At 65.6% G+C, this 113,926-nt stretch carries 101 protein-coding genes and 1 other RNA gene (2 of these 102 cut by a window edge); 48 read left to right on the top strand and 54 right to left on the bottom strand.

What is annotated here, in order from left to right; translation table 11 throughout:
• Positions 1-948, bottom strand: the beginning of a protein-coding gene (acs, locus tag LNV28_RS17035; RefSeq protein ID WP_263517530.1) for an acetate--CoA ligase. The gene continues 1,014 nt to the left of window position 1, outside the view; 948 of the gene's 1,962 nt are visible here — the first part of the coding sequence; the start codon lies at positions 946-948; the stop codon falls past the left edge of the window.
• A 198-nt stretch (positions 949-1,146) separates the two neighbouring features.
• Here acs and LNV28_RS17040 point away from each other — a divergent pair, with 198 nt between their 5' ends.
• Complete coding sequence (locus LNV28_RS17040; RefSeq protein ID WP_263517531.1) at positions 1,147-1,779, top strand: TIGR00645 family protein; 633 nt, start codon at positions 1,147-1,149, stop codon at positions 1,777-1,779.
• Positions 1,780-1,852: 73 nt separating this feature from the next.
• Here LNV28_RS17040 and LNV28_RS17045 read toward each other — a convergent pair whose 3' ends face one another.
• The 3 genes from LNV28_RS17045 to nhaA form a co-directional block, all read right to left on the bottom strand.
• Positions 1,853-3,391, bottom strand: coding sequence for a methyl-accepting chemotaxis protein (locus tag LNV28_RS17045; RefSeq protein ID WP_263517532.1), 1,539 nt, complete (start codon positions 3,389-3,391; stop codon positions 1,853-1,855).
• Between the two features lie 48 nt (positions 3,392-3,439).
• A complete protein-coding gene (locus tag LNV28_RS17050; protein WP_263517533.1) occupies positions 3,440-3,961 on the bottom strand; it encodes a cache domain-containing protein in 522 nt (173 codons plus the stop codon).
• Positions 3,962-4,211: 250 nt separating this feature from the next.
• The gene (nhaA, locus tag LNV28_RS17055; protein ID WP_263517534.1) at positions 4,212-5,402 is read right to left on the bottom strand and encodes a Na+/H+ antiporter NhaA; all 1,191 of its coding nucleotides are present in this window, start codon (positions 5,400-5,402) and stop codon (positions 4,212-4,214) included.
• Positions 5,403-5,577: 175 nt separating this feature from the next.
• Between nhaA and LNV28_RS17060 the strand changes: the two genes are divergently transcribed.
• Positions 5,578-7,119 (top strand): fumarate hydratase, encoded by a 1,542-nt coding sequence (locus LNV28_RS17060; RefSeq protein WP_263517535.1) that lies wholly within the window; start codon positions 5,578-5,580, stop codon positions 7,117-7,119.
• Between the two features lie 655 nt (positions 7,120-7,774).
• Here LNV28_RS17060 and LNV28_RS17065 read toward each other — a convergent pair.
• Together LNV28_RS17065 and LNV28_RS17070 are read right to left on the bottom strand one after the other, a co-directional pair.
• Positions 7,775-9,040, bottom strand: coding sequence for a mechanosensitive ion channel family protein (locus tag LNV28_RS17065; protein ID WP_263517536.1), 1,266 nt, complete (start codon positions 9,038-9,040; stop codon positions 7,775-7,777).
• A gap of 75 nt (positions 9,041-9,115) precedes the next feature.
• Entirely contained in the window at positions 9,116-10,051 is a 936-nt protein-coding gene (locus tag LNV28_RS17070; RefSeq protein ID WP_263517537.1) for a histone deacetylase family protein, read from the bottom strand.
• 58 nt (positions 10,052-10,109) lie between these two features.
• On the opposite strand from LNV28_RS17070, the gene LNV28_RS17075 reads away from it, so the two are divergent.
• From LNV28_RS17075 to LNV28_RS17125, 11 genes are all read left to right on the top strand, one after another.
• On the top strand, positions 10,110-11,054 hold the full coding sequence (locus LNV28_RS17075) for an AAA family ATPase (RefSeq protein WP_263517538.1): 945 nt from the start codon (positions 10,110-10,112) through the stop codon (positions 11,052-11,054).
• Positions 11,055-11,063: 9 nt separating this feature from the next.
• Complete coding sequence (locus LNV28_RS17080; protein WP_263517539.1) at positions 11,064-12,116, top strand: DUF58 domain-containing protein; 1,053 nt, start codon at positions 11,064-11,066, stop codon at positions 12,114-12,116.
• The gene (locus tag LNV28_RS17085) at positions 12,113-14,173 is read left to right on the top strand and encodes a transglutaminase TgpA family protein (RefSeq protein WP_263517540.1); all 2,061 of its coding nucleotides are present in this window, start codon (positions 12,113-12,115) and stop codon (positions 14,171-14,173) included. The genes LNV28_RS17080 and LNV28_RS17085 overlap by 4 nt, the downstream gene beginning before the upstream one ends.
• A 187-nt stretch (positions 14,174-14,360) precedes the next feature.
• Positions 14,361-15,503 carry a lytic murein transglycosylase B gene (gene mltB, locus LNV28_RS17090; protein WP_263517541.1) on the top strand — a complete coding sequence of 381 codons (1,143 nt, stop codon included), beginning with the start codon at positions 14,361-14,363 and terminating at the stop codon, positions 15,501-15,503.
• 30 nt (positions 15,504-15,533) lie between these two features.
• Positions 15,534-15,872: a hypothetical protein gene (locus tag LNV28_RS17095; protein WP_263517542.1), complete on the top strand. Its 339-nt coding sequence runs from the start codon at positions 15,534-15,536 to the stop codon at positions 15,870-15,872.
• The gene (locus LNV28_RS17100) at positions 15,869-16,558 is read left to right on the top strand and encodes a hypothetical protein (RefSeq protein ID WP_263517543.1); all 690 of its coding nucleotides are present in this window, start codon (positions 15,869-15,871) and stop codon (positions 16,556-16,558) included. The genes LNV28_RS17095 and LNV28_RS17100 overlap by 4 nt, the downstream gene beginning before the upstream one ends.
• Complete coding sequence (locus LNV28_RS17105; protein ID WP_263517544.1) at positions 16,555-16,995, top strand: GNAT family N-acetyltransferase; 441 nt, start codon at positions 16,555-16,557, stop codon at positions 16,993-16,995. Before LNV28_RS17100 ends, LNV28_RS17105 begins: the two co-directional genes overlap by 4 nt.
• A 35-nt stretch (positions 16,996-17,030) precedes the next feature.
• A complete protein-coding gene (locus LNV28_RS17110) occupies positions 17,031-17,432 on the top strand; it encodes a VOC family protein (RefSeq protein WP_263517545.1) in 402 nt (133 codons plus the stop codon).
• Between the two features lie 206 nt (positions 17,433-17,638).
• The gene (locus LNV28_RS17115; protein WP_263517546.1) at positions 17,639-18,163 is read left to right on the top strand and encodes an energy transducer TonB; all 525 of its coding nucleotides are present in this window, start codon (positions 17,639-17,641) and stop codon (positions 18,161-18,163) included.
• Positions 18,164-18,186: 23 nt separating this feature from the next.
• Positions 18,187-18,639 (top strand): GFA family protein, encoded by a 453-nt coding sequence (locus LNV28_RS17120; protein ID WP_263517547.1) that lies wholly within the window; start codon positions 18,187-18,189, stop codon positions 18,637-18,639.
• Positions 18,640-18,766: 127 nt separating this feature from the next.
• Positions 18,767-19,624, top strand: coding sequence for a glutaminyl-peptide cyclotransferase (locus LNV28_RS17125; RefSeq protein WP_263517548.1), 858 nt, complete (start codon positions 18,767-18,769; stop codon positions 19,622-19,624).
• Positions 19,625-19,648: 24 nt separating this feature from the next.
• Here LNV28_RS17125 and LNV28_RS17130 read toward each other — a convergent pair whose 3' ends face one another.
• The 5 genes from LNV28_RS17130 to LNV28_RS17150 all read right to left on the bottom strand — a co-directional run bounded on the left by LNV28_RS17130 (position 19,649) and on the right by LNV28_RS17150 (position 25,580).
• Positions 19,649-20,188, bottom strand: a complete 540-nt coding sequence (locus LNV28_RS17130) for an RNA polymerase sigma factor (protein ID WP_263517549.1) — start codon at positions 20,186-20,188, stop codon at positions 19,649-19,651.
• On the bottom strand, positions 20,185-20,412 hold the full coding sequence (locus LNV28_RS17135; RefSeq protein ID WP_263517550.1) for a YgaP-like transmembrane domain: 228 nt from the start codon (positions 20,410-20,412) through the stop codon (positions 20,185-20,187). Before LNV28_RS17135 ends, LNV28_RS17130 begins: the two co-directional genes overlap by 4 nt.
• Before the next feature lie 109 nt (positions 20,413-20,521).
• Complete coding sequence (locus LNV28_RS17140) at positions 20,522-21,754, bottom strand: nuclear transport factor 2 family protein (protein WP_263517551.1); 1,233 nt, start codon at positions 21,752-21,754, stop codon at positions 20,522-20,524.
• Between the two features lie 93 nt (positions 21,755-21,847).
• A complete protein-coding gene (locus tag LNV28_RS17145) occupies positions 21,848-22,927 on the bottom strand; it encodes an AraC family transcriptional regulator (protein WP_263517552.1) in 1,080 nt (359 codons plus the stop codon).
• Positions 22,928-23,078: 151 nt separating this feature from the next.
• Positions 23,079-25,580, bottom strand: a complete 2,502-nt coding sequence (locus LNV28_RS17150; RefSeq protein ID WP_263517553.1) for a DNA internalization-related competence protein ComEC/Rec2 — start codon at positions 25,578-25,580, stop codon at positions 23,079-23,081.
• A gap of 183 nt (positions 25,581-25,763) precedes the next feature.
• Between LNV28_RS17150 and LNV28_RS17155 the strand changes: the two genes are divergently transcribed.
• Genes LNV28_RS17155 through ubiM form a run of 3 tightly spaced genes read left to right on the top strand, consistent with a single transcriptional unit; the run spans position 25,764 to position 28,064 of the window.
• Entirely contained in the window at positions 25,764-26,240 is a 477-nt protein-coding gene (locus LNV28_RS17155) for a RidA family protein (protein WP_263517554.1), read from the top strand.
• Positions 26,240-26,734 carry a disulfide bond formation protein B gene (locus LNV28_RS17160; RefSeq protein WP_263517555.1) on the top strand — a complete coding sequence of 165 codons (495 nt, stop codon included), beginning with the start codon at positions 26,240-26,242 and terminating at the stop codon, positions 26,732-26,734. The genes LNV28_RS17155 and LNV28_RS17160 overlap by 1 nt, the downstream gene beginning before the upstream one ends.
• Before the next feature lie 46 nt (positions 26,735-26,780).
• Positions 26,781-28,064 carry a 5-demethoxyubiquinol-8 5-hydroxylase UbiM gene (gene ubiM, locus LNV28_RS17165; RefSeq protein ID WP_263517556.1) on the top strand — a complete coding sequence of 428 codons (1,284 nt, stop codon included), beginning with the start codon at positions 26,781-26,783 and terminating at the stop codon, positions 28,062-28,064.
• Positions 28,065-28,077: 13 nt separating this feature from the next.
• On the opposite strand, the gene LNV28_RS17170 is transcribed toward ubiM, so the two are convergent.
• The 6 genes from LNV28_RS17170 to LNV28_RS17195 all read right to left on the bottom strand — a co-directional run bounded on the left by LNV28_RS17170 (position 28,078) and on the right by LNV28_RS17195 (position 35,222).
• Complete coding sequence (locus tag LNV28_RS17170) at positions 28,078-28,533, bottom strand: hypothetical protein (protein ID WP_263517557.1); 456 nt, start codon at positions 28,531-28,533, stop codon at positions 28,078-28,080.
• Positions 28,534-28,644: 111 nt separating this feature from the next.
• Complete coding sequence (locus LNV28_RS17175) at positions 28,645-30,474, bottom strand: gamma-glutamyltransferase family protein (RefSeq protein ID WP_263517558.1); 1,830 nt, start codon at positions 30,472-30,474, stop codon at positions 28,645-28,647.
• 70 nt (positions 30,475-30,544) lie between these two features.
• Entirely contained in the window at positions 30,545-31,936 is a 1,392-nt protein-coding gene (locus LNV28_RS17180; RefSeq protein ID WP_263517559.1) for a DUF1501 domain-containing protein, read from the bottom strand.
• 17 nt (positions 31,937-31,953) lie between these two features.
• Positions 31,954-33,702 (bottom strand): DUF1800 domain-containing protein, encoded by a 1,749-nt coding sequence (locus LNV28_RS17185; RefSeq protein ID WP_263517560.1) that lies wholly within the window; start codon positions 33,700-33,702, stop codon positions 31,954-31,956.
• A gap of 174 nt (positions 33,703-33,876) precedes the next feature.
• The gene (locus LNV28_RS17190) at positions 33,877-34,515 is read right to left on the bottom strand and encodes a CoA transferase subunit B (protein WP_263517561.1); all 639 of its coding nucleotides are present in this window, start codon (positions 34,513-34,515) and stop codon (positions 33,877-33,879) included.
• A gap of 2 nt (positions 34,516-34,517) precedes the next feature.
• A complete protein-coding gene (locus LNV28_RS17195) occupies positions 34,518-35,222 on the bottom strand; it encodes a CoA transferase subunit A (protein WP_263517562.1) in 705 nt (234 codons plus the stop codon).
• 148 nt (positions 35,223-35,370) lie between these two features.
• Here LNV28_RS17195 and LNV28_RS17200 point away from each other — a divergent pair, with 148 nt between their 5' ends.
• Genes LNV28_RS17200 through LNV28_RS17230 form a run of 7 tightly spaced genes read left to right on the top strand, consistent with a single transcriptional unit; the run spans position 35,371 to position 41,760 of the window.
• Positions 35,371-36,603: an OprO/OprP family phosphate-selective porin gene (locus tag LNV28_RS17200; protein WP_263517563.1), complete on the top strand. Its 1,233-nt coding sequence runs from the start codon at positions 35,371-35,373 to the stop codon at positions 36,601-36,603.
• A gap of 13 nt (positions 36,604-36,616) precedes the next feature.
• Positions 36,617-37,774 (top strand): substrate-binding periplasmic protein, encoded by a 1,158-nt coding sequence (locus LNV28_RS17205; RefSeq protein WP_263517564.1) that lies wholly within the window; start codon positions 36,617-36,619, stop codon positions 37,772-37,774.
• Positions 37,775-37,783: 9 nt separating this feature from the next.
• Positions 37,784-38,203 (top strand): PaaI family thioesterase, encoded by a 420-nt coding sequence (locus LNV28_RS17210; protein ID WP_263517565.1) that lies wholly within the window; start codon positions 37,784-37,786, stop codon positions 38,201-38,203.
• Complete coding sequence (locus LNV28_RS17215; protein ID WP_263517566.1) at positions 38,200-39,474, top strand: hypothetical protein; 1,275 nt, start codon at positions 38,200-38,202, stop codon at positions 39,472-39,474. The genes LNV28_RS17210 and LNV28_RS17215 overlap by 4 nt, the downstream gene beginning before the upstream one ends.
• A gap of 17 nt (positions 39,475-39,491) precedes the next feature.
• Positions 39,492-40,670 carry a substrate-binding periplasmic protein gene (locus LNV28_RS17220; RefSeq protein ID WP_263517567.1) on the top strand — a complete coding sequence of 393 codons (1,179 nt, stop codon included), beginning with the start codon at positions 39,492-39,494 and terminating at the stop codon, positions 40,668-40,670.
• Positions 40,671-40,714: 44 nt separating this feature from the next.
• Positions 40,715-41,260, top strand: a complete 546-nt coding sequence (locus LNV28_RS17225) for a PAS and helix-turn-helix domain-containing protein (RefSeq protein WP_263517568.1) — start codon at positions 40,715-40,717, stop codon at positions 41,258-41,260.
• A 20-nt stretch (positions 41,261-41,280) separates the two neighbouring features.
• Positions 41,281-41,760: a thioesterase family protein gene (locus LNV28_RS17230; protein WP_263517569.1), complete on the top strand. Its 480-nt coding sequence runs from the start codon at positions 41,281-41,283 to the stop codon at positions 41,758-41,760.
• On the opposite strand, the gene LNV28_RS17235 is transcribed toward LNV28_RS17230, so the two are convergent.
• Positions 41,745-43,016, bottom strand: a complete 1,272-nt coding sequence (locus tag LNV28_RS17235) for an MFS transporter (RefSeq protein ID WP_263517570.1) — start codon at positions 43,014-43,016, stop codon at positions 41,745-41,747. The two genes, LNV28_RS17230 and LNV28_RS17235, sit on opposite strands and share 16 nt — an antisense overlap.
• Before the next feature lie 144 nt (positions 43,017-43,160).
• On the opposite strand from LNV28_RS17235, the gene LNV28_RS17240 reads away from it, so the two are divergent.
• The 6 genes from LNV28_RS17240 to LNV28_RS17265 are packed head-to-tail and all read left to right on the top strand — an operon-like array spanning position 43,161 to position 47,474.
• Positions 43,161-43,889, top strand: coding sequence for a creatininase family protein (locus tag LNV28_RS17240; protein WP_263517571.1), 729 nt, complete (start codon positions 43,161-43,163; stop codon positions 43,887-43,889).
• 24 nt (positions 43,890-43,913) lie between these two features.
• A complete protein-coding gene (locus LNV28_RS17245; protein ID WP_263517572.1) occupies positions 43,914-44,399 on the top strand; it encodes a protein-tyrosine phosphatase family protein in 486 nt (161 codons plus the stop codon).
• Between the two features lie 2 nt (positions 44,400-44,401).
• Complete coding sequence (locus LNV28_RS17250; protein WP_263517573.1) at positions 44,402-45,046, top strand: pseudouridine synthase; 645 nt, start codon at positions 44,402-44,404, stop codon at positions 45,044-45,046.
• Positions 45,046-45,666, top strand: a complete 621-nt coding sequence (locus LNV28_RS17255) for a DUF938 domain-containing protein (protein ID WP_263517574.1) — start codon at positions 45,046-45,048, stop codon at positions 45,664-45,666. The genes LNV28_RS17250 and LNV28_RS17255 overlap by 1 nt, the downstream gene beginning before the upstream one ends.
• 25 nt (positions 45,667-45,691) lie before the next feature.
• Positions 45,692-46,462, top strand: coding sequence for an SDR family NAD(P)-dependent oxidoreductase (locus LNV28_RS17260; protein WP_263517575.1), 771 nt, complete (start codon positions 45,692-45,694; stop codon positions 46,460-46,462).
• A gap of 58 nt (positions 46,463-46,520) precedes the next feature.
• Positions 46,521-47,474 carry a Tim44 domain-containing protein gene (locus tag LNV28_RS17265; RefSeq protein ID WP_263517576.1) on the top strand — a complete coding sequence of 318 codons (954 nt, stop codon included), beginning with the start codon at positions 46,521-46,523 and terminating at the stop codon, positions 47,472-47,474.
• Positions 47,475-47,580: 106 nt separating this feature from the next.
• Here the strand turns inward: LNV28_RS17265 and LNV28_RS17270 are convergent, their stop codons facing one another.
• From LNV28_RS17270 to rpsP, 7 genes are all read right to left on the bottom strand, one after another.
• Complete coding sequence (locus tag LNV28_RS17270; protein ID WP_263517577.1) at positions 47,581-48,177, bottom strand: hypothetical protein; 597 nt, start codon at positions 48,175-48,177, stop codon at positions 47,581-47,583.
• 259 nt (positions 48,178-48,436) lie between these two features.
• Entirely contained in the window at positions 48,437-49,426 is a 990-nt protein-coding gene (locus LNV28_RS17275) for a CobD/CbiB family protein (RefSeq protein ID WP_263517578.1), read from the bottom strand.
• A gap of 28 nt (positions 49,427-49,454) precedes the next feature.
• Positions 49,455-50,141 (bottom strand): NUDIX hydrolase, encoded by a 687-nt coding sequence (locus tag LNV28_RS17280; protein ID WP_263517579.1) that lies wholly within the window; start codon positions 50,139-50,141, stop codon positions 49,455-49,457.
• A gap of 112 nt (positions 50,142-50,253) precedes the next feature.
• On the bottom strand, positions 50,254-50,607 hold the full coding sequence (gene rplS / locus LNV28_RS17285) for a 50S ribosomal protein L19 (RefSeq protein WP_263517580.1): 354 nt from the start codon (positions 50,605-50,607) through the stop codon (positions 50,254-50,256).
• A 254-nt stretch (positions 50,608-50,861) separates the two neighbouring features.
• Positions 50,862-51,665 (bottom strand): tRNA (guanosine(37)-N1)-methyltransferase TrmD, encoded by an 804-nt coding sequence (gene trmD / locus LNV28_RS17290; RefSeq protein WP_263517581.1) that lies wholly within the window; start codon positions 51,663-51,665, stop codon positions 50,862-50,864.
• A gap of 77 nt (positions 51,666-51,742) precedes the next feature.
• Positions 51,743-52,369, bottom strand: a complete 627-nt coding sequence (gene rimM / locus LNV28_RS17295) for a ribosome maturation factor RimM (protein WP_263517582.1) — start codon at positions 52,367-52,369, stop codon at positions 51,743-51,745.
• The gene (gene rpsP, locus LNV28_RS17300) at positions 52,370-52,621 is read right to left on the bottom strand and encodes a 30S ribosomal protein S16 (RefSeq protein ID WP_263517583.1); all 252 of its coding nucleotides are present in this window, start codon (positions 52,619-52,621) and stop codon (positions 52,370-52,372) included.
• A 303-nt stretch (positions 52,622-52,924) separates the two neighbouring features.
• On the opposite strand from rpsP, the gene LNV28_RS17305 reads away from it, so the two are divergent.
• On the top strand, positions 52,925-53,479 hold the full coding sequence (locus LNV28_RS17305) for a GNAT family N-acetyltransferase (protein WP_263517584.1): 555 nt from the start codon (positions 52,925-52,927) through the stop codon (positions 53,477-53,479).
• On the top strand, positions 53,476-53,928 hold the full coding sequence (locus LNV28_RS17310; RefSeq protein ID WP_263517585.1) for an NINE protein: 453 nt from the start codon (positions 53,476-53,478) through the stop codon (positions 53,926-53,928). The genes LNV28_RS17305 and LNV28_RS17310 overlap by 4 nt, the downstream gene beginning before the upstream one ends.
• 9 nt (positions 53,929-53,937) lie before the next feature.
• Here the strand turns inward: LNV28_RS17310 and folK are convergent, their stop codons facing one another.
• The 6 genes from folK to murJ all read right to left on the bottom strand — a co-directional run bounded on the left by folK (position 53,938) and on the right by murJ (position 60,022).
• Positions 53,938-54,453 (bottom strand): 2-amino-4-hydroxy-6-hydroxymethyldihydropteridine diphosphokinase, encoded by a 516-nt coding sequence (gene folK / locus LNV28_RS17315; RefSeq protein WP_263517586.1) that lies wholly within the window; start codon positions 54,451-54,453, stop codon positions 53,938-53,940.
• A complete protein-coding gene (gene pcnB / locus LNV28_RS17320; RefSeq protein WP_263517587.1) occupies positions 54,453-56,072 on the bottom strand; it encodes a polynucleotide adenylyltransferase PcnB in 1,620 nt (539 codons plus the stop codon). The genes folK and pcnB overlap by 1 nt, the downstream gene beginning before the upstream one ends.
• Positions 56,069-56,755, bottom strand: a complete 687-nt coding sequence (locus LNV28_RS17325) for a histidinol-phosphatase (protein ID WP_263517588.1) — start codon at positions 56,753-56,755, stop codon at positions 56,069-56,071. The genes pcnB and LNV28_RS17325 overlap by 4 nt, the downstream gene beginning before the upstream one ends.
• The gene (hda, locus tag LNV28_RS17330) at positions 56,752-57,435 is read right to left on the bottom strand and encodes a DnaA regulatory inactivator Hda (protein ID WP_263517589.1); all 684 of its coding nucleotides are present in this window, start codon (positions 57,433-57,435) and stop codon (positions 56,752-56,754) included. The genes LNV28_RS17325 and hda overlap by 4 nt, the downstream gene beginning before the upstream one ends.
• Positions 57,436-57,561: 126 nt before the next feature.
• A complete protein-coding gene (locus LNV28_RS17335; protein ID WP_263517590.1) occupies positions 57,562-58,431 on the bottom strand; it encodes a SirB1 family protein in 870 nt (289 codons plus the stop codon).
• 28 nt (positions 58,432-58,459) lie between these two features.
• A complete protein-coding gene (gene murJ, locus LNV28_RS17340) occupies positions 58,460-60,022 on the bottom strand; it encodes a murein biosynthesis integral membrane protein MurJ (protein WP_263569021.1) in 1,563 nt (520 codons plus the stop codon).
• Positions 60,023-60,296: 274 nt separating this feature from the next.
• Between murJ and rpsT the strand changes: the two genes are divergently transcribed.
• Positions 60,297-60,590: a 30S ribosomal protein S20 gene (gene rpsT / locus LNV28_RS17345; protein WP_263517592.1), complete on the top strand. Its 294-nt coding sequence runs from the start codon at positions 60,297-60,299 to the stop codon at positions 60,588-60,590.
• 104 nt (positions 60,591-60,694) lie between these two features.
• On the opposite strand, the gene LNV28_RS17350 is transcribed toward rpsT, so the two are convergent.
• Positions 60,695-61,543, bottom strand: a complete 849-nt coding sequence (locus LNV28_RS17350) for an alpha/beta fold hydrolase (RefSeq protein WP_263517593.1) — start codon at positions 61,541-61,543, stop codon at positions 60,695-60,697.
• Positions 61,540-62,583, bottom strand: coding sequence for a M14 family zinc carboxypeptidase (locus tag LNV28_RS17355; RefSeq protein ID WP_263517594.1), 1,044 nt, complete (start codon positions 62,581-62,583; stop codon positions 61,540-61,542). Before LNV28_RS17355 ends, LNV28_RS17350 begins: the two co-directional genes overlap by 4 nt.
• A 153-nt stretch (positions 62,584-62,736) precedes the next feature.
• On the opposite strand from LNV28_RS17355, the gene LNV28_RS17360 reads away from it, so the two are divergent.
• Positions 62,737-62,892, top strand: coding sequence for a hypothetical protein (locus LNV28_RS17360; protein WP_263517595.1), 156 nt, complete (start codon positions 62,737-62,739; stop codon positions 62,890-62,892).
• A 24-nt stretch (positions 62,893-62,916) separates the two neighbouring features.
• Here the strand turns inward: LNV28_RS17360 and LNV28_RS17365 are convergent, their stop codons facing one another.
• Complete coding sequence (locus LNV28_RS17365) at positions 62,917-63,261, bottom strand: DUF3579 domain-containing protein (protein ID WP_263517596.1); 345 nt, start codon at positions 63,259-63,261, stop codon at positions 62,917-62,919.
• Positions 63,262-63,518: 257 nt separating this feature from the next.
• On the opposite strand from LNV28_RS17365, the gene LNV28_RS17370 reads away from it, so the two are divergent.
• Together LNV28_RS17370 and argF are read left to right on the top strand one after the other, a co-directional pair.
• Positions 63,519-64,739 carry an aspartate aminotransferase family protein gene (locus LNV28_RS17370; protein WP_263517597.1) on the top strand — a complete coding sequence of 407 codons (1,221 nt, stop codon included), beginning with the start codon at positions 63,519-63,521 and terminating at the stop codon, positions 64,737-64,739.
• The gene (gene argF, locus LNV28_RS17375; protein WP_263517598.1) at positions 64,736-65,698 is read left to right on the top strand and encodes an ornithine carbamoyltransferase; all 963 of its coding nucleotides are present in this window, start codon (positions 64,736-64,738) and stop codon (positions 65,696-65,698) included. Before LNV28_RS17370 ends, argF begins: the two co-directional genes overlap by 4 nt.
• Positions 65,699-65,956: 258 nt before the next feature.
• Here argF and LNV28_RS17380 read toward each other — a convergent pair whose 3' ends face one another.
• Complete coding sequence (locus LNV28_RS17380) at positions 65,957-66,748, bottom strand: transporter substrate-binding domain-containing protein (RefSeq protein ID WP_263517599.1); 792 nt, start codon at positions 66,746-66,748, stop codon at positions 65,957-65,959.
• A gap of 411 nt (positions 66,749-67,159) precedes the next feature.
• On the opposite strand from LNV28_RS17380, the gene LNV28_RS17385 reads away from it, so the two are divergent.
• From LNV28_RS17385 to LNV28_RS17395, 3 genes are all read left to right on the top strand, one after another.
• A complete protein-coding gene (locus tag LNV28_RS17385) occupies positions 67,160-67,903 on the top strand; it encodes a metallophosphoesterase family protein (RefSeq protein WP_263517600.1) in 744 nt (247 codons plus the stop codon).
• Positions 67,904-67,993: 90 nt separating this feature from the next.
• Positions 67,994-69,469: a serine/threonine protein kinase gene (locus LNV28_RS17390; protein ID WP_318013872.1), complete on the top strand. Its 1,476-nt coding sequence runs from the start codon at positions 67,994-67,996 to the stop codon at positions 69,467-69,469.
• 14 nt (positions 69,470-69,483) lie between these two features.
• Positions 69,484-69,828, top strand: a complete 345-nt coding sequence (locus LNV28_RS17395; protein ID WP_263517601.1) for a YkgJ family cysteine cluster protein — start codon at positions 69,484-69,486, stop codon at positions 69,826-69,828.
• A gap of 14 nt (positions 69,829-69,842) precedes the next feature.
• Here LNV28_RS17395 and LNV28_RS17400 read toward each other — a convergent pair whose 3' ends face one another.
• Both LNV28_RS17400 and otnI read right to left on the bottom strand, forming a co-directional pair.
• Positions 69,843-71,018 (bottom strand): tetratricopeptide repeat protein, encoded by a 1,176-nt coding sequence (locus tag LNV28_RS17400; RefSeq protein ID WP_263569022.1) that lies wholly within the window; start codon positions 71,016-71,018, stop codon positions 69,843-69,845.
• 172 nt (positions 71,019-71,190) lie between these two features.
• A complete protein-coding gene (gene otnI, locus LNV28_RS17405; RefSeq protein ID WP_263517603.1) occupies positions 71,191-71,988 on the bottom strand; it encodes a 2-oxo-tetronate isomerase in 798 nt (265 codons plus the stop codon).
• A gap of 68 nt (positions 71,989-72,056) precedes the next feature.
• On the opposite strand from otnI, the gene LNV28_RS17410 reads away from it, so the two are divergent.
• Complete coding sequence (locus LNV28_RS17410; RefSeq protein WP_263517604.1) at positions 72,057-72,437, top strand: methylglyoxal synthase; 381 nt, start codon at positions 72,057-72,059, stop codon at positions 72,435-72,437.
• On the opposite strand, the gene LNV28_RS17415 is transcribed toward LNV28_RS17410, so the two are convergent.
• Both LNV28_RS17415 and LNV28_RS17420 read right to left on the bottom strand, forming a co-directional pair.
• A non-coding RNA gene (locus LNV28_RS17415) (sX9 sRNA) lies at positions 72,432-72,531 on the bottom strand. The genes LNV28_RS17410 and LNV28_RS17415 overlap by 6 nt on opposite strands.
• A 62-nt stretch (positions 72,532-72,593) precedes the next feature.
• Complete coding sequence (locus LNV28_RS17420; RefSeq protein WP_263517605.1) at positions 72,594-75,407, bottom strand: alpha-1,6-glucosidase domain-containing protein; 2,814 nt, start codon at positions 75,405-75,407, stop codon at positions 72,594-72,596.
• A gap of 166 nt (positions 75,408-75,573) precedes the next feature.
• Between LNV28_RS17420 and LNV28_RS17425 the strand changes: the two genes are divergently transcribed.
• Both LNV28_RS17425 and LNV28_RS17430 read left to right on the top strand, forming a co-directional pair.
• Positions 75,574-77,238 carry an alpha-amylase family glycosyl hydrolase gene (locus LNV28_RS17425; RefSeq protein ID WP_263517606.1) on the top strand — a complete coding sequence of 555 codons (1,665 nt, stop codon included), beginning with the start codon at positions 75,574-75,576 and terminating at the stop codon, positions 77,236-77,238.
• A complete protein-coding gene (locus LNV28_RS17430; protein ID WP_263517607.1) occupies positions 77,235-79,094 on the top strand; it encodes a glycoside hydrolase family 13 protein in 1,860 nt (619 codons plus the stop codon). The genes LNV28_RS17425 and LNV28_RS17430 overlap by 4 nt, the downstream gene beginning before the upstream one ends.
• Positions 79,095-79,121: 27 nt before the next feature.
• Here the strand turns inward: LNV28_RS17430 and LNV28_RS17435 are convergent, their stop codons facing one another.
• From LNV28_RS17435 to LNV28_RS17470, 8 genes are all read right to left on the bottom strand, one after another.
• Positions 79,122-80,321 (bottom strand): cation:proton antiporter, encoded by a 1,200-nt coding sequence (locus tag LNV28_RS17435; RefSeq protein WP_263517608.1) that lies wholly within the window; start codon positions 80,319-80,321, stop codon positions 79,122-79,124.
• A gap of 354 nt (positions 80,322-80,675) precedes the next feature.
• Entirely contained in the window at positions 80,676-81,167 is a 492-nt protein-coding gene (locus LNV28_RS17440; protein ID WP_263517609.1) for a DUF7000 family protein, read from the bottom strand.
• Positions 81,168-81,309: 142 nt separating this feature from the next.
• Entirely contained in the window at positions 81,310-81,630 is a 321-nt protein-coding gene (locus tag LNV28_RS17445) for a hypothetical protein (RefSeq protein ID WP_263517610.1), read from the bottom strand.
• A gap of 862 nt (positions 81,631-82,492) precedes the next feature.
• Entirely contained in the window at positions 82,493-84,016 is a 1,524-nt protein-coding gene (gene malQ, locus LNV28_RS17450) for a 4-alpha-glucanotransferase (protein WP_263517611.1), read from the bottom strand.
• Positions 84,017-84,053: 37 nt separating this feature from the next.
• A complete protein-coding gene (glgX, locus tag LNV28_RS17455; protein WP_263517612.1) occupies positions 84,054-86,195 on the bottom strand; it encodes a glycogen debranching protein GlgX in 2,142 nt (713 codons plus the stop codon).
• A gap of 11 nt (positions 86,196-86,206) precedes the next feature.
• Complete coding sequence (locus LNV28_RS17460) at positions 86,207-87,160, bottom strand: alpha/beta hydrolase (RefSeq protein ID WP_263517613.1); 954 nt, start codon at positions 87,158-87,160, stop codon at positions 86,207-86,209.
• Positions 87,157-89,058, bottom strand: a complete 1,902-nt coding sequence (glgB, locus tag LNV28_RS17465) for a 1,4-alpha-glucan branching protein GlgB (protein WP_263517614.1) — start codon at positions 89,056-89,058, stop codon at positions 87,157-87,159. Before glgB ends, LNV28_RS17460 begins: the two co-directional genes overlap by 4 nt.
• Positions 89,059-89,077: 19 nt before the next feature.
• Positions 89,078-91,561 (bottom strand): glycogen/starch/alpha-glucan phosphorylase, encoded by a 2,484-nt coding sequence (locus LNV28_RS17470; RefSeq protein ID WP_263517615.1) that lies wholly within the window; start codon positions 91,559-91,561, stop codon positions 89,078-89,080.
• A 451-nt stretch (positions 91,562-92,012) separates the two neighbouring features.
• Between LNV28_RS17470 and LNV28_RS17475 the strand changes: the two genes are divergently transcribed.
• The 5 genes from LNV28_RS17475 to LNV28_RS17495 are packed head-to-tail and all read left to right on the top strand — an operon-like array spanning position 92,013 to position 99,399.
• The gene (locus LNV28_RS17475) at positions 92,013-93,116 is read left to right on the top strand and encodes an ABC transporter ATP-binding protein (protein ID WP_263517616.1); all 1,104 of its coding nucleotides are present in this window, start codon (positions 92,013-92,015) and stop codon (positions 93,114-93,116) included.
• A complete protein-coding gene (gene malE / locus LNV28_RS17480) occupies positions 93,113-94,315 on the top strand; it encodes a maltose/maltodextrin ABC transporter substrate-binding protein MalE (RefSeq protein ID WP_263517617.1) in 1,203 nt (400 codons plus the stop codon). Before LNV28_RS17475 ends, malE begins: the two co-directional genes overlap by 4 nt.
• Before the next feature lie 8 nt (positions 94,316-94,323).
• On the top strand, positions 94,324-95,958 hold the full coding sequence (malF, locus tag LNV28_RS17485; RefSeq protein WP_263517618.1) for a maltose ABC transporter permease MalF: 1,635 nt from the start codon (positions 94,324-94,326) through the stop codon (positions 95,956-95,958).
• A gap of 46 nt (positions 95,959-96,004) precedes the next feature.
• A complete protein-coding gene (gene malG, locus LNV28_RS17490; RefSeq protein WP_102770031.1) occupies positions 96,005-96,895 on the top strand; it encodes a maltose ABC transporter permease MalG in 891 nt (296 codons plus the stop codon).
• A complete protein-coding gene (locus tag LNV28_RS17495) occupies positions 96,895-99,399 on the top strand; it encodes a glycoside hydrolase family 13 protein (protein ID WP_263517619.1) in 2,505 nt (834 codons plus the stop codon). Before malG ends, LNV28_RS17495 begins: the two co-directional genes overlap by 1 nt.
• On the opposite strand, the gene LNV28_RS17500 is transcribed toward LNV28_RS17495, so the two are convergent.
• The 6 genes from LNV28_RS17500 to glk all read right to left on the bottom strand — a co-directional run bounded on the left by LNV28_RS17500 (position 99,356) and on the right by glk (position 109,513).
• Entirely contained in the window at positions 99,356-99,961 is a 606-nt protein-coding gene (locus LNV28_RS17500) for a nitroreductase family protein (protein WP_263517620.1), read from the bottom strand. The genes LNV28_RS17495 and LNV28_RS17500 overlap by 44 nt on opposite strands.
• 37 nt (positions 99,962-99,998) lie before the next feature.
• On the bottom strand, positions 99,999-101,390 hold the full coding sequence (locus tag LNV28_RS17505; RefSeq protein WP_263517621.1) for an alpha-amylase family glycosyl hydrolase: 1,392 nt from the start codon (positions 101,388-101,390) through the stop codon (positions 99,999-100,001).
• A gap of 11 nt (positions 101,391-101,401) precedes the next feature.
• Positions 101,402-103,486 (bottom strand): alpha/beta hydrolase family protein, encoded by a 2,085-nt coding sequence (locus LNV28_RS17510; RefSeq protein WP_263517622.1) that lies wholly within the window; start codon positions 103,484-103,486, stop codon positions 101,402-101,404.
• Between the two features lie 11 nt (positions 103,487-103,497).
• Positions 103,498-105,024, bottom strand: coding sequence for a tryptophan halogenase family protein (locus tag LNV28_RS17515; protein ID WP_263517623.1), 1,527 nt, complete (start codon positions 105,022-105,024; stop codon positions 103,498-103,500).
• A gap of 289 nt (positions 105,025-105,313) precedes the next feature.
• Positions 105,314-108,187 (bottom strand): TonB-dependent receptor, encoded by a 2,874-nt coding sequence (locus LNV28_RS17520; protein ID WP_263517624.1) that lies wholly within the window; start codon positions 108,185-108,187, stop codon positions 105,314-105,316.
• Positions 108,188-108,490: 303 nt separating this feature from the next.
• Entirely contained in the window at positions 108,491-109,513 is a 1,023-nt protein-coding gene (gene glk / locus LNV28_RS17525; RefSeq protein ID WP_263517625.1) for a glucokinase, read from the bottom strand.
• A 617-nt stretch (positions 109,514-110,130) separates the two neighbouring features.
• Between glk and LNV28_RS17530 the strand changes: the two genes are divergently transcribed.
• Positions 110,131-112,056, top strand: a complete 1,926-nt coding sequence (locus tag LNV28_RS17530; RefSeq protein WP_263517626.1) for a glucokinase — start codon at positions 110,131-110,133, stop codon at positions 112,054-112,056.
• A gap of 114 nt (positions 112,057-112,170) precedes the next feature.
• Positions 112,171-112,758 (top strand): GGDEF domain-containing protein, encoded by a 588-nt coding sequence (locus LNV28_RS17535; protein ID WP_263517627.1) that lies wholly within the window; start codon positions 112,171-112,173, stop codon positions 112,756-112,758.
• Positions 112,759-112,822: 64 nt separating this feature from the next.
• Here the strand turns inward: LNV28_RS17535 and LNV28_RS17540 are convergent, their stop codons facing one another.
• Positions 112,823-113,926, bottom strand: partial view of an esterase-like activity of phytase family protein gene (locus tag LNV28_RS17540; protein ID WP_263517628.1) — the 3' portion only. Its footprint extends 246 nt past the window's final position; the window shows 1,104 of its 1,350 coding nt (coding positions 247-1,350); the start codon falls outside the window, past its right edge; its stop codon occupies positions 112,823-112,825.

Genomic DNA, 113,926 nt, shown 5'->3' on the forward strand with positions numbered 1-113,926 from the left:
GGTGATGTAGCTGTGGCCGGTGACCCAGCCAATGTCGGCCGTGCACCAGAAGACATCGTCATCTTTCAGGTCAAAGGTCCACTTGGTGGTCAGTGCCGCATGCAGCAGATAGCCGCCGCTGGAATGCTGCACGCCCTTGGGCTTGCCGGTCGAGCCCGAGGTGTAGAGCAAGAACAGCGGATGCTCGGCCTCCACCCATTCGGGCTCGCAGACGGTGGACTGACCGGCCAGCAGCTCGTGCAGCCAGTGGTCGCGCCCTTCGACCCAGGCGATCTTGCCGCCGGTGCGCTGATAGACGATCACATCCTTCAAGGTCGGGCAGCTGCCGTCGGCAAATGCCTCGTCCACGATGGCCTTGAGCGGCAAGGCCTTGCCGCCACGCAGCTGCTCGTCGGCGGTGATGACCATGACTGCGCCGGCGTCCTGCACGCGGTCGCGCAGGCTCTGCGCCGAGAAGCCGCCGAACACCACCGAGTGAGTGGCGCCGATGCGCGCGCAGGCCTGCATGGCCGCCACGCCTTCCACCGACATGGACATGTAGATGACGACGCGGTCACCCTTCTTCACGCCACGTGACTTCAGCACATTGGCAAGCTGGGCCGTCTTGGCCAGCAGTTCGCTGTAGGTGACCTTGGTGACCGCGCCATCATCGGCTTCAAAAATGATGGCGACCTTGTTGCCCAGGCCGCGCTCGACATTGCGGTCCAGACAGTTGTAGGAGACATTCAGGCGGCCGTCCTCGAACCACTTGAAGAACGGTGCTTCGCTGTCGTTGAGCACCTTGGTGAACGGCGTCTGCCAGCTCACGAACTCGCGTGCCAGACGGGCCCAATAGCCTTCGTAATCGGCCTCGCTCTCGGCCACCAGGGCCTGATAGGCTGCCATTCCCTTGATATGGGCCTGCTCTTGCCAGGCAGCGCTGGGCAGGTACGCTTGTGTCTCGCTCATGAACTTGTCTCCTCGGGAGGGCTTGATTGCAAACTGTGCGAATGTTTGCAACTGTGCGTCTTGTCTCTGACGAAGCGCTTACTCTAGCGCGGTAACTCAGCGTACCGCCGGCTGACGTTGTCACCGTGTCTTCACCTCGCACCAGCGCCTCACCCATAGAATCGCGCCAGTTCGAACCGACCACCGAGTACAAACCCTATGAGCACCCCGTCGCGCCCTTTGCGCCCCTTGCCCAACATCATCTTTGCCAGCCGCTGGCTGCAGCTGCCCCTGTACCTGGGCCTGATCCTGGCGCAAGCCGTCTATGTCTTCCAGTTCTGGACCGAACTGGTCCATCTGATTGAAGCCGCTTTCGGCAATCAGGATGCACTGGGCATGCTGGTCAAGAGCATCGGCTACAAGGCCACGGCCATCAAGGACGCGGCCGGTGCGGTGACCGGCTACGAGCCGATTGCCAAGCTCAACGAAACCATCCTGATGTTGGTGGTGCTGGGCCTGATCGATGTGGTGATGATCTCCAACCTGCTGATCATGGTGATCGTCGGCGGCTACGAGACCTTTGTCTCGCGCATGGGCCTGGAAGACCACCCCGACCAGCCCGAATGGCTGAGCCATGTCAACGCCTCGGTGCTCAAGGTCAAGCTGGCGACAGCCATCATCGGCATCTCGTCCATCCACCTGCTCAAAACCTTCATCAACGCCGACAATTACAGCGAGAAGACGCTGATGTGGCAGACCCTGATTCACATCGCCTTCCTGTTCTCGGCGATCGCGATTGCCTACACCGACAAGCTACTCAACAGCAGCCATGGTCAGGCCGCCAAGCACTGAAGCGAAGCCGCAGCGCTGGAATGGAAAAGCCGCTCCTCGTGAGCGGCTGTTTTCTTTGCAGGTCCCGCGCCGGTCAGTCACCAAGCCGGAAGGTATGAACTACTTCAGCCAGACGCACGGCCTGCTCCTTGAGGCTCTCGGCGGCGGCGGCAGACTGTTCGACCAGGGCGGCATTCTGCTGCGTCATCTGGTCCAGTTGCAACACCGAAGTGTTGACCTCGCCGATGCCACTGGACTGGGCTTCAGCAGCCGAAGAGATGTCACCGATGATGTCAGACACCTTCTGCACGCTGGCCACGATCTCGCTCATGGTGCGGCCAGCATCGGCTACCAGGCGGGTGCCCCCCTCGACCTTGTCCACCGAGGCGCCGATCAAGGTCTTGATCTCGCGCGCAGCCTGGGCGCTGCGCTGAGCCAAGGAACGCACTTCGCTCGCCACCACCGCAAACCCCCGCCCCTGATCGCCGGCCCGGGCCGCTTCCACCGCGGCATTCAAGGCAAGGATGTTGGTCTGGAAGGCGATGCTGTCGATCACACCGATGATGTCGCCGATCTTGCGCGAGCTGGTGTTGATGTCCTCCATGGTGCTGACCACCTGGCCCACGACCACACCGCCGCGTGCCGCCACCTCCGCGGCCGAGGCCGCCAAGCGATTGGCCTCGCCGGCCGAACTGGCCGAGTGCTTGACGTTGCCCGTCAGGTGGTCCATCGAGGAAGCCGTCTGCTGCAAATTGGAAGCCGCTAACTCGGTGCGCGTGCTGAGGTCCTGATTGCCCTGGGCGATCTCGGCACTGGCGGTTCGGATGGACTCGCTGGAAGCCATGACCGTGCGCAGGGAATGACCGAGCTGCACGGCCATGGCGCCGAGTGCGCGCATCAAGTCACCCACTTCGTCCTGGCGCTGGCTGTTGGCATCAATGGTCAGATTGCCGGCTGCCACCTCACTGGCCAGATCTGCCGCTCGCCGCAGTTCGGCAGTCAAGGCCCTTTGCATCAGCCAGGACGCCGTCACAGCCAGCACACCACAGATCAGACCCAAGGCACCCAGGCCCCAGGCAATGCGATTGGAGGTGCGGTCGGCAGTGTTCATGCTCTCCGTGGCGAACTCCTCGGCATGCTCGACCACGGCATTCATCTGCGCGGCCAGGGCATTGAAGGTGGCATCGCCCTCCTGCATGGAGGCCACTCCGATGTTGGGGTCCATGGTGGCCAGATCCAGGGCCGAGTCGGCCTGCTTCAGGTACTTGTCGATCAGCACGCCCAGCTTCGCGGCGGCGGACTTGACGTCCTCGTCGGCAGCCGGCGAATCCCCCAGGGCTTGGGTGACCCGCTTCACGCCCGCCAGCTGCCGAACCAGGTCATCACGCACGTTCTTGACCTTGGCCTCGTCCAGAGAGGCAATGATGGTCAAAGTCCGGTAGACGCTGGCATGAACCAGGGCCAGTTGCTCCCGCGAACTGGTCAGGGTGCGGAAGACATCTTTCTGGGCCTCAAAGCTGGCGCGATTCTCGGTCGCCGCTCGACTCAGGAAGACGGCGTTGATCTGCCCGGTGCCGAACACGATGACCGCGGTCAGCAGTGGGGCAGCGAGCAATTTGCTTGCGAGTTTCATAAGACTCCCTGGGGAAGAAACACATGGTGCTGGCAGGCTTTGTTCTGTTTATTTGTAAATGCCGCCGCACACCACCGTGTCTTCGAGCCGCTCGCAATACATGCTCTTGGGCTCGATTTTCTTGTTCTCCGGGTTGGTGAACTTGTAGTCCTGCCAAAAGCTGGGCTTGGCTTTGCCCAACTCGACGCGCTCCTTGACGAAGGCCTTGCCGTCCACATCCTTCAACTCGATCAGGTTCTTGCCGACCATCTTGATATTGGCGCCATGGGCATGGACGGTACCGTCCAGGCCGTAGACCACCAGGTAAAGGTCCTCGAAGCTGAACTGGCCACCTTTGACGGATATCTCGCTATAGCCCTTGTCCTTGCCTTCCTTCTTGATGAAGGCCACACCCTTCTTGACCATGGCCACAGCCTGTTCGGGTGTGGCACCGCCTTCAGCCGCAAGGGCCGGGCGCGGCAACAGCGCTGAGAAAGCCAGTAAAGCCGGCGCGACCAAGCCCATCAAGAGGGCCGGCGCGGCTGAGGCCGCGAGGGAGCGCTGGGCAGCGTGGACAGGCAAGGATTTCATAGCGGGTTCCTTTTCTGAGAGCGAGCGAATGAACGAAGACAAGGTCCTTGGGACGCGATTGCAGCGCGGGCGTATGACATGCACCCGACACCTGCTACTTCGCAGCCCAAACTGACAAATCTGGCACGCAAACGACGCTTCAGCACCGGCCGAAGGCCATTTCGCGCCAGTCTGCTTCTTCGACCCGATACCGTCGAGCTTGAGCGTATTTCCCTGTCTACCGGCTAGGCAAGCCGCGCTTGGGGAATTTTCACCTGGCCGCCGCCGGCGCCGCCCTGCTCAAAATCAAGGAACCCAGCACACCGGCCAGCAGAGACCCACTCAGCACGCCCAGCTTGACCCGCGTCTCAAAGCTCGGGTCCAGCCCGGCAAACGCCAGGCCACCGATGAACAGGCTCATGGTGAAGCCAATGCCGCAGAGCACACAGACGCCGAAGAACTGCATCCAACTCGCCCCCTGCGGCCGACTGGCCGCGCCCACCTTGATCAGCAGCCAGGCGCTGCCGAACACGCCCAGGGCCTTGCCCAGCACCAGGCCAGCGGCGATGCCCAGGGGCAGCGGCTCCAACAAGGCCGCCGGGCTCAAGCCGGCCAGCGACACGCCGGCATTGGCGAAGGCAAACATGGGCAGGATCAGAAACGCCACCCAGGGATGCAGGCCATGCTCCAGCGTCTCCAGCGGCGAGTGGCCGCTCTTGGGGTCGCGCATGGGGATGAAAAACGCTGTGGCCACTCCCGCCAGGGTGGCATGCACGCCCGACTTGAGCACGCACAGCCAGAGCAGCAGGCCCAGCACGATGTAGACATCGCTGCGCATCACGCCGGCGCGGTTCAGCAAAGCCAGGCCCAGCAGGCACAGCGCAGCCATACCCAGCATCAGCAAGGACAGCTGCTGGGTGTAGAACAAAGCAATCACGACGATGGCGCCCAGGTCATCGATGATGGCCACGGCCGTCAGGAAGACCTTGAGCGAGGCTGGCACGCGCGAACCCAGCAACATGACGATGCCGATGGCGAAGGCAATATCGGTGGCCGCCGGAATCGCCCAGCCGCGCAAGGCCTGGGCATCGCCCCAGTTGATGGCGCTGTATATCAGGGCCGGCACCACCATGCCGCCCAGGGCCGCCACCGCCGGCAATATGGCCTGGCGGCGCGAAGCCAACTCACCAGCGACGAACTCTCGCTTGATCTCCAAGCCCACGAGGAAGAAGAACACCGCCATCCAGAGGTCGTTGACCCACACCAGCAGGGGCTTAGACAACATCAAAGCGGTGCCGCCGGCACCATCGCCGATGCGCACTTCGCCGGGAATGCGGGTGAAGGCCTGATAGGCCTCACCCCAGGGCGAGTTGCTGATGATCAGGGCCAACACGGCCGCACAGGCCAGGATGATGCCGCTGGCGGATTCGCTGGCAAAGAAACGGCGCAGGGCTGGGGTCACGACGGGATCCTCCTCGACATTACACTGATGGATGTGGCTGCGTCGGCGCGCCCGACCGGACTCTTGATCCAAGAAGTCCCGGCCCATTCAGCGCCCCGCAAGCTCAGCCCGGCATGATGCCGCAAGAATTTCGCAGTTCCTCCCACTTCTCCCCTCCCCTGTACGGACTCACACCATGAGCACACAGATTCGCTACCAAGATCTGGTTGACAGCGTCGCCGGCGCCCTGCAATACATCAGCTATTACCACCCGGCTGACTACATCGCCCACCTGGCCCGCGCCTACGAGCGCGAGCAAAGCGTGGCCGCCAAGGACGCGATTGCGCAGATCCTGACCAATTCCAAGATGTGCGCCGAAGGCCGCCGCCCGATCTGCCAGGACACAGGCATCGTCAATGTCTTCCTCAAGGTGGGCATGGATGTGCGCTGGCAAGGTTTCCCCGGCTCGCTGGAAGACGCGGTCAACGAGGGTGTGCGCCAGGCCTACAACAACGCCGACAACAAGCTGCGCGCTTCGGTGCTGAACGACCCGATCTTCGAGCGCAAGAACACCAAGGACAACACGCCGGCTGTGATCAGCGTGTCCATCGTGCCGGGCAACACCGTCGACGTGATGGTGGCCGCCAAGGGCGGTGGCTCCGAGAACAAGAGCAAGTTCGTGATGATGAACCCCAGCGACAACATCGTCGACTGGGTGCTCAAGACCGTGCCTCTGATGGGTGCCGGCTGGTGCCCGCCGGGCATGTTGGGGCTGGGCGTCGGCGGCACGGCCGAGAAGGCCATGCTGATGGCCAAAGAGTCCTTGATGGAAGACATCGACATGTATGAGCTGCTGGCCCGTGGCCCGCAGAACAAGCTCGAAGAACTGCGCATCGAGTTGTATGAGAAGGTCAATGCATTGGGCATCGGCGCGCAAGGCCTGGGCGGCCTGACCACGGTGCTGGACATCAAGATCAAGACCTACCCGACCCACGCGGCCAGCAAGCCGGTGGCCATGATCCCGAACTGCGCCGCCACCCGTCACGGCCACTTTGTGCTCGACGGATCCGGCCCGGCCTTCATGACCCCGCCCAGCCTGGATCTGTGGCCCGACGTCAAGTGGGCGCCGGACTACAACAAGAGCAAGCGTGTCGACCTGAATGCCTTGACCAAGGAAGAAGTGGCCAGTTGGAAGCCGGGCGACACCCTCTTGCTGAACGGCAAGATGCTGACCGGCCGCGACGCCGCCCACAAGCGCATCGCCGACATGTTGGCCAAGGGCGAGAAGCTGCCTGTGGACTTCACCAACCGCGTCATTTATTACGTCGGCCCGGTCGATCCGGTGCGCGATGAAGTGGTCGGCCCCGCCGGCCCGACCACCGCCACCCGCATGGACGGCTTCACTCGCATGATGCTGGAGAAGACCGGTCTGATCGCCATGGTCGGCAAGGCCGAACGTGGTCCGGTCGCGATCGAAGCCATCAAGGACAACCAGAGCGCCTACCTGATGGCCGTCGGCGGCGCTGCCTACCTGGTATCCAAGGCCATCAAGGCTGCGCCGGTGGTCGGTTTCGCTGACTTGGGCATGGAAGCCATCTACGAATTCGATGTGGTCGACATGCCCGTCACCGTGGCCGTGGATGCCGGCGGCACCAGCGCCCACATCACCGGCCCGGCCGACTGGAAAGAACGCATTGCCAGCGGCAAGGCTGTGAGTATTCCGGTGAACGCGGGCTGATCAGTCCAGCGAGCCCTTGCCCATCCAAGCCAGCCATGACTGGTTTCGGCACAGCGCGGAAGTTCGATGGCCTGGCTTCTTTGCTGCGGTGGCTCGGCCCGCCGCCGTGCTCATGGTGCCCGGGTCGGCTCTGCGAGCCGACTCCCCTCGTTGCTCACTGCGCGGCTCAGCGGCGCCAAACTCCCTCCGTTCGCTGCGCTCACTGTGGTCAAACAATGGCGCCGAGTCAGAGCTTGAAGCGCGCGAGTACGCGCGCCTGAGCCGCTCCACTGCGCCCTCGGCCGCGCACAAATCGCTCGTCGTCGGGCCGAGCCACCTCCGAATGTGGCGTGCTCCACCGTCGAGGGGCACATCGACCGCGATGCAAGCGACCTGCAGTTCGGGCCGCCGCTGGGCGATTTGTGAAGGGCTGAGCAGCGCAGCGGCTCGGGGCGCGCGCGTACCCGCGCGCTTCAAGCTCTGACTTGGCGCGTCTGTTTGAACGGAACGAACGCAGTGAGTGCAGTGAGTTATGCGCCAGCCCCGAGGCGCGAGCAGCGCAAGGAAGTTGGCCCGTCAGGGCCAACCCCGGAACCATGAGCCCGGCGGCGGCCCGGACTGCAGGGCCTCACGAGGGAGAACATGAAGGCTGCTTTGTGCCGCATCCGGCCGCAACTCAAGCCTGCCGCACCACCCGCTGCGGGAACGGGATCTCGATCTTCATGCCATTGAGCAGGCGCAAGATGGCCACATTGACGTCAGAGCGGACTCCGCCCTGGCCGTTCTCGGGGTCGGCGATCCAAAAGAACACCGTCAGTTCGAGGCCGTCCGCGGCAAAGCTGCTCAATTGCACCGCAGGACCGGGCTCGCTGAGCACCCGCGGCACTTCGCTGACGCGTGCGGCCAGCTTGGGCATCAGATCGTCCACGTCCGTGCCGTAGGCCACTTGCACCACGGTGCTGAGCAAGACCTTGGGGTCGGCCAGCGAAGAGTTCTCCACCCGCTGCGTGATCAGCATCTCATTGGGCACGATGGCTTCGCGGCCATTGAGAGCACGGATCACGGTGTAGCGGGTCTTGATGTCGCTGATGCGGCCCTCAAAATTGTCGACCTTGACCATGTCGCCGATGCGGAGTGAACGCTCGGCCAGGATGACAAAGCCCGAGACGTAATTGGCCGCCAGGCGCTGCAGGCCCAGACCAATACCCACGCCCAGAGCACCGCCGAGCACGCCCAGCGCCGTCAGATCGATGCCGGCCGCCGACAGGGCGAACAGCAGGCCCACCAGCAGCAGCAAGGCGCGGGTGATGTTGGCTGCGATCTTGCGCAGGGACAGGTCCATGCGGCCACCGCGCAGCAGGCGCGCCTCGATCACCGAGGACACCCACAGGGCCAGCACCAGCACCACCACTGCCGTGAAGGAACCCTCGATCAGATTGCGCAGCGAAATCTTGGTGACACCGACCTTGAAATCAATCGCATCCAGCTCCTCCAGGAACCAGGGCAAGAGCCCCGTCACCCAGAGAATGGAGCCGCCCCAGGCCAGCCATGAGACCGTGCGCTCGATCACCTTCACCAAGCCGGAATTGGGCAGGGCCGCGCTCAGCACCCGCACCGTCATGCGGATGGCCAGCAGCGACATCAGCACCGGCACCGCCAGCTTGAACACCGCCGGCGAGAGCCCGAAATGCGGCAACACCTGCTTGGCCAGCAAGGCGAGCAATAACGCCAGCACCGGGAACAGGGCGCCGTCCACCACATGACTGCCAAACAGCACGGAGTCCGGCCGGTGGGCGACGCGCCGGTGCATCACACTGACCACCAGCCAAGACAGACCCAGGCAGGCCACCAGGACCGCAAGGCCCACCAAGGCCGTGGGGCTGAACAGGGCCGCGGTGAGAGCCTGAAGTTCTTGAAAATCGATCGGCTTGCTGTTGCTCATGCGCTCAGTGAAACGCAGGTCTGTGAAGACTGCGTGAATGGAGAAAAAGTTTAAAAAAGGACGGCCGCGCCGGGCTCAGATGCCGGCCAGCACGCGCAAATGCACACCCACGCTGCGCGCCAGGGCATCGAGGTTGTAGCCACCTTCCAGGCAGGAAACGATGCGCCCCTCGGCGTGGCGCAGGGCCACATCCTTGATGCGCTGAGTCATCCACTCGTAGTCGGCTTCGACCAGGCCGAGCTGGCCCAGGTCATCTTCACGGTGGGCATCGAAACCGGCCGAGATGAAGATCATCTGCGGCTTGAAGCGCTCCAGCGCCGGCAGCCACATGGCCTCGATCATGGCCCGCACCTCAGGGCCTCGCGTGTAGGCCGGCACCGGCACATTGACCATGTTCTCGCCCTTGGGCACGGCACCGTTGTAGGGGTAGAGCGGGTGCTGGAAGATGCTGACCATCAGCACGCGGTCGTCGCCGGCGATGATGTCCTCCGTGCCATTGCCATGGTGCACGTCGAAGTCGACGATGGCCACGCGCTGCAGGCCGCGGTCATCCAGCGCATGACGCGCAGCCACGGCCACATTGTTGAAGAAGCAAAAGCCCATGGTCTGATCGCGCGTGGCGTGGTGGCCCGGCGGACGCACGGCGCAAAAAGCGTTCTCGGCACCACCATCGAGCACCAGATCGGTGGCGCGTACGGCCGCGCCAGCAGCGCGCAAGGTCGCAGCCCAGGTGTGGGGCGTGGCCACGGTGTCGGGGTCCACCGCATGCGACTCGCCGCGCTCGGCCAGACCCTTCAGCAGGTCGGCCAGCTCGGCCACATAGCTGTGGCTGTGCGCGCGCTCGACGGCGGCCAGGTCCACCAGCGGCGCATCGTGGCGCTCCAGGGCCTGGTCGATGCCGGTGGCCAGCAACCAATCATCAATTGCCGCCAGGCGTTGCGGGCATTCCGGGTGTCCAGGGCCCATATCGTGCCGGCGGCAGTCGGGGTGGCTGAAATAGGCTGTCGACATGAGGGCGGAAAGTTGAGAGGTCGGATCGGCCGAACGGTTTTCCGCTATGGTGTCCTGCATGAAGCGTGAAACACAGACCCTACAAGACAGTGCGGCGCAACTGACGGCTTTGCAGCAGCAGGTTAGCACGATCATCAAGGGCAAATCGGCGCAGATCCGCGACTGCCTGGCCTGCCTGATCGCCGGCGGCCACCTGCTGATCGAGGACCTGCCCGGCGTCGGCAAGACCACCCTGGCCCACGCCCTGTCCATCAGCCTGGGCTTGCAGTTCTCGCGCCTTCAGTTCACCGCCGACCTCATGCCCTCGGACCTGCTCGGCGTCAGCATCTACGAGCGCGAGAAAGCCGGCTTCGTCTTCCACCCGGGCCCGGTGTTCGCCCAGGTGCTGTTGGCCGACGAGATCAACCGCGCCGGTCCCAAGACCCAAAGCGCCTTGCTCGAGGCCATGGAAGAGAACCAGGTCAGCATCGACGGCGCCAGCCACGCCCTGCCCCAACCCTTCTTCGTGATCGCCACGCAAAACCCCAGCGAACAGCTCGGCACCTACCCCCTGCCCGAATCGCAGCTGGACCGCTTTCTGATGTGCATCTCGCTCGGCTACCCAGACGAAGCGGCCGAGCGCGAGCTGCTGACCGGCCAGGACAGCCGCGAAGCCCTGCGCGCCCTGCGCCCGGTGATGACGCCGGCCGACTTGCTGGCCGCGCAGGCCGCAGTGCGCGCGGTTCATGCAGCACCGGCCCTGCTCGACTATCTGCAAGCCTTGCTCAAAGCCACGCGCTCGGGCGACTGGTTCAGCGAAGGGCTGAGCCCGCGCGCCGGCCTGGGCGTGCTGCGTGCGGCGCGTGCACGGGCCCTGCTGGAGGGGCGCGATTTCGTCTCGCCCGATGACATCCAGGCCATCCTGCCCCAGACCATTGCCCACCGCCTGCGGCCCAAGGCCGGCGCAGGGCGAGGGCCGCGCGAGCAGGTACGGGCCATGATCGAAGCCATCGCCCTGCCCTGAGTGGCCGAGATGGTCTGGAACCCTGTGCAGCCCGTGCAGCTTCTACGGCGCCACGTGCAGGCTTGGTGGCTGGCCCGCCACCGGCGCAGCGACACCCTGGTGCTGAGCCAGCGCAACCTCTACATCCTGCCCAGCCGGCCGGGTCTGTTCTTTTGTGCGACCCTGCTGGTGCTGCTCTTGGCTTCGATCAATGAGCAGCTCAGCCTGGGCTATCTGCTGACCTTTTTGCTCGGAGGCGCGGGGCTGGCCTCCATGCACAGCACGCACAGCAATCTGCAGGGCCTGAGCCTGGACTTGAAACCGCCCGGGCCGGTGTTCGCCGGCGACGATGTGCAACTGGACCTGCGTCTGCACAACGACGGTGCGGCCCGCTACGGTGTCGGCCTTCAAGTCAAGGAGTCGATGCCCGGTGGAGGCCTTGACCGAGTCGCCTGGACCGATGTCCCGGCCGGCGGCCACGCGCCTTTGCAACTGCGCTTTGCCAGCGCGCAGCGTGGCCTGCATGAGCTGCCGGAGCTGCAGGTTCTGAGCCGCTTTCCGCTCGGACTGTTCCGCGCCTGGAGCGTCTGGCGGCCGGCGGCCCAGGTCTGGGTCTATCCGCGCCCCGAGGTGGCTCCACCGCCCTTTCCGGTCCACGCCGGCGCGGGCGAAGGCCATGCCCAGCCCAGCCGCTTGCGCCAGGCCGGGCTGGAGCTGGACGGCGTGCGCGCCTACCAGCGCGGCGACTCCATGCGCCAGGTGCTCTGGAAGAAGGCCGCACTGAGCTTGGACAGCGGTGTGCAGGGCGCGCCGCTCTGGGTGCGCGACAGCCAGGCCCAAGCCGCCCAGGAGCTGTGGCTGGACTGGCAGGACACCGCCGGCCTGGCCGACCCAGAGCTGCGCCTCTCGCGCCTGTGTGCCTGGCTGCTGGCGGCCGAAGCCCTGCAGCGCCCCTACGGCCTGCGCTTGGACGGCCAGGAATGGCCGCCCGAGCTCGGCCCCGGCCACCAAGAGCTCTGCCTGCAGGTCCTGGCTCGCCATGGCTTGCCACCGGCACGCCAGGTCGCGGACCGCAGCCCATGAACAGCAAGGCCTTCCGCCGCAGCGGCCAGCCCTTGGCGCGCGATACCCGGGACACCTGGTTCCTCCTGGCCATCATTGCCGCGGTGGTGCTGCCGCATCTTGACCATCTGCCGCCTTGGGCCAGTGCCATCACCGGCCTGATGCTGGGCTGGCGTGGCTGGCTGGCCTGGCGGGGTCAGGCCTTGCCTGGGCGCTGGGCGCTGGTCGGCGTGCTGCTGATCACGGCCGCGCTGACCTGGCTGAGCCACCGCACCCTGCTGGGCCGCGAGGCCGGCATCACCATGCTGGTGATGCTGATGGCGCTCAAGACCCTGGAGCTGCGCGCGCGGCGCGACGCCTTCGTCGTGTTCTTCCTTGGCTTCTTCCTGGTGCTGACGAACTTCTTCTATTCGCAGTCGCTGCTGACGGCGCTGTGGATGCTGGCCAGCGTCTGGGCCCTGCTCAGCGCTCTGGTGCTGGCGCAGATGCCGGTGGGCCAACCGAGCCTGCGCCTGGCTGCGACACAGGCCGCGCGCACCACGGCATGGGGCCTGCCGGTGATGGTGCTGCTGTTCCTGCTGTTCCCGCGCATCGCGCCGCTTTGGGGTCTGCCCTCGGACGCTGTGGGCCGCACCGGCTTGTCCAATAGCATGGACTTCGGCGCCATGGCCGAGATCGCCAACGACGACACCATCGCCATGCGCCTGCGCTTTGAAGGCCCGGCGCCACCGCCCGAGGCGCGCTACTTTCGCGGCCCGGTGCTGGGCCAGTTCAATGGCCGCACTTGGCGGCCGGCCCTCATGAATTTCCCCGGCCGCAGCGATGCCTTGCAGGTCAGCGGCCCGGCGCTTCGCTACGAGCTGACTCTGGAGCCGCAGCGCATCAGCGTCCTGCCCTTGCTGGAGATGAGCGGCGAACAGGCCGGCGCACTGCGCCAGGTCGAAAGTCTGAGCCTGAGCCGGGCGGGCGAACTGCAGTGGCAGGCCGGCCGCCCCATCACCGAACGTCTGCGTCTGGACGCCAGTGCCTACCTCAGCTACCGCCATGGGCCGCAGCAGAACAGCCTGGTGCTGCAGAACTACCTGGACCTGCCGCCTGGCCTGAACCCGCGCAGCCTGCAATGGGCCGCCGACCTGCGCCGCCAAAACCGCTTTGCCGGTCTCGAAGAAGCGCAGCTGACGCCGTTGCTGGTGGAAGCACTGCTCAAGCACATTCGCACGGCTGACTTCAGCTACACCCTGGCGCCAGGCCGTTATGGCGAGAACTCGCCGCACCTGATCGATGAGTTCTGGCTCGACCGGCGAATGGGTTTTTGTGAGCATTTCTCGGCGGCCATGGTGGTCGTCTTGCGTGCCATGGGCGTGCCGGCACGCATCGTCACCGGCTTTCAGGGCATGGACAGCCAGCCGCAGGACGGCTACTGGATCGTGCGCAACAGCAATGCCCATGCCTGGGTCGAGTACTGGCTGCCCGGCCGCGGCTGGCTGCGCGCCGACCCGACCGCCGCGGTGGCGCCCGAACGCGTCATGCAAGGTCAGGCCTTGCGCCCCGCGCCCGGCGTGCTGGCAGGTGCCCTGGGCCAGATCAACCCAACCCTGTGGTTGAACCTGCGGCGCGGCTGGGAGGCGCTCAACAACCGCTGGCAGCAACAGGTGCTGAACTACTCGCGCCAGAACCAATTCGATCTGCTCAAGCAATTAGGCGTCAGCCAGCCCGACTGGACCGCCCTGGGCCAGCTCAGCGCCGCCGTGATCGCCAGCCTGGGGCTGTTCGGCGCCGCCTGGAGCCTGTGGCAGCGCCACCGTCCGCAGGACGCCTGGAGCCGCCAGCGGGGCCAGGTCTTGCGCGAGCTGCAGGCCTTGGGCCTGCGCGAGGCCGCGCCGCACCAGAGCCCGGGTGCATGGGCGCAGCTGCTGCAGGAGCGCTTCGGCGAGGCTGCCGAGCCCGCGGCACGCTTGCTTCGCGAACAAGAAGCTGCGCGCTACGGCAGGAGCGCCAGCGCCCAGGCACCGGGCTGGCGCGAGCGTCGGCGTTGGCTGGCGGCCTTCCGCGCAGCCTGCCGGCCTTGCCGCAGCTGAAGCCACCCGCCGAACCCGGCGATCAAGCCGGGTATGCTGAGCTCATTGCGCCCCCGGGGTGAGCTGCCACTTTCTAGTTTTCCGACCGATCTGATTCTTGATGCGCCCGCCTTTTCTTTCGCTTTCCTCCCTGCCACGCGCCCTGAGTTCATTGCGGCACGCTCTCAAGACGCCACCGCGGCCGGGCTTGTTCTCCTCTGTGATGCTCAGCGCGGCGCTTCTGATGATGAGCGCGCCCATGCCGGCCTTGGCCGCGCTCGCCCAGCTTGACGCCAAGCATCCGCAAGCCAAAAAGAAGAAGGCTCAGGCCAAAGCGGCGGCCAAACCCGTCGCCAAGTCCAAAGCCAAGACGGCCGCGCTCAAGGCTTTCGGCACTCGGCCCGATCTGCTGGCCTTTGCCGCCGGCCTGGCCAGCGAGCAAGGCTGGGACGAGGCCAGCCTGCAGCAAGTTCAAACCCAGCTGGCGCAAGCCCATATCCACCCGAGCGTGCAGCGCCTGATCATGCCGCCGCCGGCCGGCACCGCCAAAGACTGGGCCGCCTACCGCGCCCGCTTTGTCGAGCCGCGGCGCCTGCAGGCCGGCCTGCAGTTCTGGGAACAAAACGCCGCCAGCCTGGCGCGGGCCGAGAACGAGTACGGCGTGCCGGCCGAGTTGATCGCCGGCCTGATCGGCGTTGAGACCTTTTACGGCCAGATCACCGGCGGCTTTTCGGTGCTGGATGCCCTGGCCACCCTGGCCTTCGAGTTCCCCAGTGGGCGCAGCGACCGCAGCGCCTTCTTCCGCAGCGAGCTGGCCGAGTTCCTGAAGCTTTGCCGCCGCGAAGGTTTCAATCCCGCCGAGGTGAAAGGCTCTTACGCCGGAGCGATGGGATGGCCGCAGTTCATGCCCGGCAGCTGGAACCGCTATGCCGTGGACTTTGACGGTGATGGCCACATCGACCTGATCAAGAGCCAGGCCGACGCCATCGGCAGCGTCGCCCATTACCTGGCCCGCCACGGCTGGCAGCGCGGCCTGCCCACCCACTACAGCCTGGCCATGCCGGTGGACACCAGCGCCCGCGCCCGCCTGCTGGCGCCCGACATCAAACCCACGTTCACTGCGCAAGACCTGCAGGCCGCCGGCGCCCAGCTGAGCGAAGCGACGCTGGAACACCCGCCCAAGCAGTTGCTCGCCGTGGTGGAGCTGCAAAATGGCGAGGCCGCGCCCAGCTACTGGATCGGGACGGAAAACTTCTATGTGCTGACCCGCTACAACTGGTCCAGCTACTACGCTTTCGCGGTGATCGAGATGGGTCGCGCGCTGGCCAGCATGCGAGCGGCGGGACGCTGATAGCCCTGGAAAACAGCGGGAGAGGATGAAATGAATTTGAAGCAAGTTGCTTGTGGAATCGCCACCTCATGCCTGTTCTCGGCGCAGGCCTACCAGCCGGTCGAGTCGGGTGTATTGCCTTTGCAGGAGCGCCTGAGCGTGATGGCGCAAGACCAGAAGCGTCTGGACGAACAACTGAGCCGCGAGGACAGCAGCGCCGAGGCTCGCGCCCTGGCCTGGCGACGGAGCAAGGAGCTGGCCGCCGAGCGAGAGCAGCTGGAGCGTGACATTGCGCAAGCGAAGTCCTGGGCGCAATCGCCCCTGCTGATGCACGCGGCCCCGGCCCAGGTCGAACTGCGCCGCGAGGCGCAAGAAAGCACAAAGCCATGAGCGACAGCAGCGGCAAACACAGCAGCGCTGGCCACGTCAGCGCGCGGCAATTTCTGCAGGCCGTGTTGCAACGCTATGCCAGCCTGAACGAATACGCCGACCGCGGCCAAGTCCAGAGTTGGCGGGGCCGCGAACCGTATGCCATCGAGTTCCGCACGGCACGCAACGCGGCGGGCGATTTCCGTTTCGACTTCGACTGCCCTCACCCCTACCCGCCGCTGCGCCACCACATAAGCCACCACAGCTTGGGCTGGGTGGCCGATGAGGCCTACCTGACCCTGGGCTACCCGACCGCAGAGCAGCCCTTGAGCCGACGCTTTGACGATCGCGGCTTTGCAGTGGCGGCGGCCACCGGCATCTCGCGTGGTGCGGCCCACACCATCGCGAGTCTGCTGTTCCCTGAGACCGGAGGCCGCACCTTGCTGGCGCTCCAGCGCCTGCGCTTTCGCGGCCCAAAACAGGTGGACGGGGTCGCCTGCTACCGCATCACCGGGCAATGGGACCGGTCTCGGGTCACGCTGCTGATCGGCATGCAGGACCTCTTGCTGCGCGAGTGCAGCGAACACCGCCGGCGCCGTGTGGAGCGGCGCTGGCCCTGTGAGTTGAGCACGGTTGCCGGTCCCGAGACCTTCACACCACCTCCAGCCTCGGCAGCGGCAAGCACCACACTCACGACCAGCCCATGAACCGCAGCACCTTGAATGCTTACACCGTCCAACTGGCAACGCCCAGCGTCGAGACCTATCGCCATCTGCGCAGCGCCAGCGGCCTGAGCGCCAAGACCGAGGACGCTGCACGCCGTGGCTTGGCCGGCACCTTGTTTGCCGTGCAGATTCAGCACCAGGGCGAAACCGTGGCCATGGGTCGCCTGATCGGTGACGGGGGCTGCTTCTACCAAGTGACCGACATCGCCGTCCTGCCCGCTCACCAAGGCCGCGGTCTGGGCAAGCGGGTGATGCGCGAGATCATGAAGCACATCGAGACCGAGCTGCCCGAGTCGGCCTATATCAGCTTGATCGCCGACGGCCAGGCCCATGAGCTCTATGCCCAATTTGGCTTCAAGCTGACCGCGCCGCGCTCGGTAGGCATGGCCATGCTGATCCGGCCCGCAGCCACTGACTGAGCGCCCTCCTCACGACTTTTCTGAAAGCACAAACCATGTCCGCTCCCGTCGCTTATGGCTCGGTGGTGTTTGCCAAGGATGTCGAACGCCTGGCCCGCTTTTACGAGGCCGTGCTCGGCCTGCAAGTCCTGCACACCGCAGCCGACCACTGGGTGCTGCGGGCGGACTCGGGCATGGAGTTGGTGGTGCACGGCATCCCTCCCGCCATCGCAGAAACCTTCAGCATCAGCACGCCGCCCGAGCGCCGCGAGGACTGCGCCCTCAAGCTCTTTTTTCCGGTGCCCAGCTTGGCCGCTGCGCGCGCCCGCGCCCGTGCCCTGGGTGGCGGTCTACAAGGCCCCGAGCGCGAGTGGGAGATGCGCGGTTTCCGAGCCTGCGACGGGCATGACCCGGAAGGCAATGTGCTGCAGTTGAGAGAAGCTGGATTGTCAGCCTGATCGGCTGGGCCATACAGACCGCTGAGGTGCTGCACTACTTGTGCGCATCTCGGTCATTGGGCGACCACGAATGTCTCTTGCCCCTTGACTTTGCAAGCCACCAAGGTTGGGCCGTGCGAACATCGCGACCAGCCAGTCCGGACTTGCAAGAAAAACCGGGCCTCAGGCCTCATCCATGACCTTCAACGATACGGGAGCGCAAACACATGAACACACGCACCTCCGCCTGCCGGGGCCTGATCCTGGCCGTGCTGCTGCAGCTCGCAGGCTTGAGCCCAACGCTCGCGGCCGATTTACCCAAAAAGCAGATGAGTTTGATGGAAGACGAAACCGGCACCCGTTTCAAGCAGGTTTGGGCCACTTCCAAGGTGATTCCCTTGAATCGCCGCTACGCCGAGTTGGATGAAGCAGAGAAAGCTGCCCTGCAGTCCATGTACGAGGACATGAAGCCAGGGGACGAGCCGCCTTTCCCTGCCGATGGCCTGCTGCCGGTGTACAACGCCATCAAAAAAGGCATGGAGGCCTACAGCGCTCGCGGTGAATTGGACCTGCTGGTCGATGTGGACAGCCAAGGCCGAGCCACCCATGTGTCGGCCCATGGCAAGGTCGACCCCGACATGGCCAAGTTCGCAGCGCGCGTGCTGATGGCCACGAGCTTCAAACCCGCCGTCTGCAGTGGCCAGCCCTGCAAGATGCAGTACCTGTTCCAGATCACCTTTGCCATGCGCTGAGGCAAGCACAAGAAGAGCACGCCTTGAACAAGTCCCACTGGCGAGCCGCTTGCTACTGCGGTGCGGCCTCGCTCCTTTGCAGCGCCGCACCGCGTGGCTTCATGCACTGCCACTGCGGTCAGTGCCGGCGGCTTAGCGGCGCGGCGTTCAGTTCCTGGCTGAGTTTGCCTGCAGAGGATGTGCAGATCGAAGGTCAGGCCGCTCTGCGCGAGTACACGCCCACGGCGAATGGCCAGCGCTTTTTCTGCGCCCGGTGCGGCAGCCACCTCTACACCGTGGATGCACGCATGCCCGAAATCATCGGTGTGCCAGCTGGTGCCGTGCTCTCAGCCGAGGCCGGTGGCCCGGCTGTCGAGGACTGGCCCTCCGCCAGCGGGCATTACTTCTGCAGCGATGGTGCACCCTGGGTGGCCCTGCCGGGCGATGCGCTGCCGCGCCGCGGCGGCGCTGACGGCATGAGCCCGCTGCCGGACTGAGTGTGGATCACCGCCGCAGCGGCAGTGCCGCCGGCCCCAGTACGTCTGCTGAGGCACACTGCGGCCTGCGCGGCGCCGCGCACAGCACGCATCGCACCGCCCCCCCCTCAACCATCGAACCACTCTCATGACCCCTGCCGCCCTGCCGCCCAACCGCCGCACCTGGTTTCGCCATGGTCTGAGCTTGGCCTTGCTCGGGGCTGCGCTGACCCTGGGAGGCTGGAGCCCGCTGGCACGGGCGCAGCGCGTGGCCCTGCCGGTGGACGAACCGGAGATCGTGAATCGCCACCCCCATGACCCCACGGCCTTCACCCAAGGCCTGCTGTTCCGTGACGGCCAGCTGTTCGAGAGCACGGGCCTGAACGGCCGCTCCAGCATCCGCCGTGTGCGCCTGGAAGACGGCCAGGTGCAACAGAAACGCGACATCGCCCAAGAACACTTCGCCGAAGGCCTGACGGCCTGGAAGGACGAGCTCTACCTGCTGACCTGGACCACCCATAAGGTCTTTGTCTTCGACCTCAAGACCTTCGAGCCCAAGCGCGAGTACAAGCTACCCGGCGAAGGCTGGGGCCTGACCCACGATGGCCAGCAGCTCTACCTCAGCGACGGCAGCGCCGAGCTGCGCGTGCTCGACCCCAAGACCTTCCGCGAGCTGCGCCGCATCTCCGTGCGCGCCTTGGGCCAGCCGGTCGATCAGCTCAACGAGCTGGAATGGGTGGACGGCGAGATCTACGCCAACATCTGGCAAGCCGACATCATTGCCCGCATCGACCCGGCCAGCGGCCAGGTGCGCGGCTGGATCGACCTGCGCAGCCTGCGCAGCCAGTTGCCAGCCCCGGCCCAGTTCGGCCCGCGCAAGCCTCGGCCCGAGGAAGCGCCCGAGGTGCTCAACGGCATCGCCTGGGACGCGACCGGCAAACGCCTCTTCGTCACCGGCAAGCTCTGGCCAACGCTGTTCGAGATTCGCCTGAAGCGGCGCGGCTGAGGCCGCGCCGCCCGACCGCGGGGCTCAGCCCTCCGACCAGTAGTCACTGGCCAGCAGATGCTCGCGCATCTGGGCCCGCGCGCGGTGCAGGCGGCTTTTCACGGCCGCCAGGCTCAGGCCCAACTGGGCGGCCACTTCGGGCGCCGTCAACTCGTGCACATCGCGCAAAAGCAGGACCTCGCGGTAGGGTGGCGCCAGTTGTTGCATGGCACGGACCAGGTCGGCGCGCAAATCGGCGGGCACCGCCAGCGCCGCCGGCAACTCATGCTCTGCCAAGTCTTCGAGCGACTCTGCCTTGCTGCGGCCTCGGTACAGCCGGTAGCACTCGCGTTCGACGATGCGAAACAGCCAGGTGGCAAACGTGGCCACGGTGCGCAAGGCACCGACACGGCGGTACAGCTGCCAAAGCGCCAGCTGCACCGCATCCTCGGCGTCTTCGGTGCTGGAACAGCTGCGCCGGGCGAAGCGTTTCAGGTCAGGCTGGCAGACCTTCAAAAGCTCGGCCAGGGCCAGGCTGTCGCCGCGAGTGGCTGCCTCGATCAGGGGCAGCGAGGCCCGGATCATGAACGCGGGCCCAGACTGCGCCGGCCCAGCATGGCGCAGGCCGGGCAAAACCCGACAAAAGCCGTCAGGCCCAGGCTTGCTGCGCTTGCCACCATCAGCCAGCCCAACCAGCCGCTGAACAGGCCACCCAGGCCCAAGCCCAGGGCGCCGAGCAGGCCTGCGGCCAGCAGGCGCAAGCCGCGTTCCCAGACCGGAAGATTGCGTTTGAAGTAGAGGTTTGCCATGGCAGTGATCCAAAAATGAAGTGAATGACACCGACCTAGAGTCAAACCTAGGGCCAAAGGATTCAGGCCCGGCTTCAAAAAACCAAAAGTAACAGACAAGCGCTGGACTTCAGGGCCGCGCAGCGCCGGCATCGGCCGTCGCGGGTTTGCCGGCATCCAGTTGCCGGACGATGGCAGCCACCACATCGCGGGTCGACTCCCAGCTCATGCCGGTGATGAGGCGGCCATCGACTTCCACATGAGATTGATTGCGCGGGCCCTGCGTGAACAGGCCCTTGCGCTCTTGCAGCCGCTGCTCAATCGAGAACGGGAAACTCTTGTAGTAGGGTGCATTCTTGTTCTCGAAGGCGTCAGGGTAGCCCGTGACACGCTTGCCGCTGACCAGCGCGCTGCCATCGGCCAGCATCAGGTCGGCCAGCCCGGCGCTGCCATGGCAGACCGCAGCAATGACCGCCTGCTGCTGCTCATAGAGCCGTGCCGCCAGGGTGCGCAGTGCCGGGTTGTCGGCCAGGCCGAACATGGCGGCGCTGCCGCCGATGTACATCAAGGCGGCATAGTCCTCTGCCTTCACCTCCTCGGGCTTGCGCGTGTGGGCCAGGGACCACATGAAGTCGGCGTCATAGACCCTCGAACGCTGTTCCGCATCGCTGGTGTCCACATAGGCCAAGGGCACAGCCCCGCCCTCGGGGCTGATGAATTGCACGCCATAGCCTGCCGCGCGGAACTGGGCATAGGCATGAACCAGCTCGACAAAGCTGTTGCCGGAACTGAGCGCAGTGCCGGGCATCTTGCTCACATTCGACACCACCAGCAGCACCTGCCGGCCATGCGTGGGCGCGGGAGTGGCGTGGCGGGTGGCGGTCTTGCTGATGATCTTCCACTGTCCTTCGGAACGTCGCAGCAGGAACAGGTCGACAAAACGCGCGGGCTCGCGACTCATCACGATCTCGGCCTTGGCGCTGGCGATGTCCCCGTCCACCTGCACATTCAGCAAACTCCCCACCCTGCCGTTGAATTGCCCTGGCGACTTGCTGAACCAGGCCGCGTAATCCTCGATACCCACTTCCCGCATGGCGCCGTCCTTGCCGTTCAGGTAGAGCCGGGCGTCGGCATGAAAGGCACGGCGCAGCTGTTCGCTGCGGTTGTAGGAACTGCCGTCGAGATAGTCCTGGATGACCGCGGCGACCCGCGCGCTCTCGTTCGGTGCCGCAGCAGAGGCCTCCGCACTTGCCAAAAACAGACTGGCAAGCAGGGTCAGACTCCAAAGCCCGGCACCCGTCAGGCGCTGAGCCAGCGCAGCCAGAGGACGGAAGGATGCGAAGGACGGAAGGCAAAACAGCATGGACAAGCTCCGAGTGGAAAAGTGCCGCCATGCTGCTGAAGTTACTTGTGAATCAACAGCTTTCCATCGGTTTCCGGAGTCCCAAAACCTGTTTCAGGAGCCTGCCTCCCTCAATTTGGCCTGCCGCCATGCCGCCGGCGTGGCGCCCTCGGCCTTCTTGAAGCTGCTGTAAAAGGTCGACATCGACAGGTATCCCGAGGCTTCGGCGACCTGTTCCATGGACGAAGGGCCCGGCGCGCCGAGCAACTGCTTGGCGGCTTCAATGCGGTGCTGGTTGAGGTATTGCCGGAAAGTGATGTCGTGGTTGTCGTTCAGCAGCTGTGACAAACGCGCCGGCGGCATGGACAAGCGCCGGGCGAGCTTGTTCAGGCTGAGGCTGGGGTCGCGGTAGAGCTGTTCTTCGACCATCAGGCGATGCAAGGCCGCGAGCTCCGCCTCGGCTTCGGCCGGGGCAATCTTGCGTTGCTGGTAGGGCTCGCTGAGCGGGGCTGGCGCAGGCAACGCAGGCCGGCGAAACACCGCGAAGGCAATGCTCAGGCAAACCAGCACCGAGAAGGACAAGGCGCCGGAGATGTAGGAGGTCCAGCCCGACCAAAAATAGGCCGCCCAGACCAGGCTGACCCCGGCCGTGACGGCCGCGGCAAAGCCCGTCCCAAAGTCCAGCGGTGCGGCCTCGGTCACCCCGCTTGCAGACGCATCCATCGCTGGCGGCCGGCGCCACAGAAGCCACAAGCTGGCCGCGCTCAGCAGCAAGCAGGCGAGCCAGAAATACTGGATCGAGCGCCAGATCGGCCCTTGCCACAAGGCGGTATGGACCGAATAGGGGTAGAGCAGGCCGAATCCCAGCACCAGAGTCAGCAAGGCCAGCAGCCAGATCGGGTCCCGGCGCGTGCGTTCACCCTGCGCATCGCCGCAGGCGCGCACGAAAGCGATCAAGCAGGGGCCGATCAGGAAGCATGCGGACAGACCGATCTGCAGCACCAGCTTGGCAATGTCCGGCCAAAAATAGAACAGCACCGACTTGCCCGTGCGCACACTGAGCATCAGCACCACGGCGGCCAGCCAGCGCTGAGCGGGGCTGACCGGCCGGCGCCAGAGCAACCAGGCTGTGAGCGCCAATCCATTGAAAGCACCGAGGCCGGCAAAAAAGAACAGCAAATAGGACAGATCCATCGAACAAACCAAGTTTGAACAAGCCAGCAGTCGCAGCAGCGGCCTGCGCTTGCAGTATCAGGGCTCGCGATGAAGCCACCCGCCACGCTACACCAGCCACTCCCATGCCCAAAGTGACACAGGACATGCACAAAGCAAGAATCAAGCGACCCTAGTCTTCCTCGCCGCTTCGTTCCGCCTCCGGCGGCCCTACCCGTTCCCGGTCGGCTCCCATCGACAAAGGCCGGCGGTGCCAATAGCGCCGGTCCAGCAGGCGCTGACAGCTGGCCGCCTCCTTTTCGCTGCGCCAGCGCCAGGCGCCGCAGTCCGGGCTGTTGAAGACCTCTATGCCGGCCGCCTGGTAACGCGCCAAGACCGGCAAAGCCGGGTGGCCAAAGCGGTTGCGGTAGCCCGACTGGACCACCGCCCAGCGCGGCGCCACCGCGGCCAGCAGCTCGGGCGTGGACGAGGTCTTGCTGCCGTGGTGCGGCACCAGCAGCAGCTCGGCCCGCAGCGCCCCAGGCCGATGGCGGCGCAGCAGTTCCGCCTCCTGCCCCGCCTCCAGATCGCCCATCAAGAGCGCGGTCTGCTGGCCCGAGGCATTGCGCACATGCAGCACGCAAGACAGCTCATTGCTCTTGAGCTGCTGCTGACGGACCTGCTCAGCGCTCGGATGCAGCAGCTCAAACTGCACGCCGTCCCAGACCCAGCGCTCGCCAGCATTGCAAGGCAACGAGCTCTGAAACAAGCGGTGCAAGGGATGGCTGGGCTCCAACGAGCTGCGCAAACCCTGCACCGGCAGGCCGGCCGCCACCGAGGCGGCACCGCCGACATGGTCGCTGTCGCGGTGGCTGAGCATCAATTGATCCAGTTGGCGCACACCCAGCGCGCGCAGCAGCGGCAGCAACACGCGCTGGCCGGCGTCCACCCCGGGCGCGTACTGCGGGCCGGCGTCATAGAGCAAAGCGTGATGCGCGGTGCGCAGCAGCACGGCGGTGCCCTGCCCCACATCGGCGGCCAGAAACTCGAACTCACCCTCGCTCGGGCGCTCAGGCGCCGGCCACAGCAGGGGCAAAGCCAGCGCCATGCCCAAGGCACGCAGACGCCATGGCAGAGGCAGCACCAACAAGACACCGGCCGCCAAACCCGCGGCCTGCGCCCACAAGGGCGCCACCGGCACCGTCCAGACCGCCAGCGGCCAGCTCACCAGCCAGCGCAGCAAGGCCATCATCAGCTCCACACACCAAGCGCCCCAGATCCACAGCCCTGGCAGGATCGCGCCGCCGAGCGCCAAGGGCGTGATGACCAAGCTGACCCAGGGGATGGCCAAAAGATTCGCCAACACACCGACCAGAGACAGCTGCTGAAAGAACAAGAGGCTCAGCGGTGCCAGGCCCAGCGTGGCCACCGCCTGGTTGCGCAAGCCGGCCATCAGCTGCGCGCGCCAGCCACGCGCAGGTTCATCGTCACCAGCCGCCATCAAGAGGCCCACGGCGCAAAAAGACAGCCAGAAGCCCGCCTGGCAAACCGCCCAGGGATCGACCACAGTGACCACAAGGGCAGAGAGCAGCAAAGCCAGCGGCCAGGGCCAACGCAAGCCCAGGCTGCGCAACAGGGCCAGGCTGGCCAGCATCCAGACGGTGCGCTGCGCCGGCACGCCCCAACCCGAAAACAAGGCATAGGCCAGGGCTGCCGCCACGCCGCCCCACCGCGCCACCGCGGGCGCCGGGCAGCGCAGGCACAGGCGCGCACTGCCGCGCCAGGCCCAGCCCAGCAGGCCCTGGGCCGCCCAGGCGAACATGGTCACATGCAAGCCGCTGACGCTGAGCAAATGGCTCAGGCCGGTGTCGCGGAACAAGGCCCAGTCGGCGCGGCTGATGGCTGCCTGGTCGCCCAGGCTGAGTGCCGCCAGCACGCCGGCCGCGCCGGGCTCGCCGACGCGGCGCTGCAAGGCCTCGCGCAGTCGCTGACGCGCCGCATCGATGCTGGTGATGGGGGCTTCCGCCAAGCGCCGCTGCGCTCCGCCAGGCCGCAGCACGCCGCTGGCACGCAGGCCTTGTTCGAACAGCCAGAGCTCGTAGTCAAAGCCATGCGGATTCATCAGCCCCTGTGGCTGCTTGAGCCGCACGAGCAACTGCCAGCGCTCTCCTGCTCGCAGGGGCGGCGGCGCGGCATCGGCATGCTCGGCGTAAGCGCTCAGCAGCAGGCGCGACGGCAAAGTCAGCGGTGGATCGCTGGACAGAGGCCCGGCACGGGCGGACTCCAGCTCAAACTCAAAGCGCCAGCCAGGCGCGCCGGCCTGGCCCAGGGTGGCGGCCGGCAGCGAATCGACGCGGCCGATTAAGAGCAGGTCGCGCCCCTCCCAGGCTTCGGGCAGGCGCTCGGCCAAACGCAGCTCAGCACGCCAGCTGGCATAGCTGAAAGCCAGCAGCAAGCCCGCCAGGGCGGCCCACAGCAGCGCTGCGCGGCGCCGGCCCCACCAGCGGCCGACCATGACGCAGCAGCCCAGACCCGCCAGCAAGCTGGCGGTGAACTCGGCCTCACCGGGCAGTTCGCGCTGGGTCTGCAGCAGCACCAGCCCGCCCAGCCAAGCCAGGACCGGCAAGGCCAAGAGCACCGGCCAGAGAACAGCTCCAGCAGGACCAGGGGATTCATCGAATGCGGGAGAGCGCATCACAAACACAGGCTCCGGGGTCCGCGCGCTGCGGGCCTCACCCGGCCCTGAGGAAAGGGGGCGGCAGGCCGCTCGGTGTAGGATGCGCGCCACCCGATCGTAGCCAGGGCAGCGCCGCTTTCACAGCCGCCCGCCCACGCAGCGATCCTCCGAATTCAGCATGCAGAAGAAAGCGGCCTCGCCATGAGCAACAGCACTCCCAACGTCTACACCACGCTCGAAACCCTGGGCATCACCCTGCCGCCACTGGCCGTTCCCGCCGCGGCATACGTGCCTTTCGTGCGCACCGGCAATCTGGTCTTCTTGTCCGGCCACCTGGCCAAGCAAGACGGCAAGGTTTGGGTCGGCCAGCTGGGCCGCGACACCGACACCGCCACCGGCCAGGCCGCCGCGCGCGCCATCGCCATCGATCTGATGGGCACCTTGCACGCTGCCGTGGGCGATTTGAACAAGATCAAGCGCATCGTCAAGCTTATGAGCCTGGTCAACAGCGCCCCCGATTTCACCGAACACCATCTGGTCACCAATGGCGCGTCCGAGCTGATCGGCCAGGTCTTCGGCGCCAAGGGGGCCCACGCCCGCAGCGCGTTTGGCGTGGCGCAGATCCCCATGGGTGCCTGCGTCGAGATCGAGATGATTGTGGAAGTGGAAGCCGACTGATGTTCCTCAAGGTCTCAAAGTTCCCCGATCAGGCGCTGGCCGCCATCGGCTTGGGCAGCCTGGCTGCCGTGGCCTTCGCCCTGATCGCCCAGCATGGTTTCGGGGTCAAGCCCTGCCCCTGGTGCGTGATGCAGCGTGGCATCTTTTTATTGATTGCCGCAGTCGCCCTCTTAGGCTGGTTGTTCAAGCGCCAGCGGCCGCTTCGCACAGCCAGCCTGCTTGGGCTGCTGCTGCTGGCTGTAGCTGGCTTGGCCTCGGCCTATTACCAGCATGAGGTGGCCGCGCTGATGGACACCTGCAAGCTGACCTTCGCCGAGACCGTGCTCGAGGCGCTGGATCTGGAAATGCGCTGGCCGTTTGTCTTCATGGTCACTGCCACCTGCAAAGAGGCCGCGGCCTATCGCTTGTTGGGCCTGCCCTATGAGATCTGGAGCGGCCTGTCCTTCCTGCTGATCGGCGGCCTGAGTCTGCTGGCGCTCAACAAGAAACGCTGATCCCGATCAAGGCTGAGACGGCAGCCCGGCCTTAGGCTGGGCACCCATGTCGATCCAGCCTTCCCCTTCATCCCCTCCAAAGGCCCCAGCCGCTGACACCGAGCGCGTGCTCATCGTCGGCGGCGGCCCCGCGGGCCTCAGCATGGCCTGCGCCCTGGCCGATGCCGGCATCAGCAGCTGCGTGCTGGAAGCCGCGCCGCTCAGCGCCCTGCAAGATCCGGCCGAAGACGGCCGCGAAATCGCCCTGACCCACCCGGGCCGCGCCGTGCTGGAAGCGCTGGGCCAATGGGCCTTGCTGCCGCCGGAGGAAATCGCACCCTTGCGCCGCGCCCATGTCTTTAACGGCGAGGCGCCCGAGCACCTGGGCTTTGGCACCACCGATGGCCAAGGCGAGCTGGGCTATCTGGTGGCCAACCACTGGCTGCGGCGCATCGCTTACCGGGCGGTGGAGCGGCGAGCAGACCGCATCGAGCTGCGCACCGACTGCCGCGTCAGCGGCCTGAATCTGAACGCCACGCCCGAGCTGGCCGAAGTGCGCTTGAGCACAGGCGAAAGCCTGCGCGCGCCGCTGGTGATCGCCGCCGACAGCCGCTTTTCCACGGTGCGGCGCATGGCCGGCATCGGTGCGCAGATGCGCGACTTCGGCCGCAGCGTCATCGTCTGCCGCTTGGCCCACAGCGGGCCGAACGAGGGCATCGCGCTGGAGTGTTTTCACTATGGCCACACCTTGGCCCTGCTGCCGCTCAACGGCGGCTGCAGCTCCCTGGTCTTGACCGTCAGCGCCGAGCGCGCGGCCGAGATGCAGGCCTGGGATGCGGAGCGCTTCCGCGCCTGGGTGCAGGCCCAGCTGCAAGGCCGCCTCGGCGAGATCAGCCTGGCCAGCCCGCGCCACCTCTACCCCCTGGTCGCCTGCTACGCCCACCGTTTCACCACCCGGCGCCTGGCCCTGGTCGGCGACGCCGCCGTGGGCATGCATCCGGTCACCGCGCATGGCTACAACTTCGGACTCTACGGGGTGCAGAAGCTGGCAAACATCCTGGGCACGGCCCATGCGCAGTGCCAGGACCTCGGTGATGCCGCGCTGCTGCAACGTTATGCTGCCAAGCACCGCCGCCGCACCTGGGCGATCTACCAGGGCACCAATGCGGTGGTGAATCTATTCACCGACGAGCGCGCACCGGCCCGGCTTTTGCGCAAGGGCGTGCTGCAAATCGCCCGCCGACTACCGCCGCTGCAGGCGGCCATCAGCGCCCAGCTGACCGGCCGCACGCCGCCGCTGCCACTACCGCTGTTGCGCGGCTTGCAGGCGCTGCGCGCGATCCGGAGCTAGGCGGCGGACTTCATCAACGATCGTCGCCGTGGCCACGGTGGCGGCCGCGATCATGATGGTGGTCGTGGTCCCGGCCATGGCGGCTCGAGCGCCAGCCCTCATCATCGCCACGGCGAGGGCCATAAGGCTCGCGATACCAGCCCTCCTGAACGAAGTACACCGGCCGGCCGCAGGCGCCGTAATAGCCGCAATGGCGCGCCCAGTGGCGGGCATGGCCGGGCGGCACAAAGAGATACCAGGGCTCCACACGCAGACGTTCACGGTGGTGGTGTGGCCGCCCCTGCACCCAAACCGGTTCGTTGTAGATCAGGCGTGGCGCCGAGCCGGCCGAGCCCAGGTCGATGCGGCCATAAAAGCCCGGCTGACCGACCGACACGGACACGCCGATGTCGGACGCCTGGGCGGCTTGCCCCAAACAGGCCAGGCCCAAGGCCAGGCCGGCAAAAACGGAAGTGCGCAAGGTCCACATGATTCAAGCTCCGAGGGGCCGGTGATGCCCTCAGCAACGCTCGAACGCGACAGGCCGATGACGACAAGGATCCTCAGGCTGTAAGCAAATGCGCGCCGCTCGCCTGAACACTCAGTCGCCACGCACCGCGCCGTCGCGCCGCGGGTCGGCCCCGCCGAGCCAGCCCGTGGGACTGCGCTGAATGGCCTGGATACCGCTGGTCAGCTCGGTTTCCACCAAGCGGTGGCCGCGCGCCTGCAAGTCCTCGCGCGTGGCCGCCGGAAAACGCCCTTGCTCCAAAAACACAGGGCCGCCGAAGTTGCCGAAATTGGGCAGGTCCAGCGCCTGCTGCACATCGAGCTGCCAGTCGGCCGTGGCCAGCAATGTCTTGGCCACGAAATGGATGATGGCCGGCCCGCCGGGCGAGCCCAGGCTCATGCTCAGGCGGCGTCCGCTGGCGTCAAACACCAGCGTCGGCGCCATGCTGGAGCGCGGGCGCTTGCCCGGCTGCAGGCGGTTGGCGACCGGCCGGCCCTGCTCATCGCGCGGCGCCAGGGCAAAGTCGGTCAGCTGGTTGTTGAGCATGAAGCCACCGGCCAGGCCGGTGCCGCCGTCGCTCATCAGGCGGGCGCCAAAACCGGCCTCGATCGAGGTGGTCATGGCCACGGCCCGGCCGGCCGCGTCGATGATGCTGATGTGGCTGGTGCCATGCTCGGGCTGATCGGGCATGGGCGCCCAGCCCACGCGCACGGGCGCGGCTGGCTGGCCCGCGGCGGCGCTGGCCATGCTGCGCGGGCCGATCAGGGCCGCGCGCCCCTGCAGGTATTCGGGCGCCAGCAGGCTGCGCCAGTCGCCGCCGGGCGCGGCCACGAAATCGGGGTCGGCGATGTACTGCGCGCGGTCGGCAAAGGCCAGCTTGCTGGCCTCGGCATAACGGTGCAGCCAGGCGGCACTGGGCACGCCTTCGCTGAAAGCCTGGGCCGGGGTCTGCGCCGGCATCATGCCCAGCATCTGCATCACGGTCAGATGACCGGAGGACGGCGGCGGGAAACCGCAGACCTGCTGGCTGCGCCAGGGCGTGCACAGCACCTCGCGCTGGCGTGGCTGATAGCCGGCCAGATCGGCCTCGCTGAGCAGGCCGGGGTTGCTGGCATGGCCGCGCACGCGGCGCACGATGTCCTGAGCGACAGTGCCTTTCAAAAAGGCATCGGCGCCGCCGGCCGCCACTTGGCGCAGCACAGCGGCCAGGGCCGGGTTGCGCAGCCGAGTCCCCTCGGGGAGGGCCTGGCCTTGGGCATCGAAAAAGTAGGCGCCGGCCTGCGGGTCCTGGCGCAGCGCGGCATTGTTGGCCAGTTGTTTGTGGCTGCGCCCGCTCAAGGCATAGCCCTGCTCGCAGAGGCGGATGGCCGGATCGAACAGACGGGCCCAGGGCAGCTTGCCGTGCTGCGCATGGGCTTGCTCCAGCATGCGCAAGAGACCCGGCGTGCCGACCGAGCGGCCACCGACCACGGCCTGCAGATAGGGCATGGGCTTGCCGTCGGGCTTGAGGAAGAGGTTCTCGTCGGCCGCAGCCGGGGCGGTCTCGCGGCCATCAAAGGCCTGCACCTTGGCGCCATCCCAATGCAGCAAGAAGGCCCCGCCGCCGATGCCACTGGACTGCGGCTCGACCAGGGTCAGCACCATTTGCACGGCGATCGCGGCATCGAGCGCGCTGCCGCCGGCCAACAGGATCTCGCGCCCGGCATCCGAGGCCAGCGGGTGGGCCGCGGCCACGGCGAAATGGGCGCTGGCCTGGGCCTGCTTGGCTGTCCAGCCGCTGGCAGACTCGGGCTGAATCAGGTCCGCTGCACCCGACTTGGCGGCTTGGGGTGAAGAGTCCGGTGTGGAACAGGCGGCCAGCGCCAGCAAGGCCAAGACGCTCAGGGACAGCGCCGGACTCAGGGTGCGAACAACAAAAGACATGGGGCAGCCGATCGGGGCAGAAGGGTGACGGGAATGACCCGTCGATCCTAGTCCAGCCGCCGCCCTGCCCTCACTGGAAGAATCCCAGGTCTTTCTGCGTGTAGTTGCTGATCTGCGGCATGACGCGACTCAGATCCGTGGCCGGCACGCCCATCCAGCTGGCCAAGGTGGCGCCGAGCTGGTCGACCGAGCTGCTGGGCAGCAGCCGGCCCTGGCCGACATCGTCCGGCCCGTTGACCGCGACCACCGGGGCCTGGCCCCAGAAGCGGCCGCCCTGGACGGCGCCACCCAGCACGAAATGATGGCTGCCCCAGCCATGGTCGGAACCGTCGCCATTGCTGCTCAAGGTGCGACCAAAATCGCTTGCGGTGAAAGCAGTGACCTGGTTGGCCACGCCCAGCTCCACCGTGGCATCGTAAAAACTGCCCAGCGCCTCGGAGACCTTGCGCAGCAGGCCCGGGTGCTGGTCGGGCAGGAAATCGTGCAGATCGAAGCCGCCGATGGAGACGAAGAACACCTGGCGCTTGGCGCCCATGCTGCTGCGCGCGGCAATCATCTTGGCCACCATCTGCAGCTGGGTGGCTAGGTTGTTGGTCGTGTCGAATACCGTACTCAGGGCCGGCAAGGTGTTCAGGGCCGAAGCGACGATGGACTGAGCATTGACCGAGCGGCTGACCACGCGGTTGAGCTCCTGCTCCATCCAGTGGCTGCGCTCGGCCGTGATCAAGCTGCGCAGCGCATCGGCGCAGGCTTGTGAGCCGTACATCGGCCGGGTGACGCCGTTGATGGCGACCGCGCCGCTGGTGGACATCTGGTACTGCACCGCCTGCTGTCCGGCCATGAAAACCGCATTGCCCGAGACATTGATGCAGGTGAAGGTGGCATTGCCGTTGGCGCCGAGGAACTGGTCGCCCAGGCGACCGCCCCAGCCAGAGATGGCGCCTTCGGGCGTGCTGGCCTGCCAGACGCTTTGCTGATCGTTGTGCGAGAACAGCTTGGGCGGCAAGGGCACGCTCTGCGCCTTGTACTGGGCCAGGGTGGTGGGCTGAACCAGGGTGCCGACATTGAGCAGCACGCCGAGCTTGCCGGCGTCGAAGATGGTTTTCAGCCGCCCCATCTGCGGCGCCAGCGCCAGCTGCCGCGCACCGGGCAAGGCCACGCGCGGCGTCAGCGCCGTGGCGGCCAGTTGGTCACGCGGAATGGCCAGGGTCTGACGTATGGTCTGGTAGGCGGCGTGGTTGGGCGCGTCGTAGGGAATGACGGTGTTGCCATAGTCATTGCCGCCGTAAAGAAACACACAGACCAGAGCCTTGTAGTCGTTCGGCGCTGTCTGCGCCGCGGCTTCTCCGAGAGCGGCCAGATTGAGGGCCCAGGGCGCGGCCGCGCCGGCCACGCCGAGGGCGGAGGCGCGACGCAGGAACTCGCGGCGTTGCAGGGTCTGGAGGCGGTGAACCGATGTCATGACAGGTCTCTCTCGCTTCACTTCTGGATCAGGTATTCGGGGCTGGCCATGACCAGGAGGATGGCGGCCTGCACACGGTTCAGCTTGCCGGCATCGCTGCTGGCATTGATGGTCGCCACAGCAGTAGCGATGGTGTTGACCGTGGTGGGGCTCAAACCACCGCCGGCCAGCAGCAGGGCCACCCGCTGCACCAAGGCCGGCACATCGGCCGCCAGCGCCAGCTCGGCCGTGTAACTGGGCTTGACCTCGCCAGCGCCGCTGGCAATCACGGTCTGCATGTAGTTGAGGTAGCCGGCGACCGTGCTCTCGTTGCAGAGCTGGAACTCGGGCGCAGTGATCTGGGCCGTGCCCAGCTGCGAGTTGGGCGGCACATAGCCGGGCCGGAAAAAATTGAAAACCGAAGAGCTGCGCAGCGGGCTCTGGCCCAGACGGGTGGCCGGGTTGCTCAGATCGCCGATGTTCCAGAGCTCGGTGGGCGAGTTCAGGCCGAAGCTGCGGCCCCACTGGATGAAGCGCTGGATGGGCTCACGCAAGCGGCCGCTGGAGGGCGAGCTGCCGGGCGTGCGCGCCTCGCTGTCCAGCAGCACCGCGCGGATCACGGCCTTGAGATCGCCGCGCTGGCCCTGGCCGTTGTTGTTGAACACGGCCGCCACCCGCTGCACATAGGCCGGACTGGGGTTGGAGGCAACCAGGCGCTGGATCAGCTGGCGGCTGAAGAAGGGGCCGGCATTGGCATGGTTGGCCAGGGTGTCGAGTGCGATCTTGAGCGCTTCCGGCCCGGTGGCCGAGGCCGGCACATCGACCGTCAACACCTTTTTGGGCCCGACTGAAAAGCGCGTGGCCAGATGCACCATGGGCTTTTTCATGAAGGCCGGGTCGGTGGCGCTGGCGCCGTCGAACTCCCAGCCGGTCAGCACCCGCGCCAGCTCGCTGATCTGGGCCTGGGTGTAGGTGTCCTTGGGCTTGCCTGCGGCATCGAGCACCGGCGTGCCATCGGCCTTCAGCTCGACCAGGCCGATGGTGAAGAGCTGCATCAGCTCGCGCGCATAGTTCTCGTCGGGCAGACGGCCGCTGGCGGTGTCTTCCTTTTTGTTGCCGCGCATATTGAGGTAGACGCCCATGGCATTGGACAAGCTGACGCCGTCCAGCAAGTCACGGAAGCTACCAAAGGCGCGCTGCTCCAACATGTCCACATAGGCCGCCACGGCAAAACCTGGCCAGCTGATCGGCAGGCCGGCCATGGACACCACGAAAATCTCCGACAACGCCAGCACCACCTTCTGCCGCAGCGGGTCGGGCGAGCTCATCAGCTTGCGCCAGAGCGAGTTGTCCACGCCATTGAAGTTGTTCTTGTTGGCCTCAACCGCATAGCCCTTGGCCACCATCCAGTCGAAATGCCCCTGGCTGATAGGCGCCGCGAACTGGGTATCGAGCCAGGCGGTGTAACCCTGGGCCTGGACCTTGGTGATCTCGGCCGTGCTGGCGGCAAAACCGGCCTGGGCCAGGAAGCGAGCCGCTTCGGCTTCGGTCGGCGGAGCAGGAGGTGGCGGCGGCGGCGGTGGTGGAGGAGCGGGCGTCGGCGAAGGCGCCGGGCTGCCATCGCTGCCGCCGCCTCCACCTCCGCAGGCGGCCAGGGGCGTCGCAGACAAGAGGCTGAGCCATCGCAGAGTCTGCGCCGGCGCATGTTCTGCGGCAGGAGCCGGCGCCGGCACGTTTGCCTCTGGCGCATCCACCGCAAGCAAGGATGGGGTGTCGTCTTGGATCATGGCTTCTCTCGGAACAGGCTGCCACTCTAGCCTGCGCCTGCTCGGGCATTGAGCTGCCAACAGGCCTGCTTTGCAAGCGAATGTTGCAGGCTCGCGCCACATTCACCGCGACCATGAAAAAAGGCCGGTATGGACCGGCCTTGGCGGGAATAGGTGAAGCTCGCCTCGGCGGCCTCAGAGCAAAGGCACGCCGGTCTTGCTCTGCACTTCTTCGCGGCTGACACCCTCGGCCAGCTCCACCAGCTTGAGGCCTTGCGGTGTCACGTCCATCACCGCCAGGTCGGTGATGATGCGGTTGACCACGCCCAGGCCGGTCAGCGGCAGGGTGCATTGGGGCAGGATCTTGAGGTCGGTGCTGCCGTCTTTCTTGCGCGCCACATGCTCCATCAACACGATCACGCGCTTGACGCCGGCCACCAGGTCCATGGCGCCGCCCATGCCCTTGACCATCTTGCCCGGGATCATCCAGTTGGCCAGATCACCCTTCTCGCTGACCTGCATGGCGCCGAGGATGGACAGATTGATCTTGCCGCCGCGGATCATGGCGAAGCTCTCATGACTGCCGAAGATGCTGGAGCCGGGGATGGTGGTAACGGTCTGCTTGCCGGCGTTGATCAGGTCGGCGTCGACCTCGTCCTCGGTCGGGAAGGGGCCGATGCCCAGCATGCCGTTCTCGCTCTGCAGCCAGACCTCGATGTCCTTGGGCACGAAATTGGCCACCAGGGTGGGGATGCCGATGCCGAGGTTGACGTAGAAACCGTCTTGCAGTTCCTGGGCCGCACGGGCGGCCATTTGGTCTTGTGTCCAGGCCATGATCAAGCATCCTTCACAGTCAGGGTACGTTTTTCAATGCGCTTTTCGGGCGTGGCATTGACCACGATGCGCTGGACATAGATGCCGGGCAGGTGCACGGCATCGGGGTCGATCTCGCCGACCTCGACCAGTTGTTCCACCTCGACCACCGTGATCTTGCCGGCCATGGCCACAGCCGGGTTGAAGTTACGCGCCGTGCGGCGGAACACCAGATTGCCGCTCTTGTCGGCCTTCCAGGCCTTGACCAGGGAAACATCGGGCGTCAGCGCATGCTCCAGCACATAGGTCTGGCCGTCGAACTCGCGCAGTTCCTTGCCTTCGGCGACGATGGTGCCCACACCGGTGCGGGTGTAGAAGGCCGGGATGCCAGCGCCGCCGGCGCGCAGCTTCTCGGCCAGCGTGCCTTGCGGGGTGAACTCCAGCTGCAGCTCACCGGCCAGGTACTGGCGCTCGAACTCCTTGTTCTCCCCCACATAGCTGGAGATCATCTTCTGGATCTGGCGGGTTTCCAGCAACTGGCCCAGGCCAAAGCCGTCCACGCCGGCATTGTTGGAAATCACGGTCAAATCCTTGACGCCGCTGTCGCGTAGCGCGGCAATCAAAGCCTCGGGAATGCCGCAGAGGCCGAAGCCGCCCACGGCCAGCAGCTGCCCGTCACGGACTAGGCCGGACAGGGCCTCAGCCGCACTCGCAAAAACCTTGTTCATCGATGCTTCTCCATCCATCAATCAATCAAACAAACGATCCACCGGAAGGCGCTGAGCGTACTACCTAAGAGATTAGGTAGGCATTACGTAGAATCGCCTAACACTCGACGGTCGGAATGCGCACCCGCGCTCACTCCAGGAGAACCGCATGAAGGGATGGCAAACGCCTTGGCTCGCGTGGCTGTTGTACGGCCTCTGCGGCAGCGCGCTCGCGGACGGCGTGCAGCTGGAGGGCTTCGGCACCTTGTCGGCCTACCGCAATGACGATGCGGTCGCTGCAGCCCGCCCCGGCGAACGCGTGAAGCAGGCATCTCAGGCTGGCCACTGGCGTGCCGACGGCGACACCGTCCTGGGCCTGCAGCTGCGCTGGCAGAGCAGCGACACCTTGGAATGGGTCTGGCAGGTGCAAGCCCGGGATGAGTTGACCCGCGGCTACCGACCGAACACCGAATGGGCCTATCTGGCTTGGCAGCTCGACCCCGAATGGACTCTGCGTATCGGGCGCCAGCCGCTACCGATCTTTCTGAGCTCCGAGAGCACGCGCGTGGGCTTTGCCCACACCTCCATCCGGCCCATGTCGGCGGTTTACGGCCTGAACAGCAGCGAGCCGGTCGACGGCATCAATGCCAGCTGGACCGGTACAGCACTGGGCGGCAACCTCAGCTGGGATCTGGGCGCCGGCCGCAACAGCCTCACCGTACCGACCGGACGCGTGGACACCCATGCGCTGCTGGCCAGTGCCTTGCGATGGCAGCGCGAAGGCCTGTCCTTGCGTCTGGGCGTGGCTGCGTTTCGCTTTGATTTGATCTCCCCAAGCCTGGAGACGCAATTGCAGGCGCTGACAAACTCGCAACAAGTCTGCGCCAATTGCAGCGAGGTCTTGCCGCAACGCGCGCGCTTCTCGGGCATGGAGGGGCGCTTATTCAATCTCGCCCTGGTCTGGGAGCATGAAGACTGGACGCTGACGGCCGAAGCCATGCGACGGAGCGGCAATTCGGTTTTCAGCCCCGGGGTGCATGCCTGGTACGCCTTGCTATCGCGTCGCTATGGTCGGTGGACACCTTATGTCGCGATCGGTCAATCCGCTTACACCGAGTCGCCGCTGGGCTTGCTAGCAGCAGCGGGCAGCCCCGAATCCAGCGCGCAAAGACTGGCGGACCTGGACCGCAGCCTGCAACGCCCCTGGGACCGCCGCATCGAGCTGCTGGGCCTGCGCTGGGATTGTTTCGAGAAACTGGCCCTCAAGCTGCAGGTCGAACGCTGGACCGCTACCCGCGACCGCAGCAGCCAGCGCGACGGCGAAATCCGCCTCCTACCGAACAGCGCGCCCTGGGATGGGCGTTTGAACATGCTGACGGTCAGCGCGGATTTTGTGTTCTGAACACGGAGTGGACATGCCCAGCAGCCTCACTCAAAGAATGGACCCGGCCCTGGGTCGCAGCACCGCTTCGGGGTGGCTGACTCTGACATCGGCCCTGCTTCTGTGCCTTGCGATTCCCGACCAAGCTTGGTGCGCGGAGGACGTCCCGGCCTTGCGCGTCGCGGTCTCGAGAGCGATCAGCCCGCCCTTCGTCGTGTGGCGAGAGCAGCAAGCGAGTGCCGGCATTGATGTGGAGATTGCGCAAGAGCTGGCGGCCGGGCTCAAAACCCGCGTGGAGTGGGTGGCTTTGCCCAGGCTGCGGATTGAGGGCGCCTTGCTCAGTGGTGAAGCCGATATCGCCTGCAATCTGAGCCCCCTGCAAACTCTGCGCTCCGACAGCTTGCCCCAAAGCTCGCCCCTGTTCGACCTGCAAGACATGCTCAGCGCTCACCCAGATGCGACGGGCGTGGACGCCCTAGAGCAGCTGCCCAATGGCGCTGTGATCGGCACCTTGCAAGGTCAGGCCTACCCGCAGCTCGACGCGCTGTTCCTGCAAGGGCGTGTCAAGCGAGACGATGCGCTCGACGAAGAGCGCATGCTGCGCAAGCTGGCGAAGGACCGCCATCCCTACGGCATCAGCAGTCGCCAGACCTTGAGCTGGTTCAGCAACCCGGGAGGCGAGGAGCGGCTGGCGTCCTGGCGCTTGCTTCTGGGTTCGCGCCCCTACCGGTGTACCGTGTCGCCACGGGGGCGATTTGAGGTCAAGCAGTTGCTGGCCGGCCTCGAACAACTGCTCAGCAGCGGCCGTATCGACCAAATCGTAGCCGCCCGAACCGCTCCGGCGCTGGCTGTGGTGGTGTCAGTGCGCAGCCCGGTGCGCGATGTCAGTCGCAGCGCCTTGATCGAGCTGTTCATGGGGAAACGCCAGAACCTGATGGACGAGGTTCCAACGCTCCCCGTGATGAGCGCCGGGCCTGAGCGCCAGCAGTTCTTTGCGGCCATCCTCAAGCGCGAACCGGCCCAGTACCGCGCGTCCTGGGCCACGCAACAGTTCGGTGGGCGGAGACGCGCACCCACAGAGTTGAGCAGCGCCGAGGCCACCAAAACATACTTGCAGCGCCATACTGAAGCCATCGGCTACCTGCCCCTGACCTTGGTCGACAGCTCCTTGCGCATCGTCTATCTGCCCTGAAGGAACGCCATGACACCTGCTTCCACGATACAAGCCGCGGACCTGCAAGCCGCCCTGCCGCGAATTTTTGCGCCGTGGATTGCGAACATGGGACTGGAGGTGCTGAGCAGCGCGCCCGGTGAAGTGGAGCTGCGCCTGCCCGTGAAGCCCGAGTTCGTCCATGTCGGCGGCGTGATGTGCGGCCAGGTCGCCATGGCTGCGGCTGACACGGCCATGGTGCTGGCCATGATGGCCGAGTTGGGGGAATTCAAGCCCATGACGACGGTGCAGTTGCAGACCAGCTTTCTGCGCCCGGTCTCGGGACCGTTCTGCCTGATCCGCGCCAAGGTGCTGCGCAGTGGCAAAAGCCTGGCCTTCGGCAGCATCGACATCCTCAACCCCGACGGGCGCTTGGCCGCCCAGGCCACCACCACCTACGCCCTGCTATGAAAACGCACTGGATCTGGCTCGGTCTGCTGCTGGCTGCTGGCCTGGCCCGCGCCGAACCCGTGGCCGTGGAGGCCAGAGGCGAGCTCGGCGACTGGCTCAAGCTGGACGGCTTCGGCACCCTGAGCGCTTACCGCGCCGACGATCCCGTCGCCAGCGTGCGGCCGGATGCCCGCAATGCCGTGGCCTCCTTGCGCGACTGGCGCTTGGACGGCGACAGCCAGCTCTCAACCCAGCTGACCGTGAACCCCAACGGCGCACTGCGCCTGGTCTGGCAGGTGCTGGCCAAGGACGACATCGTGCTGCGCTTCCGCCCGCGCACCGAATGGCTCTACCTGGACTGGGATCCCTCGGTCAACTTGAGTCTGCATGCCGGCCGCCTGGCCCTGCCGGTCTTCCAGCTGTCCGAGACCCGCAATGTGGCTTACGCGCAGACCAATGTGCGCCCCTACAGCTCGCTCTACCACCTGAACCCGATCACCAAGGTCGATGGCCTGGGAGCCGTCTGGCGCCAGCCTGTGGGTGCGGCCGAGCTGAGCCTGGACTGGGTGCATGGCCGGACGCAAGTGGACCTGAGCACGGGCCGGGTCAAGGCCAGTGCCATCAACGCCCTGGCTGCGCAGTGGAAACAAGGGCCCTGGAGCGTGCGCCTGGGGCGCTCGGACTACCGGCTGGATGCGCAGCTGCCCGGCACCCTGGCCCAGCTGCAAGTGCTGGCCTCGGGCGCCACCGGCTGCAGCAATTGCGCAGCCGTGCTGGCCGAACGGGCGCCGGCGCGGGTGCGCGCCGCCATCAACACCCTGGGCTTCAACCTGGAGCTCGGCCGCTGGAGCTTCAACAGCGAATGGATGCAGCGCCGCTCCGATTCCATTTTGGTGGCCGACGCCGATGCCTGGTATGCGCAGCTCGCGCATCGCCAAGGCGCTTTCACGCCTTTTATCGGCGTGGGCCGAACCCGCTTTGTCGAAGCGCCGCTGGGCTTTCAGACCCGGGCTGGCGCACCGCCCGCCGCCCAAGCCGCCAACGCGGCTTTTGATCGCTTTTTGCAGAGCGCCAACGGCCGCCGCAGCTGGCAGGCTGGTCTGCGCTGGGACTGCGCGGAAAACCTGGCCCTCAAGCTGCATCTTGAGTGGCTGAAAAACACCCAGGAGATCCGCCTCGGCCAGACCGGCAGCATCAGCTACCCGGCCACGCCACCGATCGGCAACTACCAAGGTCCGGCTTGGGATGGCCATGTGCGCGTCTTGAGCCTGAACCTGGACTTTGTCTTCTGAGCGCGGGGCCAAACGCCATGAGCCCAAGCCACACCCCGCACTCCCGGAAGGCCTTTGTCTACAAAGCCTTCGCCTGGCCCTGGCTGCTGAGCCTGGCGGTGCTGGCGGCGGCCGGCTTGGCCCAGGCCCAAAGTAGGACCGAACAGCGGGTTCTGCGCGTACCGGCCGTGCAATCCTGGTCTGCGCCCTATGCGCTGTACCGTGATGGCGCCCCGGTGGCCGGCATCAATCACGACATCGTCCAAGCCCTGGCCGAGCATTTGGGCATGAGCTTGCAGACCCTGGTGCTGCCGCGCACCCGGGTTGATGCAGCCGTCGCGGCCGGTGAACTGGACCTGCGCTGCCACCTCAGCCCCGACTGGGTGCGCGCGCCCGAGACCTACAGCTGGAGCGCGCCGCTGTTCGAATTGGCCACGGTGATGGTCGGCCATGAATCAGCAGTGCCGGTCTCCCACCTCGACCAGCTGCATCGCGGCCAGACCGTGGGCACGGTGCTGGGCTTTGTCTATCCAGGCCTGGAAGAGCGTTTCAGCGACGGGCGCCTGCGCCGTGACGACACCTTCGCGGTCGACCGCAATCTGCAAAAGCTCAAGCTGATCCGTTCACCCTATGCAGTGGCCGACACCCGCGAGATCGCCTGGCATCTGCGCCAGGACCCTGGCCACCAGTTCGCAGCGTGGCGCCTGCCCATCACAAGAACCGAATACCGCTGTGCCGTGCCCCGCAACGGCCGCATCGAGGCCACATTGCTGCTGGCCGGCTTCGAACGCCTGCTGGCCAGCGGTCAAATCGAGCGCATCGTTCGCAACTACAGCCCGCCGCAGCCGGTGCTGGTGATGGCCGCGAACAGCGCTGTGCAGCAGCTGAGCCGGCAGCAGATCAGCGCCTTGTTTCTGGGCGAGGTGTTGGAGCTGCCCGGAGGCGGGCGGGTGGCGCTGGGCAGCCTCGGTGGCGCCTTGCGCCAGGAGTTCTTCAGCCAGGTGCTGGAAAAGGACGCCGCCCAACTCAAGGCCATCTGGTCGCGCATGACCTTCAGCGGCCGCGGCCGAGCACCACGCGAATTCAACACGGCCGCGGCCCTGCGGGCCTGGCTGATCAGCACGCCGAACGCCCTGGCCTTTCTGGACAGCAGCAGCCTCGACCCCACGCTGAAGGTTGTCTATATGCCAACGCCCGCCTCAGCGGCCAGCCCCTGAGCCTGGCTGAGCCACAATCGCGCCCTTGCACACACGGCTCCCTCATGCCTCTCGACTACCGCACCGCCTTCGAGCTGGCGCCGATCGGCCTGCTGCTCTCGGCTCAGCGCCTGATCCAGGACTGCAACCAGCAGTTGCTGGACATCTTCCAGGCGCCGCGCTCGGCCTTGATCGGCCAGAGTCTGGAGCTGCTGTACCCCAGCGTGGTCGAGTTCGAACGCACCGGCGAACGCATCGTCGCCAGCCTCGACGCCCAAGGCTGCTATGCCGACGACAGGGTCATGCGCCGCTTGAGCACAGGCCAGCTGTTCTGGTGCCATGTCTCGGGCCGGGCCCTCAAGCCCGACGATCCCCATGCGGAAGGGATCTGGAGCTTTGCCGACTTGTCCGCCCATCGCCAGCTCAAGGCGGAGCTGACCCCACGCGAACGCGAGATCGCCGCCCTGCTGATTGAAGGCCTGACCAGCAAGCTGATCGGCCGCCGCCTGGCCATCAGCCCGCGCACGGTCGATGTCTACCGGGCGCGTTTGATGAAGAAGTACGGCGCGGCCTCAACGCCGGACCTGGTCCACAAGCTGCTGGTCATCTGAATCCACCCACCGTCGCCCCCATGAAGCAAAACCCTGTGCGCAGCATCTTCGACCCCGAGTTCACTGAGCGCCTGTGCGAGATGTTCGAGCGCCAGATCTGCTTCAACCAGGTGCTGGGCCTGCAGATCGAATCGCTGGCCGCTGACGCAGCCAGCGCCAGCCTACAGATGCGGCCCGAGCTGATCGGCCATTTCACCCACCAGCGCCTGCATGGCGGCGTCATCAGCGCCACGCTGGATGCCATGGGCGGCCTGGCCGTGATGGCCGCCATCGGCGCGCGGCACCCGCTTGAGAGCGCCGAGGCCCGCCTGCAGCGCTTCGGCAAGCTGGGCACCATCGACCTGCGCATTGACTACCTGCGACCCGGCCATGGACCCGCCTTTCGCGCCACGGCCCAAGTGCTTCGCCTGGGCAGCCGCGTGGCCTCCACCCGCATGGAGTTCTTCGACACTGAAGACCGCCTGCTCAGCTGCGGCGCCGGCGCCTACATCGTTTCCTGAACCTCCTGCGGCCGGGCCGCTTCACGCCGCGCCAGGCGCAGCAGCAGCAAAGACGCGGCCACGCAGCAGACACCGCCCAAGCCCATGATCCAGCGTGTGGACAGCAGGGCCAGGCCGCCGCCGATCACCGCCATCAAGACATTCGACAGGCAGAACACCGTGGACAGCAGGCCCATCACCCGGCCCTGGCCATGGGCTGCAAAGCGCTCCGACATCCAGGCAGGCAGCACCGCGTTGTAGAGCGCCAGCGGCAAGCCCAGACTCACGATGGCGGCCAGGCCCAAAGGACCGGGCAACAGCACCAGGCTGCTCAGGCCCAGAGCCGCGCACAGCGCCAGCAAGGCCGCGCGCCGCAGGGGCCGGCGGCTGGCCGGCAAGCGGCCCGCCACCACGCTGGCCGTGGTCATGGCTGCGCATTGCGCCGCCGTCACCCAGGCGATGCCGGCGCTGCCCAGGCCCATGTTCTCCAGCATCCACAGCGGCGCGAACTCATACAGCGCATTGACGCCCAGGCAGTAGAGCAGCTGCAGCGCAAACAAGGCCGCCAAGACCGGATCGGCACGGAGCAGACCCAAGACCTGCTGCTCGCGCAACTGGCGCCAGAAACCCGGCTGTGGGGCGCCGCTGACCGCCGAGATTGGCCGCCAATCGGGAACCCACAGCGTCAGCACCAGCAGGCAGGGCAACATGGCCAGGCCGGCCAGCAGAAACGGCACGCTTTCGCCCAGCGGCAGGGTCAGGCCACCGACCAGCGGGCCTAGCAGCCAGCCCATGTAGAGGCAGGCATTGAGCCAGGCAAAAGCCTGCGTGCGGTCGATCTGCTCATGCATATCGGCCAGCAAGGCGCGCGCCACCGCCACATTGCCTTCGGTCAGGCCGGTGATGAAGCGCGCCAGCACGAACAACAGGTACCAGCGCTGACCGAGAGCGAAGGCGGTCAAACCATAGCTGAGCAAGGTGGCGGTGATGGTCACGGCCAGCACACGGCGCCGGCCATGGCGATCGGACAGCGGGCCGATGAAGAGATTGCCGATTAGGATGCCGAGCGGATTGGCCGCCAGGGCCAACCCCATCAGCAAGCGCGGGTCCAGCCCGGCGAAATGGGTGAAGTCGTCGACCGGCCCGCCGACAAAGATTGGCGCCAGGATGGGATAGGGCAAGGCCATGCCCACCGTGCTCATCAAGGACAGGGCGCAGATGGCCAGCAGCACCCAGCGTGGATGGCGGATGGCGGGCGCGGCAGGAGGTTGGCTCATTCGGGAACGTGGAAAAAAGAAAGCAGACGCCATGCGCCATGGAGGCGGCCGCCATCATGACAGCTCAGCTGCGTGCCGGGCCGCATGCAGGGCACAATCGCAACGCCTGTCGCCCTGCCCTTCAACGCTATTCCTCCTCTTCTCATGCGCATCAAAGACTGCAACTGGTCCATGGTCGAGCGCTACCTGCGCCAGGACGATCGCGCCGTGCTGCCCCTCGGCAGCGTCGAGCAGCACGCTTTTCTGTCCCTGGCCGTGGATGCCATCCTGGCCGAAGAGGTGGCGGCGGCTGCGGCCGAGCCGCTGGGGGTGCCGGTCTTTCCGGCCCAGGCCTACGGCGTCACGCCGACCTATATGGCCTACCCGGGCACCATGAGCTTGCGTCTGGAGACCCTGCTGCAGGTCTTGCGTGACCTGATCGGCTCGCTGCACCAGCATGGCTTTCGCCGCATCGTCATCGTCAACGGCCATGGAGGCAACAACGGCGCAGCCGCACTTTTGCAAGCGCTGGGCGCGGAGCTTCCTGGCGCCCAGCTCAAATGGCACAACTGGTGGGCCGCGCCGCGCACCATGGCTTTTGTGCGCGCCCAAGACCCGCAGGCTTCGCACGCCAGTTGGATGGAAAACTTCGAGGGCCTGACCCGCCTGCCCGGCGTCGCCCTGCCCGATGCACCCAAGCCTCTGGTCGACTACGCCCGCATGGCCTTGATGGACCCGGTCGCCAAGCGCGCCTACCTCGGCGACGGCTGCTACGGCGGCCACTACCAGCAGCCGCCGGCTGTGATGGATCAGCTCTGGGCCATCGCTGTGCAAGAAACCCGCGATATCCTCGACGGCCCCTGGTTGAGCACCCCATCCGCCTCCCAGGGCTGAGCCCTCCCTGTTTCTCCTAACGCCATGCCTTTTCGTCCCGTCCCCGTCCCCGATCTGGGCAGCCCAATCCCCGGCCGGCTGTGGCTGCAGTCCATGCCCGGCCGGCTGGAATCCTGGCCCGCATTCCTTGACGAAGCCCGGCTGCGCCAGCTGCATTTGGTGGTCTGCCTGAATCCGCTGGAAGAAGTGGCCCAGCTATCACCCGGCTATCACAAGGCCATTTCTGAGGGCCGCCTGCCCTTTCGCTGGCAACACTTGCCCATGCGCGACTTCGGCCTGGGCGCCGACCCGCAAGCCTTCCGCCAAGGCGTGGAGCAGATCGCCCACAGCCTGGTGCTGGGCGAACAGGTGCTGCTGCACTGCGCCGCCGGCATCGGCCGCACCGGCACGGTGGCCGCCTGCGTGCTGAAAAGCCTGGGGCTGCCGCGTGAAGCGGCCCTGGCCACCGTGCGCGCGGCCGGCTCCAACCCGCAATCGGCCCTGCAGTCGGGCTGGGTGGACCAGTTCTGAGCGTGAGCCCGGCACCGTTTCTGGACCCGTTTCTGAATCTCTTCGCCGAGCACGACGAAGCCCTGCTGCTGAACAAGCCCAGCGGCCTGCTGTCCGTGCCTGGTCGTGGCGAAGACAAGCAAGACTGCGCCATCCACCGCGCCCAGACCCGTTTCCCCGAAGCCCTGATCGTCCACCGACTGGACATGGCCACGTCGGGTCTGCTGCTACTGGCCAGAGGCCCCGACTGGCAGCGACGATTAAGTCTGGACTTTGCCGAGCGCCGCGTGCACAAGCGCTATATCGCGGTCGTGCGCGGCAGCCTGCCGGCGGGAGCGGACTGGCAGCTGATCGACCTGCCCCTGATCACCGACTGGCCGAACCGCCCGCGCCAGAAGGTCTGCTTCGAACAAGGCAAGCCTTCGCAGACCCGCTACCGCGTGCTCGGCCATGAGCTGCACGATGGCCAGGTCTGCACCCGCGTCGAGCTGGAGCCCATCACCGGCCGCACCCACCAATTGCGCATGCATATGCTGGCCCTGGGACACCCCATCGTCGGCGATGCCTTGTACGCACCCGAAGACCCGGCTCCGCGTCTGCTGCTGCACGCCTGCCACCTCAGCCTGCCCGAACGCGGCTGGTGTTTCGATTGCCCCCCGGAGTTTTGATGCATTCATCCCTGCCCGACTCACCCTGCGCCCTGCACTCGCCCGCCGCCGAGCGCAACAAGCAGCCCATCCTGGAGGCCTTGCAAGCCCTGCTGCCGCCCAGCGGCCGGGCGCTGGAGATCGCCAGCGGCAGCGGCCAACACATCGCCCATTTCGCGGCCGGCCTGCCCGGCTGGCTTTGGCTGGCCTCCGACCCTTCGCCCGAGGCCCGCGCCTCCATCGCCGCCTGGTGGCCACAGGGACCGGCGGCCCTGGCGCTGGATGTACAAAACACCGACTGGGACCTGCCCGCCGAGCATCTGCCGCTGGATTTGATCCACTGCGCGAACATGCTGCACATCTCGCCGTGGGCCAGCAGTGCCGCGCTGTTCCAAGGTGCAGCAAGGCATCTGGCCGAAACGGGCCTGCTGACGGTCTACGGCCCTTTTGTCGTGCCAGGCGAGCCGACGGCGCCCAGCAATCTGGCCTTCGATGCCGATCTGCGCAGCCGCAACCCGGCCTGGGGCCTGCGCAGCCTCGACGAAGTGCAGGCCTGCGCGCACGACGCCGATTTGCAACTGCGTCAGCGCCTGAAGCTGCCGGCCAACAATCTGCTGCTGGTGTTTGCGCGCCAGGTCTGAATTCCACCCACTGTTTGGAGCCGCCATGACTGCCCCCCAAGAACTCTTCATCATCACCGGCGCCTCGCGCGGCATGGGCGAGGCCATCGCCCTGCAGCTGCTGGCACCCGAACATCAGGTGATCGGCATCTCGCGGGGCCGCAGCGAGGCATTGCAAGGCGAAGCCGACACGCACGGCTGGGCTCTGGAGCAATGGCAGGCCGACCTGGCCGCCCCCCTGGAGGCAGCCGAGCGCCTGGCGGCCTGGCTGGCCCAGCAAGACCTGAGCCGCTTCCGCCGCGCCACCTTGATCAACAACGCCGGCGTGGTCAGCACGCCTGGCCCGGTGGACAGCGTGCCGCTGGCCGAGCTGTCCATGGCCTTGCGTGTGGGCCTGGAGGCCACGCTGCTGCTCAGCAGCGCCTTCTTGCGCGGCACGGTAGCCCTGGGGTCGAACCGACGCATCCTCAACATTTCCTCCGGCCTGGGTCGCCGCGCCATGGCCGGCAGCGCGCCCTACTGCGCGGCCAAGGCCGGCATGGACAACCTCTCCCGTGCCATGGCCCTGGACGAAGAGGCCAAACCCGCCGGACAGGGCGCGGCCATCGTCTCGCTGGCGCCCGGCATCATCGACACCGACATGCAGCTGCAACTGCGCAGCGGCGACCCGGCCAAATTCCCGAACCAACAGGTGTTTGCCGACTTCAAGAGTGGCGGCCAGTTGATGAGCCCCGAACAAGCGGCCACAAAGATTGTGGGCTTTCTGAACACAGCCGGCTTTGGCTCTACAGTCATCGCCGATGTGCGGGATGCTTGAAGTCTCCTTCAAGAGCCCCATCTAGCGACCAGGCCGTTGTCGGCCGCAAGGAGATTTTGTGAAACGTGCTTTTCTGTCTGCCCTGATCGCCCTGACCGCGGTCTCGGCCCTCAGCCTGACGTCCTTCGATGCCGAGGCCAAACGCCTGGGCGGCGGAGGTTCGGCCGGCATGAAGCGGACGACCCCTAGCCAGACCGACGCCGGCAAAGCCAGCCCGCCAGCCCAACAGGCTGCGCCCGCGCCGCAACAAGCGGCTCCTGCTGTGCCTGCCGCTGCCGGCGCAGCTGCCGCAGCACCCAAGCGCAACTGGATGGGCCCGATCGCTGGCCTGGCGGCCGGTTTGGGTCTGGCTGCCCTGGCCAGCCACTTTGGCATGGGCGGCGCCCTGGCCAATATCATGACCATGCTCTTGATCGGCGGCGCACTGCTGCTGCTGGTGACCTTCCTGATGCGACGCTTCGGCGGCGCCAAGGCCCAGGCGCCCGGCATGCAGTACGCCGGCGCTGGTGCCGGTGCAGGCAATGGCAGCGGCAACAACATGCCCATGCCCTTCCAGACAGCGCAGCCAAGCCCCGCGCAGCAGCCGGCCTCGCTGGCCCCGCTTGCGGCCGTGCCTAGCGCCCCTGCAGCACAGGCAGCGCCTGGCAACAGCGAAGACGCGGCCTTTGAGCAATTGGCCAAGCGCGTCTTCATCCGACTGCAAGCGGCCAATGACGCTGGCGACCAGACCGACCTGCGCCGCTTCACGACGCCCGAAATGTATGGCGCCGTGCAACAGGAGCTGCTGGACCGCAAGGGCGCGGTGCAACGCACCGATGTGCTGCAGCTGGACGCTCGTGTGATCGAGCGCGTGCAGGAAAACGGCCAACAAATCGTCAGCGTGCGCTTCTGGGGCTTGATTCGCGAACAGAGCGAGGCCGCCGCCGAGAATTTCGACGAGGTCTGGCACTTGGTTCGCCCCCTGGACGAAAGCCGCGAATGGGCGATTGCAGGGATTCAGGCGACGGTCTGAGCGCTTGTAGGGTCCCGTCCATCGACCGGGGCCCAACACAATCCAGCAAGCAAACAAAAGGCCCGCAGCTGCGGGCCTTTTTCATGGTCGCTATGGGAGCGTGTCGTCAGTAGCTGCGGCCACTGCGGGCCACATCTTCATAGGCCTTCAGTTCGACCAAGGTCTGGCGCCGGGTGGCCTCAGCGGCCGACTCCGGCTGCGTCGACTTCTTGCCGTCCAAAGTCGGGTAGTTGAAGTCATAAATCTTGCGCTCCATCACATCGACGGCGCCGTCCTGATTGGCATCGGCCTCATCGAAGTTGGGCGTACTCAGATCCGCCTGGGTTTGCTTGGCGCTGCCAGCGGCACCATTCGCCACCTTGCTGCCAGCCTCGTCAACGGTGCTCGCTGTGGCGACTTGAGCGCTGGAAGGGTTGTCAGCGGGAAGGCTGATGGGGGCGGCATCCTTGTCGGGCGATGTTTCTTGTGCCACCGCGGGTGTGCTGGGTGGGCTCTGTGGCCCCTGACGGACGGGAGCCGCTTGAGCGCGGCGCGCGCCTTCGCTAGAGATGGCCACCACGGCGGACTCAGCCTCGCCCACGTTGGTTTCCAGCTTGGCGGGCAGGCTGCGCCGCCGCTGAACTTCATCGCCGACGCTGGCACGGGCGGGCACCGCCGAGGCAGCACCGGGAGACTCATTGAGACTTGAAACTGCGTTGATCATGGCAAACCTCCACGAGAGAGACTTTGCAGGGCTGGCCTACCCAAGGCTGGATCTGAAGCAACAGACCGCACAGCAAGCGACCAGTACATGTGAAGGATTTCGACAACTCCTTCACGCAACTTGAATACATCCACTTTAATGCTTGAAGGCAGCCACTGCCCAATCATGTCGGGTCCGCGGGCCCGCAATCACCGAAAACAAGGCAAAAAAACCACCCAATCCGGCCCATGCGGCGAAGTGCCGCCAAGAAATCGCAATTTCAACCGACCAGATTGGCCAGCGTCAACAGAGCCAGCAAGAGCATCCACAAGACGACCGAACGCCAGATCAGGCCGACCACGCTTTGCAAATGGCCGAACTGGGCCGGCTGACCCGGCGTGCTGCCGTCGGCCCGGGTGGCATCGGCATCAACGCCGGCCTCAAAGGTCTTGCTGCGATCTGGCGTCACGCCGGGCGCCGCAACACCCCCCAGCTGCAAACCCAAAGCACCGGCGGCCGAAGCCAGGATGATGCCTTCATTGGGGTGCAACCAGAGGCCGGCATCACGACGCCAGCCGTTCACCGCCTCTTCGAAATTGCCGACGATGGTGAAGCCGGTGGCGGTGAAACGGGCCGGCAAGTAATCGATCCAACCGAACAAGCGGCGCGACAGCAGCATCAGGCGCTCATTGGTCGGCGCATCCAGCGTGCGGCTTTTGAAGGCCCAGTAGCGGCTGGCAAACTCGGCCATGCGATACAGCACGGCCCCCGCCGGGCCCAAGCCCAGCGTAGACAAGACCACAAACCAGAAGAACACGCCGAACACATGGCGGTGCGCAGCCAGCAGGGAATGCTCGATCGCATGGCGAACCAGTTCGGTGCGCGGCAGCTCGCTGGCATCGAGATGGCGCCATTCCGACAGAAGACGTCGCGCTTCTTGATCGTCGCCCCGTTCCAGCGCGTCACGGATGTCGGTGAAGTAGTGACTGAACTGGCGGAAGCCCAAAGTCAGATAAAGCACCAGGACATCGAGGGCCAGAGCCAGCAGCACGCTGAAGTGATGCACGGCCAAATAGACCGCCGTGGTCAGCAAGGCCGGCCCCAGCGCCGTGATCGCCCAGACCACCGACGCATGATGCTCGTCACCAGCGTCGAAATTGCGCCCGGTCCAGCGCACCCAGCTGATCACGCCATGATGGATGCCATTGCCATGGCGCAAAGGTTTGAGCTGCTCGCACAGCAATGCCAGAAGGACCGCGAAGAAGTTCATGGGCCGGGATGATAGCGGGCGCTGTTGCTCAGGCTGAAAGGAAGCGGTAGAAGTTGCGCAGAATCGCGGCCGTCGCGCCCCAGATGAAGTCGTCTCGCTCGCCCGCAAGGCCAGACCACGGCATGGACAGGAACTGTCGCTGCCCACCGGCAAACTCGAAGCGATGATGGCGGTGGTGGGCCGGCGTCATCAGAAACTGCAGCGGCACCTCGAAGGCCTCATCGACCTCTCCATGGTCCAGGCGCAGCTCGAAGCCGGTCTGCACCAACGCGACCACGGGCGTGACCAGAAAGGAAGTCACCGTGGTGTAGATCGGCAGGCTGCCCAGCACCTCGATGTGCCGGCGCGCCAGACCAATTTCCTCTTCGGTTTCCCGCAGTGCCGTGGCCGAGGCATCTGGGTCCGAGGCTTCGGTCTTGCCGCCCGGCAGACTGATCTGTCCGGCATGGTTGCGCAGATGCTCGGTACGCCGGGTCAGAAGCAGATGCAGGCCGTCAGCGCGCTCCACCAAGGGCAGCAACACGGCAGCTGCAGCGGGCTCGCGCTCGCTGAAGCGGCCGCCGTCGCCCGCCAACTCGGGCTGCCAGGTCGGCGGCCGGGCAAAACGCTGCCGCAGTGCAGTGGCTGTCAGGCGGTCCCCGGCCACCGGCGGCAGATCCGTGTCGACCTGCGTCACAGGCACTGCGCGGGGGTCAAGAATGGGAGCTCGGCTCATGACATCAGCATAAGGTCTGGCAGGGGCGACCCCGGCCGGGTAGCAAGCGAAAATCGGGCAAAAAAAAGCCGCCCGAAGGCGGCTTTTTCGTCGGGAAACCCAGTTGCCTGGATCAGCCCAACTTTTCCTTGATACGTGCCGACTTGCCCGAGCGGTCGCGCAGGTAGTACAGCTTGGCACGGCGCACATCGCCGCGGCGTTTCACTTCGATCGAAGCGATCAGCGGGCTGTACAGCTGGAACGTACGCTCCACGCCTTCGCCGTTGGAGATCTTGCGCACGATGAAGCTGGAATTCAGGCCGCGGTTGCGCTTGGCAATCACGACGCCTTCGAATGCCTGCACGCGCTTGCGAGTGCCTTCAACGACGTTGACGCTGACGATGACGGTGTCGCCAGGGCAGTAAGTCGGGAAAGTCTTGTTCAGACGAGCAATTTCTTCTTGCTCAAGGGTTTGGATCAAGTCCATGAGGTTCTCCATGTGATCGTGGCGGCGCCGACGCTTTGTGGTCTCACATGAGACCCAAAGACTGCTGAAAATGGCGCCGGCGGCGTCGGGTCATGTGCCAGAGCGATTTGCGTTCCCGCAACTCACGACTTGAGCGCACTTCCTTGTTTCACCGGCATGTGGGATCAAAGGACTTTGCAGCTCTTGATCTCACCTCGACCCGCCAGAGGATCGGACAGCCCGCCATTATAGCGCGCTTTTGCCGCGATCCAAACTCAAGACGCCGGAGTACTCGATGACGCGGCCTGCAAATGCGACAGATAACGCTCATCGGCCTTGCTCAAGCGCCCTGCCGCGCGCGCCGCAGTGATCAGATCCGGGCGACGGCGCAGGGTGATTTCAAGCGAGCGTTCACGGCGCCAGCGGGCAATCTGCGCATGGTGGCCGGACATCAGCACCGCGGGCACCGGCAGGTCCTCGACCTGACCCGGCAAGCCACTCAACACTTCAGGCCGGCTGTAATGCGGGCAGTCAAGCAGGCCATCGGAAAAACTATCCTGCACATGGGACTGGGCATCATTGAGCACGCCCTCTTGCAGGCGCGCCACGGCATCAAGCAGGGCCAGGGCCGGCAGTTCACCGCCGGACAGAACGAAGTCGCCGAGACTCAGTTCCAGCGTGACATGGCGATCCAGGAAGCGCTGATCCATACCCTCGTAACGGCCACAGAGGAGAACCGCACCGGGCCCTGCCGCGAGTTCCTGCACCAAGGCCTGATCCATGCGCCGCCCGGTCGGGCTGAAGTGGATGATGGCCGGCGCAGCTTCCGCCACTGCCACCTCCTGCCGCGCTGCCTTGGCAGCAGCAAGTGCGCGCTCCAGCGGCTCGGCCAGCATGACCATACCCGGCCCACCACCAAAGGGTCGATCGTCGACGCGGCGGTAATTGTCGCTCGCGTAATCGCGCAACTGCCAGAGCTGGACATCGACTTGCCGGCTTTCGAAAGCACGGCGTGTCACGCCCTGACTCAGGTGCGGACCGAACAATTCGGGGAACAGGGTCAGGATGTCGAAACGCATGGCGGACAGATGGCCGATGGCCGAAACAAAGAAGCCGACAGCAAAGGTTGCGGCGACATGTCTGCGCCGCGCCGGACTCAGTAGTCCATGCCCCAATCGACCGTGATCTGCCGCTGCTCGAGATCGACATCGTCGACGAAGGCAGCCACAAAAGGCACGAGGCGCTCCTGATCGGGCTTGATCGGCGCGGTCAGCCCGGGCGGCATGATGCGCAACACGCTGTGCGGGCCCGCATCGATCAAGCCGAGCACTTCACCCAAGACCTCGCCTTGGCGGTTGCTGACGCTCAGGCCAATCAGGTCCACCCAGTAGTACTCATTGGGGTCGGCAGCCGGGAAAGCCGAGCGCGAGATGAAGATGCGCGCGCCGCGCAGCGATTCGGCTGCGTTGCGATCCGCGTAGTCCTGCGCGTTGGCCACCAGGCCCTCGCCATGCTCGCGGATCGAGAGAATTTTCAGCAGGCGCGGCAAGGGCTTGTTGACCTTGACCACCGCCGGCGCGTTGCCCTCGGGCGCACGGAGAAACCAGCGCCGAGAGGAAAACAAGGCCTGGGCATCGCTGGAATAGGCTTGCACCTTGAACCAACCCTTGACGCCCCAGGCATCAAGAATGCACCCAACTTCAACCGCGTCCTCGGGCCAGGCCAGCTCGTCGGAGCCGACGGGGGCGGAAGCGCGCGGATCGGAGCCGGGTGTTCTCGACATTTAGACCGCAGCCTTCTTGGCTTCGGTCACCAGACGCTCAACGGTCGGCGACAGCTGAGCACCCACGCCCACCCAGTAGCTGACGCGGTCGATGGCGACGCGCAGGGATTCAGCAGCACCGGAAGCGACCGGGTTGTAGAAACCGACCTTCTCAATGAAGCGGCCGTCACGGCGCTGGCGGCTGTTGGCCACGACGATGTTGTAGAAGGGGCGCTTCTTGGAGCCGCCGCGAGCCAGTCGAATAACAACCATGATGTTTCCTATGAATCTATTGCATCCATCGCACCAGGAGACACTCAGGGCGAGTAGATCGGGGTGGCACCAAGTCGCATCAACCGCTGACCGCACGCTGTGCTTTTGAAGTGCGCATCTCAAGGATTGCACTGCACAATGCGCTGCCCGCTTTGTTGTTGAAACCGGCTGCCGTGGATGGCCCTGTAGATACGCCGCACTTGACGCCCTTGTTGCCCACGAAATGCGAGCCGCAATGACAGATAAGTTCGACCAAGGCCAAAACCCAGCATTATAAACTCGGCTCAACCGATCTCTAACGATATGCCCGCAGAAAAAATCACAAACAAGCCAGGCGCCCTGACCCTGCGCCCCAGCACGGAAGCCGACCTCCCCGCCATCCAGGCCATTTACGCCCATGCTGTGCTGAACGGCACCGGCACATTTGAAACCGAAGTGCCCGACCAGGCCGAAATGGCGCGCCGCCGCAGCGAGGTGCTGAGCCGCGGCCTGCCCTGGCTGATCGCCGAGCGTGAAGGCGAGCTGCTGGGCTATGCCTATGCCAACTATTTCCGCCCGCGCATGGCCTACCGCTTCTGCCTGGAGGACTCCATCTATTTGCGCCACGACAGCCAGGGCCTAGGCTTGGGCCGCTTGCTGCTGGCCGAGCTGATGGCGCGCTGCGAAGCGCTGGGCGCTCGCCAGATGCTGGCCGTGATCGGCGACGCCGACAACCTCGGCTCCATCGGCCTGCACCGCTCCCTGGGCTTCACAGACACGGGCGTTCTGAAAAGTGCGGGTTGGAAGTTTGGCCGCTGGCTGGATGTGGTGCTGATGCAGCGCCAGCTCGGCCTCGGCGACACAGGCAGCCCGGAATGAGCGGCACCGCACACTACAAGTCCAAGACCGTCGCGACCTGGCTGGCCTTGCTGCTGGGCAGCCTGGGCCTGCATCGTTTCTATTTGTACGGGCTCAGCGATCGCCTGGCCTGGCTGCACCCCTGGCCCACCCTGCTGGGTCTCTACGGCTTGCAGCGCATGGAGCTCCTGGGCCAAGACGACCACCTGAGCTGGCTCCTCATGCCCTGGATGGGGCTGATGCTGGTCAACGCGATGATTTGCGGCATCGTCTATGGCCTGACATCCGACGAAAAATGGGACGCACAACACAACCCAGGGCAGCGCGGACAGGCCAGCGGCTGGGCAGCAGTGATTGGCGTCGTGGCCTGCGTTTTCATCGGCGGCATCTGTCTGATGACCACCATCGCCTTCAGCGCCCAGCGCTACTTCGAATCCCAGGTCGAGGCAGCCCAGGAAATCAGCCAGTAACCGAGCCCATCACAGGGCTCCCTGGCATTCGATCGCCTGGTCCTGCAGGCACAGCAGGCATTCCTGCAGCGGCGGCAGGCCGGACACTTGCAGATCGGGCGCCAGTTCCAGCAAAGGCTTCAGCACGAAGGCGCGCTGATGCAGGCGCGGATGCGGCACCGACAAGCGGGCTTCCGAGAGCTGATCCTGGCCATACAGAAGCAGGTCAAGATCAAGGGTCCGCGGCGCATTGACATAGGGGCGTTCACGGCCATGGGCCTGCTCGATCGCTTGCAAGGCATCCAGTAGCTCCAGCGGCTCCATGCAGGTGCGCAACTCCGCCACCGCGTTGAGATAGTCAGGGCCGCCCGCATCGACCGGAGCACTCCGGTAGGCGCTGGAAACAGCGACAAGCTCACAGCCTGACAAGGCCCGCAAATCCCGCAGAGCCAAGCGCAGGGTGGCCGCCAGATCACCACCGAGATTCGCCCCCAGACCGACAAAGGCTCGCACCTCACGCGAGCCTTGCCGAGCAGCCGTCGACATCAGAGCTCGCCGTTGCCGCCCTCAGCGGCGGGCGCAGCGCCGCCAGCGCCCTCACCGGCCGCGCGCGCACCGGGCTTGCGCCGACGGCGACGCTTCTTGGCCGGAGCCTTGCCTTCCGACAGCGCTTCTTCCACATCATCGGGCGCGCCGACGGGGCCGATACCTTCCTTGCGGGGCAACTGGTGGGTCTTGGCGCTGCGGCGCTGCGACTTTTCCAGCTCGCGCACATCTTCCAGCAAGGCTTCACGCTCCTCGTCGCTGCCGAGGGCAAAGTCTTCCCACCAATCAGCAAGAGCAGGGTCGATCTCACCCGCATCGGCACGCAGGCGCAGGAAGTCGAAGCCAGCACGGTAGCGAGGCTGCTCGATCAATGTGTAGACGCCACTGCCGCTGCGCCGCTCGAAACGAGGCTGCATCATCCAGATTTCGCGCATCTCGGTGGCCAGCTTGCCGCGACCGGAGATGTCGCCGATGCGGGCATCGAAGACCGTGTCGATGGCCTGTTGCAAGGCCGGCACCACCGGCTCACCCGCTTCACGCAGGCGCGTCCAGCGCTCCAGCACCTCGAACCACAGCATGCAGGCCAGCATGAAGTTGGGCGACACACCGCGGCCCTCACGCACGCGCAGGTCGGTGTCTTCAAAGGCCATGCGCACGAAATCGCCGCGCGTGCCTTCGGCCAGCTCACCGCGCTCATTGAGCATGGCGTCAAGCACGGGGAACACGCCGCGCGCCAAGCCTTGCTTGCGCAGCTCTTCCAGGCTGGCCAGGGAATGGCCGGTCTGCAGCAGCTTGATCATCTCGTCGAACATGCGCGAGATCGGCACATTGGCCAGCAGTGCAGCACTGGCCTTGACCGGCGCGCGCGTCTTGGGCTCGAGCTCAAAGCCCAGCTTGGCCGCGAAACGCACGGCGCGAATGATGCGCACAGGGTCTTCGCGGTAGCGGGCTTCCGGGTCGCCGATCATGCGCAGCACGCGCTTCTTGGCGTCGGCCAAGCCGCCGTGGTAATCGACCACCAACTGACGGCGCGGGTCGTAGTACAGGGCATTGACCGTGAAATCGCGACGTGCGGCGTCCTCGATCTGCGGGCCCCAGACGTTGTCGCGCAAGACCCGACCCTCGGCATCGACCACATGGCTCTTGCCCGCCAACTCGGCCTTGGAAGTCTTCTCGTTGCCGGCGACTTGCTCGGCCGTTTCCTGACCCAGCAGAGCCCGGAAGGTGGACACCTCGATCACCTCATGTTCCCGCCCGCGTCCGTAGACCACATGGACGATGCGGAAGCGCCGGCCGATGATGAAGGCGCGGCGGAACAAGCCCTTGACCTGCTCGGGCGTGGCGTTGGTGGCCACATCAAAATCCTTGGGGCGCATGCCCAGCAGCAGGTCGCGCACCGCGCCGCCGACGATATAGGCCTCAAAGCCGGCATCGGCCAAGGTCTCCACCACGCGTACCGCACGCTCGTCGAGCAGGCTGGGGTCAATGCCATGCTCGGACACGCCCACTTCAACCCGCTTGCCCAAGGAGCCATGCCCGGGCTTCGCTTCCTTCGGCGCCTTGGCGGCCTTGCCGGCGGAAGGCTTGCCCAGCAGCTTGTCAATGAATTTTTTGATCATGCGAAGAGGTTCAGTTGAGGCCAGCCGCGAGCGGACGCGATGTCCGCCAGAGCCGGCGAAGGATTGGTGGCCACCGGGTGACTGACCAAGTCCAGAAGCGGCAAATCATTGATCGAGTCGCTGTAGAAATTCACACGCTCGAAGTCCTGCCATTGTCGCCCCAAGCCCGCCAGCCATTGCTGGACACGCTCGATCTTGCCGGACTGGAAGGAAGGCACACCTTCGATGCGCCCCGTGCAAGCACCCTGCTCATCACGCGCCAGGCGCACGGCGATCAGGTGCTCGATGCCAAAAGCAGCAGCAATCGGGGCCGTCACGAATTCGTTGGTCGCGGTGACGATGGCCAGCAAATCCCCGGCCTCGGCATGGCGGCGGACCAAGGCCCGCGCATTGTCACCGATCAAGGGCTGCATCACCTCGGCCATGAAACGCTCACGCATGGCCAGGGCCTCGGCCAGCGGACGGCGGCGCCAGACGGAGGTGGCGAACTCGATATAGGCGTCCAGATCCAGGCAACCGGCCTGGTACTGGGCGTAGAACTCATCATTGCGAGCCTGCCATTGAGCCCCATCGGCCCAGCCGACCGCCACCATGAAGCTACCAAAGGCATGGTCCGAATCATTGGGAATCAAAGTGCCGTCGAGATCGAACAAGGTCAGCGCCTGTCCTGCGTTCTGACTCATCCGGAAACTCCTTCATCGGCCAGCATTTGGCGCAGCAGTGGCACCGTGACCGCGCGCTTGGCGGCCAGGGCAAATTCATCGAGTCGATCCAGCAAGCACATCAGATGTTTGAGATCACGGGCAAAGCGGGTCAGCAGATAGTCGATCACTTCATCGGCCAGCAGGATGCCGCGGCGATCGGCCTCGCGGCGCAAAGCAGCGCGCATTTCCTGCTCGCTCAGAGGCTGCAAGGCAAAGGTCGGGCCCCAGCCCAGCCGCGTGCGCAAGTCTTCGCGCAGCGCCAGATCGACCGGCGGCGCGCTGCCGCTGGCCACCACCGCCAGACCATGGGTGGCCGCCTCAACGAACAAGGCGAAGGCCGCATGCTGCTGACCGGCGTCGAAACGTTCGCAGTCATCCATCAGCAGCAGGCTGGGTTGGCTTGGCAGCTCCCAGGGCAGCGGCGTGTCAGCGTCGTACCAGCCGACCTGAGCGCCCGCGTCCTGCCAAGCATGAGCCAAAGCACGCAGCACATGGGTCTTGCCGCAACCAGGCAGACCCCAGAGAAACACCGGCGGCGGCGCCACAGCACCGGCCCGCAGAGACTGCAAATGTGCCAGGACCGCACTGTTGGCGCCGGGCAGGAAATTATCAAAGGTGAACATCGGCGCGGGGCCGATGGCAAGCGGAATCTGCTTCAAAACCGGGTCATCTCCAAGACCAAATGCAGCTCGAAATCCATCAGGGAACCCGCAGCGACAGCAGGCCCGGGTGGGGCGGCGGCAATTCTAAGGGCGGCGCCTCATGGCAGTCGACGAGGTGCTCCTTCAGTGCAAGGCCGGCCCGCCACGCTGGCGCAGCTGCGCCACACGCTCCTGCAGCAAGGGGCCATCGGGGGCCTGAGGCTCCTGAGCCAAATAAGCCTCCAGATCCTCGGCCGCAGCCGGCCAATGGCCCAGCGATTCGAGCACCAGGCCGCGGTCGCGCCGCTCGATCGCCGCATGCGGCAGCAGCACCACCAGACGCTGCTGCACGGCCAGCAAGCGCGGCCAGTCGCCGGCAGCACGGTGGATCTCCTTCAGATTGCGCAACATGCGCGCCAGGATGTCGCGCGCCGAGGCCGGCTGCAAAAACAGATCAACGGGCAAATCCACCTCGCCCTGCAGACCGGTGCTGCCACGAAACGCTTGCAGCATTTCGTCCAGCCGGCTGCGCGACAAGGAGTCGCCGCTGAAGGGATCCAGCACGACCTCGCCATTGCCCATGCGCACGCGCACCAAGAAATGCCCAGGGAAGGCCAGACCTTGAGCCCGCAGGCCCAGCTGACTGGCCAGCTCCAGAAAGATCACCGCCAGGCTGACCGGGATACCGCGGCGCGTCGCCAGCACCTGGTGGACATAGCTGTTGCCACGCTCGTAGTAATTATTGACATTGCCACCGAATCCAAGCTCCTCATGGAAGAAGCGACACAGGCTGCGCAACTTGACTTGGGCCGAGGCATCGGCGGGCAGGCGCTGCCGCAGGCGCCGGGCCAGACCATCGACCTCGGCCAGCACCGCTTGCACATCGAGAGCCGGCTGCTCATCCTGGGCCAGAGAGGCCGCAGCCTCCAGCAAGTTCAGGCTGACATCCTCCTGCACCAAGGCGGCGAAGTACTCCAGCGGGGTTGGCGCATCCAGGCGCAAGGAAGAGCTCATAAGGCGAGTTTAGAGGGACGAGACGATTTCAGCCGCGCCGCATGAACTGACGCAGACGCAAGCCGAGCAGGGCCAGGATGCCGAAATACAGCAGAGCCGAGGCCGCCAGGCTGCCGGCCATGACCAAGGCCCGCAAACCTTCACTCTGACCCAAAGCAATCCAGTCCAGACGCTGCGCCAACTGCCATTGCAGCACGGCCATTGCCGCGCTCGCCAGCAGCACCCTGAGGGCAAAACGCACCCAGCCGGGCTCGGGTGTGTAACTACCCTGACGGCGAAGTCCACGAAGCAGCCAGAAAGCATTGACCATGGCGCCGAGGCCGATGGACAGCGCCAAGCCGGCCACACCCACCCAGGGCACGAAAACCAGATTGAGCAGCTGGGTCAGCGCCAGCACGCCAATGGCGATGCGCACCGGGGTGCGCGTGTCCTGCTTGGCGTAAAAGCCCGGCGCCAGCACTTTGATGGCCAGAAGTCCCAGAAGACCGACACCCCAACCCATGACCGCCTGCGCGGTATTCACCACGTCGACGGCCAGAAAGGCCTTGCGGTGATACAGCACGGCCACCAAGGGCTCGGCAAAAACCAGCAAAGCCAGCGCACAAGGCAGACCAAACAACACCACCAGGCGCAGACCCCAGTCCAGCATGTCCGAATAGCGCTGCGTATCGCCCTCAGCCTGGGCCGAGGAAAGCTGGGGCGTCAGCACCGCCCCCAGCGCCACGCCCAGCAAGGCCATGGGGAACTCCATCAAGCGGTCGGCATAGTTGAGCCAGGAAGTGGCACCGACAGCGATGTGGCTGGAAATCTGCGTATTGATCAGCAGCGAGAGTTGCGCAACCCCGACGCCCAGCAGGGCCGGCCCCATCTGACGCAAGATCGTGCCCACACCCGGGTGGGTGCTGGCACGGCGCACATCCGAAGGGCGAAACGCAATGCGCGGACGCACGCCGATGTGGCGGAGCGCGGGAAACTGAATCAGCAACTGCAAGACGCCTCCGACCATCACGCCCATGGCCATTGAATAGATTGGCGGGTAACCCCAGTCCGCCACCACCGGCGTCATCCACCAGCCGAAGGCCAGCACGCAGAGATTCAGGATCACCGGCGTGACCGCCGGCACCATGAAACGCTTCCAGGTGTTGAGAATGCCGGCCGCCAAAGCCACCATGGACATGCAGCCGATGTAGGGAAACATCCAGCGCGTCATCACCACGGCCGCGTCCTGCCCCTTGCCCGGCATGCCAGAACCCAGCATCCAGACCAGCACCGGCGCGGCCAGCACGCCGATCACGCAGGTGGCCGCCAAGGCCCAAGCCAGCACCGAGGCCACGGCATCAATCAAATCGCGGGTTGCCTCGTCGCCATGCTTGGCGCGCGTGGCCGCCAGCACCGGCACAAAGGCCTGCGAGAAGGCCCCTTCCGCAAACAGGCGACGCAACATGTTCGGAATGCGGAAGGCGACCAGGAATGCATCAGACAGCACGCCTGCGCCAAACATGGCGGCCACCATCTGCTCCCGCATCAGCCCGGTGATGCGGGAGACCAAGGTGAAGACGGAGATCAGAGACGCAGCACGCAACAGATTCATGACGGGGACGCAGTCAGCAAGAAGAGCGAGGGAAACACATGCAGAGGCATACAGCAGACCTATTGCAGGCTTTGAGCGGCCAGATTCAGCCGCTGGAATCCATACCGGGCCGACCCAGACCTCAAACAGCATGGCCGCTTGATGACAGGCCGGGCGCCGCATTATCATGTGCCCCCTCGCCGCTTCCGAGTGGCCAACGCCGCATCGGCCTTTGTTTCACTGTTATTTCAGTGCTATACTCGCGGTCTTTGCACCAACTGGGTAGATTTACAGCATGGCATCCTCTTCCAAAGTCAAGAAGACAGTCCGTACGGCATCGGGCCTCAAGCGCGCTCGCCAGGACATCAAGCTCAACGCAGCCAACACGGCTCTGCGCTCCCATTTCCGCACGGTCATCAAGAACGTGCAAAAAGCCGTGGTCATTGGCGACAAGACCAAGGCTGCCGAACTGTTCAAGACAGCTCAATCCGTGATCGACTCGGTCGCTGACAAGGGCATCTTCCACAAGAACAAGGCTGCTCGTCACAAGAGCCGTCTGTCGGCAAAGATCAAGGCGCTGGCCGCCTAACAACCAGTTCTGGTGCAAAGTCAAAAAGCCCGCGCAAGCGGGCTTTTTTGCGTCTGGATGCGAGCCAGCGGAAGCCCTCTTCTTCCGCTCGGGCCGGGGCTCAATCAATGCCACTCGCCGTGATCCAGACCCTGCATACGCCGCATCTTCAGCCAGTCCGCCACGGCCTGTGCCACCCACGGCGCGTCGTCGAGCGGCAAATCATGGCCGGCATGCTCATGCAGGCGCAGGGGCGCACCCCAGGCTCGGCTGATGGCTTGCGAACAGCGCCAGTCGACCAGCCTATCGGCCTTGCTGCACAGCAGCAAGATCGGCGCCGCCGGACGCCGCCGGGTGGCCTCGTACCGAGCCGCCGCCAGCAACTGCCGCATGGTGTTGCGCACCCCCACAGGCCGCTCGCGCTGCAAGGACACCCAATGGTCCAGCACTTCTTCAGGACGCGGCAGCAAGCGGGTGGTCATGCGCAAGACCTTGGCCTCGCGCTGCCGGTAACCCAGGCGACTCAGGCTCAGCATCAACAAAGTGAAGTAGTTGAGCGGCCGCAGGCGGCGGTAAAAGGGACTGAAGGGACGCAGGCTGGTATTGATCAGGACGCCGGCGCAGACCTCTTTGGGGTAGCGCGCGATCCAGTCGCTGGCGACCATGGCACCCAGGGACATGGCCAGAACATGGACCGGCCCCTTGATTCCCAAACGAGCCACTTGCGAGCGGCAGGCTTCCACCATGGCCGGCACCTCGCTCGGACTGGTCTGTCGGTGCAGCATGCCATTGCCCGGCAGGTCCAGCAAAATCAGCTGAGCCCCGGGCTGCTGCTCGCGGATCTTGCGCAGCAACAGGCGAGGAAAGTCCCCCCAATGACCGGACTCGCGCGAAAGCCCACGCAGCAAAACCCAGGTGCTGGCAGCCTGCGGCTGCGCCTCCACCGGCGCGGGCGCTGGAACCGGCCCCGTCATGCGCCAGCACTCCGGCGATACCAACGTTGCAGCGCCTGCTGCTCATGTCTGGCACGTTGTTCGCCCTGGGGCAACCAGCGCGGCATGCCAGCTGCCGCACGAAGCATGAAGTCCAGCCATGCGATATGGCGGCGCAGCACACGCTGCTGTCGATGACTGACCAGAGGATTGAACATGCCGTGGCGAGAAAAAAGTTGCTTGGGATTCTTCCTGACCCAGAGCCAGGAGCCCATTTCCAAGGTCAGAGGCAGGTGCAGACAATCGTCGCGCGCACAGGCCTGTAAGTAGAGATGGTCCCACAGGTCTCCGTGGGTCAAGTATTGTCGGCTCTGTGGCTCGAACACGTAGCGATGCTGGGCATGGGTCTGATCCAGGATCTGACACAAGGCATGCATTTCCGCCAAATGCGGCAAAGGCCGAGCCGTGTGGGCATAAGGGAACCAGATGCGATCGGCCAGACCGAATCCCGAGTGGCAGTCCACCGCGACCGACTGCCTGTGGCTCAGCAACTCGCGCTGCACCAAGTCGCACAGCGCCTGGCTTTCAGTCTCCATACCTGCCGCTTCCGCGCCGCGATACCAGGGCAGCCTGGGGCTCAGACGCTGACCTCCGACCCAGGGCGACACCCCTGGGCCCGCCTCCACCGGCGCATTGCGCATCAGGTCCACGCCACGCGGATTGGCGCGAGTGCCGTTCCAGATCCCGCCCGGGTTGACCAGCGGCAAAAACACGACACGCAAGGACTCCAGCATGCGGTGCAAGCTGCTGTCCCAGTGCAACCGCGAGATCAGGCTGGCCAAAAAAGCCATGACCACCTCCGCTCCAATGCGCTCCAGGCCATGGACGCCGCCAAAGAAGCCCACCGCCGGCACGGCCGGATCCGGGTTGCCCAGTGTCAAAGCCAGCAAGGGCAAGCTGCCGCCGCCCACCGCCACCTGACCGAGTTCATGCTGTTGCAGCAAGGGCCCGGCCTGGCGCAGCAGCAACTCCAGCTCAGCGAGTTCAGGCAAGGCCGGCAGCAAAGAGACAGAGGAAGACACCAGGATCAGATCCGCTGAAGAAAAGGGTTTGGGCGCGAAGCCGGCAAGCATAGCCGCAGGCCCGGCCGGACTCCAGCATCACACCGCAGCACATGCTGAACGCCTTATATGCGCGTCATCAGATCGTCACGAAGCCGACATAGCCTAGCCGCCATGCAACCCCTCAAAAACGAGCGCTGCAGCGATGCGGACCACTTCCTTCCCGCCGGCCTTGTCGGCAGCCTGCGTCGTCGCATGATCTGGCTGATGTGCCTGCTCGGCGGCAGCCTGGAATTGCTGGCCCTGCAAAGGGCGCGCCGACAGCGCTGAAGCTCAGTCAGCGCTGGCCGCGGCTCAGTCCGCCGAGCGCTTTTCCGCGCTGGGGCTGTCCGGCAACAAGCAAGCCTCGGCCACCTGCAGGCTGTTGTCGCGGGCGAAGTTCATGACGAAGTCCCAGGCCATGGGCTCAAGGCGGCGCAACTCTTCGTTGACGATCACGCACTTCACACCGTTGATCACCCGCGGCACGCACAGTGGCGAGTAGCCGATGTAGGCGCCGATACCGCCACGGGCGCCGCCAGGGCGGAAGCAGGACATGGCGCCTGCCAGACGCTCGGCCCAGTCGCTCGGCCGGAAGGTCCGGCCCTCCAGGGTGAGGCCCTGGATGAATACTTCGCGCGATTTGGGGGACTGGCTCATGGGTGGGCGACTTCGACGCCGGGCTGGGTTCCAGCCCCGCGGCCGCGAAAATAGACGGTTTTACGACAGACGCTATTGTGCCTTGGATGTGTTGCGCCGCAGCACAGGCAGCTCGGCAAGACCGGACATTCGCACGCGTCAGGCCCGTGTCAGGGCCTCGGGAAAGACCTGGCCCTTAGAATCCGCCGACGTTTCGGCGAGGTTCCGCCGCGCCGAAACGCCACCCTGTTTGCTTGTCCCCCACCTATGGAGAGTTGATGAACGCCCCCGTTGTCCCGTCTGCTGTTGTGCCGTCCGAACCTCACGTGATGCAAACCTATGGCCGCCTGCCCATCGCCCTGGCGCGCGGTGAAGGCTGCTGGGTCTGGGACGTGAACGGCCGACGATACCTGGACGGGCTGGGCGGCATCGCCGTCAACACCCTGGGCCATGCGCATCCGCGCCTGGTGCCGGCCCTGCAGGCGCAGGTGGCCACGTTGATGCACAGCAGCAACTACTACCACGTACCCTTGCAAGAGCAGCTGGCTGCCAAGCTGTGCGAGCTGTCCGGCCTGGACGTGGCCTTCTTCTGCAACAGCGGCCTGGAGGCCAACGAAGCGGCACTCAAGATCGCCCGCAAATTCGGCAACGACCGCGGCAACCATGCACCCGAGGTGATGGTGTTCGAGGGCGCCTTCCATGGCCGCTCGATCGCCACCCTCTCCGCCACCGCCAACCCCAAGATCCATGCCGGCTTCGGCCCCTTGGTGCCCGGCTTTGTGCGCGTGCCGCTGAATGATCTGCCTGCCGTTGAAGCGGCGCTGGACGCCCATCCGAACATCACCGCCATCTTTCTGGAAACCATCCAGGGCGAAGGCGGCATCAACGAGTCGCGCATCGAATTTCTGCAAGGCCTGCGCCGCATCTGCGACCAGCGCGATCTGCTGCTGATGCTGGACGAAGTTCAGTGCGGCATCGGCCGCACCGGCAAGTGGTTCGCCCATCAGTGGGCCGGCATCCGCCCCGATGTCATGCCCTTGGCCAAGGGCCTGGGTTCGGGCGTGCCCATCGGTGCCGTGGTTTGCGGCCCACGCGCCGCCAAGATCATGCAGCCGGGCAACCACGGCACCACCTTCGGCGGCAACCCGCTGGCCATGCGCGCCGGCGTTGAGACGCTGAAGATCATGGAAGAAGACGGCCTGCTGGCGCATGCCGAGAAGGTTGGAGGCGAGCTCAAGGCCGCCCTGAAAGCGGGCCTGGAAGGCGTGCCTGGTGTCGTCGAAGTGCGCGGTCAGGGCCTGATGCTGGGCGTGGCCCTGGATCGCCCCTGCGGTGTCTTGCTGCAGCGCGCGGCCGATGCCGGCCTGATGATCAGCGTCACCGCCGAGCGCGTGGTGCGCCTGGTGCCCGCCCTGATCCTGAGCAGCGAGGAAGCTGCCCAGATCGCCGCCATTCTCGTGCCCTTGATCAAGGCCTTTCTGGCGGAGCCCCAGGCATGAAGCCCGGCCAAGGCCTGATGCGCCACTACCTTCAGTTCAAGGACTTCCGCGCCGAGGAATACGCCCATCTGTTTGAGCGCGCCGCCATCATCAAGCGCCGCTTCAAGAACTACGAGCGCTACCAGCCCCTGGCCGACCGCACGCTGGCCATGATCTTCGAGAAAGCCAGCACGCGCACCCGCGTCAGCTTCGAGGCCGGCATGTACCAGATGGGCGGCTCAGTGGTCCACCTGACCACCGGCGACAGCCAGCTGGGCCGCGCCGAGCCCATCGAGGACAGCGCCCGCGTGATCAGCCGCATGGTCGACCTGGTGATGATCCGAACCTTCGAGCAGACCAAGATCGAACGCTTCGCCGCCCACTCGCGCGTGCCCGTGATCAACGGCCTGACCAACGAGTACCACCCCTGCCAGATCCTGGCCGATCTGTTCACCTTCATCGAAGCGCGCGGCATGAACCAGCGCGGCATCGTCGATGTCGACTGCCTCAAGGGCCGGGTCGTGGCCTGGGTCGGTGACGGCAACAATATGGCCAACACCTGGCTGCAGGCAGCGGAGATCCTGGGCTTCACCGTCCATGTCAGCACGCCCAGCGGCTACGAGGTGGACGCCCAGGTCGCCGGCATCCAGAACGGCGATTGCTACAAGGTCTTCAAGAACCCGCTCGACGCCTGCCGCGGCGCCGACCTGGTGACCACCGATGTCTGGACCAGCATGGGCTATGAAGCCGAGAACGACAAACGCCGCGCGGCCTTTGCCGACTGGTGCGTCGATGCCGAGATGATGGGCGTGGCCAAGCCCGACGCCCTCTTCATGCACTGCCTGCCGGCCCACCGTGGCGAAGAAGTGACCGCCGAGGTCATCGACGGCCCCCAATCCGTGGTCTGGGACGAGGCGGAGAATCGCATGCATGTGCAGAAGGCACTCATGGAGTACCTTCTGCTGGGTCGCATCGGCTGACCAGCCGATGTGAACCCTGCCCGTCAGGGCAGCATGCGATTCGGGGTGCACTCACTTGGCGCCCGCCAAGTGAAGCCGCGTCAGCGGCGGGTGCACACCAAAACAGAATGAACGTGCAAAAGGCTGAGTCAGGACCGAAGACAGGCCCGACGGCCTGTCTGACGCCTGACGAAGGCCAGCCCATGTCCGCAAGGGCTGGCACTCATGGAGTACCTTCTGCTGGGTCGCATCGGCTAACAGCCGCCGCGTGCGGCCCGCTCACCGCTGCCGAATGCTGCCCGTCAGACTCCCCGGAGGGTAGTGTTTGACGAACTCGCGCCACACTTGCCCCGACTTGGCCGCGCGCTCCAGCAGCACCAGCAAGCTCTGACGGTCGGCCTCCGACAAAGCGGTCTTGGACACGTACACACCGCTCTCGCCCCAGGGCAGCTCGTCCACCGGCTCGTAGCGCAGCTGTTCCAGCAGAGGCCGCACGCGAGCATCGCCCAGCAAGGCACCCACCAGAATGCTGGGCGCCATCACCGTGACTTCGGCCATGCCATTGCCCAGCATGCGTGCCACTGAAACGGCATCGGACGCCAATGACAAGCGCCCCTGCTGCTCCAGCTCCTTGATCAAGGCTTGGTAGGACTCGCCGTAATCAAAACCCCGCACCAGCACCACGCGCATCTCGCGCCGGGCCTGCAACTCGGCCAGGCTGCGCAGCGGTGCACGCTCGGAGCTCAGAGAAATCAGGGTGGCCCGGCTGCTGACCATGGGCACAAACACGCCGGCCTCGTCACGCTTGGGCGTGCGTGTCGCCGGCACCAGCAGATCGGCGCGGCCGGTCTCGAACATCAGCTCCTGCCGCGCCCGCGGCACGACGGAGAACTTCAGCGGACAACCTTCCCGCGCTACGCTGTTGCGCAAGACCTCCGGATAGACACCCGCCACATCCTCACCTGCCACCGTGACGCTGAGCCCGATCGGTGCCACCGGCACGGCAATATCGCGCGAACAGACGGTCTGGGCCCAGGCGCTCCAGGGCAAGGCCGCTGAGGCGAGCGCCACAAGCCAAACCGAGCAATTCCGCTGGAACCCCGCCACTCCATCGCACCACGGCCACCGCAACATCAGGCACCTTTTGAGAGTTGTGAGAAGCAAGCATGCACGAAATTGAGAAACCCACATCTCGATTTGATGTTCCGCTGAGCGGCACGCTGAGAGCGTGCCGCCCATCTGCGGGTCGCCCGCAGCTTACGCGATCTGGCGTTTTCGCGTGTCGCCACCGCGCCAATGCTGGGGCGGGTCAATCCTGTTGTAGTTTGCGCCAACAGGCGGCAAGCTGTAGGCGCACGAACCGAGCAATGTGCGTCGTCACACCCACGCCATCTCGGCGGCCTTCCCCATCCTTCTCCCGCCCTCACCGCCCTCACCGCCTTCAGCCTGCCGTCAGCCGCTCATGGCAAGCTCAGCATCGCCATGAAAATTGCCCTTATCTCTGACATTCATTCCAATGCGCAGGCTTTCGCCGCGGTGCTTGAGCATGCTCAGGCCCAGGGCGTCAATGACTACGCCTTGCTCGGCGATTTCGTCGGTTACGGCGGCGACCCTGCCTGGGTGCTGGACAAGGTCGCCGACTTGGTCAGGCAAGGTGCCGCGGCCGTCATGGGCAACCACGATGCCGCCGTGGTGCAAGGCAGCTCCAGCAGCATGCGCGAGGACGCACGCCTGGCGGTGGAGTGGACCCATGCGCACCTGAACCCCGCGCAGCTCGACTTCTTGTCCAAGTTGCCGATGAGCGTCACCCGAGAAGATCGGCTCTACGTCCATGCCAATGCCTTCGACCCGGGCGGCTACGAATACATCCAGGGCCGCCTGGAAGCCATGCGCAGCCTGCATGCCACCGAATGCCGCTACACCTTCTGCGGCCATATGCACGAACCCATGCTCTACCACCTGAGCTCGACCGGCAAGGCGGGCGAGTTCACGCCCGCTGCGGGCGTCACCATCCCCTTGCTGCCGAACCGCCAATGGCTGGCCATCCCGGGCTCCTGCGGCCAGCCACGCGACGGCAACCCGGCGGCCTGCTACGCCATCTTTGACAGTACGGCCGGCGAGCTCAGCTTCCAGCGCGTGGCCTACGACGCCGAAGCCGCCGCCGCGCAAATCCGCGCCGCCGGCCTGCCCGAACGGCTGGCGGCCCGCCTGCTGCAAGGCGAGTAGCATCAGGGTCAAAGGCAAGACCTGACCCCATCCCGACAGGACCACGGCACCCGGCACCTTCACAGGCCTCCGAACAGGACTCTCTTCACCATGCCCAGCTCCGATTCCGGCCCCCTCAGCACCCAGTTCATCTCGCCGCCCCTGGGGCCCTTGGAGCCGGGCATGGAGCTCGACGGTTTCCGGCTGGAGGAGCGCATGCATCAGGGTGGCATGGCCCATATCTGGCGCGTCACCCGGCTGCAAGCCAAGCCCGGTGAGGACTTCCCCCTGATCATGAAAGTGCCGCGCATCAAGGGCGGCGAGGACCCGGCCACCATCGTCGGCTTCGAGGTTGAGCAGATGCTGATGCCGGCGCTCAAAGGCCCACATGTGCCGCGCTTCGTCGCGCGCGGCGACTGGACACGACAAGCCTATATCGTCATGGAGCAGGTGCAGGGTCAGTCCTTGCGCCCGCGCCTGGACGAAGCTCCGCTGCCACTGGACGAGGTGGTGGACATCGGCATCCGTGTCGCCACCGCCTTGCAGGACTTGCACCGCCAGCATGTGGTGCACCTGGACATCAAGCCCAGCAACATCATGTTCCGGCCGGATGGGCTGGCCGTGTTGGTCGACTTCGGGCTTTCGCGTCACGACCACCTGCCCGACCTGCTGGAGGAAGAGTTCTCCCTGCCCATGGGCACGGGGCCGTACATGTCGCCCGAACAGGTGCAGTTCGTGCGCAACGACCCACGCAGCGATCTGTTTGCCCTGGGCGTCATGCTCTACCACCTGGCCACCGGCGAGCGGCCTTTCGGCCAGCCCAGCTCGGTGCGCGGCTTGCGCCGCCGGCTCTACATCGAACCGGTACCACCGCGCGCCATCGACCCCGAACTGCCCCCATGGTTCCAGGAGGTGGTCTTGCATTGCCTGGAGGTCAAGCCCGAGCGCCGCTACCAAAGCGCGGCACAGCTGGTCCTGGATCTGCAACAACCCGAGGGCGTGAGCCTGACCCGCCGCGCCGAAAAGATGACGGGCAGCAGCAGCCTCAAGACCCTGAAGCGCTGGTTCTTCGCCCTCGGCTCGGAGCCGGCACCGCAGGCCACCGTCAGCAACCAGGTGACGCGCAGCCCCATCATCATGGCGGCAGTCGACACCCAGCACGCCACACCCGCCCTGCTCGACCAGTTGCGCGAGACCGTGCGCCGCATCGTCCAGACCGAGCCGGGCGCCCGTCTGGCCTGCGTCAGCGTGATGAAGACGGCCCGCATCGGCATGGACGAGCTGACCGACAAGGACGGCAAGAGCGTGCACGTGAAGCAGCTGATCGCCCTCAAGCATTGGGCGCGTCCGATCAGCAAGGCGCTGAATCTGGAGGACGGCCGCTTGACCTTCCATGTGCTTGAGGCGCCCGACGCGGCCACGGCCATCATCGAGTTTGCGGCCAAGAATGGCGCCGACCACATCGTCATGGGCGCACGCGGCGCTTCGGCCTTGCGACGCTATCTGGGCAGTGTCTCGGCCCAGGTGGTGACACAGTCGGAATGCTCGGTCACCGTGGTGCGCGAGCCGGCTGGCGCCGAGGCCTGAACGGACACCCAAGCATGACCGCCCCCGAAACCACGAACAACCCCTGCATTCCGTGCGGCGCCTGCTGCGCCAGTTTTCGCGTGGACTTCGCTCGGGAGGAACTGCAAAGCGAGGGCGGCTGCGTGCCCGACGGACTGACAGTGGAACTGACCGACACCCTGGCCCGCATGCGCGGCACCGACCACGCCCGGCCGCGCTGCGCCGCCCTGGTCGGCACGGTGGGCCAGGCGGCCGGCTGCGGCATCTATGAATGGCGGCCCGGCCCTTGCCGGGAATTTGGCCTGCGCGCGCCCATGGGTATCGGCGACGAGGCCTGCGCGCTGGCGCGGGCAAAACATGGCTTGACGCCTCTGGCTTGAGGACCCAGCGCCGTTCAATGGAACATGTTCTTGCGAGATTTCAGCAAATCCATCTTGGCAGCGTAGAGCCGCTTGTCTCGTTCCGTGCTGCTGTTCTCCAAAGCCAAGACCATATGTTTGTGTGCGGTCTTGACATCGCCCAAGCCGTAGTTGGCCAAAGCCGCCCAAAAGTGGAATTCATGGAAAAACGCTGATCGGGCTAACTCACGGTCAAACAAGGCCTTGGCCTGCTGGTACTCCCCTCGTCGCATGGCAGCCATACCTTCATCAAAAAACTTATAGGGCGGATGCGGTTGCAGCTCTCGCAGCTTGGCCGTCAGCAGGGCCGACTCCGAGCCGGGGCCGCCCTCGTCCAGCACCAGCACCAGATTGGACAAGGCCTGGGTGTTGTCCGGCTCCTGGCGCAAGACATGGCGAAAGCTGGCCTGCGCCAGCTCGGGCAGACCGCGGCGCCGGTAGATCACACCGAGCGTGTTGTAGGCCGCCATCATGCGCGGGTCAGCCTTGAGCGAAGCACGCACCCACCAATAGGCATCGTCAATGGCGCCGGCGGCCAGGCTTTCAGCGGCGCGGTTGTTCATATACATGCCGATCACGGTCTGCTCATCGATCTCCCGGCTGCGCTGGCCGCGAATATCGGCGCCGGGCAGGAAGTCGATGGTCAGTTGATCGGCCTCCATGGTAGTGAAGGCATGAACCTCGGGCTTGCGGCGCGCCAGCGTCAGGTTGACATGTCCGGTCAGGAAGTAGATATCGCCGTGCCGCGACCAGAAATCCTCGACATAGACGCTTTGGTAGCGCACCGGCAGCTGCAGATGCTTGGCGAACGCGCCGGTCATGATCACCAAGGACAGGCAGTTGCCGCGCCGCTGGGCGAAGGCCTCGGCGGCATTGCGGGTTCGGTCCGAGTCGTACTCGAGCTGCAACTGCCCCTTGGTGTAGAGCGAATCAAGCAAGGCATCGCGCGGACCGCGGTTGCGGATCTGGAAGGCGATCTCTCGGTCCAGATAGTCGCGCATGGCCGGGCTCAGGGCGAAGACCTGCTCCGGGTCCATGTTCATGGTGCTGGGCTTGAAGAGCTGGTCATGGAACAGCTCCTGCAAGGGCGCGTGTGGCGGCGGTGCGACCGTGGCGCAAGCCCCCAGCAGCAGGGTGCACAGCAAGACCGAAAGCGTACGCAAGGCAAGCATATTCATGGCTCTTCCTTTCCCGAAACCCCGCGAGGCCACGAAGGCCACGCAAGGCTCCACAAGGCCAGACCCCAGCAAACGGCAGGGTCCAACGCTTCAAAGTGTAGTCATCAGCCTAGCGCCTTCAGCCCCAGATGAATACCCATGACTTCTGGCTGCAAGCCGCCCCGATTCACAGCCAGGCTTGCAACCAGCCCAGACCCTCTGACGTGGCATGAGGCCGCTGGCCGCGAGCGGGCCGGTACTCGCAGCCGATCCAGGCCGGGTAGCCCAGTTGGTCCAGCAGCTGAAACAGGTAGCGGTAGTTCAGCTCGCCGACATCAGGCTCATGACGCTCGGGCACGCCGGCCACCTGGATGTGGCCGATACGGCCACCAGCCAGGTAGCGGCGGATCTTGCTGGCCAGATCGCCCTCGCTGACCTGCAGGTGGTACAGGTCCATTTGCACCATGACATGGGGCGAGCCGATCTCGTCCAGCAGGGCGTGGGCTTGCGCCTGCCGGTTCAGAAAGTAGCCGGGCATGTCTCGCTCGTTGATCGGCTCGATCATGATTTGCACGCCCTGCCAGGCCGCTGCCGCTGCGGCATAACGCAGATTCTCCAGGTAGGTGGAATGGCAGTCCTCCGGCCTCTGATTCGAAGGCACGACACCCGCCATGACATGGATGCGCGAGCAAGTCAGTGCCTGCGCAAAGGCCAGGGCTTGGTGGATGCCAGCCCGGAACTCGACCTCGCGGCCGGGCAGACAAGCCAGCCCCCGCTCGCCCGCATCCCAATCACCCGGAGGGGCATTGAAGAGCACCTGTTGAAGCTGATTTTCATGCAGCCGGGCGGCCAACTCCTCGGGCGCAAAGGCATAAGGGAACAGGAACTCGACCGCCTGGAAGCCATCGCGCGCGGCGGCGGCAAAGCGGTCGAGGAAATCCAGCTCGGTGTAAAGCATGGACAGATTGGCAGCAAAGCGGGGCATGGCAGGTCCGGGCAGCAAGCAGTTTGGTAACCCGATTGATTGTGTCCCGCCAGTCCGGACTCACTAAGATGCCCGCCATGAAACTCGCACTGATCGCCCACGACGGCAAGAAAAACGAGATGGTCGCCCTGGCGGCCGAGTTCAAGACCTTTTTGCAGGGCTGCCAGCTGATGGCCACCGGCACCACCGGCGGCCGCCTGGTGGCCGAACTGGGCCTGAGCGTGGAGCGCCTGCTCAGCGGCCCGCATGGTGGCGATTTGCAGATCGGCGCGCGCCTGGCCGTAGGCGAGGTGGATGCCGTGATCTTTCTGCGCGACCCGATGACTCCGCAGCCGCATGAGCCCGACATCAACGCCCTGGTGCGCGCCTGCGACGTGCACAACGTGCCCTGCGCCACCAACACGGCCGGCGCGCGGCTGATGCTGGAGCGCTGGGCTCAGCTGGGCTGAAAGCGAGCCGACTCAGAGCTTGAGAATTTTTGTAGCGAGCGGCTGTCATGCGAGGCGGACGGAGCGCAGGAACCGGAACGTACTAGCTGTACGTGAGGATTCTGAGCACCGGACCAACGACGCATGGCAGTCGCGCAGCAAAAAATTCACAAGCTCTCAGCGCTCGACCAGCACCAGGGCAGTGCGCCCCGGCACTTTGATCTGGCCGCTGGCGGCCTCGAAGGCGAACTCCCGCTTCGGCCGTGCGTCCGCCGCCCCCGGCGCCAGATGCACTGGGTGCAGCGCATAGCGCCGTCCGGCCAGCTCGGGCAGCTGCAAGACCTGGGCCTCGGGGCTGGTGTTGAGGAAATAGGCCAGGCGGGCAAAGCCAGCGTCCTTCAGGCCCTGACCGTCGATTTCAGCGGCCAACACCAAGGGGTTCTGCGCCGGCCCGGTGTTGAGAAAACGCAGGCGCTGGCGGATCTCGGCCGCGCTGCTCAGGCGCAGCAGGCGGCTGCTGGCGCGGATCTTCAGCAGGTCCCGAAAGCCATCGCGCATCCAGGCGATCTCGGCCGGGCCGGGGGCGATGCCCGGGTCGGCCAACAAAGGCGCCAGCCAGGGGTACATGGCCTGGTTGTCGGCGGCCGGCGGCAGGCCGGTGCCAAAGAAGTTGCGTTGGTAGCTCCAGTCCAGGCGGTTGAACCAGTCGCCCGAGTCATAGCTGTTGCGGTCCAGCGATTTGGAGCGCAGCACATCGATGCCGGCATGGAAGTAGGCCACGCCCTGGCTGAAAGCCGTCAGCGCCGCGCCCAGCAGCTGCACGCGTGCACGCTCGGCGCGCGGCGTGTCCTGGGGCAGCTTGAGCACATTGATGTCGAACAGGGTCTGGTTGTCGTGGTTGTCCACGTAATTGACCACCTCGCCGGGCTCTGAGACGTAGCCGGCCGGCTGCTCACCGTAAGCAATCTGCTCCGCACGCAGGCGCGGGCCGCGCCAGGTGTCCAGCTCGAGGTCGCGCAGCGAGCCGGCCAGGCCCACGCGCAGCAGGTCGGCGCTGGCCATCAGCTGCGTGGCCGCTGCTGGCGCGCCGACATGGCGGTTGGGCGCATATTCCAAACCGTTTAGCCAGCCCTGGTTTTTCAGCACATCGAGGCCGTTGTCGCCAGCGCTGCCGCCGCGGGCTGCGTCACGGGCGCGGTCGCTGAAGGTGCCGATGCCGCTGCCGTTGAGCGATAGCTGGGAGGCCTGGACAAAGCGGGCGCCGTTGGCCACCTCGCCGAAGTTCCAGCCCTCGCCGATCAGCTGCACCGGCTGGCCAGCGGCGGCATTGACGCGCTGCTGCAGCGCCTCCATCACCGCGCGCGGCTGGTGGGCCATGAGGTCAAAGCGGAAGGAGTCGATGCGGTATTCACGCGCCCACATGGCCACTGAATCGATCATCAGCTTGGCCATCATGCGCTGCTCGGTGGCCGTGTTGTCGCAGCAGGTCGAGCGCTCGACCTGGCCCTTGGCATCGAGGCGCTGGTAGTAGCCGGGCACGATGCGGTCGAGCACGGAGTGGCGACCCTGGCCGCTGGCGGCCGTGTGGTTGTAGACCACGTCCATGCCTACGCGCAGGTCGGCCCGGTGCAGGGACTGCACCATCTGGCGGAACTCGCGGATGCGGCGCTCGCCGTGCTGCGCATCGCTGGCATAGCTGCCCTCCGGAGCGCTGTAGTGCCAGGGGTCGTAGCCCCAGTTGAAGCAATCCTGGCCGGCCAGCTTCATCACCGCGGCCTGCTGGGCCGGGCTGTCCGGTGCGGCCGCCTCCGGCACTTGGGGCGTCAGGCAGCCTTGCTCGGGCACGCTGGCCAGATCGAACACAGGCAGCAGGTGCACATCGGTCAGGCCGGCCTGAGCCAGGGCGCGCAGGTGGCGCATGCCTTGCGAGCCGGCCTGGGTGAAGGCCAGGTATTTGCCGCGCTGCGCCGGCGGCACGCTGGCGTCGCCGATGGAGAAGTCACGCACATGGAGCTCGTAAATCACCATATCGGTGGACTGCCGCACCCGGGCCGAGGCCTGGCGATGCGCACGGCGGTCATGCCAACCGGCCGGCTGCAGGCGTGGATCGGCCCAATCGACAACCATGCTGCGCGCCGAATCGGCGCTGAGGCTCAGCGAGTAAGGATCGGTCACCCGGTTGCGCACCCGCCCCAGGCCCGGCACCCAGACCTCGACCAGGTAGCGGTAATAACTGCCGCTCAGATTCGCAGTCAGGCGCTGTTGCCAGAGGCCGCTGCGCGGATCAAAAGCCAGCGCTTCCACGGCCTGCGCCGGGCTCTCGGACCCGGCGTAGCGGCAGAGGTGGACCTGCTGTGCGGTCGGTGCCCAGAGCTTGAATTCGGTGTGGCGGCCCTTCGCCTCTGCACTCGTCACCACCGCGCCCAGCTCGCCCGCCGCTTCGGCCGCTTCGGCATACAGCGCGTCGAGAGCACCGGGCGTCTGCAGGCCGGTGACCGCCAACACTTGGCCGGCTGCGTCTTCCTTGACCAGCAGCAGCTCGCCGCGCAAGAGCTGGGGCAAGCGGGCTTGGTCAGCCGCATTCAGGGCCAGGCGCAAGCCGGGGCCGAAGAATTCGAGGTACTTGAAGCGTTGCGCCAGCTCAGGCGGCAGCGGGGCCTCGCTGGGCGCCAGCTCGATGCGCTGCTCCACGCCCTGGGCTGCCGCTCCTGCTTTGACCTGCACACCACCGCGCGCGCTGGCCAGCAGGGCCACGCGCTCGCCGGGCGCCAGGCTCTGGCCCGGCCATTGCAGCAAAGCGGGGCTCATGGCAAAAGCGCGGGCCTCGGGCGCGGCCATCGCGGCCGGCTGCAAGACGGTGGCTGAATCGGCGCTGTCGCAGGCGGCACGCAACTCAGCGGGCGAAGCCGAGGCCATCGCGGCCCAGGCGGCACTCGACAGCAAGTTCAGCGCGAGGATCAGGCCAAGTCGGGAGGGAGATAGGGAAGTCATCGACAGCAATCCGTTCGGTGCAATGTGTGAAGTCGCTGCGCCCACATGATCCGCAGCCCGACGCCAAAATAGTAGCAAAACTACATCAATAGCAACAGCACGGATTCCATGAGCCTCACAAAGCATCTAAGCTTTTCATCATTGAAATTTTGTCGAGGCGCGCCCCATGAAACGTAATTCAATTACAAAATCTGAAAGCCGCCTTCCAAGGCTGAGACGCCTGCTCCCCAGCCTGGCACTCGGTGCCGCCCTGGTCAGCGGCACCAGCCTGGCCGCCCCGCCGGTGGATCTGTCCCTCGTGCCCCCTCGCCCCAAGGCCAGCACCCTGCCCCCGGGCTGGGAACATGGCGCCTTCATGGAAATCTTCGTGCGCGGCTACCAGGACAGCGATGGCGATGGCATCGGCGACTTGCGCGGCCTGATCCAGCGCCTGGACTATCTCAAAGATTTGGGCATCAGCGGCATCTGGCTGATGCCCATCACCGCCAGCGCCGACCACGACCATGGCTATGCCACCACCGACTTCCGCCGCATCGAGTCCCAGTACGGCAGCCTGCGCGATTTCGACGAGCTGATCCGTCAGGCCCACCGGCGCGGCATCGGCGTCATCATCGACTATGTGATCAACCACGCCTCGCACGAACACCCGCTGTTCCAGCAGGCGCTGAAAGATCGCCGCAGCCCCTACCGCGACTGGTTTGTCTGGCAGGACAGTGAGCCCCAGGGCTGGGACATCTGGGGCAAGAACCCCTGGACCGTGGCCACCTCGGCCGCCGATGGGAGCAAGCTGGGCGCCTACTTCGGCACCTTCGGCCCGCACATGCCGGATTTCAATCTACGCCACCCGGCCGTGCTCGACTACCACCGCAGCAGCCTGCGCTTCTGGCTGAACCGCGGTCTGGACGGCTTCCGGCTCGACGCCGTGCCGCACCTGATCGAGAACAACGCCGTCGACTGGAACGACCAACCCGAGAGCCGCCGCCTGAGCCGCGAGCTGCAAGCCCTGATCAAGCAATACCCGCGCCGCCATGTGGTCTGCGAAGCGACCGCCAACCCGCAGCAGTACGCCCGCCCCGAGGTCTGCGGCAGCGCTTTCGCCTTCGGCCTTGAAGCGCAGATGATCAAGGCCGCGCGCGGCGAGGCCGCTGCCGTGGGCGAGATCGCCCGCATCCTGAGCCAGGCCCCGAGCACCATGGCCAATGTGCTGGCCAACCACGACATCTTTGCCGGCTCGCGCGTCTGGGACCAGCTCGGTGGCGACGAGGCACGCTACAAGCTGGCGGCAGCCAGCTACCTGCTCGCGCCGGGCACGCCCTTCATCTACTACGGCGAAGAGATCGGCATGGCCGGCGTCTCGCAGCTGCCCGGCGACGAGCCCCTGCGGGCCCCCATGAGCTGGACGGCTGACATCAGCGGCTTCACTTCCAGCGCCACGCCCTACCGCCCGCTTTCACCCAATGCCGCCAGCCACAACGCCGCCGCGCAGGCGCGCGATCCTGGCTCGCTGCTGAACTTCTACAAAGCCATGATCGCCCTGCGCCGCCAGCTGCCCTCGATCGCGCGCGGCAGCTTCATCCAGGCCCAGACCGAGGATCAGGTCTTGAGCTTCCAGCGGCGACTCGGCGATGAGCTGAGCCTGGTGCTGATCAACTATGGCGAGCAGGCCGCCACGCAGGCGGTGAGCGGCCTGCCTGCGGGCGCACTGCTTCAACAGGCCTACCCAGCCCAGGCAAGCCTTGGCAGCGACGCGCAAGGCCAAGCCCTGCTGCGGGCACCCGCCCGGTCCGTGCAGGTCTGGCGTTTGGATTTGCCCCAGAAAGGCCGGCCATGAATCGCCTGCAACTCGCCGCCCTCCTCCTGGCCGCCGCCCTGCTGCCCAGCAGCCGCAGCCTGGCCCAAACTGTGGAGCAGATCGAGCCGCCCAGCTGGTGGGCCGGCATGAAGGAGCCGCGCCTGCAGCTGATGCTGCAGGGCTCGCAGATCGGCATCCTTCGCCCGCGGCTCAACAAGCCCCATGCCGGCGTGCACCTGCTGCCGCCCGAGCGCGTGGCCAGCCCGAACTACCTGTTCCTGAACCTGCACATCGCCGCCACCGCCCGGCCGGGCACGCTGCAGATCGAGCTGCTGAAGCCCGACGGCCGCGTGGCCCAGCGCCTGAGCTATGCCCTGCAGGCGCGCGCGCCCGGCTCGGCCCAGCGCCAGGGCTTTGGCCCGCAGGATGCGATCTACCTGCTGGTGCCCGATCGTTTCGCCAAGGCCGGCGAGAGCGTCTCGAACGCCGAGATGCTCGAGGCCGAAGACCGCAGCCAGCCAGGCGGCCGCCATGGCGGCAACCTCGCCGGCCTGCGCCAGCATCTGGACTACATCGCCGGCCTGGGCTTCACCCAGATCTGGCCCACGCCCCTGGTCGAGAACAACAGCGCCAGCTACAGCTACCACGGCTATGCGGCCACCGATTTCTACCGCATCGACCCGCGCTTCGGGCGCAACGAGGACTACCGCGATCTGGTCGCGGAGGCGCGAAACAAAGGCCTGGGCGTGATCCAGGACATCGTGCTCAACCACATCGGCGCCGGCCACCGCTGGCTGCGCCAGCTGCCCGAGCCCGACTGGCTCAATCAGTGGCCCAGCTACACCGAGACCCACCATGCGCGCCTGAGCCTGCTCGACCCGCACGCCGCCGCCAGCGACCGTGAGCGCTTTGTCAGCGGCTGGTTCACGCGCGGCATGCCCGACCTGAACCAGCGCAACCCACGCGTGGCCCGCTACCTGACGCAGATGAGCATCTGGTGGGTGGAGTACGCTGGGCTCTCGGGCCTGCGCACCGACACCTACTCCTACTCCGACCGCGGCTTTCTCGCCGACTGGTCACGGCGCCTGATGCAGGAGTACCCGCGCCTGAACCTGGTCGGCGAGGAATGGAGCCCGCACCCGGCCGTGGTGGCCTACTGGCAGCGCGGCAAGCGCAACCACGACGGCTACGCCTCCCACATGCCCAGCATGATGGACTTCCCCCTGCACGGCGCCATGCTCGCCGGGCTCAAGGAAGACGACGGCCACGACAGCGGCCTGACCAAGCTTTACGAAGCCCTGGCCCACGATTTCCTCTACCCCGACCCGCAGCGCCTGGTGCTGTTCGAGGGCAACCACGACACACCCCGCTTGTTCAGCGCGCTAGGGCAAGACCTGGCTCTGTGGAAGATGGCCCTGCTCTACCTGGCCACCGCGCCGCGCATCCCGCAGTTCTTCTACGGCGATGAATTGCTGCTCACCAGCCCCGCCCAGCGCGACGACGGCCGGGTGCGCGCCGACTTCCCCGGCGGCTGGGCCGGTGATGCAGCCAATGGCTTCACCGGCCAGGGCCTGAGTGCCGAGCAGCAAGAAGCCCAGGCCCTGGTGCGCCGGCTCTTCAACTGGCGCAAAAGCGCCCCAGCCTTGCACGGCGGCCGCAGCACACACTACGCCCCCATGGACCAGGTCTATGCCCTGTTCCGCCAGGGCGGCGGGCAGACGGTGATGCTGATGCTGAACAAGGCCAAAGAGCCGCGCCGGGTCGACATGACGCGCTTCCGAGAAGCCTTGGGCAGCCACAGCGAGGGCCGCAATGTGCTCAGCGGCCAGACGCTGCGCTGGAACGAAAACCTGGAGCTGCCGGCCCGCTCGGCCCTGCTGCTGGAGTTGCGCTGAAGGTCTGAGGCGCTGAGAGAAAAGGCCTCAGCTGCTGCGCCCCAGCAGCGCCGCCATGCGCGCCAGCTTGGGCTTGACCACCGGCGTGGTCAGCATGGTGCTGCCCACCGCCATCAGCAGCAGCGCGGTGAAGCTCTCCTGCGTGATGATTTGTTTGTCCAGCAGGATGTTGGCAAAGATGATCATGATCAGCGCCTTGGTCTGCAGCAGCCAGCCGATCAGCGAGGCCTCGCCCGGCTGCCAGCGCAGGATGCGCCCGGCCATGTGCACGCCGATCAGCTTGCCCGCGACCGAGGCGACTAGGAGCCCGGCCGCCGCCAGGAACACCATGCTGCCGCCCACGCCCCAGTTGGTGCGCAGCCCCGTGCTCAGGAAGAACACCGGCATGATGACCAGCAGCACATGGTGGCGCAGGCTGTCGAGCTGCTTCTGATCAAACCAATCGGCATCCATGATGGCGCCGGCCAGGAAGGCGCCCACCATGTAATGCAGGCCCGACCAGTCGGCCCCAAAGCCGCACAAGGCCAGCCAGATCAGGCTGACGAACCAGCGGTCGCTGGCACTCAGGCGCGCCATCAGGCGGCGGAACAAGGCGCCCACGATGATGAAGGCCAGCACAAAGGCCAGTTGCTTGCCGACGCGCTGCCAGTCCATCAGGATCAGGGCCAACACGCCCCAGATCGCCACATCGTCCACGCTGGCGTAGCGCAGGATGCGCTGGCCAAGCGGACGGCGCAGGATGTCCATTTTTTCCATCAGCAGGATCAGGATGGGCAGGGCCGTGACCGCGCAGGCCATGCCCACGCCCAGCACAAACTGCCAGTCCAGGGCCTTGGGGCCGATCCATCCGCTGCCGGCCAGCATCACCAGGGCCGCGCCGCAACCAAAGAGCAAAGGCATGCCCAGGGCCAGGCCCGCCGTGATGCCGCTCTCGCGCCGGTGCTGCCATGCGGCCTTGAGATCGAGCTCAATGCCGGCAATCCACACAAACAGCATCACCGCCCACCAGGCAATGCCGTTGAGCGACTGGATCACCGCCGGGTTGAAGACGAATTGGTAGTACTCGGGAAACGCGGCCCCCAGCACACCCGGGCCCAGCAAGATGCCGGCAATGATCTGCACCACCACCAGGGGCGCGAAATGGTCGGTCCTGAACAAGCGCCACACCAAGTAGGGCACGCTCAGGATGATGAGCATGGCGATCAGGAAAATTTCGGTCGTGTTCATGGGCATAGGGATGAGAAGCGCGCGAATGGTAGGCGCTCTCCCGAACGCTTTTGCCTAGGGCTTGCACGGTTCAGGGCGCACAAAGAACTTGCGTGTAACTGGCGCTGCGGCTGCGAGGACGGCGATTGAGCGCCTCAAGGGTGAAGCTTGGCAACCGTACCCGCGCCGAGGTAGAGGCCCGACTGGAGCCGAAGGCGGAACGGCACTCTGGGCAAAGTTGGACTGAGTCTTTAGCCGGCCGGACCCAGGAGATTCTTCACTCGGTTGACAAAAAGCTCGGGGCGGTTGGCCGTGCAGCCCATGAGGATTTGAATCAGGATTGAATGAGCCAGGGCACGCCAGATCACTGTTCAGTCACTCGCATGACTCCAGCACTTCCAAAATTTCCCGCAGCAAAGTTTCAAATTGACCGCAAACCGTTTCAGTCAACTTCGCCGCATCGTCAAAGTCTGGCGCAGCAAGCAGCAGCGCTTCAAAAACCGAATATGCCGGCATGGCCTCTGGGTTTACCCACTTCGCGCCCCTCAGCTTTTTCCAGTACAGGATCTGAACATCCTTGGTTTGCCCAAGAAGCCACAACTCAAAGTTTGCGTTTTGATGATTGAGAACCAAGGCGAGCTTGAGCTTCTTGTTCTTGAGATACTCATTCTGCAAGTAGAAGTATGTGAAATCGATGTAGCCATGCAGAATGGCCGCAACCGAGAACTCGGCTTGGTATCTCTTCAAGAATTCAGTTCTCAAATTCTGAACAACACCGACCAAATCTTGATAGGTTCTCTGGAGTTCCCCACTGGAAAATGCGCTTTTGTAGGCGGGTATACGGGCGTTCAGACTCTGGCTCGGCATCAACCTTTCCCTCCAAGATCAACTAGCACACAACGTCCAAATTAAGCGGGCCAGCCAGCGCAACTGGCGCAGGTCCGCTTGAATGATGGGTTGGGCATCTTGTGCGTGCTATTGCTGATGCTTACCCTGGATTGACTTGCTCTCATAGATTCGCGGCCACACCCAGAAAACCGATGGCATAAAGGACGGCGAGAGAAAGCGCCGCCACGTTCATGCGCGTGCGCAACGCAGGTTCACCCGACAGCTTGTAAACCCAGATGGCAACTGCAACGACTGCCCATATGAAGGCAATCAAACCCCACCCGGCCGCCAATAGCAGCATGTATGACGACGGACCGTGCGCATACAGGATATTGCCGCCAAGCACGTAGAGCTCTGTACAACCGAAGACAAGCACCGGGACCGAAAGCAGCCATAACAGAACTGCGGGGGAAGGCCGTAGGTACGGGGTCGGTTGGCTCATGTTGCTCAACGTTAATTTGGGGCGACAAAAATGCGCCCGAACGTCGGCGCCATTCGCAGCGCCAAGCGTAGTCTATTGGATGCAAGTCGCTGAATCATCACTATTCTTCACCTTACTAACCTGGACTCCAGGCTACTAAAACCCCGACAAAAACAGCACAGGGTTTTATCGAACAGCGCGCCCGAAACTCTCCACACCCATCTTTTAACTGTGTGATCGGCGCCAGCAGGCTCGCTTCCTCCATGCCTCTTGAAGCGCTAGCCGATGCCTTGCCAGAGATCATTCGCTTCAAGGCGCGTCGAACCGGCCGTCCTGTCGAGTCGATCCGACTGAATGGGCGCGCCTTTTGAACATTGCACGCTCGACAGACCGACTGAACCCATAAAAGCATGACGCCCCAACAACAAAGGGAGCCTTTCGGCTCCCCTGGTTGCTCCTGCCCTGCTCAATGCCATGGCAGCGGAGCCCGGCTCTTGATGGCCTCTGACTTACTTCATCCAATCAATGGTGAGAGAGCCCGCTGCAATAGGACCAAGCTTCGCAGCCGCGGCCGAGCTCGTCCATCCCCTAAGAGTGTGGGCGGGTTACTACCAGCCCGGATGTTTCACGAGGTCGGCCCTGGCTGGTTCGCAGCACCGATGAGCACGACGTTCTCTCGCTTTAACGTTCATTCCAATCCATCTTGGCAACTGGGCCTACGCGGGTTTGCGCGGCCCAGACCTTGCCCCTGACGCCTCAACTCCTCGCCGATGCCTCAGGGCATCGGCTGCGGTCGTCTCAGCGCCATTGGCTGCGGCCTGGACTCACGCAATTCCCGCGTCCCTCGTGAAGCATTCGGGCTAGGCCAACTGTGCCAAGCGATTCAGGCCGGCAGCTGCATCAAGCCCACATCGGCGCGGCCGCTGGCCGCCGTGATCAGGCCCAGCACACGGCCGGGCTCACTGCCGACCATGTCCCAGCTGAAGCGCCAGGCCCAATTGCCGCCCAGCACGCCGGGCACATTCATGCGGTGCTCGCTGCCCAGACCCAGCACGTCCTGCATGGGGAAGACGGCGATGTTGGCGACCGAGTTGCAGCAGGCGCGGATCATGGCCCAGTGCACATCCTGAGCATTGCAAGGCAGGTAGGCGCCGGCGTAAGCGCGCTCGCGCGCCGAGGCCGTGCGCCACCAGCCGTGCACCGTGTCGTTGTCATGTGTGCCGGTATAGGCCACCGACTCGCGCGGCCACATCTGCGGCAGGAACTCATGGCTGCCATCCCCCCCGAAGCCGAACTGCAGGATCTTCATGCCGGGGAAACCGCAGCCCTCGCGCAGGGCATGGACGTCATCGGTGATGAAGCCCAGATCCTCGGCCACGATGGGCAACGGGCCCAGGGCCGCGGCGATGGCATCGAACAAGGCCTGGCCGGGGCCGGTCTTCCACTCGCCACGGCGGGCGTCGGGGCTGTCGCCGGGGATTTCGTAGTAGCCGGCAAAGCCACGGAAATGGTCGATGCGGAAGACATCGGCCTGGCTCAGCGCGCGGCGCACGCGGGCCGTCCACCAGGCGTAGTTTTCGGCGGCCATGCGGTCCCAGCGGTAGAGCGGGTTGCCCCAGCGCTGGCCTTCGGCCGACATGGCGTCGGGCGGCACGCCGGCGACCACGGCGGTCTGGAAGTGTTCGTCCAGCTCGTACAGGTCCGGGCGCGACCAGCAGTCGGCGCTGTCGTGCGCCACGAAGATGGGCAGGTCGCCCATCAGATGCACGCCCTTGCTGTTGGCGAACGCCTTGAGCGCGCCGACCTGGCTGTCAAAACACCATTGCACGAACTGCCAGAAGCGGAACTCCTCGGCGTGGCTTTCGCGCGCCTGCGCCAGTGCGGCCGGTTCACGGCGAGCCAGGGCCGGCGCCCAGGTCCACCAGGCCTGGCCATTCAGCGGCGAGCGGATGGCCATGAAGAGCGCGTAGTCGTCCAGCCAGTCGGCCTGGTCCGGGGCGGCGCACCAGGCGGCAAAGGCGGCGCGGTCCTCGGCGCTGGCGCGGGCGAAGAAGCCCTGGGCCGCCAGGCGCAGCTGCTGCTCGCGCCAGGGCAGGACGCGGCCGTAGTCCACCTTGTGGGCCTCGAAGCCACCCTCGGGCAGCTGCGGTGCGGCCAGCCAACCCTTGGCCACCAGGGGCTCAAAAGCCACCATCCAGGGGCAGCCGGCAAAGGCCGACACGCCCTGGTAGGGCGAATCACCGGGGCCGATGGGCGTGGTCGGCAGCAGCTGCCACAGGCGCTGGCCGGCGCTGGCCAACCAGTCGACATAGGCATACGCGTCGGGGCCGAAATCGCCCATGCCATGCGGGCCGGGCAAGGAGGTGATGTGCAGCAGCACACCAGCGCTGCGTTGGGTGAGGTCCATGGGGTCGGTTCTCGTGGGGAAACAAAAAATGAAGTGATCAGGAACGTGGGGCTTCCGGCGCCTGGCTCAGCACCAGCAGGCTGCAGGCCGGCGCGGCCAGGGTACCGCGACGCTCGCCATGCTCGGCCAGCTCGCCGCTGCTGTCCAGCAGCAAGCTCCAAGGCCCGGGCGGCAAGGCAAAGACCTGCAAGGCATCGGCCGGGTTGAAAAGCAGAAGCAGCACCGTTTCGGTTGCTTCGCCCTGCAGCAGGCCGGCAAAGGCGAGCTCGCCGCCGTGGTGCCAGTCTTGCACCTGCATGGCATGGCCGTGCGGGCTCAGCCAGCGCAGGCTGGCCGCGCCGGGGGCGCCCGGAGAAGCAGCCTCGCCGAACCAATGCGCCTGGCGCAGCAGCGGGTGGGCACGGCGCAGGGCGGTAAGGCGGCCCACAAAGGCCGCCAGGCTGCGGTCGGCCTGCGGCCAGTCCAGCCAGCCCAGGGCGTTGTCCTGGCAATAGGCATTGTTGTTACCGCCCTGGCTGTTGGCGATCTCGTCGCCGGCATTAAGCATGGGCGTGCCCTGGGCCAGCAGCAAGCTGGCCAGCATGGCGCGGCGGGCGCGCTCACGGCGGCGGCGCACAAGCGGGTCCTCGCTCGGCCCTTCGACGCCGAAGTTGGCGCAGAGCTCGCCGTCGCGGCCATCGCGGTTGTTCTCGCCATTGGCCTCGTTGTGCTTGCGCGAGTAGCTGACCAGATCGTTGAGCGTGTAGCCGTCGTGGCAAGCCACGAAGTTGACCGAAGCCAGCGGGCTGCGCTGGCCGTGGTGGAACACATCGCTGGAGGCGGTGAAGCGGCGCGCGAACTCGCCCCGGCCCGTGCCACCGGCTCCGCCGGCGCCCAGCCAGTAGCCACGCACGGCGTCGCGGAACTTGTCGTTCCACTCCAGAAAGCGGCCCGGAAAACGGCCCAGCTGGTAGCCGTCATAACCCGCATCCCAGGGCTCGGCGATCAGGTGCACACCAGCCAGCACCGGGTCCTGGCGTAAAGCCATGAAGAAGGCGGCGTTGCCATCGAAACCATGGCGGGTGCGGCCCAGCACCGGGGCCAGGTCGAAGCGGAAGCCATCCACCCCCATCTCCTGCACCCAGAAGCGCAGGGAATCGAGCACCAGCTGGGCCACGCGCGGGTGCGCGGTGTTGAGGGTGTTGCCGCAGGCGCTGTGGTTCTCGCAGCGACTCAGGTCTTCGGCCACCAGGCGGTAATAGCTCTTGTGATCAAGGCCACGGAAGGAAATCGTCGGGCCGAACTCATTGCCCTCGGGCGTGTGGTTGTAGACCACGTCCAGCACCACCTCCAGCCCCGCTTCGTGCAAGGCCTGCACCATGGCGCGGAACTCGGCCGCCACAGCGCTGGCGTCCTCGCGGTGGGCCGGCTGGGCCAGGCGCGGGTCGGGCGCGAAAAAACCCAGGGAGTTGTAGCCCCAGTAGTTGCGCAGGCCGGTGCCGGCCAGATGCGGCTCGTCCAGCGCGTAGTGCACCGGCAGCAAGGACAGGGTCGTCACGCCCAAGGCCTTGAAATGCGCAATCGCCGCCGGATGCGCCAGGGCGGCATAACTGCCACGCAGCGCGGCCGGGATCTCGGCCATCTGCTGCGAGAAGCCTTTGACATGGACCTCGTAGAGCACCACATCCTGCAGCGCATGGCGCGGCGCCGAGCGGCGCGGGCTAGGCCCGGCCAGCGGCACGGGCACGCGCGCTTTCAGCGCCTGGGCGGCGTTGTCGCGGCGGTCGAAGGACCGAGCGCCATCCGGGTGGCCCAGCTCATAGCCATGGTGTTCGGCATGCCAGCCGAAGTGACCGACGATCTCGCGGGCATAGGGGTCGAGCAGCAGCTTGTGGGCATTGAAACGGTGGCCGGCCTCGGGCTGGTAAGGGCCGTGGGCACGCAGGCCATAGACCAGGCCCGCACCCAGGCCAGGCAGAAAGCCCTGAAAAATGCCGTCCTGCGGGCCCTGCAGCCGGTAGCGGCGCAGCTCGCACTGGCCGGCCGCATCGAAGACGCAAAGCTCGATGGCCTGCGCATGCTCGGAGAAGACGGCGAAATTGACGCCGCCATCTCGCACCTGGGCGCCCAAAGGCTCATGGCGGCCGGGCTCCAGGGCCTCGGGCAAACGGTTAGCGGTGCTCGTCGTCGTCATCATCATCGTTGTCACGCTCAGGCGCTGGCGCCCAGTAGAAAACTCAGGGGCTGGGCCAGGCGGGCGGACCAGGCCAGCTCCTTGTGGCCTTGGCCTTCAAACACCCGCGACTGCAGCTGCGGGGCGCGGTGGCCCAGCTCGGCCATCAGCGCATCGACCTGGGCTTGCGCATCGTCGTACTGCGCATCCAGATCCGCCGTGCCGCGGTCCATGTACAAGCGCAGCTGGCCCGGTGGCGGCAGCTTGCGGCGCAGATAGGCCAGCGCGGCTGCGGGGATCTCGCGGTTGCGCTCGAAGCTGCCGATCCAGTGCGTGCTCAGCGCCGCCGCGGCGCCAAAGACCTGGGGGTATTCGCACAGACCGTAGACGCTGATCATGCCGCCCATGCTGGAGCCCATCAGAAAGGTGGAATCGCGGTCGGGCGCGGTGGCATAACTCGCATCCACGGCGGGCTTGAGTTCCTCGACGATGAAACGCAAGTACGCATCCGACATCACCGGATGCTTGATGCGCTCGGCGCGGTAGCGCTGGGCCGTGGGCGAGTCCTGCAAGGCGTGGTCGTAGGCCTGCGGAAAGAACTCGGCGTGGCGAAAATCGGGCCGGTTCCAGATGCCGACGACGATGAAGTCACGCAGCAGGCCAGCGGCGATCAGGGGCGCGGCCACCTGGTCCACCTTCCAGGCCTGGCCGTTCCAGGTGCTGCGCGGGTCGAACAGCATCTGGCCGTCGTGCACATACAGCACCGCATGCGGGCGGCGGCCGTCGTAGCCGGGCGGCAGCCAGACTTCGACCGGGCGCGGCGGCACGGCCCGCGAGGGGAACGGCGCCCAGCGCTCCAGCCGGCCCAGCTGCACCTGCGCCGCAGGGGCTGCCTCGGTCGGCTCTGCCGACGCGGCAGACGGCAACACCGCGCCGCTCAAGACTGCACCCGTCATCATCATGGCCTCGCGTCGATTCAAACCCAGCGTCATGACTTCTCCTGCCCCAGGAACAGGACCGACAGCGGCGGCAAGGTCAGCACCAGGCTGCCATCGGCCTCGGCCTGCAAGCCGGCATCGAGATTGCCCAGATTGCTGCCGCCGTAGTGGGCGGAATCGGTGTTGAGCAGTTCGCGCCACGTGCCACCTGTGGCAAGCGCCGGCGGCAGCGGCAGGCGATAACCGGGCCGCGGCACCGGCGTGAAGTTGCAGACCACCAGCACCGTGCGGCGCTCGCCCTCTTCACTTTCATCATGCCGCGCCCAGGCCAGCACCGAGTGCTCGCGGTCCTCGGCCTGCAACCACTCGAAACCACGGGCCTCGCAGTCCAGGCGGTGCAGGGCCGGCTCGCGGCGGTAGAGCAGGTTCAGGTCGCGCACCAGGCGCTGCATGCCGGCGTGGTGGCCCTGCGCATCGGCCAGGAGATGCCAAGGCAACTCGGCGTCATGGTTCCACTCGCTAGCTTGAGCGAACTCCTGGCCCATGAAGAGCAGCTTCTTGCCGGGATGGCCCCACATGAAGCCGTAGAAGGCGCGCAGATTGGCGAACTTCTGCCAGGCGTCGCCGGGCATCTTGCCCAACATCGAGCCCTTGCCATGCACCACCTCGTCGTGCGAGATCGGCAGCACAAAGTTCTCGCTGAAAGCGTAGACCAGGCCGAAGGTCAGCTTGTCGTGGTGCCAGCGGCGGTGGATGGGATCTTCCTGCATATAGCGCAGGCAATCGTTCATCCAACCCATATTCCATTTGTAGTGAAAGCCCAAGCCGCCGGCATAGGTCGGTGCGCTGACCCCGGGAAAACTGGTCGACTCCTCGGCCACGGTGATGGCGCCGGGCGCCTCCTGGCCGAGCAGCTCGTTGATGCGCTTGAACAGGCTGATGGCCTCCAGGTTCTCGCGCCCGCCGTCCACATTGGGCAGCCACTCGCCCGCCGGGCGGGAGTAGTCGCGGTAGAGCATGGAGGCCACCGCATCGACACGCAGGCCGTCCACGCCGCAGCGCTCCATCCAGTAGAGCGCATTGCCGGCCAGGAACTGGCGCACCTCGTAGCGGCCAAAGTTGTAGATGGCGGTGTTCCAGTCGCGGTGGAAACCTTCGCGCGGGTCGGCGTATTCAAACAGCGCCGTGCCGTCGAACTGCGCCAGGCCATGCGGGTCCATGGGGAAATGCGCCGGCACCCAATCGAGCAGCAGGCCGAGACCCTGCGCATGGCAGGCCTCGACAAAACGGGCGAAGCCCTCGGGTGGGCCAAAGCGCGCGCTGGGCGCGAACAGGCCCAGGGTCTGGTAGCCCCAGCTGCCATCGAAAGGATGCTCGCTGATGGGCATCAGCTCGATGTGGGTGAAACCCAGACCAGCGGCATAGGCCGGCAGCTGCTCGGCCAGCTCGTCCCAGCTCGGGAAGGCCCCAGTACCCCGGCGCCAGGAGGCGGCATGGACCTCGTAGATGGCCACCGGCGACTGCCGCGCATTGGCCATCGCGCGCTCCGGGCTCAGGCGCGGCCGGGTCTTGAGCACCGGCAAAGCCGGCACCACGATGCTGGCCGTGGCCGGGCGCAGCTCGGCCGCACGCGCGAAGGGGTCGGCCTTCAGCGGCAGCAGTTGCCCCGCGCGGTCATGAATCTCGAATTTGTAGAGATCGCCCACGCGCGCGGCCGTGGCGAAACCTTGCCACACGCCCGAGGCCTCGTCCTTGACGAGGGGATCGGCCTCGCCGTCCCAGCCATTGAAACTGCCGACCACGCTGACCCGGCTGGCATTGGGCGCCCAGACGGCAAAGCGCACACCATGCTTGCGACCCAGGCGCCCGGCATGGGCACCCAACAACTCCTGCGGCCGCGGGTGTTCACCGCGGGCCAGCAGGGCCAGGTCTTGCGCGGAGATCAGTGCCATGGCCAAGCGCTGTAGCGGTTCAGCCCAAGCTCTTGACCGACCAGACGCGATCCACGTACTCGGTGATCGTGCGGTCGGCCGAGAACCAGCCCATGCCGGCCACATTGAGCACCGCCTGGCGGGCCCAGGCCTCGGGCTGGGCGAACAAGGCGTCGACACGGGCCTGGGTGGCCACATAGTCCTTGAAGTCGGCCATCAGCATGTAGACATCGCGGCCCAGCAGGCTGTCGACCAGGGCGCGGTAGCGCTCGCGGTCACCGCCGCTGAAGGCACCGCTGGAGATGGCCTCCATCACCTGGGCCAGCTGGCGGTTTTCTTCGACGAAAAGGCGCGGGTCGTAGCCCAGGGCCTTCATCTGCGCCACGGCTTCGGTGCGCAGGCCGAAGCAGAACATGTTCTCGGGGCCGAAGGCCTCGGCCATCTCGATATTGGCGCCGTCCCAGGTGCCGATGGTCAGCGCGCCGTTGAGGGCGAACTTCATATTGCCGGTACCCGAGGCCTCGGTACCGGCGGTGGAAGTCTGCTCGGACAAATCGGCCGCCGGGATGATGGTCTCGGCCACTGAAACGCCGTAATTGGGCAGGAAGACGAGCTTGAGCTTGTCGCCCACACGTGGGTCGCTGTTGACCACGCGGCCGACATCATGGGCCAGCTGAATGATGGATTTGGCCGCCACATAGGCGGAGGCGGCCTTGCCGGCGATCAGCACCGTGCGCGGGGTCCAGTTGGCTTGCGGGTTGGCGATGATGGCCTGGTAGCGCGCGATCACATGCAGGATGTTGAGCAGCTGGCGCTTGTACTCGTGGATGCGCTTGATCTGCACATCGAAGAGGCTGTCCGGGTTGATCACCAGGCCCAGCTCCGCGCGCACCCGCTCAGCCAGGCGCTGCTTGTTGGCGCGCTTGACGGCCATGAACTGACGGCCGAATTCGGCGTCATCGGCGGCCGGCTTCAGCTGCGCCAGGCCCGCCAGGTCCTGGCGCCAGGCGGTGCCGATGCGACCATCGATGAGGCTAGACAGCGCCGGGTTGGCCTGCTGCAGCCAGCGGCGCGGTGTGACGCCGTTGGTGACGTTGTGGAAACGCTCGGGGAAGATGGCCGCGTAGTCCGCAAAAATGGTCTGCACCATCAGCTCGGAATGCAGGGCCGCCACGCCGTTGACGCGGTGCGAAGCAACGATGGACAGGGCCGCCATGCGCACGCGGCGCTCGCCGCCGAAGGGGCTGCCTTCGTCGATCAGCGAGACGCGCGCCAGCAAGGCCTCGTCGCCTGGGAAGCGCTGGCGCAGCTCGCTCAGGAAGCGGTGGTTGATCTCGTAAATGATCTCGAGGTGGCGCGGCAGCAAGGCCTCGAACATGCGCACCGGCCAGGTCTCCAGCGCCTCGGGCATCAAGGTGTGGTTGGTGTAGGAGACCGCCTGGCGGGTGATGGCCCAGGCCTCGTCCCAGCCCAGGCCCTGCTCGTCCAGCAGCAGGCGCATCAGCTCGGCCGGCGCCAGCGCGGGATGGGTGTCGTTCAGATGGATGGCATTGCGGCGGCCCAGCTCATGCAGAGGCGCGCCTTCGGCCAGATGGCGGGCCAGCAAGTCCTGCAAGGAGGCGCTGACCAGGAAGGCCTCTTGCTTGAGGCGCAGCTCGCGGCCGGCCTCGCTGCTGTCGTCCGGGTAGAGCACCCAGTTCAGGGCATCGGCGGCGACACGGTGGCGCGCGGCCGCGGCGTAGTCACCCTGGCAGAAGGCCTTGAAGTCGATCGGCGCCACGGCGCTGGCCTGCCACTGGCGCAGGGTGGAGACGCGCTCGCTGTGATGGGCCGGCACGATGAAGTCAAAGGCCTGGGCCTCCAGCTGCTCGGCCGGCAGCCAGCGGCGTCGGGTTTCACCGCCACCACCGGCGTCCAGTTCGACACGGCCACCGAAACCGACCGTGTAGCGGATCTGCTCGCGGCGGACTTCCCAGGGTGCGCCGAGGCGCATCCAATCGTCCGGCGCCTCGACCTGGCGGCCGTCCTGGATGGCCTGGGCAAACATGCCGTACTGGTAACGCAGGCCGTAGCCAAAAGACGGCAGACTCAGCTCGGCAAAGGAATCAAGAAAGCAGGCGGCCAGGCGGCCCAGGCCGCCATTGCCGAGCGCCGCATCGGGCTCGCGCTCCAGGACCTCGCCCAGGCTCAGGCCCTCGGCGGCCAGCAGCGCTTGCAGATCGCCCTGCAGGCCCAGGGCGGCCAGGGCATTGCTCAGCGCCCGGCCCATCAGGAACTCCATGGACAGGTAGTGCACGCGGCGCACGGCCTCGCCACCGACCGGGCGTTGCGCATCCTGCGCTTGAGTCTGCGCCCAGCGCTCGGCCAAGACCTGGCGGCAGGCCGAGGCCGCAGCACGCAAGGCCAGGGAGGCGGAGCTTTGGCCCAGGTTCTGGCGCTGCTCCTCCCGGTAGGCGGCGGCAAAGGCGGCGCGCAGCTCGGGGGTGGCAGAGGAAGTCAGGGCGCTGGAGGCAGAGTCGTTCATGGGCACGGCTTTCGCAAGCGAGGTCAGCGAGGGTGAAACAAGGGTGGTGGGCTGAGGCATGACGGCGATCGGTTGAAAGGACGCAAACGAAGTCCGCGGCCTAATGGGTGTTCGGGTGTTCATCAGTGCGCCACAGAGGCGGCAGGGCAAGAATGCAAGCAAGCCACATCGCAGGCCGCGATGTGCGGCCGATGTAGCGCTGACAAAAGTATCGCCGACGCTCGTAGTTTTGTGTAGTTTCACTACATCGGGTTATCCCGATGATCTATGCAAGTCGTTGATTTTACTTGTTTTGATCTTGATTCAATCGGGTTACCGCTGTTGTTCAAGAAGTTTTGAAGCTGTATATTGTCTACAAATCAAGCCTGGGGCGGCAAGCTTTTGCCAGCCAGGAACACACAAGCAGAAGACATACAAGCGCGGCCACCTCGCCGCGCCCTGGAGACAGCAAGTGGCGGACGTTCAACTCAGCGGCGTGAGCAAGGCCTACGGCAGCATCAAGATCCTGCACGGCATTGATCTGGAGATCCGCGACGGCGAATTCATGGTCTTTGTCGGCCCCTCGGGTTGCGGCAAATCGACCCTGCTGCGCACCATCGCCGGCCTGGAAGAGATCACAGGCGGCGAGCTGCGCATCGGTGGCCGCTTGGTCAACGAGGTGCCGCCGGCCGAGCGCGGCATTGCCATGGTGTTCCAGAGTTATGCGCTCTACCCGCATATGAATCTCTACGACAACATGGCCTTCGGCCTCAAGCTGGCCAAGGTGCCGCCGGCCGAGATCGACGCAGCCGTCAAGAACGCCGCGCGCATCCTGCACATCGAGCACCTTCTGGACCGCAAGCCCAAGGACTTGAGCGGCGGCCAACGCCAGCGCGTGGCCATCGGCCGCGCCATCGTGCGCAAGCCCGAGGTGTTCTTGTTCGACGAACCTCTGTCCAACCTCGACGCGGCCCTGCGCGTGCGCATGCGCTACGAGTTCGCCAAGCTGCATGAGGACCTCAAGACCACCATGGTCTACGTGACCCACGACCAGGTGGAGGCCATGACCCTGGCCGACCGCATCGTCGTGCTCTCGGCCGGCAAGATCGAACAGGTGGGCACGCCGCTGGAGCTTTACGAACACCCGCGCAATCTCTTCGTCGCCGGCTTCATCGGCTCCCCCAAGATGAATTTCCTGGAGGCTGAACTGGTCCGGGGGACCAGTTCAGAAGCCCTGGTCCGCCTCGCCAGCGGCACCCAAATCCGCGCCACCGTCGACGCCTCCCGCGCCCAAGCCGGCGATAAGATGACCCTGGGCCTGCGGCCTGAGCACTTTGTGGTCGGCGCTGAGGACAACGCGATCCAGTCCACCGTCACCTTTGTCGAGTCGCTGGGCAGCGCCACCCATGCCTACTGCGCCTACCCTGGTGTCGAGGACGCGCTGACCTGTGAATTCGACGGACGCACCCGCATCAAATCGGGCCAGGACATCCGCCTGGGCCTGCCGCCCGAGGCCTGCTATCTCTTCGATGCCCAGGGCCAGGCCTTCCAACGCCTGAGCGGATCGCCGACATGAGCAGCACGCGTGCCCCGAAACTCTTGCTGCTGGCCACGGCCCTGCTGGCCGCCCAGCCCGCCCTGGCGGCCAAAAACCACAAGCTGCTGGTCTGGATCAATGGCGACAAGGCCTACAACGGCCTGCAAAAAGTCGGCGATGCCTTCGAGAAGGCCTCCGGCGTCAAAGTTGTGGTCGAGCACCCGGTGGACGCCACCGACAAGTTCCAGCAAGCCGCCGGCGCCGGCAAAGGCCCTGATGTGTTTTGCTGGCCGCATGACCGGGTCGGTGAATGGGCCAAATCGGGCCTGCTGACTCCGCTGCGCCCGGGCAAAAAGCTCTACGACGAGGTGGAAGACAGCGCCTGGAAGGCCTTCGCCTACCAGGGCAAGCTCTGGGGTTACCCCATCGCCATCGAAACCACCGGCCTGATCTACAACAAGGCCCTGGTGCCGACACCGCCCAAGACTTTCGACGAGGTGATCGCCCTGGACAAGCGCCTGCAGGCCGAGTCCGGCGGCCGCAAGCACGCCATCCTCTGGGACTACAACAAGAGCTTCTTCAGCTGGTCGCTGCTGGCCGGCGCAGGCGGGCAAATCTTTGCCCGCGATGCCAAGGGCGAGTTCGACAGCAGCCAGGTCGGCGTCAACAATGCCGGCGCCCTGGCCGGCGCCGAGATGATTGCCCGCCTGCTGCGCGATGGCCAGATGCCCAAGGGCGCCCGCTACGCCGAGATGGAAAGCGGCTTCGCCCGCGGCGAGGTGGCCATGATGATCTCCGGCCCCTGGGCCTGGGACAACGCGCGCCGGGCCAAGATCGATTTCGGCGTGGCGCCGATTCCCGGCGTGAAGGCCGGCCAGTATTCCAAGCCCTTTGTCGGCGTGCTGGGCTGCATGATTGCCGCGCCCTCGCGTCAGAAAGACCTGGCGCGCGAGTTCATCGAAAACCACCTGATGCGGCCCGAGGCGCTCAAGGTGCTCGATGCCGACGTGCCCATCGGCGTGCCGGCCAACAAGGCCTTTTATGCGGAACTGGCGGTCAACCCGCTGATCCGCGCCAGCATGGAGAACGCCCGCCTCGGCGAAGCCATCCCCAACATCCCCGAAGTCGGCCGCTTCTGGACCGCCATGGACGCCGCACTGGAAGCCATCACCAATGGCCTGCAGTCGCCCAAGGACGCCCTCGACGGCGCCGCGGGCCGCATGTTGCTGAACAAATGAGTCCGTCCATGAACATGCCCGCCAGCCTCCCGACTCCGGACCCATCGTCACCCCACACGGCCTTGCCGCTGGGTCGCGGCGTTTACACCCAGCTGCCGCCCAGCCGCCTGGAACGCCTGGCCCAGCGCCTGCGCTGGCCGCTGACCGGCGCGGCCGGCCTGGCCTCGCTCTACCTGGTGTTCCTGATGCATGCCGCCGGCCAGACCTGGCTGGCCCTGGGCGCCCTGGGCTTCTTCGTCCTGGTGTTCTACATCTACATCAGCCAGGCGGCCTTTGCCCTGCGCTACCTCTTCCCCGGCATTGCCGGCATGCTGATCTTCATCGCCTTCCCCCTGGTGTACACGGCGCAGATCGGCTTCACCAACTACTCCTCGGCCCATTTGCTGAGCCAGGAGCGGGTGCGTGAGTACCTGCTCGATCAGCACGAGGCGGTGGCCGGCCAGACCCAGGGCTTCACCCTGCATGCCGATGGGCCGGAGTTCCGCCTGGTGCTGCGCGCCGAGGACGGCAGCCCGAGCTGGGTTTCGCCGGCCCTGGCCCTGAAGACCACCCGCCAGGAACTGAGCGTGGACATGCTGCCCGCGCAGTCCGCCCAGCAACCCCTGACCGCACCGCTGCAGCAAGCCCTGCCCCTGCGGGAGCTGATCGAGCACCGCGAGGCGCTGATGCAGCTCAAGCTGCGCCTGCCCGGCGCCGCGCAGGAGCTGCGTTATCTGGGCCTGCGCGAGTTCGGCGCCATCAGCCGCCATTGGCAGGCTCAGGACGACGGCAGCCTGCTGCGCCTGGCCGACCAGACCCGCTTCAGCCCCAATCTGCAAACCGGCTATTTCGAAAGCGCCGCCGGCGAGGTGCAGCAACCCGGATTCAAGGTCGTGGTGGGCTGGCGCAACTACACCCGCATGGTGATGGACGCGGAGTTCCGCGGGCCTTTCCTCGCCATCTTCAGCTGGACCGTCTTGTTCTCGGCCCTGACCGTGCTCTGCGCCACCGCCATCGGCATGTTGCTGGCCGTGCTGCTGAACTGGGACGACCTCAAGTTCCGCGGCACCTACCGCACCCTGCTCTTCCTGCCCTACGCGGTGCCGGGCTTCATCTCCATCCTGGTGTTCAAGGGTTTGTTCAACCAGAACTTCGGCGAGATCAACGCCATCCTCGACGCCCTCTTCGGCATCAAGCCGGCCTGGTTTGCCGACCCGCTGCTGGCCAAGGTGATGCTGCTGATCGTCAACGTTTGGCTGGGCTACCCCTACATCATGATTCTCTGCGCCGGCCTGCTGAAGAGCATCCCCGCCGACCTGTACGAAGCCTCGGCGATTGCCGGCGCCGGCCCGCTGACCAATTTCTTCAAGATTACCGCGCCCCTGGTCATCAAGCCGCTGGCGCCCCTGCTGGTCAGCGCCTTTGCCTTCAACTTCAACAACTTCGTGCTGATCGCGCTCTTGACGGACGGACGGCCCGATTTCCTCTCGACCAAGATCCCGGCCGGGCAGACCGACATCCTGGTGTCCTACACCTATCGCATCGCCTTCAAGGACTCAGGCTCGGACTTCGGCCTGGCCGCAGCCATCTCCACCCTGATCTTCTTCCTGGTGGCGGCCATGTCCCTGATCAATCTGCGCCTGATGCGCAAAGCCAATTCATGATGATCATGATGATGACGAACACACCTGTCGTTTCGGGGAGCCGCTGATGGCCATCGTTCGAGGCAAAAAGGCGCGCTGGCAGGTCTGGGCCGCGCATGGGCTGATGTGGGTCTTTCTGGCCCTGACCCTGTTCCCGCTGCTGGCCATCGTCAGCATCTCGCTGCGCCCGGGCAATTTCGCAACCGGCCAGCTGATCCCCAGCGAGATCAGCCTGGAGCACTGGAAGCTGGCGCTGGGCATACCCTACCAGGCGGCCGATGGCAGCCTGGTGCAGCCGCCTTTCCCGGTGCTGACCTGGCTGTGGAACTCGGTCAAGGTGGCGACCATCTCGGCCTTTCTGATCGTGGCGATTTCCACCACGGCGGCCTTTGGTTTTGCGCGCCTGCAGTTCCGTTTCAAAACGCCCATTCTCAACAGCATGCTGCTGCTGCAGATGTTCCCGCCGGTGCTGGCCCTTGTGGCGATCTACGCGATCTTTGAAACCCTGGGCAACTTCGTGCCGGCCCTGGGCCTGGAGACCCACGGCGGCCTGGTGCTGGCCTACCTGGGCGGCGTGGCCACCCACATCTGGACCATCAAGGGCTATTTCGAAACCATCCCGGTTGAGATCGAGGAATGCGCCAAGGTCGACGGTGCCACGCACTGGCAGGCCTTCCGCATGGTGCTGCTGCCCATGGCCCTGCCCATCCTGATGGTGGTCTTTGTGCTGGCCTTCATCGGCACCATCATCGAGTACCCGGTCGCCTCGGTGCTGCTGCGCGAAGAGGGCAATCTGACCCTGGCCGTGGGCTCCAAATACTTTCTGCATGACCAGCGCTTCCTCTGGGGCGATTTCGCCGCCGCGGCCGTGCTCTCGGGCCTGCCCATCACCGCAGTCTTCCTGCTGGCCCAGCGCTGGATCGTCTCGGGCCTGACGGCCGGTGGGGTGAAAGGGTGATGCGTGGCGCGCTGATGCTGCTGGCTGCCCTGCTCGCCCTGCCTCTGATCCACAGCCCGGCCCAAGCCAGCCCAAGCTGCACACCCAGCCCCCTGGGCACACGCGAGCTGTTCCTGCGCGGCAGCTTCAACAACTGGAGCGCGAGCGACGCCCATCGCTTGGTCTATGTCTGTGACCGTTATGAGCTCTACCTGAAGCTGCAGGGCGAGCAGAGTTTCAAGATCGCCGACGAAGACTGGTCGGCCGACGCCGACTTCGGCGGCCAGGCCCGTCAGCTGCAGCTCAAAGGCCCGTCGCTGAACCAGCGCTTCAAGGGCGGCATGCACAAGCTGGTGCTGCGCTTGACGGACAAAAGCGCAAGCTTGGCCATCCAGCCCTTTGCCGGCAAGCCACCCCAGCTCCGCAGCGCGCCCAGCGTCACAGACCCGGTGGCCCTGAGCCTGCGCTTTGATTCGCGCGATCTGCAGCACAAAGCACCGTTTGGCGCCGTCACGCCCGGCACGCCGCTGCGCCTGAGTCTGAACGCCCTGCCCGGCGTGCAGCGCGCCAGCCTCGTGGTCGCCAAGCGGCGGCTGGAGGGCAATCAGGAGGTGCTCGAGTACAGCGAGGTGCAACGCCTGCCTCTGCAAAAGGACGGCGGAACCGAAGCGGGCCGAGAGCGCTGGAGCTGCACGGTGATGCTCGCGGAGCCGGCCATCTACGGCTACCACTTCGAAGTGGAGATCGCCGGCAAGCGCTATGTGTTCCACAACAACCGCGACCCGGTGTTCTGGACTCGCGAAAAAGGCAGCATGGGCGCCGGCAGCGTGGACCCCTTGCCCGAGAACCCGCGCCAGATCCGCCGCTACCGCCAGACCGTCTACGCCACTGACTTCAAAGTGCCCGACTGGGCGCGCGACATCGTCTACTACTCCATCTTCCCCGAGCGCTTCCGCAACGGCGACCGCAGCAACGACCCGCAGCCAGGCCGCGAGCACTACCAAAACCAAGGCGTGGAGCGCCACAGCCGCTGGCTGGAGAGGCCCTACAAACCGGGCAGCGGCGACGGTTCGGACGGCGTCTACAACAACGATTTCTTCGGCGGCGACCTGGCCGGCATCATCGAAAAGCTCGACTACATCCGCGAGCTCGGTGCCAACACGATCTACATGACGCCGGTCTTCCGCGCGGCCAGCAACCACAAGTACGACACCGGCGACTACAAGCAGATCGACCCGGCCTTCGGCAGCAACGATGACTTCAAGCGCCTGACCTTGGAGGCCGCCAAGCGCGGCATCCGCGTCATCCCGGACACCTCGCTCAACCACGTCGGCAGCGACTCGCCTTACTTCAACCGCTTCAACAACTTCAAGCCCGGCGGCGCCTTCGACGGCGGCCGGCTCAACCCCGACTCGATCTACGCCAGCTGGTTCAAGCTCGACCCCAGCCAGGCCAAGCCCGAGGATCAGTACCAGGGCTGGACGGGGGTGAAAGATCTGCCCGAGCTGGACAAGAACTCGCCCGCCTTCCGCGACTTCGCCTACCGCGCGCCCGATTCGGTGACCCGGCAATGGCTGGACTTCGGCGCCGCCGGCTGGCGCATGGATGTGGCGCCCTGGGTGCCCGACGATTTCTGGCGCGAATGGCGCCAGGTGGTGAAAGCGACGCGGCCCGATGCGCTGACCGTGGCCGAGACCTGGTTCGATGCCAGCAAGTATTTCCTCGGCGATATGTTCGATTCGACGATGAACTACATCTTCCGCAATGCCGTGCTCGAGTACGCGGCCGGCGGCGATGCGAGAAAGCTCTACGCCCAGATCGAGCTGATGCGCGAGGCCTACCCGCCGCAGGCCTTCTACGCGCTGATGAACCTGCTCTCCAGCCACGACCAGGCCCGCGCCCTGCACCACTTCGGCTATTCGGATGAGCCCGGCGCCAGCGCCCAGCAGCGCAGCGCCCAGGCCCTGAGCCTGGCCAAGCAGCGCCTGCGCTTGGCGGTGTTCTTCCAGATGGTCTTCCCCGGCGCACCCACGATTTACTACGGTGACGAAGTCGGCCTGGGCGGTGGCGATGACCCCTACAACCGCGCGCCCTACCCCTGGGCCGACGAAGGCGGCCGGCCCGACCAGGCCCTGTTGGCCGACTTCAAGCGCCTGACCGCCCTGCGCCATGCCGAGCCGGTGCTGCGTCACGGCAGCCTCAGCGCACCGCTGCACCTGGATGCCAACATCATCGTGCTGGCGCGCCAGGACGGCGAAACCTGGGCCCTCACAGCCATGAACAACGCCGCGCAGAGCCGCCGGGTGCGGGTGAACTTGCCCAGCGCCCTGGTCACACAGCTGCAGCGCGCGCTTTCAGGTCAGGCCGCCCTGCGCGAGGCGCTGGCGCCGCTGCAGACCGCCAAGGGCAGCCAGCCCGGCTATCGCCTGAACGGCTCGGTGCTGGAGCTGAGCTTGCCCGCGCGCTCGGGCCGCGTGCTGATCAGCCAGCCACCCTCGTCGTCGGCGGCGGCACCCAGTCACTGAGCACGCGCGCGCCGTCGGTGGCCGCAGCCCGCGCCACCGCCGGCTTGGTCGGTGTGCCCGCCAGCACCCAGGCCAGCAGCTGCTCGCCGGGCTGGCAGAAGGCTGCTTGCAGCGCCGGGTAGCGCAGGGCTGCGCCGCTCAAGGTCTTGGCGGCATAACCCATCAAATGCAGGGCATTGAGGAAGTTCATCAGGCCAGCGCCCGCGCAGATCAGCTGCTCATGGGCAGGCACCTCGGGCTCACCTTCCCGCAGGCGCACGATCAAGGCAGCCAGGCCGGGGCCGTTCCAGGCGCGATCGTGGGCGCGCTGCAGCTCCTCGGCCTCGCTCTGCCCCCAGCGCCGGGCGGCGTTGACGAAGAGACCGGCCAGGTGCTCGCGTTGCCCATCGGACACCAGCACGAAGCGAAACGGCCGCAAGCCCCCATGGTCGGGCGCCCGCAAGGCCAGATCGGCCGCCTGCTGCCACTGCGCCCGGCTCGGCGCCGGCGCGACCATGTATTTGGGCCCTTGAGAGTAGCGACCGGCCAGGGCCGCTATGGTGCGTGTGTCGATGGTGCTCATGCCGCCAATGTAGTGGCTCGCCGCGCTGGCCCGCGCCTCAAGGCGAGAGCAGCCGCGACTGCCAGGCGGCCAGTTCCAGCTCTTGCCCCTGCCAGCGATAGCGCTGCGCGGCCGGGGTCAGATTGGCCAGCACCGTCACGCCCTGCCCCTGGGTCTGACGACGGAAGGCAAAGACCTGCGGATTGGCCACGTCCAGCAGCTCGACCGACGCGCCGTACTGGCCGTTGGCCAGGGCCGGCAGGCGCTTCTTGAGGGTCAAAAGCTCGCTGTAAAAGCCTTGCAGCTCGCGCGTCTTCCAATCGATCGGGTCTTTCTCAAAAAAGGCCAGGCGCTTGTCGAGCGCGGCTTCCTGGCCGCTGTAGACCAGGGGCATGCCCGGCAAGGTGAAGCTGAGTACGGCCATGGCCTCGAAGGCCGGGCCGTAGAGTTCACGGTCGGTGCCGTGCCAGGAGTTGAAGTCGTGGTTGTTGGTGAAACGCATGCGGTAGGCATGCGCGGGGTACGGCGCTTGCGGCCCGGCCTGCTGGCGCACCCAGGCGCGCAAGGCCTCGGCATCGGCCTTGCCCTGGGCAATGTCGCGCATCAGATGGGCCAGGTCCCAACCGTAGGTCATGTCAAAAGCCTTGGCATGCAGGTCGACCTTGTCCGACTCGGCCAGCATGAACATGGGCTTGAGGGCATCGAGCTCGGCGCGGGCGCGTTCCCAGAAGTCAGTGGGCACCAGGCTGGCCACATCGCAGCGGAAGCCGTCCAGACCGATCTCGCGCACCCAGAACTTCATGGCAGCGATCATGGCGCGGCGCAACTCGGGCTTGTCGTAGTTGAGGGCGATCACATCGGTCCAGTATTCGGGCTCGGGTCCTTCGGTGAAGGTCACCGGAAAAAGCTCGCCGCGGGCATCGAGCTTGTACCAATCCTTGTGGGCGCTGGCCCAGGGGTGATCCCAGGCCGTGTGGTTGGCCACCCAGTCCAGGATGACTTTCAGCCCCAGGGCATGGGCTTGCTTGACCAGCATGCGCGCATCGTCCAGCGTGCCGAACTCGGGGTTGACGGCGGTGTAGTCACGGATCGAGTAATAGCTGCCCAGGCCGCCCTTGCGTTCCTTCTTGCCGATGGGCTGAAGCGGCATCAGCCAAAGGATGTCCACGCCCATTTGCTTGAGGCGAGGCAAGTCCAGCGCCAAGGCCTTGAGCGTCCCCTCGGGCGTGTGCTGGCGCACATTGACTTCGTAGATGCTGGCCTGCTGGGTCCAGGGCAAGTGGACCTGAGACGCAGAGAGCGTGGTGGCGGGTGAGGAAACAGACATGGCAATGTGGCCCAGGCTGGTTTGAGCCTGAGCGGTGAAGGCGGTCAAGCCTGTGAAGCCTGTGAGCAGGGGCAAGGCCGCCTGAAGGGCAGCGCGGCGGCTCAGGGTGCGGCGTGATTCCATGGCACAGCCTTTCAGGGCGAAGCACTCAGGTGGCGATCCAGAAAGCGCGCGCTGCGGTTCCAGAAGTCGATGTCGTTGGCGGGCGCACGCCAGCCATGGCCTTCGTCGGCATAGACCTGCCACTCCAGGCTGTCGGGCGCGCGACCGGGTGCGGCCTGCAAGGCCTTGCGGAAGGCCTCGCCATGGATCAGGGGCACGCGCCGGTCTTTCTCGCCGTAGGCCAGCAAGAGCGGATGGCGGATGGCCGCCGCATGGCTGAGCGGCGACTGGGCGCGCAGCATGGCCGCGTCCTTCACCGGGTCGCCCAGCAGCAAGGGCATGCCATGCTGCTTGATGGCATCCGAGGTGTCGCTCCAGCTGACGCTGTAGAGCAGGTTCAGATCGGTCACGCCCACCCAGGCCACGGCGCAGCGGTACAGGGCCGGCTCGCGCACCAGGCCCATCAGGGCCGAATAGCCGCCGTAGCTGGCGCCCATCAGAGCGATGCGCGCGGGGTCGGCCACGCCCTGCTCAATGGCCCAGCGGGTGGCATCACTGATGTCATCCTGCATGGCCTGGCCCCACTGCTTCCAGCTGGCGCGCTCGTGCTTGAGTCCCAAGCCCTGAGTGCCACGGAACTGAGGCTGCAGCACGGCATAACCACGCGCCGCCAGAAACTGCACATAGGGGTCCCAGACCCAGGCCGGGCCGCGCACCCAGGGGCCGCCGTGGATCAGCACCACCAAGGGCAGACGCGGCTTGTCGGCCAGGCTCTTGCCCTTGGGCAGGGTCAGCCAGGCGGGCAGCTCCAGGCCGTCACGCGCCTTGAGGCGGTGCAGGTCCATGGCGGCCATCTGCTTGGCCTCGACATCGGGCCGCTCGCTGCCCAGGCGGGTGTATTTGCGGGTCTGGCGGTTGTAGAGGAAGTAGAGCGTGGGCTGGATGTCGGCCGAGGCTTCGATCAAGACCCAGGGCGCGTCGCCGCTCCAGGGCACCGACAGGCGGTTGGCGGTGCGAGGCAGCACCTTGTCGACCTGGGCTTGCAGCGCCTGCATGTCCGCATCCAGCCACTGCGTGACTTCAGCGTCGATGTTGAAACGCAGACCCAGCACACGGTCCTGACGCGCAATCACCTCGGCATCGATGTCGAACTGCTCATGCTGAGCCAGCGGCGCCTCTGACCATTGGCCGGTGGCCGGGTCGAGCAGCCAGCAGGCCATCTTGTCGGACCCCAGACGGCGAGCGCTGACGTAGAGCTTGCCATCGGCGCCGAGGTGGCGCACGCGGAAATCGCCTTCGCCGGTGATGGGGTTGAACTCGGCGATCGGGCGCCAGGCATCGCTGCCCACCTCGCGCCAGAGGTAGCGGCCACGCGGCGCGGGCGGGCGCTCACCGGCTGCGACCGTCGGGGTCTCCTGCGTGCGCAGCAGGCGCAAATTGCCGGCCGCGTCGAACCACCAGCTCTGCGCGTGCAGCGGACTGGCCACCTCGGTGCTGCGGCCGGTCACCGTGTTCAGGCGTAAGAGCTTGAAATGCCCCAGCTCCTTGTCGCTGAAGGCCTCGGGGCGCACGACCAGCACCTCATCGCCGCGCCGCTGGGTGTCGCCATGCAGCAAGAACGTGTTCCAGGCTTGCAGGTTCTGGCTGTCATTGCCATTGCGCGCGAGCACACGCTGGCGCTCGACCAACTGACGAAATCTCCCGCCGTCATGGTCGACGGCAAACAAGCCCGGCCCGGCATCGAGCCGGCCCTCCGGGGTCTCGCGGTCCTGCACATCGAAGACCAGGCGCTCGGCGTTGACCCACAAGAAGCGACCGACGTCGGCGCCCTCGCTGCTGTACACCACGGTCGGCTTCATGGTGTCCAGTTGCAAGACGCTGAGCATCCAGCGGCCATGCGGGCCGGTCGTGCGCAGGGCCAGGCGCTGGCCATCGGGCGAGAGCGCGGCGCCGGTCATCTGCACGGGGCGGATGAAGCGGGCGGCATCCACCGAACCCACAGCCTCCTCTGCGGCCAGCCCCGGAACAGGCAGGGTCAGGCTCAAGAAGGCGGCGGCGCTCAGCAGTTGGCGGCGCTGCAGGCCGGGCGCGGGGTTCAGCTCATCCAGCAAGGGCATGCTTGTCCTCATCACATCGAAAGCTTGGGCGCTGCGCAATGCTGGGCGATGTAGGCCGCGTGCTCGGGCATCACGTCCACGCATTTACCAATCACCTGGCGCACGCTCTCCAGGTAGGCCGCGGTGTCGTCCATGCTTTGCAAGTCGACCAGGGGGTGGTAGCGCTCAGGCACCAGGTTCTGACCCTGCATGACCTGCAGCCAGCCCACCTCGGAGAACAGCTCGTTGTCCACCCGCAGCAATCGGCCGCGGTTGCGGTAGAGATCGAGCTTGTGCTGCAGCGTGTCCGGAATGGCCATATGGGCGCAGTCCTGCCAAAAGGTGGAATCGTCGCGCTGGTTGAGGTGGTAGTGCAGGATGATGAAGTCGCGGATGCGCTCGTAGTCGAAACGGCTGCGGCGGTTGTACTCGTCGATCTCGGTGGGATTGAAGCCTTGGTCGGGGAAGAACTCGATCAGCTGGGCCACGGCCGACTGGATCAGGTGGATGCTGGTCGATTCCAAGGGTTCCATGAAGCCGCTGGACAGGCCGATGGCCACGACATTGCGGTTCCAGGCCTTGCGGCGCATGCCGGTGTTGAACTTGATCTGGCGCGGCTCAGCCAGGGCCGGGCCGTCGAGATTGGCCAGCAAGGTGCTGGCGGCCTCGTCGTCGCTGATGTGGGCGCTGCTGTAGACATGGCCGTTGCCGATGCGGTGCTGCAGCGGGATGCGCCATTGCCAACCGGCGCGGTGAGCGGTCGAGCGGGTGTAGGGCAAGAGCTGGGGCGCCGAAGCACAGGGCACGGCCAGGGCGCGGTCGCAGGGCAACCAGTGGGTCCAGTCCTCGTAGCCGGTTTGCAGCGTCTGCTCGATCAGCAGGCCGCGGAAGCCCGAGCAATCGATAAAGAGCTCGCCCTCGATGCGCTGGCCGTTTTCCAGCAGCACGGCCTCGACATCACCGGCCCGCTGGCCCTCCTGCTTTTGCAGCACCTGGCCGATCTTGCCCTCGATGCGCTGCACGCCGCGTGCCTCGCACAGCCCGCGCAAGTAACGCGCATACAGGCTGGCATCGAAGTGATAGGCATAGGCGATGTCGGCCAGCGGCGAATTGGCCACATCGAAGCGCGGCGGCATGAATTTGTTGGCCAAGGCGGCACGGCGGGTGATGCTGTACTCGCCCAGATCGGCGGCACGGCCCTGGGCGCGCAGCTTCTGCCAGTACTGGTCGAAGCGCACCGTCCACAGGTCCTGGCCGAGCACGCCGAAGCCGTGCATATAGCGGTCGCCCTGGCGGCCCCAGTTGACGAACTCGATACCGAGCTTGAATGTGCCTTGCGTGGCCTTCAGGAACTCGTTCTCGTCGATGCCCACGATCTTGTTGAAGCGCTGGATCATGGGGATGGTGGCCTCCCCGACGCCGACGATGCCGATTTCATCGGATTCCACCAACTTGATCTGGTAGCGGCCGCGCAAGGTGGTGGCCAGGGCCGCGGCTGTCATCCAGCCCGAAGTGCCACCGCCGACGACAACGATGGTCTTGATATGGGGATCTTGCATGGCATGCACCTGCGCTGAAAGCTGTTTGGGGAGAGGCCGCACTGCAGCGGCCATACCCCAGAATAAAACAAGCCCTGCGGACGCAGGCGTCGGCAGGGCTTGGGACAAGTCCTAAACAAGCCATCGTGCTGGCACGATGGCTTCGCTTGAGCGCTTTCGTCGCGAGCGCTTGTCAGGCTAGGCGGCCGGAACAGAAGGACCGGAGCGTACTGGGGGTACGTGAGGATCCTGGAGCGACGGCCAACAAGGCATGGCAAGCGCGCAGCAGAAAATGCTCAAGCGTTCATGTTCAGAACTTGTAGTTGGCGCCGAACAGATAGGTCTTGCCGTACTTGATCTTGTCCGTGATCTCGCTCGGGCTGGTGTTGTAGCGCTGGAACAGGGCATTGGTCATGTTGTTGCCCTGAGCCAGCAGCGACAGACCCTTGAGCCAGCCGGTCTGGAACTCGTAAGAGACCTGCAGGTCGACGATGGACTCGCCCTTGATGAAGGTCAGCTGACGGTTGTCCTGGAAGTCACTGACTTCACCCAGGAAGTCCGAACGCTTGCGCTGAGCCACAGCGATCTGGAAGCCGTTCTTCTCGTAGTAGAAGCGCAGATTGGTGACCTTCTTGGACAGACCCGGCAGCGGGATCTTGATCGCACTGACGTTCTCGACGCTGAAGCCTTCGGTGGGCAGTTCCACCGAGCTGCTGGTGCTCGAGTGGTTGATCATCACGCCGAAACCATCAAGCCAGGACGAGGCCATGGACAGGGGGATGTTGACCGACAGTTCGATGCCCTTGATGTTCCCACCTTGGCCGTTGATCGGCTGGTTGATCAGGCCGACCGTGCTCACGCCCGGGGGCAGCACAACACCAGAGCCGATATAGGGCTTGAAGTCGAACACAGTGGGCACGCGCAGAATGTAGCTGTCCAGCTTCTTGTAGAAGCCGGCAACCGACACATAGCCCTTGTTGCCGAAATACTTCTCGTAGGAGACGTCCAGAGCCTTGGCGCGGAACGGTTCCAGATCAGGGTTACCGCCCGAACCGGTCAGCAATTGCTTGCCGCCGCTGCTGTTGATCGAATAGCCCAGGCTGGCACGCATATCACCCATATTGGCGCGCGACAAAACCTTGGCCGCAGCCATGCGCAGGTACTGTTCCGAACCCAGATCGAAAGACACGTTCAGGCTGGGCAAGAAGTCCGAATACGTGCGACCCTTGCCGACTGTGGCACCAGGGCAGGTTTCCGGTGTGTTGCCCACGCACTTGGCGCGGTCCACATTGAAGCCGGTCGAGCTCTGGTCGGTGTGCACGTATTGCGCGCCGACATTGCCGCGGTACTTGAAGCCTGCCAGTTCGCCTTCCAGGTCACCCTTGAAGTAGAAGGTGTTGACTTCTTCCTTGACCGTCCAGTCCTTGTTCAGGATGTCGGCATCGACCTTCTGGCCCAGCTCATAAATACCGCCCAGCGAACCGCGCGGATCCCAAGACACCACTTGCAAGCCGGTAGTGCCGGCCACGCTGGTGGCGCCGCCAGGCACATCGGCCACGCCGTAGGGGTTGCCACCCTTCACGACCAGACGACCTTCTTGCGTGCTGCGCAGCTTGTCGCGCTTGGTGAAGTTGGCACCGAACTCACCAGCCACCAGGGGACCGAAAGACAGGTCGGTCTTCGCCGCAAGACGGATGGCGTCGACCTTGTCTTCCACATGCGGCAGGGCCACATAGCCGGCTTGGGGCGAGCTCACGCCACCGCTCCAGCCGTTGACGTCAGTCAACTTGGCCACGGCGCGGTCGGCATAGCTCAGGCCGGTGCTGTACTTGACGTCGGTGAAGTTGCCGCCATCGAAACCGGTCCAGCTGATGCTGCCCAGGTTCTTGTTATCACCAGCCTGGCCGGCCGTGGTTTCATAACGCGAGCTGTCACGGGTGACCTTGGAGCGCGAGATGTCGGCCGTGGCTTGCCAGTCACCGAGCTTGAACTTGTTGTTCCAGCCGAAGGACTGCATCTTGTCAGCGCCACCCTCGACGTGGTTGCGCACCACGCCCTTGTAGTTGCTCAGGGTGCCTGCGGTGACGACGCCATTGGCCAGGGTGTAGTTGGTGATCACGCCTGCCGGGTCATAAGCACCGTTGGTGTCGCCACCAATGGCACCTTCCAAACCGGTCTTCTTCAGGCCAAAGCTGCCCTTGGAGTAGAAGAAGTCCAGAGTCGATTCAAAGTCCTTGTTGGGCTTGAACTGGAACGTGGCCATGGCGCCATCGCGCTTGTTGGTGCTGGTCTCGGTGTCGGCCGTGAAGCCGCCCTGAACCTTGTACTTGGTGCTGTTGCACAAGGCATCCAAAGGCTTGGAGGTGTCCTTGGGATCGCAATTGCCCAGGGTACGCATCGGCGAACCCGCCGCGCCCGAGACCACCCAGTTGTCAGGCGTCCAGCCACCCCAGGAATTGAACTTCTGCTGGTCGGCGCCCTTTTCGTCAAAACGCACAAAACCCAGGGCCACACCGATGGTGCGGTCAGCGAATTGATCCACATAGGACAGCGAGGTTCGGTCGCCGTCGCCTTCGCCAGCGCCCGAAGCCACGCCGGTGCGCTGCTTGCGGTAATTGACAGCGACGGTGCGCTTGCCGAAGTTCAGCGGGCGCACGGTCTGCAGGTCGATGGTGGAAGCCAGGCCTTGGCCGACCAGGGCGCCATCGGGGGTCTTGTAGATCACGACCGAGCCGAGCAATTCAGACGGGTACAGATCGAACTCGACGCCACGGCTGTCGCCGCTGGAGGCTTGCTCGCGGCCATTCAGCAAAGCGCCGTTGAAGTCGGGCGACATGCCGCGCACGCTGATGCTGGAGGCCTTGCCGGTGGACTTGTTGCGCTGGGCGGTCACGCCGGGCAGACGCGAGATGGATTCGGCCACGCTGGCATCGGGCAGCTTGCCGATGTCTTCAGCCGAGATGGCTTCAACGATGGAGTCGTTGTTCTTCTTGACCGAGATGGCATCTTCGATGCCCTTGCGGATACCGGTCACCTGCACGGTTTCCAGCTGAGCCGGCGTTTGCTGAGCAAACGCACCCGTGGCCATCATCAACAAGGTGCAGCCCACGGCCACCGGATTGATTTTGAAAATCTCGCGCTGCACTGCCAGGGCCTGCTTGCGCTTCTCTGCGGAAGTACTCATCTTTTGTCTCCTGAATCTCGACTGCTAATCAACGACCGAACCACCGAACCCTTCGCCGCCCCGCCCCGCCGCTTGCGCTTTGGAGGCACCGGGCCTCGAACCTGATGTCTGAGCTAGTTTGTATCAAAACTAGATTTTCAGACCAACAAACGTAAACCCTAGTTTTGCGTCCAAGCAACCATTTTTAGACGTCTTTTTCTCTCAAAACCGCGGATTTAGCGTGTTTTCAATACCACTTCAATCCCAGTTGACCGACAACAGCGGTCACTAAAGTCATGGAGGATGTAATTCAACTACATCCAACTACAGAACATCACCGTCTTGCTGCTCCAGCGCCAAGGCCGCCCCGCTGAGGGCCGCCAAGGTGTCGGTGATCAAGGCCACCGGGATGTCCTGGAGGTAGACACGGAAGCGCCCCTTGGCCTCGAAGCGCTCGCGGAACTGCGAGGCAAAGAAGAACTCGCCCAGGCGCGGCACGATGCCGCCGCCGATGTAGACCCCGCCGCGCGAACCCAGCGCCAGGGCCACATTGCCAGCAAAGCCACCCAGCAGGGCACAGAAGCTGGCCAGACTGCGCTCACACACAGAGTCCGCACCCGAGAGGCCGCGCTCGACGATCTGCTCTGCCGTCAAAACCGGCGCGCCAGCCACCCCAGAAACCACGCACACCGCCTGATGCAAGACCGGCAGGCCAATGCCCGACAACAGGCGTTCGGCCGACACATGAGCAAACTCGGTCCGAACATGGGCCAGCAGCTCACTCTCAAAGGCATCGGCCGGGGACAAGGTCATATGCCCGCCCTCACCTGGCAAAGCCATCCAGCCATGGCGTGACGGCAAGACGCCCGCGACACCCAGGCCGGTGCCCGGCCCAATCACCGCCAACGCGCCCTGCCCACCCGGCAAGCCACCCACACCACCCCACTGGCGCAGCTGGGCTGCACTGAGGCGCGGCAGGGACAAGGCCAGGGCCTCGAAGTCATTGAGCACCAGCAAGCTACTCAAACCCAGCTGCTGCTGCAGCTCGCTGCGCGAGAAGCTCCAGTGCGCATTGGTCAACTCCAGGCGATCACCGCCGACCGAAGTCGCCAGAGCAAAAGCCAGGCGGCGCGGCGCCTGATACGCCGACGCGAGCCGAGCCTGCTGCAGCGCCAGGTAGGCCTGCACTGCAGACAGCGGGCTGCCATGCTCACGCACCGGCAAGACCTGCACATCAGCAACCGCCGCACCGGCATGAGCCAGCCATCCGAATCGGGCATTGGTGCCACCCACATCCGCCACCAGGCTCGGGTAGCCGGCCGCCGACACACCCTTTTCCGGCGTCACAGCCGGCCGCAGAAGCTCAGGCGCAGCACTCACAGCACGCCACCCTGCCCTGACTTGAACTCAACTCTTGCTCGCCACATCCTCGATCCCCGGTCGATGCAGGCCACTCCGCGAGTCCCTGCATTGCTTTGCTGTTTTTGAGCGCCCGAGCAGACTGCCCGTTGTTCGCACAGACAAAAGGTAGCAAAACTACATTCGCGTGACAAGAGCGACTTCCCGAGCAATTCAGCCACATCGCGCCGAAATTTCTAAAAATACTTCAAATTACCCATGAAAAAAGACCCAAGCTACGGCAAAGACCGCAGGCACAAGCTTGCCGTCCCGAAGACATGAAAAGTAGTCAAGCTACAAATTGAGCGACTCGCATGCGCACATCGATGAGTTCGACGCCCGCAAGCGGGGCGCCCAGCGCGCCGGCAGCGCCAGCGGCGCAAGGCAGGGACAGCCCGGCTTACCGAGGCTCGGAGCCGCGCCCGATAATGCAGCGCCACCAGGGCCGCGCGCCTGGCGCGCGCCCGAACGCCGGCATCGCTTGTCTGGCTGCGCTTGTTGGATTGATTGCTTGCTTGCTTGTTGGATTGCCTGTCTCCTGAATCACTGCCTGGATGCCCACGCCGATGTCTGCCCTGCCCCCGTTTGAAGCCCCCCGCCTGATTGCTGACATTGGCGGCACCTACGCGCGCTTCGCCCTGGAGACGGCACCCGGCGATTTCAGCCAGATCGCCTCCTTGCGCTGCGCCGAGCACGCCGACTTCCACGCTGCGGTCCGCGCCTATCTGAGCGGCCTGACGGGCACGCCCCATATCGCCCACGCGGCCATCGCCATCGCCAACCCGGTCGAGGGCGACCAGGTGCGCATGACCAACTACCACTGGCAGTTCTCGATCGAAGAGATGCGCCAGCGCCTGGAGTTGGACACCCTGGTGGTGGTCAATGACTTCACCGCCTTGGCCATGGCCTTGCCGCGGCTCTCGCCCCTGGATGTGCGCCAGGTCGGCGGTGGCGAGGCGCGCATGCCCAGCGTGATCGGCCTGCTGGGCTCGGGCTCGGGCCTGGGCGTGTCGGGCCTGATCCCGGCCGGAGATGGCTGGATCGCCCTGGGCACCGAAGGCGGCCACACCAATTTCGCACCGCGCGACGAGCGCGAGATCGCCATCCTGCGCCACGCCTGGAAGCAGTACGACCATGTGTCTTTCGAGCGCCTGCTCTCCGGCCCCGGCCTGGAGCTGATCTACCGCGCCCTGGCCGAGCATGCCGGCCAGGAGGCCGAGGAACTGGACGCGCCCAAGATCACCCAGCGCGCCTTGGACACCAGCGACCCGCTCTGCGTCGAAACCCTGGAAGTCTTTTGCGGCCTGCTGGGCACGGCCGCCTCCAATCTGGCGGTGACCCTGGGTGCCCTGGGCGGCGTCTACATCGGCGGCGGCATCGTGCCGCGCCTGGGTGAGGCTTTCGACCGCTCCAGCTTCCGCGCCCGCTTCGAAGACAAAGGCCGCTTCAGCGACTATGTGGCCGGCATCCCGACCTTCGTCATCACCGCCGAGCACGCCACCTTCAAAGGCGCCTCGGCGATTCTGCAAGCCCAGCTGGCCACGCTGGAAGAAGCGCCCGGCGCCGGCCTGCTGGGCCAGATCCGCCGTGCCCGCCCAGGCTTGTCACCGGCCGAGGCGCGCGTGGCCGACCATGTGCTGGCCCACCCGCGCTCGGCCCTGAACGACCCCATTGTCGAAATCGCCCGCGCCGCCAATGTCAGCCAGCCCACCGTCATCCGTTTCTGCCGCACCCTGGGCTGCGAGGGCCTGTCCGACTTCAAGCTGCGCCTGGCCTCGGGCCTGACCGGCACCGTGCCCGTGACTCACACCCAGGTCAAGGGCGACGACTCCATGCTGGAGCTGGGCGCCAAAGTGCTGGGCAACACGGCCTCGGCCATCCTGCAGGTGCGCAGCCAGCTCAACCGCGACATGATCGACCGCGCCGTCGCCCTGCTGCTCAAGGCCGGCCGCATCGAGTTCTATGCCGTCGGCCATTACGGCGTGGTGGCGCAGGATGCGGAATTCAAATTCCTGCGCTTCGGCATGTCCAGTTGCTCCTACACCGACCCGCGCCTGCAGCTGCTGGCCGCCAATGTGCTCAAGCCCGGTGATGTGGCCGTGGTCATCAGCAACAGCGGCCGCCTGCCCGAGCTGCTCGAGGTGGTGGAGAAAGCCAAGGCCCGCGGCGCTTATGTGGTGGCCATCACGGCCGGCCAATCGCCGCTGGCCCGCAAGGCCGATGTCGCCCTGATCATTGACCATGTCGAGGATGTCTCCACCCACCTGCCCATGGTCAGCCGCATCCTGCACCTGCTGGTGATCGACATCCTGGCGGTCGGCGTGGCCATGCAGCGCGACCCGGCCAGCCTGATCGCTGCCAGCCCACAGGATGCTTTGGAAGAATCCGCCGCCGACGCGGAGAGCCCGACTGCACGCCGCGGCGCCCGCCGCGCCGCGCCCGGTGTCAGCTTGGCCTCCCCGCTGGCCCGCCTGACCTCGCACAGCCGCTGATCTGGCACAAGAAAAGGGCGCACTGGCCGCTGGCGACCCACGGGAAAAGGAGCATGCTCCGGGTTCGGGCCCCTGCTTAGGATGGGGTCGTTCCTTAGACCGGAGAGCGCTGATATGCCCAATCTCATTGCCGACAAACTGGAGTTGAACGGCTTGCTGGACCGCCAGGCCCTGCAAGGTCATTTGGATCAGGCGGCCGCGGCCGCGCGCGCCGCGGGCCAACCGCTGGCGGTGCTGACCATGGACCTCGACCATTTCAAGGTCTATCTGGAAGACCAGGGCCAGCCCCAAGCGCAAGCCGTGCTGCTGCGGGTCGCCGGCCTGCTGAAGGCGCACCAGCCCAGCGGCGCCAGCCTGGTGCACCTGGGCGGCGATGAATTCGTGATGCTGCTGCCGGCCACCGACCTGCCGGCGGCCACGGAAAAGGCCGAGGCCCTGCGCAGCGCCGTCCAGGCCGAATTCGCCGGCCTGGCCGGGCCGGCGCCGCTGACGATTTCCCTGGGCGCCGCCGCCAGCCCGGTCGGCTCAGACTGGAGCGCGCACAGCCTGCTGTCGCTGGCCGACGCCCGCCTGACCTTCGGAAAGAAGCGCCTGCAGCCTCACCACAACCGCGTCTGGGCCGGCGCCCTGCCCTCGGACTGGTACCCGCGCTTCGAGATCAAGCCCGAGCAGTGGCCCAGCCTGGACCTGCAGCCCGCTTGACTCCAAGCATAAAAACAGGCCGGTCACCCGGCCTGTTTTTCATGACGCGCGCAGCTGAAGTGGATCAGACCGACTTGCGGCGGCGCAGCCATGCGCCCATCAGGCCCAGACCACCGAGCAGCATGGCGTAGCTGCTCGGTTCCGGCACCGGGTTGGCCAGCTGGATCTTCAGGAACTCGGTGTTGTCCGAGCCCAGATCACGGCCGCCCGTGCCAGGGTAGTTGTTGTCGTTGGCAATCAACAAGGTGTTCTCATCCAGCACCAGCACGCTTTCGATGGTGACAAAGGGGAAGGTGAAGGTGTTGGAACCATCACCGTTCAAGTCGTTCGGGTCGGCGATATTCATCAGATCGACCAGCTCGGTCTTGCTGACATAGCCCTGGGCATCGACGCGATTCAGGTCGATGCGGAACAGCTTCTTGAAGGGTGTGCCGCCAGCGGTGGCGGTGGCGTTGTTGCGCTCAATGATGATGAACTCATGGTCGTTCAGCGCCGTCATGTCGCCGATATTGGTGCCGGCGGCATCGAGCTTGTAGAGCCAGCGCTGGCCGGTGTAGGCCTCCTGGTCAACACTGAAGGCATTGATGCGCAGGCTGTTGGGGGCGTCGCCGCTGACCGTGCCTTCGAGCAAGGTATAGAGCATGTCGCCGGCCGGATTGATGGCCATGCCCTCGAAGCCGCGCGAGGCACCCAGCGTGGCCACGCCGCCGTTCAGGTACGGGTTCTGCGGCGACATCACGCCACCCATGCCGACCTCGGCGCGCAGCACCTTGCCCGTGGCATCGGCCTTGAGCAGGAAGGGGCCGAACTCCTCACCGAACCACAGATTGCCGTTCTTGTCCTTGCGCACCGACTCGATGTCGAAATCGGCGCCAGTCAGCAGGCGGCCCGAGCGGATGCTGGCATCGACCAGGGGGTTGGCGGCGTTGTTGTAGTAGTTCGTGTAATCGGCCTGGATCTTGAAACCGAGCTTGCGGTCCGGGTCGGCCAGGTTGATGCGGCTGTCGGCATTGAAGGCCGTCAGGCTGGTGCCGGTCTGGTAGTTCGCGGCCGACACGGTGCCGCTGCCGCCCAGGGCGGTCTTGAAATCAGGCGTCACAGCGTACATGCGCAGCAAGGTGTCGCCGGAATTGCCTTGGGTACCGAAGCCGTTGTCCGGCATGAAGAG

It is taken from the genome of Paucibacter sp. DJ2R-2 (genome assembly GCF_025717675.1).
In the GTDB taxonomy this organism is placed as follows: domain Bacteria; phylum Pseudomonadota; class Gammaproteobacteria; order Burkholderiales; family Burkholderiaceae_C; genus Paucibacter_A.

Bases quoted from the DNA above. Each gene is read 5' to 3' on its own strand.
- LNV28_RS17195 (WP_263517562.1), bottom strand. From the start codon at position 35,222: ATGAACAAGGTTTTTGCGAGTGCGGCTGAGGCCCTGTCCGGCCTAGTC.
- LNV28_RS17125 (WP_263517548.1), top strand. From the start codon at position 18,767: ATGACCCCTGCCGCCCTGCCGCCCAACCGCCGCACCTGGTTTCGCCAT.
- pcnB (WP_263517587.1), bottom strand. From the start codon at position 56,072: ATGATCAAAAAATTCATTGACAAGCTGCTGGGCAAGCCTTCCGCCGGC.
- LNV28_RS17270 (WP_263517577.1), bottom strand. From the start codon at position 48,177: ATGATCAACGCAGTTTCAAGTCTCAATGAGTCTCCCGGTGCTGCCTCG.
- LNV28_RS17495 (WP_263517619.1), top strand. From the start codon at position 96,895: ATGCGTGGCGCGCTGATGCTGCTGGCTGCCCTGCTCGCCCTGCCTCTG.
- LNV28_RS17360 (WP_263517595.1), top strand. From the start codon at position 62,737: ATGCAACCCCTCAAAAACGAGCGCTGCAGCGATGCGGACCACTTCCTT.
- LNV28_RS17190 (WP_263517561.1), bottom strand. From the start codon at position 34,515: ATGGCCTGGACACAAGACCAAATGGCCGCCCGTGCGGCCCAGGAACTG.
- LNV28_RS17070 (WP_263517537.1), bottom strand. From the start codon at position 10,051: ATGTCGACAGCCTATTTCAGCCACCCCGACTGCCGCCGGCACGATATG.
- LNV28_RS17215 (WP_263517566.1), top strand. From the start codon at position 38,200: ATGAAAACGCACTGGATCTGGCTCGGTCTGCTGCTGGCTGCTGGCCTG.
- LNV28_RS17395 (WP_263517601.1), top strand. From the start codon at position 69,484: ATGACCGCCCCCGAAACCACGAACAACCCCTGCATTCCGTGCGGCGCC.
- LNV28_RS17075 (WP_263517538.1), top strand. From the start codon at position 10,110: ATGAAGCGTGAAACACAGACCCTACAAGACAGTGCGGCGCAACTGACG.
- LNV28_RS17420 (WP_263517605.1), bottom strand. From the start codon at position 75,407: ATGACTTCCCTATCTCCCTCCCGACTTGGCCTGATCCTCGCGCTGAAC.
- glgX (WP_263517612.1), bottom strand. From the start codon at position 86,195: ATGATGATGACGACGACGAGCACCGCTAACCGTTTGCCCGAGGCCCTG.
- malF (WP_263517618.1), top strand. From the start codon at position 94,324: ATGAACATGCCCGCCAGCCTCCCGACTCCGGACCCATCGTCACCCCAC.
- argF (WP_263517598.1), top strand. From the start codon at position 64,736: ATGAAGCCCGGCCAAGGCCTGATGCGCCACTACCTTCAGTTCAAGGAC.
- trmD (WP_263517581.1), bottom strand. From the start codon at position 51,665: ATGCGTTTCGACATCCTGACCCTGTTCCCCGAATTGTTCGGTCCGCAC.
- LNV28_RS17335 (WP_263517590.1), bottom strand. From the start codon at position 58,431: ATGAGCTCTTCCTTGCGCCTGGATGCGCCAACCCCGCTGGAGTACTTC.
- murJ (WP_263569021.1), bottom strand. From the start codon at position 60,022: ATGAATCTGTTGCGTGCTGCGTCTCTGATCTCCGTCTTCACCTTGGTC.
- LNV28_RS17185 (WP_263517560.1), bottom strand. From the start codon at position 33,702: ATGATCCAAGACGACACCCCATCCTTGCTTGCGGTGGATGCGCCAGAG.
- LNV28_RS17050 (WP_263517533.1), bottom strand. From the start codon at position 3,961: ATGAAATCCTTGCCTGTCCACGCTGCCCAGCGCTCCCTCGCGGCCTCA.
- LNV28_RS17040 (WP_263517531.1), top strand. From the start codon at position 1,147: ATGAGCACCCCGTCGCGCCCTTTGCGCCCCTTGCCCAACATCATCTTT.
- LNV28_RS17370 (WP_263517597.1), top strand. From the start codon at position 63,519: ATGAACGCCCCCGTTGTCCCGTCTGCTGTTGTGCCGTCCGAACCTCAC.
- LNV28_RS17365 (WP_263517596.1), bottom strand. From the start codon at position 63,261: ATGAGCCAGTCCCCCAAATCGCGCGAAGTATTCATCCAGGGCCTCACC.
- LNV28_RS17180 (WP_263517559.1), bottom strand. From the start codon at position 31,936: ATGACATCGGTTCACCGCCTCCAGACCCTGCAACGCCGCGAGTTCCTG.
- LNV28_RS17505 (WP_263517621.1), bottom strand. From the start codon at position 101,390: ATGGAATCACGCCGCACCCTGAGCCGCCGCGCTGCCCTTCAGGCGGCC.
- LNV28_RS17260 (WP_263517575.1), top strand. From the start codon at position 45,692: ATGACTGCCCCCCAAGAACTCTTCATCATCACCGGCGCCTCGCGCGGC.
- LNV28_RS17080 (WP_263517539.1), top strand. From the start codon at position 11,064: ATGGTCTGGAACCCTGTGCAGCCCGTGCAGCTTCTACGGCGCCACGTG.
- LNV28_RS17245 (WP_263517572.1), top strand. From the start codon at position 43,914: ATGCCTTTTCGTCCCGTCCCCGTCCCCGATCTGGGCAGCCCAATCCCC.
- LNV28_RS17435 (WP_263517608.1), bottom strand. From the start codon at position 80,321: ATGAACACGACCGAAATTTTCCTGATCGCCATGCTCATCATCCTGAGC.
- LNV28_RS17140 (WP_263517551.1), bottom strand. From the start codon at position 21,754: ATGCTGTTTTGCCTTCCGTCCTTCGCATCCTTCCGTCCTCTGGCTGCG.
- LNV28_RS17170 (WP_263517557.1), bottom strand. From the start codon at position 28,533: ATGTGGACCTTGCGCACTTCCGTTTTTGCCGGCCTGGCCTTGGGCCTG.
- LNV28_RS17350 (WP_263517593.1), bottom strand. From the start codon at position 61,543: ATGACGGGGCCGGTTCCAGCGCCCGCGCCGGTGGAGGCGCAGCCGCAG.
- LNV28_RS17095 (WP_263517542.1), top strand. From the start codon at position 15,534: ATGAATTTGAAGCAAGTTGCTTGTGGAATCGCCACCTCATGCCTGTTC.
- folK (WP_263517586.1), bottom strand. From the start codon at position 54,453: ATGTCGACGGCTGCTCGGCAAGGCTCGCGTGAGGTGCGAGCCTTTGTC.
- otnI (WP_263517603.1), bottom strand. From the start codon at position 71,988: ATGCCCCGCTTTGCTGCCAATCTGTCCATGCTTTACACCGAGCTGGAT.
- malG (WP_102770031.1), top strand. From the start codon at position 96,005: ATGGCCATCGTTCGAGGCAAAAAGGCGCGCTGGCAGGTCTGGGCCGCG.
- rplS (WP_263517580.1), bottom strand. From the start codon at position 50,607: ATGGACTTGATCCAAACCCTTGAGCAAGAAGAAATTGCTCGTCTGAAC.
- LNV28_RS17430 (WP_263517607.1), top strand. From the start codon at position 77,235: ATGAATCGCCTGCAACTCGCCGCCCTCCTCCTGGCCGCCGCCCTGCTG.
- LNV28_RS17200 (WP_263517563.1), top strand. From the start codon at position 35,371: ATGAAGGGATGGCAAACGCCTTGGCTCGCGTGGCTGTTGTACGGCCTC.
- LNV28_RS17220 (WP_263517567.1), top strand. From the start codon at position 39,492: ATGAGCCCAAGCCACACCCCGCACTCCCGGAAGGCCTTTGTCTACAAA.
- LNV28_RS17520 (WP_263517624.1), bottom strand. From the start codon at position 108,187: ATGAGTACTTCCGCAGAGAAGCGCAAGCAGGCCCTGGCAGTGCAGCGC.
- LNV28_RS17085 (WP_263517540.1), top strand. From the start codon at position 12,113: ATGAACAGCAAGGCCTTCCGCCGCAGCGGCCAGCCCTTGGCGCGCGAT.
- rpsT (WP_263517592.1), top strand. From the start codon at position 60,297: ATGGCATCCTCTTCCAAAGTCAAGAAGACAGTCCGTACGGCATCGGGC.
- LNV28_RS17160 (WP_263517555.1), top strand. From the start codon at position 26,240: ATGTTCCTCAAGGTCTCAAAGTTCCCCGATCAGGCGCTGGCCGCCATC.
- LNV28_RS17535 (WP_263517627.1), top strand. From the start codon at position 112,171: ATGCCCAATCTCATTGCCGACAAACTGGAGTTGAACGGCTTGCTGGAC.
- rpsP (WP_263517583.1), bottom strand. From the start codon at position 52,621: ATGGTTGTTATTCGACTGGCTCGCGGCGGCTCCAAGAAGCGCCCCTTC.
- LNV28_RS17385 (WP_263517600.1), top strand. From the start codon at position 67,160: ATGAAAATTGCCCTTATCTCTGACATTCATTCCAATGCGCAGGCTTTC.
- LNV28_RS17145 (WP_263517552.1), bottom strand. From the start codon at position 22,927: ATGGATCTGTCCTATTTGCTGTTCTTTTTTGCCGGCCTCGGTGCTTTC.
- LNV28_RS17045 (WP_263517532.1), bottom strand. From the start codon at position 3,391: ATGAAACTCGCAAGCAAATTGCTCGCTGCCCCACTGCTGACCGCGGTC.
- LNV28_RS17115 (WP_263517546.1), top strand. From the start codon at position 17,639: ATGAACACACGCACCTCCGCCTGCCGGGGCCTGATCCTGGCCGTGCTG.
- LNV28_RS17225 (WP_263517568.1), top strand. From the start codon at position 40,715: ATGCCTCTCGACTACCGCACCGCCTTCGAGCTGGCGCCGATCGGCCTG.
- LNV28_RS17325 (WP_263517588.1), bottom strand. From the start codon at position 56,755: ATGAGTCAGAACGCAGGACAGGCGCTGACCTTGTTCGATCTCGACGGC.
- malQ (WP_263517611.1), bottom strand. From the start codon at position 84,016: ATGGACCTCACCCAACGCAGCGCTGGTGTGCTGCTGCACATCACCTCC.
- LNV28_RS17105 (WP_263517544.1), top strand. From the start codon at position 16,555: ATGAACCGCAGCACCTTGAATGCTTACACCGTCCAACTGGCAACGCCC.
- LNV28_RS17310 (WP_263517585.1), top strand. From the start codon at position 53,476: ATGAGCGGCACCGCACACTACAAGTCCAAGACCGTCGCGACCTGGCTG.
- malE (WP_263517617.1), top strand. From the start codon at position 93,113: ATGAGCAGCACGCGTGCCCCGAAACTCTTGCTGCTGGCCACGGCCCTG.
- LNV28_RS17510 (WP_263517622.1), bottom strand. From the start codon at position 103,486: ATGCCCTTGCTGGATGAGCTGAACCCCGCGCCCGGCCTGCAGCGCCGC.
- LNV28_RS17240 (WP_263517571.1), top strand. From the start codon at position 43,161: ATGCGCATCAAAGACTGCAACTGGTCCATGGTCGAGCGCTACCTGCGC.
- LNV28_RS17515 (WP_263517623.1), bottom strand. From the start codon at position 105,024: ATGCAAGATCCCCATATCAAGACCATCGTTGTCGTCGGCGGTGGCACT.
- LNV28_RS17255 (WP_263517574.1), top strand. From the start codon at position 45,046: ATGCATTCATCCCTGCCCGACTCACCCTGCGCCCTGCACTCGCCCGCC.
- ubiM (WP_263517556.1), top strand. From the start codon at position 26,781: ATGTCGATCCAGCCTTCCCCTTCATCCCCTCCAAAGGCCCCAGCCGCT.
- LNV28_RS17110 (WP_263517545.1), top strand. From the start codon at position 17,031: ATGTCCGCTCCCGTCGCTTATGGCTCGGTGGTGTTTGCCAAGGATGTC.
- LNV28_RS17175 (WP_263517558.1), bottom strand. From the start codon at position 30,474: ATGTCTTTTGTTGTTCGCACCCTGAGTCCGGCGCTGTCCCTGAGCGTC.
- glgB (WP_263517614.1), bottom strand. From the start codon at position 89,058: ATGGCACTGATCTCCGCGCAAGACCTGGCCCTGCTGGCCCGCGGTGAA.
- LNV28_RS17205 (WP_263517564.1), top strand. From the start codon at position 36,617: ATGCCCAGCAGCCTCACTCAAAGAATGGACCCGGCCCTGGGTCGCAGC.
- LNV28_RS17410 (WP_263517604.1), top strand. From the start codon at position 72,057: ATGCCCGCCATGAAACTCGCACTGATCGCCCACGACGGCAAGAAAAAC.
- LNV28_RS17460 (WP_263517613.1), bottom strand. From the start codon at position 87,160: ATGACGCTGGGTTTGAATCGACGCGAGGCCATGATGATGACGGGTGCA.
- LNV28_RS17230 (WP_263517569.1), top strand. From the start codon at position 41,281: ATGAAGCAAAACCCTGTGCGCAGCATCTTCGACCCCGAGTTCACTGAG.
- LNV28_RS17275 (WP_263517578.1), bottom strand. From the start codon at position 49,426: ATGAACTTCTTCGCGGTCCTTCTGGCATTGCTGTGCGAGCAGCTCAAA.
- LNV28_RS17150 (WP_263517553.1), bottom strand. From the start codon at position 25,580: ATGCGCTCTCCCGCATTCGATGAATCCCCTGGTCCTGCTGGAGCTGTT.
- LNV28_RS17155 (WP_263517554.1), top strand. From the start codon at position 25,764: ATGAGCAACAGCACTCCCAACGTCTACACCACGCTCGAAACCCTGGGC.
- LNV28_RS17235 (WP_263517570.1), bottom strand. From the start codon at position 43,016: ATGAGCCAACCTCCTGCCGCGCCCGCCATCCGCCATCCACGCTGGGTG.
- LNV28_RS17280 (WP_263517579.1), bottom strand. From the start codon at position 50,141: ATGAGCCGAGCTCCCATTCTTGACCCCCGCGCAGTGCCTGTGACGCAG.
- LNV28_RS17305 (WP_263517584.1), top strand. From the start codon at position 52,925: ATGCCCGCAGAAAAAATCACAAACAAGCCAGGCGCCCTGACCCTGCGC.
- LNV28_RS17500 (WP_263517620.1), bottom strand. From the start codon at position 99,961: ATGAGCACCATCGACACACGCACCATAGCGGCCCTGGCCGGTCGCTAC.
- LNV28_RS17130 (WP_263517549.1), bottom strand. From the start codon at position 20,188: ATGATCCGGGCCTCGCTGCCCCTGATCGAGGCAGCCACTCGCGGCGAC.
- LNV28_RS17100 (WP_263517543.1), top strand. From the start codon at position 15,869: ATGAGCGACAGCAGCGGCAAACACAGCAGCGCTGGCCACGTCAGCGCG.
- LNV28_RS17060 (WP_263517535.1), top strand. From the start codon at position 5,578: ATGAGCACACAGATTCGCTACCAAGATCTGGTTGACAGCGTCGCCGGC.
- LNV28_RS17135 (WP_263517550.1), bottom strand. From the start codon at position 20,412: ATGGCAAACCTCTACTTCAAACGCAATCTTCCGGTCTGGGAACGCGGC.
- LNV28_RS17445 (WP_263517610.1), bottom strand. From the start codon at position 81,630: ATGAGCCAACCGACCCCGTACCTACGGCCTTCCCCCGCAGTTCTGTTA.
- LNV28_RS17440 (WP_263517609.1), bottom strand. From the start codon at position 81,167: ATGCCGAGCCAGAGTCTGAACGCCCGTATACCCGCCTACAAAAGCGCA.
- LNV28_RS17425 (WP_263517606.1), top strand. From the start codon at position 75,574: ATGAAACGTAATTCAATTACAAAATCTGAAAGCCGCCTTCCAAGGCTG.
- LNV28_RS17390 (WP_318013872.1), top strand. From the start codon at position 67,994: ATGCCCAGCTCCGATTCCGGCCCCCTCAGCACCCAGTTCATCTCGCCG.
- LNV28_RS17470 (WP_263517615.1), bottom strand. From the start codon at position 91,561: ATGAACGACTCTGCCTCCAGCGCCCTGACTTCCTCTGCCACCCCCGAG.
- LNV28_RS17400 (WP_263569022.1), bottom strand. From the start codon at position 71,018: ATGCTTGCCTTGCGTACGCTTTCGGTCTTGCTGTGCACCCTGCTGCTG.
- LNV28_RS17210 (WP_263517565.1), top strand. From the start codon at position 37,784: ATGACACCTGCTTCCACGATACAAGCCGCGGACCTGCAAGCCGCCCTG.
- rimM (WP_263517582.1), bottom strand. From the start codon at position 52,369: ATGTCGAGAACACCCGGCTCCGATCCGCGCGCTTCCGCCCCCGTCGGC.
- LNV28_RS17065 (WP_263517536.1), bottom strand. From the start codon at position 9,040: ATGAGCAACAGCAAGCCGATCGATTTTCAAGAACTTCAGGCTCTCACC.
- LNV28_RS17530 (WP_263517626.1), top strand. From the start codon at position 110,131: ATGTCTGCCCTGCCCCCGTTTGAAGCCCCCCGCCTGATTGCTGACATT.